At 65.0% G+C, this 102,099-nt stretch carries 93 protein-coding genes, 5 tRNA genes and 1 pseudogene; 32 read left to right on the top strand and 67 right to left on the bottom strand.

Annotated elements, in window-relative coordinates:
• Positions 1-45: 45 nt before the first annotated feature.
• From ACH6CV_RS07380 to ACH6CV_RS07320, 13 genes are all read right to left on the bottom strand, one after another.
• Positions 46-120, bottom strand: a tRNA-Cys gene (locus ACH6CV_RS07380).
• 81 nt (positions 121-201) lie between these two features.
• A tRNA-Gly gene (locus ACH6CV_RS07375) sits at positions 202-277 on the bottom strand.
• A gap of 26 nt (positions 278-303) precedes the next feature.
• Positions 304-379, bottom strand: a tRNA-Phe gene (locus tag ACH6CV_RS07370).
• A 4-nt stretch (positions 380-383) separates the two neighbouring features.
• Positions 384-460: transfer RNA gene (locus ACH6CV_RS07365), tRNA-Asp, on the bottom strand.
• A 10-nt stretch (positions 461-470) separates the two neighbouring features.
• Positions 471-546 (bottom strand) — tRNA-Val (locus ACH6CV_RS07360).
• A 77-nt stretch (positions 547-623) separates the two neighbouring features.
• Complete coding sequence (locus ACH6CV_RS07355) at positions 624-1,640, bottom strand: Gfo/Idh/MocA family protein (RefSeq protein ID WP_456357533.1); 1,017 nt, start codon at positions 1,638-1,640, stop codon at positions 624-626.
• Positions 1,625-3,298: an FAD-binding protein gene (locus ACH6CV_RS07350; protein WP_456357532.1), complete on the bottom strand. Its 1,674-nt coding sequence runs from the start codon at positions 3,296-3,298 to the stop codon at positions 1,625-1,627. The genes ACH6CV_RS07355 and ACH6CV_RS07350 overlap by 16 nt, the downstream gene beginning before the upstream one ends.
• Positions 3,295-4,221, bottom strand: a complete 927-nt coding sequence (locus ACH6CV_RS07345) for a dihydrodipicolinate synthase family protein (protein ID WP_456357531.1) — start codon at positions 4,219-4,221, stop codon at positions 3,295-3,297. The genes ACH6CV_RS07350 and ACH6CV_RS07345 overlap by 4 nt, the downstream gene beginning before the upstream one ends.
• Complete coding sequence (locus ACH6CV_RS07340; protein ID WP_456357530.1) at positions 4,208-5,239, bottom strand: ABC transporter ATP-binding protein; 1,032 nt, start codon at positions 5,237-5,239, stop codon at positions 4,208-4,210. The genes ACH6CV_RS07345 and ACH6CV_RS07340 overlap by 14 nt, the downstream gene beginning before the upstream one ends.
• On the bottom strand, positions 5,232-6,239 hold the full coding sequence (locus ACH6CV_RS07335) for an ABC transporter ATP-binding protein (RefSeq protein WP_456357529.1): 1,008 nt from the start codon (positions 6,237-6,239) through the stop codon (positions 5,232-5,234). The genes ACH6CV_RS07340 and ACH6CV_RS07335 overlap by 8 nt, the downstream gene beginning before the upstream one ends.
• Positions 6,240-6,257: 18 nt before the next feature.
• Positions 6,258-7,187, bottom strand: a complete 930-nt coding sequence (locus ACH6CV_RS07330; RefSeq protein ID WP_456357528.1) for an ABC transporter permease — start codon at positions 7,185-7,187, stop codon at positions 6,258-6,260.
• Positions 7,188-7,201: 14 nt separating this feature from the next.
• Entirely contained in the window at positions 7,202-8,161 is a 960-nt protein-coding gene (locus ACH6CV_RS07325; RefSeq protein WP_456357527.1) for an ABC transporter permease, read from the bottom strand.
• A 74-nt stretch (positions 8,162-8,235) separates the two neighbouring features.
• Positions 8,236-9,855 (bottom strand): ABC transporter substrate-binding protein, encoded by a 1,620-nt coding sequence (locus tag ACH6CV_RS07320; RefSeq protein WP_456357526.1) that lies wholly within the window; start codon positions 9,853-9,855, stop codon positions 8,236-8,238.
• A gap of 274 nt (positions 9,856-10,129) precedes the next feature.
• Between ACH6CV_RS07320 and ACH6CV_RS07315 the strand changes: the two genes are divergently transcribed.
• The 4 genes from ACH6CV_RS07315 to ACH6CV_RS07300 all read left to right on the top strand — a co-directional run bounded on the left by ACH6CV_RS07315 (position 10,130) and on the right by ACH6CV_RS07300 (position 13,168).
• Positions 10,130-11,029 (top strand): ROK family protein, encoded by a 900-nt coding sequence (locus tag ACH6CV_RS07315; protein WP_456357525.1) that lies wholly within the window; start codon positions 10,130-10,132, stop codon positions 11,027-11,029.
• Positions 11,030-11,138: 109 nt separating this feature from the next.
• A complete protein-coding gene (locus tag ACH6CV_RS07310; protein ID WP_456357524.1) occupies positions 11,139-11,993 on the top strand; it encodes a MurR/RpiR family transcriptional regulator in 855 nt (284 codons plus the stop codon).
• A gap of 15 nt (positions 11,994-12,008) precedes the next feature.
• Positions 12,009-12,713, top strand: a complete 705-nt coding sequence (locus tag ACH6CV_RS07305) for an N-acetylmannosamine-6-phosphate 2-epimerase (protein WP_456357523.1) — start codon at positions 12,009-12,011, stop codon at positions 12,711-12,713.
• The gene (locus ACH6CV_RS07300; RefSeq protein ID WP_456357522.1) at positions 12,710-13,168 is read left to right on the top strand and encodes a YhcH/YjgK/YiaL family protein; all 459 of its coding nucleotides are present in this window, start codon (positions 12,710-12,712) and stop codon (positions 13,166-13,168) included. The genes ACH6CV_RS07305 and ACH6CV_RS07300 overlap by 4 nt, the downstream gene beginning before the upstream one ends.
• An 82-nt stretch (positions 13,169-13,250) precedes the next feature.
• Here the strand turns inward: ACH6CV_RS07300 and ACH6CV_RS07295 are convergent, their stop codons facing one another.
• The 22 genes from ACH6CV_RS07295 to modA all read right to left on the bottom strand — a co-directional run bounded on the left by ACH6CV_RS07295 (position 13,251) and on the right by modA (position 36,284).
• Positions 13,251-13,970 carry a tRNA 2-thiocytidine biosynthesis TtcA family protein gene (locus tag ACH6CV_RS07295; protein ID WP_456357521.1) on the bottom strand — a complete coding sequence of 240 codons (720 nt, stop codon included), beginning with the start codon at positions 13,968-13,970 and terminating at the stop codon, positions 13,251-13,253.
• Between the two features lie 129 nt (positions 13,971-14,099).
• Complete coding sequence (gene mgtE, locus ACH6CV_RS07290; protein WP_456357520.1) at positions 14,100-15,488, bottom strand: magnesium transporter; 1,389 nt, start codon at positions 15,486-15,488, stop codon at positions 14,100-14,102.
• A gap of 453 nt (positions 15,489-15,941) precedes the next feature.
• Positions 15,942-17,420, bottom strand: a complete 1,479-nt coding sequence (locus tag ACH6CV_RS07285; RefSeq protein ID WP_456357519.1) for an L-fucose/L-arabinose isomerase family protein — start codon at positions 17,418-17,420, stop codon at positions 15,942-15,944.
• A gap of 122 nt (positions 17,421-17,542) precedes the next feature.
• Complete coding sequence (locus tag ACH6CV_RS07280; protein WP_456357518.1) at positions 17,543-17,944, bottom strand: zinc ribbon domain-containing protein; 402 nt, start codon at positions 17,942-17,944, stop codon at positions 17,543-17,545.
• Positions 17,941-19,188, bottom strand: a complete 1,248-nt coding sequence (locus ACH6CV_RS07275; protein ID WP_456357517.1) for an ABC transporter permease — start codon at positions 19,186-19,188, stop codon at positions 17,941-17,943. Before ACH6CV_RS07275 ends, ACH6CV_RS07280 begins: the two co-directional genes overlap by 4 nt.
• Before the next feature lie 12 nt (positions 19,189-19,200).
• On the bottom strand, positions 19,201-20,559 hold the full coding sequence (locus ACH6CV_RS07270; protein ID WP_456357516.1) for a hypothetical protein: 1,359 nt from the start codon (positions 20,557-20,559) through the stop codon (positions 19,201-19,203).
• A gap of 15 nt (positions 20,560-20,574) precedes the next feature.
• Positions 20,575-21,585 (bottom strand): carbohydrate ABC transporter permease, encoded by a 1,011-nt coding sequence (locus ACH6CV_RS07265; protein ID WP_456357515.1) that lies wholly within the window; start codon positions 21,583-21,585, stop codon positions 20,575-20,577.
• The gene (locus tag ACH6CV_RS07260) at positions 21,582-22,439 is read right to left on the bottom strand and encodes a carbohydrate ABC transporter permease (RefSeq protein ID WP_456357514.1); all 858 of its coding nucleotides are present in this window, start codon (positions 22,437-22,439) and stop codon (positions 21,582-21,584) included. The genes ACH6CV_RS07265 and ACH6CV_RS07260 overlap by 4 nt, the downstream gene beginning before the upstream one ends.
• A gap of 6 nt (positions 22,440-22,445) precedes the next feature.
• A complete protein-coding gene (locus ACH6CV_RS07255; protein ID WP_456357513.1) occupies positions 22,446-24,668 on the bottom strand; it encodes a hypothetical protein in 2,223 nt (740 codons plus the stop codon).
• A 158-nt stretch (positions 24,669-24,826) separates the two neighbouring features.
• Complete coding sequence (locus tag ACH6CV_RS07250) at positions 24,827-27,067, bottom strand: extracellular solute-binding protein (protein WP_456357512.1); 2,241 nt, start codon at positions 27,065-27,067, stop codon at positions 24,827-24,829.
• A 14-nt stretch (positions 27,068-27,081) separates the two neighbouring features.
• The gene (locus ACH6CV_RS07245) at positions 27,082-28,449 is read right to left on the bottom strand and encodes a hypothetical protein (protein ID WP_456357511.1); all 1,368 of its coding nucleotides are present in this window, start codon (positions 28,447-28,449) and stop codon (positions 27,082-27,084) included.
• 11 nt (positions 28,450-28,460) lie between these two features.
• Positions 28,461-29,240 (bottom strand): DUF4367 domain-containing protein, encoded by a 780-nt coding sequence (locus ACH6CV_RS07240; RefSeq protein WP_456357510.1) that lies wholly within the window; start codon positions 29,238-29,240, stop codon positions 28,461-28,463.
• A 2-nt stretch (positions 29,241-29,242) separates the two neighbouring features.
• Positions 29,243-29,803 (bottom strand): RNA polymerase sigma factor, encoded by a 561-nt coding sequence (locus ACH6CV_RS07235; RefSeq protein WP_456357509.1) that lies wholly within the window; start codon positions 29,801-29,803, stop codon positions 29,243-29,245.
• Positions 29,791-30,012, bottom strand: coding sequence for a hypothetical protein (locus ACH6CV_RS07230; RefSeq protein WP_456357508.1), 222 nt, complete (start codon positions 30,010-30,012; stop codon positions 29,791-29,793). Before ACH6CV_RS07230 ends, ACH6CV_RS07235 begins: the two co-directional genes overlap by 13 nt.
• A 52-nt stretch (positions 30,013-30,064) precedes the next feature.
• Positions 30,065-31,003 (bottom strand): molybdenum cofactor synthesis domain-containing protein, encoded by a 939-nt coding sequence (locus ACH6CV_RS07225; protein WP_456357507.1) that lies wholly within the window; start codon positions 31,001-31,003, stop codon positions 30,065-30,067.
• A gap of 3 nt (positions 31,004-31,006) precedes the next feature.
• Positions 31,007-31,966: a GTP 3',8-cyclase MoaA gene (moaA, locus tag ACH6CV_RS07220; protein WP_456357506.1), complete on the bottom strand. Its 960-nt coding sequence runs from the start codon at positions 31,964-31,966 to the stop codon at positions 31,007-31,009.
• A 3-nt stretch (positions 31,967-31,969) separates the two neighbouring features.
• Positions 31,970-32,446, bottom strand: coding sequence for a cyclic pyranopterin monophosphate synthase MoaC (gene moaC, locus ACH6CV_RS07215; protein WP_456357537.1), 477 nt, complete (start codon positions 32,444-32,446; stop codon positions 31,970-31,972).
• A 2-nt stretch (positions 32,447-32,448) separates the two neighbouring features.
• Complete coding sequence (locus ACH6CV_RS07210; protein ID WP_456357505.1) at positions 32,449-33,471, bottom strand: molybdopterin-binding protein; 1,023 nt, start codon at positions 33,469-33,471, stop codon at positions 32,449-32,451.
• Complete coding sequence (locus ACH6CV_RS07205; protein ID WP_456357504.1) at positions 33,468-33,815, bottom strand: winged helix-turn-helix domain-containing protein; 348 nt, start codon at positions 33,813-33,815, stop codon at positions 33,468-33,470. The genes ACH6CV_RS07210 and ACH6CV_RS07205 overlap by 4 nt, the downstream gene beginning before the upstream one ends.
• Positions 33,797-34,852 (bottom strand): sulfate/molybdate ABC transporter ATP-binding protein, encoded by a 1,056-nt coding sequence (locus tag ACH6CV_RS07200; protein ID WP_456357503.1) that lies wholly within the window; start codon positions 34,850-34,852, stop codon positions 33,797-33,799. Before ACH6CV_RS07200 ends, ACH6CV_RS07205 begins: the two co-directional genes overlap by 19 nt.
• Positions 34,849-35,514: a molybdate ABC transporter permease subunit gene (modB, locus tag ACH6CV_RS07195; protein WP_456357502.1), complete on the bottom strand. Its 666-nt coding sequence runs from the start codon at positions 35,512-35,514 to the stop codon at positions 34,849-34,851. The genes ACH6CV_RS07200 and modB overlap by 4 nt, the downstream gene beginning before the upstream one ends.
• The gene (gene modA / locus ACH6CV_RS07190) at positions 35,511-36,284 is read right to left on the bottom strand and encodes a molybdate ABC transporter substrate-binding protein (protein WP_456357501.1); all 774 of its coding nucleotides are present in this window, start codon (positions 36,282-36,284) and stop codon (positions 35,511-35,513) included. Before modA ends, modB begins: the two co-directional genes overlap by 4 nt.
• 166 nt (positions 36,285-36,450) lie before the next feature.
• On the opposite strand from modA, the gene ACH6CV_RS07185 reads away from it, so the two are divergent.
• The 7 genes from ACH6CV_RS07185 to ACH6CV_RS07155 are packed head-to-tail and all read left to right on the top strand — an operon-like array spanning position 36,451 to position 41,885.
• Positions 36,451-37,578: an aminotransferase class V-fold PLP-dependent enzyme gene (locus tag ACH6CV_RS07185; protein WP_456357500.1), complete on the top strand. Its 1,128-nt coding sequence runs from the start codon at positions 36,451-36,453 to the stop codon at positions 37,576-37,578.
• Positions 37,579-37,586: 8 nt separating this feature from the next.
• Positions 37,587-37,856 carry a DUF3343 domain-containing protein gene (locus ACH6CV_RS07180; protein ID WP_456357499.1) on the top strand — a complete coding sequence of 90 codons (270 nt, stop codon included), beginning with the start codon at positions 37,587-37,589 and terminating at the stop codon, positions 37,854-37,856.
• Between the two features lie 20 nt (positions 37,857-37,876).
• Positions 37,877-38,881, top strand: coding sequence for a selenide, water dikinase SelD (gene selD, locus ACH6CV_RS07175; RefSeq protein ID WP_456357536.1), 1,005 nt, complete (start codon positions 37,877-37,879; stop codon positions 38,879-38,881).
• Between the two features lie 43 nt (positions 38,882-38,924).
• Positions 38,925-39,518, top strand: a complete 594-nt coding sequence (gene yedF / locus ACH6CV_RS07170; RefSeq protein ID WP_456357498.1) for a sulfurtransferase-like selenium metabolism protein YedF — start codon at positions 38,925-38,927, stop codon at positions 39,516-39,518.
• A gap of 11 nt (positions 39,519-39,529) precedes the next feature.
• Positions 39,530-40,159, top strand: coding sequence for a selenium cofactor biosynthesis protein YqeC (yqeC, locus tag ACH6CV_RS07165; protein ID WP_456357497.1), 630 nt, complete (start codon positions 39,530-39,532; stop codon positions 40,157-40,159).
• A complete protein-coding gene (gene yqeB, locus ACH6CV_RS07160) occupies positions 40,156-40,953 on the top strand; it encodes a selenium-dependent molybdenum cofactor biosynthesis protein YqeB (protein WP_456357496.1) in 798 nt (265 codons plus the stop codon). The genes yqeC and yqeB overlap by 4 nt, the downstream gene beginning before the upstream one ends.
• The gene (locus tag ACH6CV_RS07155) at positions 40,950-41,885 is read left to right on the top strand and encodes an XdhC family protein (RefSeq protein WP_456357495.1); all 936 of its coding nucleotides are present in this window, start codon (positions 40,950-40,952) and stop codon (positions 41,883-41,885) included. Before yqeB ends, ACH6CV_RS07155 begins: the two co-directional genes overlap by 4 nt.
• A gap of 30 nt (positions 41,886-41,915) precedes the next feature.
• On the opposite strand, the gene ACH6CV_RS07150 is transcribed toward ACH6CV_RS07155, so the two are convergent.
• The 4 genes from ACH6CV_RS07150 to ACH6CV_RS07135 are packed head-to-tail and all read right to left on the bottom strand — an operon-like array spanning position 41,916 to position 46,758.
• Positions 41,916-43,385 carry a VanW family protein gene (locus ACH6CV_RS07150; protein WP_456357494.1) on the bottom strand — a complete coding sequence of 490 codons (1,470 nt, stop codon included), beginning with the start codon at positions 43,383-43,385 and terminating at the stop codon, positions 41,916-41,918.
• Positions 43,386-43,398: 13 nt separating this feature from the next.
• The gene (locus tag ACH6CV_RS07145; RefSeq protein ID WP_456357493.1) at positions 43,399-44,025 is read right to left on the bottom strand and encodes a redox-sensing transcriptional repressor Rex; all 627 of its coding nucleotides are present in this window, start codon (positions 44,023-44,025) and stop codon (positions 43,399-43,401) included.
• 13 nt (positions 44,026-44,038) lie between these two features.
• Positions 44,039-45,466: an adenylosuccinate lyase gene (gene purB / locus ACH6CV_RS07140; protein WP_456357492.1), complete on the bottom strand. Its 1,428-nt coding sequence runs from the start codon at positions 45,464-45,466 to the stop codon at positions 44,039-44,041.
• An 8-nt stretch (positions 45,467-45,474) separates the two neighbouring features.
• A complete protein-coding gene (locus ACH6CV_RS07135; protein ID WP_456357491.1) occupies positions 45,475-46,758 on the bottom strand; it encodes an adenylosuccinate synthase in 1,284 nt (427 codons plus the stop codon).
• A 250-nt stretch (positions 46,759-47,008) separates the two neighbouring features.
• Here ACH6CV_RS07135 and ACH6CV_RS07130 point away from each other — a divergent pair, with 250 nt between their 5' ends.
• Together ACH6CV_RS07130 and ACH6CV_RS07125 are read left to right on the top strand one after the other, a co-directional pair.
• Complete coding sequence (locus ACH6CV_RS07130) at positions 47,009-48,286, top strand: putative DNA modification/repair radical SAM protein (protein WP_456357490.1); 1,278 nt, start codon at positions 47,009-47,011, stop codon at positions 48,284-48,286.
• A complete protein-coding gene (locus ACH6CV_RS07125) occupies positions 48,265-49,086 on the top strand; it encodes a TIGR03915 family putative DNA repair protein (RefSeq protein WP_456357489.1) in 822 nt (273 codons plus the stop codon). Before ACH6CV_RS07130 ends, ACH6CV_RS07125 begins: the two co-directional genes overlap by 22 nt.
• Before the next feature lie 15 nt (positions 49,087-49,101).
• Here the strand turns inward: ACH6CV_RS07125 and ACH6CV_RS07120 are convergent, their stop codons facing one another.
• The 4 genes from ACH6CV_RS07120 to ACH6CV_RS07105 are packed head-to-tail and all read right to left on the bottom strand — an operon-like array spanning position 49,102 to position 55,263.
• Positions 49,102-50,283 carry a DNA recombination protein RmuC gene (locus ACH6CV_RS07120; protein WP_456357488.1) on the bottom strand — a complete coding sequence of 394 codons (1,182 nt, stop codon included), beginning with the start codon at positions 50,281-50,283 and terminating at the stop codon, positions 49,102-49,104.
• Entirely contained in the window at positions 50,276-51,859 is a 1,584-nt protein-coding gene (locus ACH6CV_RS07115; protein ID WP_456357487.1) for an NAD(P)/FAD-dependent oxidoreductase, read from the bottom strand. The genes ACH6CV_RS07120 and ACH6CV_RS07115 overlap by 8 nt, the downstream gene beginning before the upstream one ends.
• A gap of 48 nt (positions 51,860-51,907) precedes the next feature.
• Positions 51,908-53,134 carry an aminoacetone oxidase family FAD-binding enzyme gene (locus ACH6CV_RS07110; protein WP_456357486.1) on the bottom strand — a complete coding sequence of 409 codons (1,227 nt, stop codon included), beginning with the start codon at positions 53,132-53,134 and terminating at the stop codon, positions 51,908-51,910.
• Positions 53,131-55,263, bottom strand: coding sequence for a HelD family protein (locus tag ACH6CV_RS07105; RefSeq protein WP_456357535.1), 2,133 nt, complete (start codon positions 55,261-55,263; stop codon positions 53,131-53,133). Before ACH6CV_RS07105 ends, ACH6CV_RS07110 begins: the two co-directional genes overlap by 4 nt.
• A 163-nt stretch (positions 55,264-55,426) precedes the next feature.
• Between ACH6CV_RS07105 and ACH6CV_RS07100 the strand changes: the two genes are divergently transcribed.
• The 6 genes from ACH6CV_RS07100 to ACH6CV_RS07075 all read left to right on the top strand — a co-directional run bounded on the left by ACH6CV_RS07100 (position 55,427) and on the right by ACH6CV_RS07075 (position 61,136).
• On the top strand, positions 55,427-57,337 hold the full coding sequence (locus ACH6CV_RS07100; RefSeq protein WP_456357485.1) for an NAD(+) synthase: 1,911 nt from the start codon (positions 55,427-55,429) through the stop codon (positions 57,335-57,337).
• Positions 57,338-57,386: 49 nt separating this feature from the next.
• A complete protein-coding gene (locus ACH6CV_RS07095) occupies positions 57,387-57,614 on the top strand; it encodes a hypothetical protein (protein WP_456357484.1) in 228 nt (75 codons plus the stop codon).
• Between the two features lie 120 nt (positions 57,615-57,734).
• Positions 57,735-58,742, top strand: coding sequence for a UDP-glucose 4-epimerase GalE (galE, locus tag ACH6CV_RS07090; RefSeq protein WP_456357483.1), 1,008 nt, complete (start codon positions 57,735-57,737; stop codon positions 58,740-58,742).
• Between the two features lie 57 nt (positions 58,743-58,799).
• Positions 58,800-59,159: a hypothetical protein gene (locus ACH6CV_RS07085; RefSeq protein WP_456357482.1), complete on the top strand. Its 360-nt coding sequence runs from the start codon at positions 58,800-58,802 to the stop codon at positions 59,157-59,159.
• 15 nt (positions 59,160-59,174) lie between these two features.
• On the top strand, positions 59,175-60,227 hold the full coding sequence (locus tag ACH6CV_RS07080) for an aldose 1-epimerase family protein (RefSeq protein ID WP_456357481.1): 1,053 nt from the start codon (positions 59,175-59,177) through the stop codon (positions 60,225-60,227).
• Positions 60,228-60,428: 201 nt separating this feature from the next.
• On the top strand, positions 60,429-61,136 hold the full coding sequence (locus ACH6CV_RS07075) for a DUF3298 and DUF4163 domain-containing protein (RefSeq protein WP_456357480.1): 708 nt from the start codon (positions 60,429-60,431) through the stop codon (positions 61,134-61,136).
• On the opposite strand, the gene ACH6CV_RS07070 is transcribed toward ACH6CV_RS07075, so the two are convergent.
• Both ACH6CV_RS07070 and aroF read right to left on the bottom strand, forming a co-directional pair.
• A complete protein-coding gene (locus ACH6CV_RS07070) occupies positions 61,128-61,958 on the bottom strand; it encodes a prephenate dehydrogenase (RefSeq protein ID WP_456357479.1) in 831 nt (276 codons plus the stop codon). The two genes, ACH6CV_RS07075 and ACH6CV_RS07070, sit on opposite strands and share 9 nt — an antisense overlap.
• Positions 61,955-62,977, bottom strand: coding sequence for a 3-deoxy-7-phosphoheptulonate synthase (gene aroF / locus ACH6CV_RS07065; RefSeq protein ID WP_456357478.1), 1,023 nt, complete (start codon positions 62,975-62,977; stop codon positions 61,955-61,957). The genes ACH6CV_RS07070 and aroF overlap by 4 nt, the downstream gene beginning before the upstream one ends.
• Before the next feature lie 360 nt (positions 62,978-63,337).
• Here aroF and ACH6CV_RS07060 point away from each other — a divergent pair, with 360 nt between their 5' ends.
• Both ACH6CV_RS07060 and ACH6CV_RS07055 read left to right on the top strand, forming a co-directional pair.
• A complete protein-coding gene (locus tag ACH6CV_RS07060) occupies positions 63,338-65,311 on the top strand; it encodes a methyl-accepting chemotaxis protein (RefSeq protein WP_456357477.1) in 1,974 nt (657 codons plus the stop codon).
• 47 nt (positions 65,312-65,358) lie between these two features.
• Positions 65,359-67,182 carry a methyl-accepting chemotaxis protein gene (locus tag ACH6CV_RS07055; RefSeq protein ID WP_456357476.1) on the top strand — a complete coding sequence of 608 codons (1,824 nt, stop codon included), beginning with the start codon at positions 65,359-65,361 and terminating at the stop codon, positions 67,180-67,182.
• 225 nt (positions 67,183-67,407) lie between these two features.
• Here the strand turns inward: ACH6CV_RS07055 and ACH6CV_RS07050 are convergent, their stop codons facing one another.
• Entirely contained in the window at positions 67,408-69,003 is a 1,596-nt protein-coding gene (locus ACH6CV_RS07050) for a xylulokinase (RefSeq protein ID WP_456357475.1), read from the bottom strand.
• Between the two features lie 143 nt (positions 69,004-69,146).
• Between ACH6CV_RS07050 and ACH6CV_RS07045 the strand changes: the two genes are divergently transcribed.
• The 3 genes from ACH6CV_RS07045 to ACH6CV_RS07035 all read left to right on the top strand — a co-directional run bounded on the left by ACH6CV_RS07045 (position 69,147) and on the right by ACH6CV_RS07035 (position 72,634).
• Positions 69,147-69,821, top strand: coding sequence for an inositol monophosphatase family protein (locus ACH6CV_RS07045; RefSeq protein WP_456357474.1), 675 nt, complete (start codon positions 69,147-69,149; stop codon positions 69,819-69,821).
• A 168-nt stretch (positions 69,822-69,989) separates the two neighbouring features.
• A complete protein-coding gene (locus ACH6CV_RS07040; RefSeq protein ID WP_456357473.1) occupies positions 69,990-71,126 on the top strand; it encodes an AAA family ATPase in 1,137 nt (378 codons plus the stop codon).
• Between the two features lie 20 nt (positions 71,127-71,146).
• Positions 71,147-72,634 carry a DUF1846 domain-containing protein gene (locus ACH6CV_RS07035; RefSeq protein WP_456357472.1) on the top strand — a complete coding sequence of 496 codons (1,488 nt, stop codon included), beginning with the start codon at positions 71,147-71,149 and terminating at the stop codon, positions 72,632-72,634.
• 186 nt (positions 72,635-72,820) lie between these two features.
• Here the strand turns inward: ACH6CV_RS07035 and ACH6CV_RS07030 are convergent, their stop codons facing one another.
• The 4 genes from ACH6CV_RS07030 to ACH6CV_RS07015 all read right to left on the bottom strand — a co-directional run bounded on the left by ACH6CV_RS07030 (position 72,821) and on the right by ACH6CV_RS07015 (position 75,796).
• Positions 72,821-73,117: a YhbY family RNA-binding protein gene (locus tag ACH6CV_RS07030; RefSeq protein ID WP_456357471.1), complete on the bottom strand. Its 297-nt coding sequence runs from the start codon at positions 73,115-73,117 to the stop codon at positions 72,821-72,823.
• A gap of 351 nt (positions 73,118-73,468) precedes the next feature.
• Positions 73,469-74,734: a GTPase ObgE gene (gene obgE / locus ACH6CV_RS07025; protein WP_456357470.1), complete on the bottom strand. Its 1,266-nt coding sequence runs from the start codon at positions 74,732-74,734 to the stop codon at positions 73,469-73,471.
• 24 nt (positions 74,735-74,758) lie between these two features.
• Positions 74,759-75,394: an endonuclease III gene (gene nth / locus ACH6CV_RS07020; RefSeq protein WP_456357469.1), complete on the bottom strand. Its 636-nt coding sequence runs from the start codon at positions 75,392-75,394 to the stop codon at positions 74,759-74,761.
• Between the two features lie 126 nt (positions 75,395-75,520).
• The gene (locus ACH6CV_RS07015) at positions 75,521-75,796 is read right to left on the bottom strand and encodes a DUF3343 domain-containing protein (RefSeq protein WP_456357468.1); all 276 of its coding nucleotides are present in this window, start codon (positions 75,794-75,796) and stop codon (positions 75,521-75,523) included.
• Between the two features lie 115 nt (positions 75,797-75,911).
• Here ACH6CV_RS07015 and ACH6CV_RS07010 point away from each other — a divergent pair, with 115 nt between their 5' ends.
• Positions 75,912-77,057, top strand: a complete 1,146-nt coding sequence (locus ACH6CV_RS07010; RefSeq protein WP_456357467.1) for an aminotransferase class V-fold PLP-dependent enzyme — start codon at positions 75,912-75,914, stop codon at positions 77,055-77,057.
• A gap of 278 nt (positions 77,058-77,335) precedes the next feature.
• Here the strand turns inward: ACH6CV_RS07010 and ACH6CV_RS07005 are convergent, their stop codons facing one another.
• On the bottom strand, positions 77,336-78,223 hold the full coding sequence (locus ACH6CV_RS07005) for a rhodanese-like domain-containing protein (RefSeq protein ID WP_456357466.1): 888 nt from the start codon (positions 78,221-78,223) through the stop codon (positions 77,336-77,338).
• Positions 78,224-78,267: 44 nt separating this feature from the next.
• Positions 78,268-79,188 (bottom strand): sulfurtransferase, encoded by a 921-nt coding sequence (locus ACH6CV_RS07000; protein WP_456357465.1) that lies wholly within the window; start codon positions 79,186-79,188, stop codon positions 78,268-78,270.
• A gap of 144 nt (positions 79,189-79,332) precedes the next feature.
• On the opposite strand from ACH6CV_RS07000, the gene ACH6CV_RS06995 reads away from it, so the two are divergent.
• Positions 79,333-80,862: an ArnT family glycosyltransferase gene (locus ACH6CV_RS06995; protein ID WP_456357464.1), complete on the top strand. Its 1,530-nt coding sequence runs from the start codon at positions 79,333-79,335 to the stop codon at positions 80,860-80,862.
• Here ACH6CV_RS06995 and ACH6CV_RS06990 read toward each other — a convergent pair.
• The 6 genes from ACH6CV_RS06990 to ACH6CV_RS06965 are packed head-to-tail and all read right to left on the bottom strand — an operon-like array spanning position 80,837 to position 86,368.
• Positions 80,837-81,556, bottom strand: a complete 720-nt coding sequence (locus tag ACH6CV_RS06990; protein ID WP_456357463.1) for an ATP-binding cassette domain-containing protein — start codon at positions 81,554-81,556, stop codon at positions 80,837-80,839. The two genes, ACH6CV_RS06995 and ACH6CV_RS06990, sit on opposite strands and share 26 nt — an antisense overlap.
• Positions 81,547-82,347: an ABC transporter permease gene (locus ACH6CV_RS06985; RefSeq protein WP_456357462.1), complete on the bottom strand. Its 801-nt coding sequence runs from the start codon at positions 82,345-82,347 to the stop codon at positions 81,547-81,549. Before ACH6CV_RS06985 ends, ACH6CV_RS06990 begins: the two co-directional genes overlap by 10 nt.
• Positions 82,344-83,297: an ABC transporter substrate-binding protein gene (locus ACH6CV_RS06980; RefSeq protein WP_456357461.1), complete on the bottom strand. Its 954-nt coding sequence runs from the start codon at positions 83,295-83,297 to the stop codon at positions 82,344-82,346. Before ACH6CV_RS06980 ends, ACH6CV_RS06985 begins: the two co-directional genes overlap by 4 nt.
• On the bottom strand, positions 83,290-84,546 hold the full coding sequence (locus tag ACH6CV_RS06975; RefSeq protein ID WP_456357460.1) for an ATP-grasp domain-containing protein: 1,257 nt from the start codon (positions 84,544-84,546) through the stop codon (positions 83,290-83,292). The genes ACH6CV_RS06980 and ACH6CV_RS06975 overlap by 8 nt, the downstream gene beginning before the upstream one ends.
• Positions 84,534-85,250 carry a glycosyltransferase gene (locus tag ACH6CV_RS06970; RefSeq protein ID WP_456357459.1) on the bottom strand — a complete coding sequence of 239 codons (717 nt, stop codon included), beginning with the start codon at positions 85,248-85,250 and terminating at the stop codon, positions 84,534-84,536. Before ACH6CV_RS06970 ends, ACH6CV_RS06975 begins: the two co-directional genes overlap by 13 nt.
• Positions 85,247-86,368: an aminotransferase class I/II-fold pyridoxal phosphate-dependent enzyme gene (locus ACH6CV_RS06965; RefSeq protein ID WP_456357458.1), complete on the bottom strand. Its 1,122-nt coding sequence runs from the start codon at positions 86,366-86,368 to the stop codon at positions 85,247-85,249. The genes ACH6CV_RS06970 and ACH6CV_RS06965 overlap by 4 nt, the downstream gene beginning before the upstream one ends.
• A 54-nt stretch (positions 86,369-86,422) precedes the next feature.
• On the opposite strand from ACH6CV_RS06965, the gene ACH6CV_RS06960 reads away from it, so the two are divergent.
• The gene (locus ACH6CV_RS06960; protein WP_456357457.1) at positions 86,423-86,644 is read left to right on the top strand and encodes a sulfurtransferase TusA family protein; all 222 of its coding nucleotides are present in this window, start codon (positions 86,423-86,425) and stop codon (positions 86,642-86,644) included.
• Here ACH6CV_RS06960 and ACH6CV_RS06955 read toward each other — a convergent pair.
• On the bottom strand, positions 86,641-87,540 hold the full coding sequence (locus ACH6CV_RS06955) for a LysR family transcriptional regulator (protein ID WP_456357456.1): 900 nt from the start codon (positions 87,538-87,540) through the stop codon (positions 86,641-86,643). The two genes, ACH6CV_RS06960 and ACH6CV_RS06955, sit on opposite strands and share 4 nt — an antisense overlap.
• A 227-nt stretch (positions 87,541-87,767) precedes the next feature.
• Between ACH6CV_RS06955 and ACH6CV_RS06950 the strand changes: the two genes are divergently transcribed.
• The 4 genes from ACH6CV_RS06950 to ACH6CV_RS06935 all read left to right on the top strand — a co-directional run bounded on the left by ACH6CV_RS06950 (position 87,768) and on the right by ACH6CV_RS06935 (position 90,610).
• A complete protein-coding gene (locus tag ACH6CV_RS06950; RefSeq protein WP_456357455.1) occupies positions 87,768-88,457 on the top strand; it encodes a YeeE/YedE thiosulfate transporter family protein in 690 nt (229 codons plus the stop codon).
• A gap of 43 nt (positions 88,458-88,500) precedes the next feature.
• Positions 88,501-88,725 carry a sulfurtransferase TusA family protein gene (locus ACH6CV_RS06945; RefSeq protein ID WP_456357454.1) on the top strand — a complete coding sequence of 75 codons (225 nt, stop codon included), beginning with the start codon at positions 88,501-88,503 and terminating at the stop codon, positions 88,723-88,725.
• A gap of 55 nt (positions 88,726-88,780) precedes the next feature.
• Positions 88,781-89,284, top strand: a complete 504-nt coding sequence (locus ACH6CV_RS06940; RefSeq protein WP_456357534.1) for a YeeE/YedE thiosulfate transporter family protein — start codon at positions 88,781-88,783, stop codon at positions 89,282-89,284.
• Between the two features lie 99 nt (positions 89,285-89,383).
• Entirely contained in the window at positions 89,384-90,610 is a 1,227-nt protein-coding gene (locus ACH6CV_RS06935; protein WP_456357453.1) for an FAD-dependent oxidoreductase, read from the top strand.
• A gap of 121 nt (positions 90,611-90,731) precedes the next feature.
• Here ACH6CV_RS06935 and ACH6CV_RS06930 read toward each other — a convergent pair whose 3' ends face one another.
• The 7 genes from ACH6CV_RS06930 to ACH6CV_RS06900 all read right to left on the bottom strand — a co-directional run bounded on the left by ACH6CV_RS06930 (position 90,732) and on the right by ACH6CV_RS06900 (position 98,989).
• Entirely contained in the window at positions 90,732-91,760 is a 1,029-nt protein-coding gene (locus tag ACH6CV_RS06930) for a protein-glutamate methylesterase/protein-glutamine glutaminase (RefSeq protein ID WP_456357452.1), read from the bottom strand.
• A 30-nt stretch (positions 91,761-91,790) separates the two neighbouring features.
• The gene (locus ACH6CV_RS06925; protein ID WP_456357451.1) at positions 91,791-92,651 is read right to left on the bottom strand and encodes a CheR family methyltransferase; all 861 of its coding nucleotides are present in this window, start codon (positions 92,649-92,651) and stop codon (positions 91,791-91,793) included.
• Between the two features lie 97 nt (positions 92,652-92,748).
• Positions 92,749-94,968, bottom strand: a complete 2,220-nt coding sequence (locus ACH6CV_RS06920; RefSeq protein WP_456357450.1) for a methyl-accepting chemotaxis protein — start codon at positions 94,966-94,968, stop codon at positions 92,749-92,751.
• 5 nt (positions 94,969-94,973) lie between these two features.
• Positions 94,974-95,504, bottom strand: coding sequence for a chemotaxis protein CheW (locus ACH6CV_RS06915; protein ID WP_456357449.1), 531 nt, complete (start codon positions 95,502-95,504; stop codon positions 94,974-94,976).
• A complete protein-coding gene (locus ACH6CV_RS06910; RefSeq protein WP_456357448.1) occupies positions 95,501-97,510 on the bottom strand; it encodes an ATP-binding protein in 2,010 nt (669 codons plus the stop codon). Before ACH6CV_RS06910 ends, ACH6CV_RS06915 begins: the two co-directional genes overlap by 4 nt.
• A 12-nt stretch (positions 97,511-97,522) precedes the next feature.
• A complete protein-coding gene (locus tag ACH6CV_RS06905; protein WP_456357447.1) occupies positions 97,523-97,888 on the bottom strand; it encodes a response regulator in 366 nt (121 codons plus the stop codon).
• 18 nt (positions 97,889-97,906) lie between these two features.
• On the bottom strand, positions 97,907-98,989 hold the full coding sequence (locus tag ACH6CV_RS06900; protein ID WP_456357446.1) for an HD-GYP domain-containing protein: 1,083 nt from the start codon (positions 98,987-98,989) through the stop codon (positions 97,907-97,909).
• 197 nt (positions 98,990-99,186) lie between these two features.
• On the opposite strand from ACH6CV_RS06900, the gene ACH6CV_RS06895 reads away from it, so the two are divergent.
• Positions 99,187-101,343 (top strand): glycosyltransferase, encoded by a 2,157-nt coding sequence (locus ACH6CV_RS06895; protein WP_456357445.1) that lies wholly within the window; start codon positions 99,187-99,189, stop codon positions 101,341-101,343.
• 281 nt (positions 101,344-101,624) lie between these two features.
• Here ACH6CV_RS06895 and ACH6CV_RS06890 read toward each other — a convergent pair.
• Positions 101,625-102,099, bottom strand: a pseudogene (locus tag ACH6CV_RS06890) (hypothetical protein); the annotation flags it as partial.

Here is a 102,099-nt window from a genome sequence, read left to right as displayed (position 1 = left end):
AGTAAACGAGAAAGCCCTGATTCATCGAGAATCAGGGCTTTCCGTTGGAGGCGTGAACCAGATTTGAACTGGTGAATAAAGGTTTTGCAGACCTTTGCCTTACCACTTGGCTATCACGCCATGGAAAGGTATTGGAGCGGTAGACGAGACTCGGACGCGCGGACTTGCATGTAAGGCCCACACATCATGCCCGAAAACCAGTGGAGCGGTAGACGAGACTCGGACTCGCGACCTCCACCTTGGCAAGGTGGCGCTCTACCAACTGAGCTACTACCGCAGATTGCGCACCGCGCGAAACGGTGCTGGTGCCTTGGGGCGGAATCGAACCACCGACACGTAGATTTTCAGTCTACTGCTCTACCATCTGAGCTACCAAGGCAGATTGGCGATCCGGAAGGGGCTCGAACCCTCGACCTCCAGCGTGACAGGCTGGCATTCTAACCAACTGAACTACCGGACCGCGATGAACTTGGTGGGAACAACAGGGCTCGAACCTGTGACCCCTTGCGTGTAAAGCAAGTGCTCTACCAGCTGAGCTATGCTCCCATTGTTCCGGGGCGTCGCGTGCGACAGGTTATATGTTACTGGATTCATACCCGATTGTCAAGTGCTTTTGAAACTTTTCATCGTTCCGGATCGTTAAATAATGGGTATAGGGCATGCTCTGCGGCGACGGCCGCATCCAGAACGCGCATCACCTGGTAAGCCTCGATAAGCGTGGGCGCGTCGCTGTCCCTGCCCTCGAGATGATCGAGCAGCGCCTCGAACTGACGCACGTAGGTATCCTCCGCGCGGTATTGGATCGCAAGCGGCTCGTAACGTCCGTCGCCGCGGCCCACGTATACGCCGGGCTTTTCAAGCCCGCAGTCGAACAGATGTACCCGAACCGCCCCCCGCTCAAAGCCCAGCAGCAGCGAGCTTGCGTGCGGCGAAGGCAGCCCCGTGCACACCGCCACATACCCGACGCCGCCGGCGTCGCCCAGCAGCTGATAGCCGCTGTCGAGCGCCGTACCCGACGCGCGCCGCTCCACCCGCGCGCTGAGCGCGCTCGTCGCGGCGCCGGCCAGATGGTGGATGCGGTCGATCTGATGCGCGCCGTGCGTCAGCAGCATGCCGCCGCCGGCCTGGGCAGGATCGAAATACCAGGCCGGCCGTTGCTCGTGAAAATAATGGAAGTTCAGCACGTCGGTCACGCTGACCAGCGCGCCCAGCTCGTCCGCTCCGCCCTGGCGCAGAAAGTCCCGCAACGCCCGCATCGGGGCCAGGTAGCGCTGCGTATGGCATACCGCCGCGCGCACGCCGTGCCGCTTCGCCGCCTCGATCATCACCCGCGCGTCGGCCGCGTCTGCGGCCAGCGGCTTTTCCACCATCACGTGCAGGCCGCGCTCGGCGCACGCGCAGAACTGCCCGGCGTGCTGGCCGTGCGGCGTCTCGATCAGCACCGCATCCAGCCTTTCCCGATCGAGCATCGCCCGATAATCGGCGTAGACCGGCGCCTCCAGCCCCCATTGGCTTTTCAGCCGCTCGGCCTTTTCGACCGTGCGGTTGCACAGCGCCGCGATCCGCACCCGTCCGGTGCGCAGCAACGCCGGCACGTTCTCCTCGGCGATCCGCCCCGTCCCGATTATGCCAATTCGCATGGTACCTCCCGCTCGGCGATCCGCCCGCCCTCGATCGACAGCGCCAGCCGCTTGTCAAACTGCCCGGAAATAACCGGGAAATCGCTGCGGTAGTGGCTGCCCCGGCTTTCCTTGCGCCAGCGCGCCGCGCGCAGCAGCACCTCCGCCACCGTCAGCAGGTGCGCCGTCTTGGCCGCCGCCTTGACCCGGCGCGCGTCGGCCATTTCGCCGAGCGGATCAAACGCGGCCCTCCACTCGGTCACCCGACCAAGCGCGCGCAAAAGAGGCGCCTCCTCGCGCACCACGTTCGCGTGAAACCACATCAGCCGCCTGAGCGGCGGGAGGATGTCGTCCGGCTTAAGCCGTGCATTCGGCCGCCGGCCATAATGCGCCTCGAGCGAGGAGCGCGCTTCGTCGGCGGGCAGCTTTGCGAGGCCGTGCCCCTGCGCGTACCGCACGGCCGCCGTCGCCGCGATCTCGCCAAACACCAGGCAGCTGCCGGTCGAATTCCCACCCTGGCGGTCGGCGCCGTGGATGCCGCCGGTCACCTCGCCACAGGCGAGCAGCCCCTTCACGGCCGTCTGACAGTCCCCGTCGATCCACACGCCACCGTTGGCCGCATGATAAAACGGCGCGATGCGGATGTCGTCCTCCACGATGTCCACGCCCCGCCTCTCGCTGAGCCAGCGCACGTAGTCGGTCAGGAAGGTGAAGCGCACCTCGCGAATCTCGGGCACATAGCGCAGCCGGAAGCCTCGATCGGCCCCCGCCTGCAGGATCTCCTCCATCATCGCGATGTCAAACCACTTGGAAATGCCCCGGCTGGTGAACGGCCCGTGCGTCGCGCGCTCGCGGATGCAGGCGACCCGGTCGGCCTCCTCGCTCAGGTAGGGCGACAGCAGGTCGCGCCCGTCGTCGGTGCGCATGCGCGCGGCATAGGGCAGCGCCGTCTCTCGAAACACCGTCTTGTACGCCAGACTCAGGAAGCCGGGGATGAACTGAAGGAATTCCATGTTAATCAGCTGCGCCCCGGCCGCCAGCGCCAGCGCCTGGCCGTCGCCGCTGACGTCGGGCGTATTCAGGCTATGCTCGAACAGATCGCCAAATCCGCCCGTCGCCAGCACCGCGCTCTTGCAGGCGATCGAAAACAACCCGTCCGGACCGGACGCGGTGACCCCCGCCAGCGCGCCGTCACGCACAATCAGGTCGACGGCGAATGTACATTCGCGCACCGTGACGTTTGGCATGCTTGCGAGCAATGCCCGCGCCCGCGTCCGAATGGCGTTCCAGTCCGACCAGCACCAGGTGGGGCGCGCCGTCCGGGCAAAGCAGGCGGGCTTGGGGTCGGTCAGCCGCGGCTCGATCCCGAGCTCGGGCATGCGGCGAACCGCCTCGCCGATGCGCGCGACATACAGCCGGTTCATGGCGGGGCTGCCCATCTTGAGCGATGTGTCGTCGATTTCACGCAAAAAGCGCGCGTCGCCCTCGGGCGTGCCGTCGCTCGACTGGCAGGCCACCATCTCCATCATGGGGTAAAAGCTCGATCCGGTACACAGATGATCCTTGACCAGCACGTCGACGCGCAGGCCGCTGTGCGCCGCTGTCACGGCGGCGCGCAGCGCGGCCAGCCCGCCTCCGACGATCACGATGTCGACGTCGCGCGTCCACCCGATCGTCATAAGGCGTTCAGGAAGTCGACTTCCGCCCCCGCCATCTGCGCCTTGAGCAACTCAAACCGCGCGCGCATGGCCGCCGCCTGGGCGGCGTCGTAGCGGGTGAACGGGCGGCGCGACACGCCGGCGTCCACGCCCATGAACGTAAGGCAGAGCTTAAGGGCCGGCATCAGGTCGTATTCGAGCAGCGCGAAGATCACCCGATTGGCCACCAACTGCAACCGCTCCATGTCGCGCGCGCGCCCCTCGGCGTGGGCGGCGCACAGCTTCACCAGCACGTCGGCGATCAGGTTGTAGGTCGAGCCGATCAGCCCGTCCGCGCCAAAGGTCAGGCCGCTCGCGGCCATCTCGTCCGCGCCCGAGTAGATCATGAAGTCCTCGCCCAGCGCCTGCTTGATCCGGGGCAGGTCGTAGTGGGTGGCGGCCGTATACTTGATGCCATCGACGCCGTCGATAGCACCCAGCCGCCGAATCATGTCAAAGCTCACCAGCCCCGCCAGCGCGATGTTGTACACGATCATCGGAAGGCCCGACGCCTGCACCAGATCGGCATAATAGCCGGCGATCCCGTCGTCGCTGAACTTCCAGTAGATCGGCGGAACCGACGAAATCGCGTCGGCGCCCGCCGCGGCGGCGTGGCGCGCCAGGTCTGCGCTCGCGCGCGTGCTGATCGCGCCCACATGCACGATCACCGGCACCCGCCCCCGCACCTCGTCGATCACCGCCTCGACAGCCGCCATGCGCTCCTCGGACGTCATCATGAAGCCCTCGCCGGTGCTGCCGGTCAGGTAGAGGCCGCCGATGTCGTAGCGAAGCAGATGCCGCGTCAGCGCGCGCATCTTGGCTTCGCTCAGCCGCTCGTCCTCGTCAAACACGGTGAGCATCGCCGGGATCACGCCCCGGATCTGGTCAAGGCTAAACTTGCTCATTGAAAGATTCCTCCGCGTCGTTTTTCAGATGGCAGGCCACAAAGTGTTCCCGTCCGCCCGCCAGGTACCGCGTAAGCGCGGGCCGCCGGGCACGACACACCTCCATGCAGTCGGGACAGCGCGGATGGAACGCGCAGCCGTCGGGCGGGTCGACGGGGCTGGGCACGTCGCCCTGGAGCACGATTCGCTTCGACCGGCGCTCAAGGTCGGCGACCGGGATGGCCGACAGCAGCGCCTGCGTGTAGGGGTGCAGCGCGTTTTTGTACAGATCCCCGGCGTCCGCCAGTTCCACCACCCGTCCGAGGTACATCACCGCGATGCGGTCCGCCATGTACTCCACTACGCTCAGGTCGTGGGTGATGAACAGGTAGGTCAGGCCGCGCTCCGCCTTGAGCCGCTCGAGCAGCGCCAGCACCTGCGCCTGGATCGACACGTCGAGCGCGCTCACACACTCGTCGCATACGATCAGTTCCGGATCGACCAGCAGCGCCCGCGCGATGCCGATCCTCTGGCGCTGCCCGCCGGAAAACTCGTGCGGATAGCGGTCCATGTAAGCGCCGCGCAGGTTGACCGCCTCCAGCAGCTCGCCGACGCGCCGCCTGCGCTCGGCCTTCGAGCGGACGCCGAAGCGGCGGAGCGAATCCTCGAGCGAGCCGAATATGGTGAAGGCCGGGTTCAGCGACGAATAGGGATCCTGAAACACGATCTGCATCTTTTCGCGCGCCTTGAGCATCTCCCGCTCGGTAAGCTTCATCAAATCCCGCGGCTCGCCGTCAAAATCGTAGAGGATTTCGCCTTCCGCGCCCGGCGTCAGCCGGAGGATCGACTTGCCGAGCGTGGTCTTGCCGCAGCCGCTCTCCCCCACCAGGCCGAGCGTTTCGCCGCGGTAGATGGTCAGCGATACGTCGTTGACCGCCTTGACATGGCCCGCGACCCGGCGGAATACGCCCTTGCGTACCGGGAAGAAGGTCTTGAGGCGCTTGATTTGCACGAGCGCACGGCCGCTTCCCCTATCCATCGCCCATCACCTCCTCGAGCCGAAAACAGCGCGCCCGATGCCCGCCGGGCAAATCCCGCGCGTCCGGCATGGCGCATCCGCAGGCCTCCGCCGCATAGTCGCAACGGGGCGCGAACTGACAGCCCGGCGGCCGGTCATGCGGGTCGGGCGTCGAGCCGCGGATGGGCTCGAGGCGCTGCGCCCGACCCCGCCCGATCACCGGGATCGACTTGAGCAGCGCGCGGGTATAGGGATGGGCGGGCCGCCCGAGCACCCGGTCGACCGGCCCCTCCTCGACGACCGAGCCCATGTACATCACCGCCACGTCGTCGGCCAGCTCGGTCACCACGCCCATGTCGTGGGTGATGAGCATCACGCCTGCGCCGCTCTCGCGCTTGAGCCGCTCTATGAGCTCGAAGATTTGCGCCTGCACGGTGACGTCGAGCGCCGTGGTGGGCTCGTCGGCGATCAGCACGCGGGGATTACAGGCCATCGCCATCGCGATCATCGCGCGCTGGCGCATGCCGCCGGAAAACTGGTGCGGGTATTCGCGCGCGCGCTGCTCGGGCAGCGGGATGTCCATGCTGCGCAGCAGCGCAACCGCGCGCTCGTGCGCCTGCGACCGTGTGAGTCTCTCGTGCGTCAGCAGGTTTTCGGCGATCTGATAGCCCACGCTGTACACCGGGTTGAGCGCGGTCATCGGATCCTGAAAGATCATGGCGATGTCCTTGCCGCGCAGTTGGCGCATGGCCTCGCCGTCCCGCTCGAGCCGGTCGATGCGCACGTCGCCGCCCGGCCCGTGGTAGGTGATCGAGCCGCGCTCAATGCGGGAAAGGTCGGGCAAGAGGCGCATGATGGCGCCGGCGGTCACGCTCTTGCCGCAGCCGCTCTCGCCCACGACGCACAGCGTCTGCCCGCCGTACACCCGTAGCGACACGTCGCGCACCGCGTTGTTTGGCCGGTTGCCGGTATAAAAGCTCACGCTCAGGCTGTCCACACTGAGCACGGGCACACCCTTCATCCGCCTTTCCCCCCTTTATCAGCCGCTTTGCGTCGGATCGGTCGAGTCGCGCAGTCCGTCGCCGATGAAATTCACGCTGAGCACGAACGCCGAGATGAACAGCCCCACCGGCAGCCAGATCCACCAGCTGTTTTGCAGGATCTTAAAGTCGTTGGCGACGTTCAGGATGTTGCCCCAGGTCGCGATTTGGGGCGGCACGCCCAGTCCCAGGAACGACAGAGCCGTCTCCTGCAGGATGAACATGGCCGTCGACAGCGTAATGTTGACCATGATGGGGCCGATGGCGTTGGGCAGCATGTGCTTGTAGCAGATGACGAGGTCGTTTACGCCAAACGCGCGCAGCGCCTGCACGTACTCCTCCTCGCGCAGCGACAGCATCTTGGCGCGCGTCATCCGGTAGATGCTGCCCCAGCCGGTCGCGACGAAGATGAGCAGCAGGTTGTTGAGGCTCTGCCCCGCCATCGACACCAGCAGAAGCACCAAGATGATCTGCGGAAAGCTCATGAAGATCTCACTCACCCGCATCGCCAGCGCGTCCGCCAGGCCGCCGCGGTAGCCGCAGTAGGCGCCCAGCCCCACGCCCACCGCCGCCGCGCCCAGCGCCGATCCCAGCCCGACCAGGATCGATATGCGGCCCCCGTACAACACCCGCGTGAACACGTCGCGCCCCAGCTTGTCGGTGCCGAACAGATGGATCGGGCCTGGCGGCTGGAGCACGCTCTTGAGATCGATCTTGCCCGGATCGTAGGGCGTAATCAGCGGCGCAAAGGCGCACGAGAGCACGATGGCCAAGAACACCATAAGGCCGACCGTCGACAGAGGACTTGAGAGCATCTTGCGCAGCGCGCGGCTCTTGATGAGCGTCCGCCGGGGCGGCCGCTCGCCGGCGCGCGCGATTTTGTCCATCTTCCGCTCAAGCGCCCGCGCCCGTCCGCGAAGCTTCGCCATCTCCCCGCCCCCCTTCATTCGAGCCGCACCCGCGGGTCGATCAGCGCCGTGAGCAGGTCGACCATGAAGCTGGCCACCAGCACCACGATCACGCTGAGCAGCGCGATCGCCATCACCAACGGGTGGTTCTGCCCGCGCACCGCCGCCACAAAGGCCTCGCCGATGCCCGGCCATTGAAAGATCTGCTCGATCACCACCGAGCCGCCGATCAGCATCGGCAGCCGGAACCCGATCAGCACCACGACCGGCGTCAGCGCCACCCGAAACCCGTGCATGAGGTACACGCGCCAGTTGGGCAGGCCCTTGCTGCGCGCCGTCTTCATGAACTCCTTGTTCATCGCGTCCAGCATGCTCGCGCGCGCGTAGCGCATCACGCCCGCCGTCATCGATATGCCGAGCACCGTCGCCGGCAGGATCAGGTGGCGCAGCTGCTGGGCATAGCCAGTATAGTCGGGCGAGGTACGCCCGCCGATCGGCAGCCATTTGAGGTGGATCGAAAAGACCAGCAGCATCGTAAGTCCGAAGAAAAACTCGGGGATGGATACGCCCACCATGCCCAACACCGTCAGCAGGTTGTCGGCCTTGCCCCCGCGCCGTACGGCGCTCAGGATCCCCAGCAGGTTTCCGAGGATCGTCGAGATGAGCAGCGCCGCCGCCGACAGCTCGAGCGTGGCCGGCAGCTTCTGGGCCAGGATCTGCGCGATCGGCACGCCGCTGGTCAGGCTGTAGCCGAAGTTGCCGCGCAGCAGAGCGGCGAGCCAATGGACATATCGCTCGACGAACGGCCGGTTGAGGCCGAGCGCCTCGCGCATCTCCTCCAGCCGCTCGGGCGAGATATTGGCCAGTTGGTCGGGGCTGACCATGTAGGACACCGCGTCTCCCGGCATCATCTCCATGCCCAGATACACCAGAAAGCTGATGACCAACAGCATCGGCAGCAAGATGAGCAGCCTGCGGATCAGATAGGCGAGCACCGGCATCCCTCCCCCACGTCGTTAAAGGGCCGGGCGCTGCCGCACGGCAGCGCCCGGCGTAATGAAGCGGTTGCCTACTGGCGGGGGAACTTGTTGACGTACATCAGGCGGGTGTAGCGCACGTTGACCGGGGTCACCTGCATGTGATCCATCGCCTCGATGGCCAGCACGTCCTCCACCGACTTGGTGTAGGCGTAGTCCACCTGCCCGGCGGCGCAGTTCTTGACGAGATTCAGGTCGGATTCGCCGCTGGGATACATGCGCAGTTCGTCGATCTTGGCGCGGCCGCCGTAGTAGTCCTCAAACGGCACATACACCGCGTACTCGTTCATCTTGACCTCGGAGAGCTTGAACGGGCCCGAGCCGATCGGGAACTGCCAGAACTCGGCCTGCTGGAACAGCGCCGGATCGACGTTCTCGAAGTACTTTTGGGGCATGGGTGCGAACTGGGTAAAGGTCAGCAGGATGTTGGGGTTGACGCGGGCAAAGCGGAAGGTCAGCTTGTTGCCGTCGATCGAAATGCCCTCGATGTGTTCGGCCGCGCCCGAGGCGTAGGCCTCGTAGCCTTCGAGCGCCTTGAAGGTGGTCAGGATGACCGGGTTGGTCTGCACCTTGGTGGCCAGCTCCACCGTAAAGCGCACGTCCTCGGCGGTAATCGGCTCGCCGTCGTGCCACTTGACGCCGTCGCGCAGCGTGGTCTCGAAGGTCAGTCCGTCTTCGCTCAGCCGGTAGTCGCTGGCCAGGCCGCCCGTAAGCGGCGACAGGTTCTCGTCGGCCACGATCAGCCGGTCAAACAGCACCTTCTGGCTCATCAGGAAGCCGGGGTTGAAGAACGGGGTTTCGAAGAACTCCGCCGGGCCACCGTTGGTATGGAGCACCTTCCTGCCGTCCGCGCCCGGCTCGATGTCCCAGTTGACGATGTTCCAGTTGTAGGTGTACTGCTCGTTGCCGTAGGGCGCGCCCGCGCGGTCGAGCTTCTTGCTCTGAACCACGAACACCGGCTGGTGGTAGAGCGGCAGGTTGATTTCGTTCTCGTTTTCGTAGCGCTCAAGCGCGTGGTACGCCGCGATCTGCGCCTGCACGTCGCCGGTCGAGTTGGTGGCGTCGATCAGCGCGTCCAGCGCCGGATCGGACGGGTTGTAGCTGTTGGAGGATGCGCCGGTGCGATAGCGGTCGTAGTAATCGCCCATCGACAGCGCGGCCACCGCCGCATAGGCCAGATCCCATTTGACCGCCGAGGGGCCGTTGACCGGATCTGCGGGCGGCACCCACAGCTGCGACGCCAGGTCGCCTTCGAGCTTCCTGAAGTTCATCTTGATGCCGACGTCGGCAAAGTAGGCCTGGATCGCGGTCAGCAGATCGACCGTCATCTGGTCGCCGTAGTAGTACACGCAGTCCAGCTCGCGATTCGCGTCCCAAGCGGCTTCGGCGAGCAGGGCGCGCGCCTTGTCGGGGTCGTAGGCGTAGTCGTTCAGCCCATCGGCGCGCCACGCGCCCTCGGGCGCCATCACGCTGGCGACCGTGGCCTTGCCGGCCATCAGCGAGTCGATGATCGCCTGCATGTCGATCGCGTAGGCCATGGCCTGGCGCACGCGCACATCCGACAGCGGGTTGGCGTTGGCCGGCTGCGCAAAAGCCGCCGTCGCGCCAAGCAGCATCATCAGCGCCAGCAACAGGGAAACCATTCGTTTCATGGGGTCACACTCCTCTCGTCCGTTCAAGCATATGCCATGCGCGCATTTCGGCGCGCAACGCGCCATGGTGTGCGAAGATTGTTGGAAATACATATATCGCGCAAATGAACCCGCCCGCTTCTATCATGATTATACAGGGCAAAACACAATTGTCAACACAAAATCGAAAATATTTTCTCCGCTTCGGATTACTGAAAATTATTTTCATTATGAGGCTTGCGCATGGCGGTGCGCCTACGGTATAATGGGCCAAGAAGCGCAAGGGGGTGGCGTCGTGAACGTTTTGACGCTTGATTTGGGTGGCACGGCGATCAAGCACGCGTTGTTTCACGAGGACGGGCGGTTGATTGCGCGGGGCGAAACGGCGTCGGACGGCCGTCTGAGCGCGGACGCGCTGCTCATGCGCGCGCACGAGGTGATCGGCGGGTACGAGGGCTTTCACGCGATCGGCGTGAGCACCACCGGCCAGGTGGACGCGCGCACGGGCGAGATCGTGTTCGCCAACGAGAACGTGCCCGGCTATACCGGCGTAAAGCTGCGCGCGCTGCTCGAGGCGCGCTACGGCGTGCCGGTGGCGGTCGAAAACGACGTCAACGCCGCGGCGCTCGGCGAGGGCGAACTGGGCGCGGCGAAGGGCGTGCCCGACTACCTGTGCCTGACCTATGGCACGGGCGTGGGCGGCGCGATCGTCATTGACGGCCGGCTGTACGGCGGCAGCCGCGGCGTGGCGGGCGAGGTGGGGCACATGATCGCCCATCCGGGCGGACGGCCCTGCGCGTGCGGCCAATCCGGATGCTACGAGCAATACGCCTCGGTCACCGCGCTGGTTCGCGCCGCGCGCGCGGTCGACCGTCGCGCGACGGATGGGCGCACGCTGTTTGAACTGGCCGAAGACAGCGCGCTTCTCCGGGCAGTCGTCGACGACTGGCTGGGCGAGGTGGCGCTGGGGCTTGCAACGCTGACCCATATCCTGAACCCCGGCCTGATCGTGCTGGGCGGCGGCGTATTCTCTCGCGCGCACCTGACGGCCCGGCTTGCGTCGCTGCTGTCGCCCCGGTTGATGGCGAGTTATCGTGGCGTTCACCTCGAGCGCGCGCAGTTGGGCAACGCTGCGGCGCTGTACGGCGCGCTGTCGCTGGCGCGCAAGCGGCTTCACGCCAACCCCAAGTCATGAACACGCCCATCCGGCGGCGTCTCTGCCGCCCTGGCGTGGCCGGAACGGAAAATTCACTCGCCCGATGGACGCGCTCATGATTGGGATTGGGATAAGGAGGGGCGCCGGTATGGACATCTTCACGGCGATTCGCACCGGGTACGAGGCGTTCACCAAGGCCGGGCGCCGGGTGGCCGACTACGTGCTCGAGCATCCCCAAAAGGCGATCTACCTGTCGATCACCGAGCTCTCGGATGCCTGCCGCGTGGGCGACGCCAGCGTTTTTCGCTTCTGCAAGGACCTGGGATATCGCGGCTATCAGGACTTCAAGCTGCACCTGGCGCAGGCGCTGGCGGCCTCCTCCCAGGAAGACGCGGCGGTTCAGCTGACCGGCGCGGTCGGGTTTCAGGACAGCCTCGAGGATATGCTGCAAAAGGTGCTGTCCTCATCGGTGGCGGCGCTCAACGAGACGTTCCGCTACACCCGGCCGGACGACATACGCGAGGCCACCCGCCTGCTGATCGAGGCGCGCCACATCGTGTTTTTCGGCGTGGGCGGCTCGATGGTGACCGCGCAGGAGGCCATGAGCCGGTTTTTGCGCATCACGCCCAAGGTGCGCATGGTGGGCGACCTGCACTTGCAGCTGATGAGCGCGGCGCTGATGACGCCCGAGGATGCGGCGGTGGTGTTTTCCTACTCCGGGGCCACCAAGGACACGCTGGCGGTCGCGCGCCGGGCGAAGGAGGCGGGCGCCCGGGTGATCGCGGTCACCCGCTTCGAGCGTTCGCCGCTGTCGGATTTAAGCGACCTGCTGCTGCGCTGCGGCGCGAACGAAGGGCCGCTGCAGGGCGGCTCGATCGCGGTCAAGATGTCCCAGCTGTACCTGCTGGACGTGCTGTACCTGGAGTACTTCCGCCAAACGCTGGGCTGCTCGATCAAAAATAAAGAACGCACCGCCGCGGCGGTGACTGAACATATGTTGTAAAAAGGGGGAGCTCGCATGAATCCTACAATTGCGCGCCTCAAGGGGCGGCTGGTGGTCTCCTGTCAGGCGCTGCCCGACGAACCGCTTCACAGTCCCTTCATCATGGGCCGCATGGCCTACGCCGCGATGCTGGGCGGCGCGGGCGCGATCCGCGCGAACACGCCGGCGGACATCGTCGAGATCAGGCGGCAGGTGGATCTGCCCCTCATCGGGCTGTACAAGCGCATCGTGCCCGGCAGCCCGGTATACATTACCCCGACGATGGCCGAAATCGACGCGTTGGTGGACGCGGGCGCGGATGTGATCGCGCTCGACGCCACCGATCGGCCCCGCCCGGACGGATTGGAGATCGGGGCGTTTTTTCGCGCCGTGCGGAAAAAATACCCCGGTCAGCTGTTCATGGCCGACTGCGCCACGTTTGAGGACGGCATGCGGGCGCAGGCGCTGGGTTTCGACCTGGCGGGCACCACGCTGGCCGGCTACACCGACGAGACCCGGGCGCGCCCGCTGCCCGATTTCGAGCTGATAGAGCGATTGTCCGGGGCGCTTCAAGTCCCGCTGATCGCTGAGGGCGGCATCTGGACGCCCGAGCAACTGGCGCGTGCGTTTACGTGCGGCGCATACGCGGCGGTGGTGGGTACCGCGATCACGCGGCCGCGCGAGATCACCCGCCGGTTTGCTGATGCGTTGCCTCAACCGGAGGGGGTTGGGCGCCCATGATCCTGGACATCTTTGAAAACGCGCGCCTGTACGAAGGCGCGCTGCCGGGCATTTCGCGGCTGACGGCGTTTGCGCTGTCGCTCAGGGACGCGCCGGCAGGCCGGTACGATTTCGAGGGCGGGGGTCACTACGTGCTGATCCAGACGCCCGTGACGCGCGCGCGCCTGGGCGCGCCGTTTGAAGCGCATCGGCGCTATGCTGACGTGCAACTGCTGCTCGAAGGCGACGAAGTGCTGCGCTGGGCGCCGCTGGCCTCGCTTGCAATCACCGTGCCCTACGATGAACACAACGACGCGCTGATCGCCGAAGGCGAGGGCGTAGACATCCCAATCAGGCCCGGCACGTTCTACGCCCTGTTCCCCGGCGACGCCCACGCCCCGCTCTGCGCCCCCGCCGACCCCGGCGTTGCGCTCAAAAAGGCCGTCGTCAAGCTGCTTTTGCCGGCGGCTACATGACCGGCGAGCGCGAAGCAAAGGATTTCCGCCCGGCCGCAATGCGACCCGTGGGACGGGCGGAAATCCTTTAAGGCCGATTTCGTCAGCGCGCCTTTCCCCACAGAGCGTACTGCGCCTCATTTTGAAGCGCCGACAACATCAGTTCCCGCGCGTTCGGGTAGCGTTTGCACAGTTGATCCAGCAGTTCCTTGACCTCTTGGCGCTTGGTGCGGCCGTTGACCGGGCAGGGCGATTTGACCACCGGCAGGTTCAGCGTGCGGGCCATGTGGATCACGTGCTTCTCGGGCAGGTAGACGAGCGGCCGGATCTGCGTGACGCCGCTGCGGGTCAGGTGCGTGACCGGATGGAAGGTGTGGATGCGCCCCTCGAACAGCAGCGACAGCACGAGCGTCTCGATCGCGTCGTCGCGGTGATGCCCGAGCGCCACCTTGTTGAAGCCCCGCTGCGCGCACAGCTCGCTTAGCGCGCCCCGGCGCATCTTGGCACACAGCGCGCAGGGGTTTTTCTCCTTGCGCTCCTCAAAGAGCACGCGTCCAATTTGCGTCTCCTTGACGACGAACTCGACCCCGAGCCGCTCGCACAACGCCCGGACGCCCGTGAGGTCAAAGGGCTCGATCCCCATGGTCAGCGTGACCGCGGTCAATGTGTAGGGCACCTTGCAGAACTTGCGGTACAGCGCCAGCGCGTACAATAAGAGCAGGCTGTCCTTGCCGCCCGACACGCCCACCGCGACGCGGTCGCCCGCCTCGATCATGCGGAAATCCTGGTCGGCGCGGCGCAGGCAGCCCAGCGTTTCTTTCATAACGATCCTCTCAAGACAATAGTCCCCTCGGGGATGTTTGGAGGGCCGAAGCCCTCCATGTTCAATTCATAGGCGCCGGTTCGGTCCCCGACTCACGCGCATATGCCCGCAGGCGGATGCGCGCGACCATCAGACGGCCAGGAATTTGGTCGCGATCACGAACAGCACCGTCAGCGCGCCGGCGTCGACGATCGTGGTAATCAGGGGGCTGGCCATCAGCGCCGGGTCGAGGCCCACGCGCTTGGCCGCAAGCGGCAGGACGCAGCCGATCGACTTGGCGATCACGGTGGTCAGGAACACGCTGGTCGAGACGACGATCCATACGCCCACATTTGCGCTCCAGTTGATCGCGCCTCCCGTGACGATCAGCTCGATCGCCGTCATCCGAAGGAAGTTGACCGCTGCCAGCACCGCGCCGACGATCGCCGCGACCCGGATTTCCTTCCACAGGATGGTGAACAGGTCCTTGAACCCCAATTCGCCCAGCGCCAGGCCGCGGATGACCAGCACGCTGGTCTGCGATCCGCAGTTGCCGCCGGTGTCCATCAGCATCGGAATCGAGCTCATCAGCACCACGCCGATCGCACTGGTCTTGAGCACGTCTTCATAGTGGGTGATTATCATGCCGGTGAAGGTGGCCGAGATCATCAGGATCAGCAGCCACGGGATGCGGTTGCGCGCCAGCCCCCAGATGTCGGTCTTCATGTATTCGTCTTCGGACGGGATCAGGGCGCCCATCTTCTCGAAGTCCTCGGTGTTCTCTTCTTCGATGACGTCCATGATGTCGTCCACCGTGATGATGCCCACCAGCCGCTGCTCCTGATCGACCACCGGGATCGACATGAAGTCGTACTTGCGCACGGTGTCGGCGACCGTCTCCTGGTCGTCGAGCGTATGCACCGAAATGACGCCGGTGTCCATCACCGAGTCGATCAGCGCGTCGTCGGCGGCCATGATGAGCCTTCGAAGCGGCACCGTGCCCACCAACTGGCGCTTGTCGTCGATCACATAAAGCGTGTAGATGGTCTCCTTGTCGATGCCGGTGCGCTTGAGTTCCTCCATCGCGCGCGATACCTTCGTGCCCTTGCGAAACTCGCAGTATTCGATCGTCATGATCGAACCGGCCGAATTTTCCGGGTAGCGCAGGAACTGGTTGAGCAACACCCGCCGCTCAAGGTCGGTGTTTTGGAGCAGCCGCTTGACCAGGTTGGCCGGCATCTCTTCCAAAAAATCGACCGCGTCGTCGATGAACATGTCGTTGACCAGCTTGGCCACCTCGGCGTCGCCGATCGATTCGATCAGATCCTGGCGCTGGTCGCTGTCCATGTAGGAAAACACGTCCGACGAGATGTCCTTGGGCAGGACGCGAAACACCATCAGCATCCTGTCCTTGCCCAGCGTCTGCAAGTATTCGGCGATGTCCACTTCGTTCAGCATCATCAGCGCGCCGCGCAGCTCGCCGTGGCGCTGCGCGGCGAGCAACTGGTCGAGCCGCTCCTTGATGCGATCAAAATCCATAGGATTCACACTCCCTTCTCAATTTACGGGGTATGCGCAATACCCGCGCACGCGCACGAAAACCAGACACTCATCGATCTGATGCAAGTGTCCGGACGTTTGGCGGCGTCTGTGAGATGAGGGATGCCCGGCGATTCGTGGGTCAGTTCACAAGGAAACGACCCGCGTATGATCGAGGCACGCCCTCAGTCGACCGACTGTTTCCGCCGTCGTCCATCACGGGCCACCTCCTCATATGCCAAGCTGATATGCGAAAAATCCGCATCTTTATCATACCGCATATCCCCGAATTCGTCAAGAGCCTAATGGCTACGGCAGGAGCGTTCCCTCCCATTCCCCTTCCCGGAGGCAAACCCGTTGGCAGAACCACATCGGATTGTGCACACAGATCGGCATAAAGCACAAGGCCCCGGACGACGGAACGTCGGGGGCCTTGCATATTTTCTGAACCGCTTAAAACGGATTCTCCGTCGGGTACATCATAGCCTTGGGCCGATTGAACGCCACTTTGGTCGTGCCCAGCAGGTTCATGACGGCGAACAGCGCCTTGCCCGCGCGGCCGAAGGCCACCGCGCCGTGGTGCGGGTAGCCGTCCTCGATCAGCACATGGCGGTAGAAGCGCTCCATCTGCGCAATGGCGAACACGCCGATGCCGCCGAACGACTGCGTATCGACCGGCAACACCTCGCCCTCGGCGATGTAACTCTTGAGCACCGAGTCTTTGTCGGCTTGCAGCCGGAAGAAGGTGATATCGCCCGGCGTGATGTCGCCCTCGAGCGTGCCGCGCGTGATGTCGGGCTCCTTGCCGGGCTCGAGCCCGCGGTGCATAATCAGCTGGTACTTCATCGTGCCCTTCTTGAGCCGGCACATCGGGGTGTTGCCGCAGTGGAAGCCCATGAACACCTCGCGGTCGGTGTAGCCGAACTTGCCCTCGATGCTCTCTTTGTACATGTCGGCGGGCACGGTGTTGTTGATGTCGAGCAGCGTCACCGGCTCGCCGGTCACGCAGGTGCCGATGTACTCCGACAGCGCGCCGTAGATGTCCACCTCGCAGGCGACCGGGATGCCCATCGCGGTCAGGCGCGAGTTGACGTAGCAGGGCACGAAGCCGAACTGCGTCTGGAACGCCGGCCAGCACTTGTTGGCCATCGCCACGTACTTGGCCGAGCCGCGGTTTTCCTCGACCCAGTCGAGCAGCGTCAGCTCATACTGCGCGAGTTTGGGCAGGATGCCCGGCATCTGATTGCCCTCGCCGAGTTCCTCCTCCATCTCGCGGATCTTTAACGGGATGCGCGGGTCGTCCTTGTGGCGGTTGAACGCCGCGAACAGGTCGAGCTCGCTGTTCTCCTGCACGTTGACGCCGAGCTTGAACAGCGGCGCGATCGGCGCGTTGCAGGCCAAAAAGTCGTAGGGGCGCGGGCCGAAGGTGATGATCTTGAGGTCGCGTACGCCCAGCAGCGCGCGGGCGATCGGGTGGAAGAGCGAGATCAGCTTCGCCACATGGGCGGCGTCGCCGACCGGGCGCTCGGGGATGTAGGCGTTCACCCCGCGCAGCTTCAGGTTGTAGCTGGCGTTGAGCATGCCGCAGTAGGCGTCGCCGCGACGGCTGGACAGCACGGGGATGTTCTCCTCGGCCGCCGCCGCGAACATGACCGGACCTGCGAAGCGCTCGGCCAGGTAGGTCTCCGGGCCTTCCGGGCCGAAGTTGCCGAGGAACACGACCAACGCGTTGACGCCCGCCGCCTTGAGCTCCTCGAGCGCCTTAAGCGCGTCCGGCTCGTTCTCAATCGTGGTCTGCATCTCAATGACCGGAATCTCACGACGCGCGCACTCGGCCACGACGGCCTTCCTGCGCTCAATGGACAGGTCGATCGGAAAGCAGTCGCGGCTGACCGCCACGATGCCCATCTTGATCTCGGGAATGTTGAGCATAAAGAAGTAATCCCCCTTTATCCGCATGTTCGCAATCATTATACCATACAAAAAGTCGTTGTTCAACGCCGCAAACGGGCAATTCATTCGGGATTCAGGGCGGATTCTTCCGATTGCTCACGTCATCGCATCTCCTTGCCGCACTTCCGGCAGAACCTGTGTCCCGCCGCCGCGCGCGCGCCGCAATAGGGGCAAAAGTCGGCGTCAATGTCGCCGGTCGCGCCCTTGGGTTGCGGCTCCTTTCGCTCAGTTCCCTCGCGGCCGAAATACGCGTTCAACGGGTCCGGCTCCTCATCGCCATCTACAATGTCGAACTCGCTGAACCGGTTTTTGGACGCGGCCCCCACAAAGCTGTAGATCGCCGCCGCCACCGCCATGAGGATGAACAGCACGCCGAACGGCACCATCTCTCTCGCGCCAATTTCATAGGCTGAACGCGTCCAGAATACGCCGAACGCCGCCGCCGCCAGGCTCCAGATGCCGCCCATGAACGAAGGTCCGCGCCCCGGCTTTACGCTCTTCATTCCGCTCCCTCCCCTTCCACCCGTTCGTCCGCCTTCCACAGCCGCGAAAGCGTGCCCATCAGGCCGCCGGCGAGCGCCGCGACCATGCCCCAGCGCATCAGGATTGCGTAGAATTGGATGCGCTTGAGCTCGATTGTTACGCGCTGCACGGGCTTCGACGCGCGCGCAACCAGGCTCCAAAAGGTCGTGCGGATGTCCGCCCATTCCACGAGCACCGCCGGCACCCATTCGGGGAAGGTGTAGAGCAGCTCCGCCGCGTATGCCGCCAGCGCCCAGCAGGCCCCGAGCAGCAGCGCGTAACCGGCGAGCGCCGTGAGTACGGTGAGCAGCGCGCCGCCCAGCATATCGCGCAGGTACTCGCGCCGAAGCCGCGCGCCGAAGCCGCGCAGCCTATTCAATGCGAACCGGCTCACCGCCCGAAAGCCCAGCATCACCAGCCAGAGCGCGAGCGCGATCAGCACAAGCCTCGGCAGCGCGCGGGCGCGCAGCGCCTCCTTCGACAGATCGTAGCAGTCGCCGCCCGGGGCCGCCTCGTTCATCGCGGCGGAAAACGCAGAGCCCGCGCCCGACCGGGGGATCGGCAACGCGCCGACGACGCAGCTGTCGAGCGCGATGCCACGCTTTGCGGCCGAGGCCAGCGGGATGTAGGCGCTATACGGGTCGTGCTCGCCCGGCGACCTTTGGTGGCGCACCACGCCCGCAACCCGGTATGCGTGAGCGTCGATCGTCACGACGCGGTCGATGGGCTCGGATATCGAGAACAGCTTGATCGCGAGATCCACGTCGAGCACGACCACCGGGTCGCCGTACTTGAGCTCGTCCGGGTCCGGCAGCCGCCCGCTGAGCAGGTACTTCGGATATACGTCGAAATAACGCTCGCCCGCCGCCACCAGCCGCGCGCTGGCGCTGCCCTCGTCGTCTGACGACAGCGCCACGCCCGCGCGCTCGGCGCAGATGGTAAAGGCCGTAAGATTGGCGGACAGCTCCGTCAACCGCTCGTTCGCATCCTCGGCCAATCGCTTGAGCGCGTCCGAGCGCATCGGCGCAGGGTCGTCGCCTGTCGGCCGGCCCTCAGCGTCCTGCTCGGGATCGGCGCCCTTGGCGTCTTGAGCCGCCTCGGGCGCGGGCGCGGCCACCGCGTATTGCAACAGTTTCGGCGCGGTCATCAATTGGAAGGAGGCAAACGCCATCAGGCACAGGCCGGGCGCGAGCAAAAAGAGGCCGCGCCATTTTTTCTTACGCATGCGTTTCCCCCATCAATTGACGTATTCCATCACGGTATCGCCGTCCTTGATCGCGCGGTCCTCCATGTCGGCCACCTTGAGGTCGTACAGATCCTCGGCGATCGATACGACCTTGCCGCCGCGCTGCAGCACGGTCACCGGCATCTTCGCGATCGTCATCCGCTCGCCGGTGAAGCCGCCGTATTCCTGGCGGATCTGCCACACGTAATGCTCCTTTTCGCCCTCGGAGCGCACCGCGCTCGCGGGCAGCAGCGTGCGCGACTCCTTGGCGCGATAGCTGATCGTCATCTCGGTCTCGCCCAGCATCAGCGTGGACATGCCGCCCCTGGTCTCGACGATTTCGCTCGTCAGCTTGACGTCGACGTACTTCTTGCCCTTGAGGTCGATGCCGGTGTTCACCACCTGGGTTTCGAGTTCCTGCCAGTCGCCCTTGACCGTGACGGTCGCGCCGACCTCGATCGCCTGGCGAATCTCACTGACATCGGCGCGCAGCACCGGCTCCGCGCCCGCCTTATTGATTGTGAGCGGCGCGGCCTTGCCGTCGTAGCTGTCGCCCACCTTGATCCCCACCTGCGCCACGTAGGCGTCGCGCGGGGCCACCACCTTGGCGATGTGCGCCTTGGCCGCGGCCAGGTCGAGCAGCGCCTGCTCGGCCTGCGCCTGCTCGGCGGCGGCCAGACTGCGCTCCTTGAGGTAGGCCCACACGCCCTCCTTGCCCCGGGTCTTCCTGTCCTTAAGCATGGCAAACAGGTTGGCTTCGGCCTTGGTCGCCTCCGCATAGGCCTCGGCGCATTCGCCGGCAATTCGCTTGAGCTGCGCGCTCGCGCCGCGCCCCTCGACGTAGGCCGGCATCTCGTCGAGCCCCGTCTCCTCGGGCAGCTTGATCCCCTCCTGCTCGCACAGCGTCGTCAGCTCCAGCCGCTTGTCGAGCAGCACCCTGTGCGCCGCGTTCATCGCGTCGTAGGCGGTGTTGCGGGGGTTGCTGCGTTTGAGCTTCCGGTTCGTGATATCGAGGTCGGTCAGCTTCTTGGCCTTTTCCTCGTATTCTTTCTTGAGCTTGTCCATCTGCTCGTCGAAGTCGGGCATTTCCATTTCGAACAGCACGTCGCCCTTCTTGACCTGATACCCGGCGCGCACGTTGACCCGGGTGACCACGAGCGACTTGCCGCGCGCGGCCTCGATGCGCATCTCCTCGGTTTCGGGGTAGGCAACCTCCCCCTTGAGCGCGATCGACTGCTCGAGCCGCCCGCTCTTGGCTTGCACGATCTTAACCTTGGGCGTCACGATCGTGCGCACCGTGCCCGCAAAGAACATGCACAGCGCGACCGCGATGGCCAGTACGGCGAGCCCCTTCAATGCGAATTTCTTCATGCCTTTGTGTCCCCCCTATTTGAGCTCGCTGAGCTGGATGCCCATCTGGATGTCCTCTTGGAAGAACAGGTAGACGAACAGTGCCGGCAGGATGTATACGGCCGCGCCCGCGAATGCGATCTCCTTGGCGTCGGTACCGATCTGACCGAACATCACCGACAGCGGCTGCAGGTCATATCGTTCGCCTAGGTACACCAGCGGTTGCTCGACCAGGTTCCAGCAATCGGCGAACGACAGCGCCGCCGCCGCGCCCAGGATCGGCCGCGACACCGGCAGCACCACGTGAATGAACGTGCGCCAGGTGCCCGCACCGTCGATCTCGCCCGCCTCGACCAACTCGTCGGGCAGCGACACCATGTACTGGCGCAGCAAGAAGACGATGAAGGGCGCGAAGCACATCGGCAGAATCACCGCCCACACCGTGTTCATGATCCCCAGTTGCCGAAGCGTAATGACATTGGGCACCATCGTCACCTGGAACGGCATCAGCATCAGCATCAGCACCACGAAGAACAGCGCGTCGCGCCCGGGAAAGCGGAACCGGCTGAGCGCGTAGGCCAGCATCGGGATCACCAGCGCCTGCCCGAGCAGGATCGCGCCCGCGTACACCGCGGAATTCACGTAGAGTTTTAAGACCGTCGTGTCCTCGATCAGGATCCGATAGTACTGCCGGAGCGACGCCACCTGCGGCGACAGCTTGATCGGCATCCACGCCGTCGCGTCGTAGTTGCCGCGCATCCCGAGGTAGGCTCGGATCTCGCTGGTCGGGAAGAACGAGTAGAAGAAGGTCAGCGCGATCGGCAGCAGCAGGATCGCCGCCAGCACCGACAGAAGGATCTTGCCGCCGTAGCCCTTGCGCGCCCGGGGGGCGCGCTTGGGCGCGATCTGGCTGCGCCAACCGAGGCGCGCGTCGTCGCCGTGCGGGAGCTTGCGCCAGTCTCCCCGGTCCGGCCGAGGCAGCGCTCGCCAGCCCGCGCCTTCGCTCGCACCCGCCTGAGCGCGCAGCCCACGCCATCCGCCGCTCATTCGCTCACCCCCTTGCGCATCCGCCGCTCGATCAGGAACAGCGCGCCGAACAGCGCGAGCACGATCGCGGCAAAGCTGTAGGCCGCCGTGGTCACCATCTGGTAGTTGAGCTTGGCGAACATGTTGTTCATGTAGTTTTGCAGCGTATACACCGCGTAGTCGGGGTAGGCCCCGCCGATAAAGTAGACCTCTTTGAAAATCTTGAAGGCGTTGACCCAGGCCATCACCAGCACCAAAAACGCGGTGGGCGTAATCAGCGGCAGCGTGATGCTGAACGCGCGGCGCAAAAACCCCGCGCCCTCGAGCCGGGCGTATTCGTAAAACGCCTCGGGCACCGACTGCAGCGCCGCCGTGAAGATCACCACCGAGAACCCCAGGTTCTTCCAGATGTACATGACCACCACCGGTACGCGCAGCGCCGCGCCCTCGAGCCATAGGACACGCTCGAAGCCGAGGGCCGTCACCAGCCGGTTGACCGCGCCGCCGAAGTCGAACAGCAGCAGCCATATGAGCAGCATGGCGCTCGTCGGCATCAAATAGGGCATGAGCACGGCGTTGCGGAAGAAGGCGTTTTGACCCTTGAGCCCGTTGAGCAGCAGCGCCACGAAAAACGCCAGCACGAAGATCAGCGGCGCGCTCATCAGCGACAGCTCGAGCGTGTTCTTGAGCCCCAGCATAAACATCTCGTTGCGCCAGATGTCGATATAATTGCGCGCGCCCACGAACTTGTTTTCAAATCCCCCGTCGGTCAGGCTGTGGTACACGCCCCCGCCGAACGGGATCAGGTAGAAAACCAAGAGCCCGATCAGCCCCGGCGCGAGGTACAGCAGCACCGATTTCTTGCGTTTGAACATGTACGCCTAATACCCTTCCATCTTCATCATCCTAAGCTTCTGTTCCATCGCCGATATGAATTGGTCCATCGGCAGCTGCCGGCCCAGGTAGCGGTCGAACAGGCTTTTCACCTCATCCACGTTCTGCTCGCTGACACCGAAGAACTTAGGCACGACCAGGTGCTCGGCCAGCTTGCGGTAGCGTGCGATCTGCGTGGGCGTCGCGGCCCAGGTGTTCGCTTCGAATTCCTCGAACCGCTTCTTTTGCGCGGCGAGCTGCTCCTCGTAGACCTGCTTGTCCGCGGGCGCGGCCGCATCGATTTCCTTTTGCAGCTTTTCGATCTCCCGCTGCATGTCCCGCTTGTACATCGGATAGTATTCAGGACGCACCGGCTCGTTTTCGTCCGGGCAGAAGGTCACGCGCGCGGGCGCGGGCAGGTTTTCGGCACAGGCACGCAGGTAGGCTTCGGCGATGTCTTTATTCTTCGAATACGGATTGATTACGTAGGCCGCAAGGCTTAGCCCGACGACCGGCGGCTCGCCCTCGGCGAACGACAGCGGCCACGCGACATCCGCCTGCGAACCCCAATTGGAAATGCCGTTCTGCCCCGTGGAGAACAGGGCCTTGCTCTCCCCGCCGAAGATCATCGTAGCGACTGCGGGGGCATCGCCCTCGACGCCTTCAAAGCCCGCTGCGTCCAGCGCCTTGAGCGTATTGCGAAGCGCCTCGGAATCAAAGCGCTCGCTGCCGCTTGCCTGCATGTGGATGAGATAATCGAAGAACAGCATGTTCAGCAGCATCTCGCGCAGGTTCGGCATCGACCACTCGTCGAAGGGCGTAAGCTCGGGGAAATCGGTCCCAAAGCGTTCCTCCCATCGGCTGACAAACTCGATCAGCCCCGCCCAGGTTCCGGGCAGATCATCCTCGGTCAGCTTGAGCTTTTTCAATACCTCGCTGTTGTACCGAAGGGCATTGCCGCCGTACCCATTGCCCGAAGGCACGCCGACCAGCTTGCCGTTAGCCGATAACGCATCCTTAATCGCCGGATACATGCGGCCCGCCGCCGCCAGCAGGGCGGGATCGGTCAACTCGACCGCGTAACCCTTGCCGGTCAACGCGCTGTAACCCGCGTCCATCACCTGGAGCAGGTAGATATCGGCGGACTCGTCCTGGCTCATGATGGCCTGGACAAGGTCCTGCGTGGACTCGAAATTGCTGCCCAATACGACCGACACGTCGGGATGGGCGGCGGTAAACGCGTAATAGGCGTCGTCCGGCTGGACGTAGCCCTTGAGCGTCAAGGTGCGGGATGCCGCGGCCAGGGGATCGATGTTGCGCACGGCCATCGCATTATAGTTATAACAGGCGTACAGCTTTCCGCCCAGCAGCAGCCCCCGGCGCGCCAGATTGACGTTCATGCCCAGCGGCATGTCGTTCACCGGCCGGGCGGTCGCAAGGTCAAGCCCCTTCATGGCGTGGACTTGCCCGCCGCTCGCGTAATAGATCGTATCCGTTTGCGCGTCCCAAGCAAGCCCTGAGAATTGCTCGATCGTGGCGTCCTTGACGTCGATGATCTGATCGACCTTACCGGTCGCGGGATCGAGCACGCCCACGCGCACGGGCGACGACCAGGGACTGCCCTTTTTGAGTTGCGCCAGAAATTTTCCGTCCCTGTAGGGCGCGATGCTCCATAGCTCGTCTCCTACATTGACGCTCTGGCAGCTGCCGTCTTCCAGCGAAAAGGACATAAGCTCCGTGTCCTGCCAATTCTCGCTCATCGCCAGCAGGTACAAACGCCCGCTTAAAACGATCATATCCCCGAAGCTGCGCGGAAAGCTCTGGCCGCCGCTTCCGATCATCATGCGCGACCAGTCCAGCGTCAATGGCTCGCCCGGCGTCACCTGGTCGCCGTCCACGGTCAGGGGCGACAGCTGGGCTGTCAGCTCTTGCGCACCCCAGATATATGCCAGCGCATACAGCTGTCCGCCGCTTTCAACCAATCCATTGATGTTCTGCCCCTGCGCAGGGCCGTCAAAGGCCAGCTCGGCCGGCTGCTTCTCTCCCGGTCTCCAGCGGTAGATCCTGGAGCCGTCGGTCGCGTAAACCGCGCCATCCTTAACCTCCGCCGCCTGCACGCTGATCCCGCTCCCGCCTTGGCGAAACGGCACAGCATCACCGGGCGCGGCCAGCGCGGTCAGCGAAAACAGGCACAGCATCACCGCAAGCGCAGCGGCCAGCATTCGTTTCATATCGCAGCACCTCCAACACCATCGATCAAAATCTCGCGGACCGACCACCCCCATTCCCCTCCACCGGAGGGGAATGGGGGTGGTGACCCCCGTCGCGCCCATTATAGCAACCCCGGTGGGATTTGGGTTGGATGCAGTCTGAATTTTGACTGAATTTTCTAATACCCCTCCATCATCGCCATGCGCAGCTTTTGATCCACCCCGGATAGGAACTGGTCGAGCGGTATCTGCTTGCCATTGTAGCGGCTAATCAGGCTCATGATCTCGGACTCGCTGCCGTCCCGGCCGCCGCTGTACAGGCTGAACATGGGCACGATCAGGCAATCGACCAGCTTGTGGTAGCGCTCGATGTCCTCGGGGCTGGCCGCCCACTCGTTCTTCTCGTTCTCCTCGATGTTGCGCTTATAGTTGTCGATCATCTCCTGGTACTGCGGCTTGTCCTCGGGCTTGGCGTCGGCGAGCTGCTTCTCGGCCTCGGCCAGCTGCTTCTGCCCTTCGCGCATCATCGGCTCATAGTGCAACGGCCGGATGGGTTTATTGTCTTCGGGGCTCAGCGTCATGCGCATGGCTTCGCTCATGTTTGCGACGCATGCGCCCAGGTACTGCTGCGCGATGTCCTGGTTCTTCGAGAACGGATTGATAACGAACATCTCCATCTGGATGGCCACCGGCACGCCTTCGCCTTCCACGAACGAGATCGGCAGGTAGATCTCGTTCGAGCCGCCGTAATCGTTGAAGCCGACCGGCGCATAGTTGCTGAACAGCACGGTATCGCCGTCCCAGGAGTAGCCGCCGTCCTCCGATTCCTTGGTCTGGATGTCGGAGAAGTCGGCCGCGTCGAGCTTTTGAAGCGTCTTACGCAGTACGGGGCTGTCGAACTTCTGCAAGTTGTTGAACTGCATGTAGCGCATGTAGTCGGCGATGATCGATTGCAAAAGCGCCTGGCGGATGTTGGGCATCTGGCTGGGATCGAGCGGCATGAGCTCCGGGTAGTCGGCGGAATACCGCCCGCCCCAGTCGGCGATAAAGTCGATCACCTGGCTCCAGGTCTTGGGCAGATCGTCCACGGTCAGTTTGAGCTTCTTGAGCACATCCTTATTGTAGCAGAACTCGCCCACGCCGTTGGCGCGCTGGGGCACGGCGATCAGCTTGCCGCCCACGCTCAGCGCCTGCTGGATCGCGGGGTACATGCGCGCGACGCCGGCGCGCGCGGCCTCGTCGGTCACTTCGGCCACGTAGCCGCGCCCGGTCAGCGCCTTGAAGGCCGAACTATCGGCGCTCAGCTGGTAGATGTCAATCTTGTCCTCTCGGTTCATCATGGCCTGGGTGATGTCGGTATCCGGGCTCCAACTGTTGTCAAACACGACCGACGTTTCCGGGTGGGCGGCGGTGAACGCGTAGTAGGCGTCGTTCATGTCGCCCCAGCTGCGGATGGTCAGCGTGCGCGTCGGCTTTTGCGCGGGATCGACGCTCCGGATCATCAGCGCGTCGTAGCTGTAGAACATGTAGAGGTTGCCCGGCAGCGCCTGCCCCGCTCGCACCAACAAACCATTATTGGGCATCGGCATGTCGTTGACCGCCTCCGCGGTCGCCGGATTAAGCCCCTGGAGCCGCTGGATCTGGCCGTTCTGCACGTAGAACACGCCATCGCTCGCCCGGTCGTAGGCCAGGCCGTACAGCTCGCGCGTCGCCTTGGTGTCGACCTCGAACGCCGGGGTGAACGCGCCGGCCTTAAGGTCGATCGTGCCCAGCTTCATCGGCGCGTCGTAGCTGCTCGTGTGGCGCGCCACCGCGAGCAGCTGCCCGGGCTTGTAGGAAGCAATGCCGACCACGGCGTAGTCCTTCTCCTGCGCGCCCGCAACCTGCTCGCAGCTGCCGTCCTTGAGGTCGAACGCCATCAGCTGGGTCTTCAGATAGTCGTCGCCCATCGTCAGCAGATACAGCTTGCCGCCGTCGATCACCGGGCAGTCGAACTCCGTCATCATGCCCTGTTGATTGTTCGCCATCAGCCTCCAGTCGAGCGTAAGCGGGGATACGAGGCTCACCTTCGCCCCGTCGTCCACCGCGACCTCGGCCAACTGGCAGCCGGCCTGCTCGCCCTCGGCTTTCCAGGTGGTAATCAAGGCGTACAACTTGCCGTCCGCCTCGAACAGCTTGTTGATGTCGCCGTTTTCGGGGCGCTCGAAGCTGAGCTGGGTAGGCTCGGCGTCGCCCAGGCGGATGCGCCGCATCTCGTCCCAGTTTGCTGCGTAGATCACATCGCCCACCGCCGCAGCGGTCTGAATCTGCGAATAGCCGCCGTCGCTGCGAAACAGCACGGCGTCGCCGGGCGCGGCCAGCGCACCGGTCGCGGCCAAGAGCATCGATGCCACCAGCAACAGCGCAAGCATTTTTTTCATGAAAACACCCTCCCCTATCCTTCAATCGTCACCGTGAGCTGCAATTTGCGCATGAGCTTGAAGTAGCCCGCCTGTTCGAATGAGCGCATGATCTCGTCTTCGGTCAGCCCCGCGCCCAAATTGCGCTCGTCCATCAGCTCGTCGTGGAAGCCGGTGGAGCCGTCCTCGCCGCGCTCAAACACCGACGCGTAGAAGATATCGCCGTCGCCCTGGTCGAACAGGCCGGGCACGCCGCTGCGAGGGCTTGTTACCTCCTCCGACAGCTCGACGGGCACGAGCGGCTTCACCGCGTACAGCGTGAGCGTGACGTCGAAGGGGCGCGCGGGCATGCCGTTTTCAAAATCGATCGAGCGCGTGCCCTTGAGCGAGCCGCGCGCCCCGCCCAGCCGCTTGAGGTTGGACATCGGATCGAGGCTGCCGGTATTGTCGAGCCATTCGTCGATCGACGCGCCCGGCGGCACCTGCGCATGGCCCATCATCGCCAGCAGACCGTCGACCTTCGAGGACGCCGTCCAGTCGATCGACAGCCGGTCGCCGTCCAGCCGATAGCCCTCGATCCGAAACGCCAGGCCGCCGGTGCGGATAAACGCGCGCGCATCCTTGCGCGGAGGCCGCAGTTCCTCCCGCCCGGCAAGTTCGATCCGGTCGTTCATCGATACCACGCGGGCGTATTCGTCCAGCGTGCTGGCGAAGAAAATGCGCGAATCGTCGTCGTCCCGCTGCATCTTCTCCACGTGGCCGTCGCCGTAGTAGTCGACGACCGCGCGCGTGCCGTGCAGCCGGTAGTCGATCGAAGCGTAGCGCTCGCCCACCGAGCAATCGAGTAATTGCGCCCCCTCGGGCAGGAACGCGCGCGCCGCCTGCATCGGATCGTCGGCCGCGCGCAGCGCCTCGAAGACCCCCTGCTGCATGACCTCGTGCTCCAGAAAAAAGGCCGGCTCGCAGCGCCCGAACGGGCGCGTGCGCACAGAGATCGTCAGCGCCCGCGCCGCGTCGCCGTTCAGCGTCAGTTCGACCGACGCGGGCGGTTCGGGCATGCCCGGCCCGGTCAGGCGATACGCGTACCCGCCGCCTTCCAGCTTTTCGACCGCCTGCGTCCAGCCCTCGGCCGCCCGGCCGTCGATCTTTAGCGAGAACCGCGCCGCCTCATCCCAAGAGTCGTCGGGGTACACGTCGAAGCACAGCGCGCCCGCTTCTTTACCGAACCGCGCGGCGTACACGTCGAGCTCGCAGCCCGGCAGCAGGAACAGCCGCTGCCCGGCGACCTCGGTCGGTATGTTTTGATAGGTCTCGCGGGTGACGACCGGCGCGGCCCCGGCCCCCGCTCCCGCCGCCCATAGCAGCGCGAGCAGCGCCGCCAACGAGGTGAGTTTTTTGCGCATGAGTACCTCCCTTATCGGTCAACCGCGCGCACACTTTCGGCAATGCGCAGCAGCAGCTGCTCGTCGTCGTGCGTAGCCTGCACCAGAAAGAACCGGTCGCCCTCGGCCCAGGTGACGAAGCTGTTCCCCGGCTCGACCGACAGCAGCGCCATTTGCCCGTGCAGCGGGATGTAGCGCACCTTCGCGTCCTCGGAAGAAACGCTGACGCCGGTATCCTCATTGAACTCGGAAAAGGAGATCAGCCCCTCCTCCTCGCCGCGCCGGTGCCGGTAGCGCGCCTCGAGCCCGTCAAAGCAGACCTCGTCCAGCTGATAGTTGCGCGGCATGTAGCCGGGGTAGTACCGGCCCCGCCAGCCCTCGGGCGGCTGCGGGCGATCGGCCGCTTGCGGGCGTCCGGACCCGTCGGATGGCGCGAGGCTCAATTCGGCATATCCGTCCCCAAATTTGACCAGCAGGTTCATCACCGTAAGGCGCGCCTGGGCGCTGGTCGCCAGTACGCCGGTCAGCCCCGCAAAGCCCACGAGCACCACGCACGCGGCGACCACCGCGGCGCGCGGCAGCATCTGGCGCAGCGACCGCCCGGCACGCCGCCAACGCGCTTTTCGCACCCCGCGGTCGATCAGCCGCAACGCGCGCGCGCGGGCCGCTTCGTCGGGCCGGTAGTCGTCGCTCTGCTCCTCGAGCGCGCGCAGCCGCCTGTGCTCAAGCTCCAGCAGCGCGGCGCGAAACAAAGCGTCCTCGTACTGTTCAAACAAGGCCGCCTTGTCGCGGGTTCTGCTCTCAGACGCCATGCTCATCGCTCCTTCATATGGTTATACGCGCTGAGCGCGTGCCGGCGCGCCCGCATCAGGCAGGGGCGCACGCTGTTGACCTTGATGCCAAGTTCCGCCGCGATCTCGGCGTCGCCCAGATCGTCCAGGTACTTCATCCGCAGCGCCTCTTGCTCATGCTCGGGCAAGGTGTCGATCGCGCGCATCAGGCGCTCGACCTGCTCGCGCCACATCAGCTCGCTCAGCGGATCGGGCTCGTCAGACGGCACCTCGGAGAGGTGCTCGTCGCCCGCCAGGTAGGCGCGCTTGCGCTGCCGGTCGCGGCGCGCGATGAAGTTGATCGCGGTGTTCCTAACTATAGAGACAATGTAGGCGCGCAAAATGTATCCGTCCAAGGTACGAATTAACAAAATGTTATCAATAATTGCCAGACAGGCGTCGCCGACCACGTCCTCCACATGGTCGCGGCTGCGCAGAATATTCAGCGCCTGCTTGTACATGATCGACTTGTGCCGTTCATAAAGCTCGGTCACGAACGCGCGGTCGTCGTCGCTTTCGAGCGCCAGCAGAATTATGGGTAGCATCGCGTGGCCTCGCTTTCATGGCTTCGGTGGGCGTCGCATAAAAAACCAGCGCCGTCATCGGGTCGGCGCTGGTTTTTGCGATTGTAGGCCTTGGGGTTCTCGGGCCTGCGGGTGATGGGCTTGATCGCGCCCCAGTCCCCCCGACGCGACGCGTCCAGCACACGCCGCTGTTTCTTCGACAGCTTTTCGTAAGGCACGAATGGCTTCATCGGCCGCACCTCCCATCTATTTCCATATAGACGCGCAAACGCTCCGTTCGGTTCATTTTCGCGCGCATTCGCTCGTATCGCCGCGCAGCGTCTCGATCGCGTGGGGCAACAGGGGCAGCAGGTACGCCATCTGCTCGCCCACCGCCCTGGGACTGCCGGGCAGGTTGACGATGAGCGTCTTCCCCCTGATCGCCGCGGCGGCGCGGCTGAACATGGCGCGCGGGGTGATCGCCATCGAGTGCGCGCGCAGCGCCTCGGCGATGCCGGGCGCGGGCCGGTCGGCCACCTTCAGCGTGGCCTCGGGCGTCACGTCGCGCGGCGCGAAGCCGGTGCCGCCGGTGGTGAACACCGCGTCCACCCGCCGCCGGTCGCTGAGGTCGATCAGCGCCTGTTCGATCCCGTCCCGCTCATCGCTCAGCAGCAGCGCGGCCTCGACCGCCCAACCGGCCTCTTCAAGCATATGCACGAGCAGCGGTCCGCTCTCGTCGGCGCGCTCCCCGCGCGCCGCCTTATCGCTGAGCGTCACGACGGCCGCGCGCGGCAAGCGAGGCTCGTCCGGCAGCACGCGCGCCTCGTCGCCCACCGCCGCGTCCCCATCCTCGATCACCCGCGCGAACACCCCATCGCGCGGCATGATGCAGTCGCCCATCCGATGGTAGATCGCGCAATGGGCGTGGCAGGCCTTGCCGATTTGCGTGATTTTGATCCGCGCCCCGCCCAATTGCAGCCGCGCGCCCACCGGCAGCGCCTGCACGTCGATCCCCTCGATCAGGATGTTTTCGCCGAACGCGCCCGGTTCCGCGCCCGCGCCCAGCGCGTTGAAAGCGTCCACCGAGCGCTGCGACAACAGGCTCACCTGCCGGTGCCAGTTGCCGCCGTGCGCGTCGCCCTCCACGCCCCACGCGCGCGTCAGCCGCACGCGCGGCACGCTGTGCTTGGGCGTGCCGCGCGCCTCGCTCACGCACAGCGCATATATCCTGCCCGTCTCCATACGCTATCCCCCTATGCGCGACATGCCCTCGGGGCAGGCCGCCCTTTCAAACGCGTGGCATGCGGGTTTGGCCCACACCGCCCGCTCGATCCCCGCGCGCAGTTCGCCGTCGTCCGCCCCGCCGCGCAGCAGGGCGCGCAGGTCGAGCCCGTCGTCACAGCCCAGGCACAGCTTCAAATACCCCTGGCTGGTCAGCCGCACCCGGCTGCAATCAGCGCAAAACCGGTGACTGAGCGCGTCGATGAACCCGATCCGCCCGGTTAAATCCGGCGCTTCATAATACCGCGCCGGGCCGGAGCCGCGCCGGGCCGGGTCGGGCGCAAGGCCCGGATAGCGCGCGGCCATCAGTTTAAGCAGCTCGTCCCCCGGCATGCCCGTGAGTGCCGCGCCCGCGCCCATCGGCATCAGCTCGATGAAGCGCACGTCCACCGGCCGCGCCTCGGCCAGCGCGGCGACATCCGCGAGTCCATGCTCGTTGACGCCGCGAACCGGCACGCAGTTGAGCTTGACCGGTATGCCCTCATCGAGCGCGGCATCCAGCGCGGCCAGCACCTCGCTCAGCGCGTCGCGCCCGGTCATGCGCGCGTACACCGCGCGGTCTACACTGTCGAGGCTGACATTGAGCCCGTCGAGCTTAAGCGCGGCCAGATGATCGACCCATGGCGGCAACGCCACCGCGTTGGTGGTCATCGTCAATCGCTCGATCCCCGGCACGCGCCTCAGCCGCTCGAGCAAGCCAAACCAGCCCCGCCGCGCCAGCGGCTCGCCGCCGGTGACGCGCACCTTTTTCACCCCGAGCGACGCGAATACGCCCACCAGCCGCCCGATCTCCTCATATGTCAGGATGTCCCCATGCCCGACCGGCTCTACGCCGTCCGGCTGGCAGTACCGGCAGCGCAGATTGCAGCGGTCGGTGATCGACACGCGCAGGTAATCAATCTCGCGTCCCAGCGCGTCCTTCATCGATTACGCCTCCGTCCGCCGAAACGGGCCGCTCTTGCCGCCCGTCTTTTCGAGCAGGCAGATTTCGCCGATCACCATGTCCTTTTCAAGCGCCTTGAGCATGTCGTACACGGTCAGCAGCGCGACCGACACGCCGGTCAGCGCCTCCATCTCCACGCCGGTCGGCCCCTGACAGCTGACCTCGCAGCGCGCCTCGAGCGCACCTTTCAGGAATTCAAACTCGATCGACGCCTTCGAGATCGGCAGCGCGTGGCACAGCGGGATCAGCTCGCTCGTGCGCTTGACCGCCATGATGCCGGCCACGCGCGCCGCGCCCAGCACGTCGCCCTTGGGCGCGCCGCCCTGCGAGAGCGCCTCATAGGTCGCCTTGCTCATGTGGATGCGCCCGCGCGCCAGCGCGCGCCGGGCGGTTATCGCCTTGCCCGCCACGTCCACCATAAAGGCCTCGCCGCGCTCGTTCAGATGGGTCAGGCCCTCCACCGTCACACGCCCCTTCCGAACCCGCAATTGGGAAACGTACACATTTCGCACGACAGGCACAGCCCGCCGTGTCCCAGCGCGGCCAATTCCGCGGCATCCACGCGCCGACCGGCCGCGAGCCTCGGCAGCACCAGGTCGAAGATCGTGCGCCTGGCGTACATCACGCAGCCGGGCAGCCCCACGACCGGTACGGCATCCAGGTACGCCAGCATGAACATCGCGCCCGGCAGCACCGGCGCGCCGTAGCTTATGATCTCGGCGCCGCTCAGTTTGATCGCCAGCGGCGTCCTGTCGTCGGGATCGACGCTCATGCCGCCGGTCACCAGCACGATTTGACAGCCGAAGCCCGCAAGCTCCCGGATCGCGCGCGCGATCGGCTCGGGCTCGTCGGACAGCTTGCGCTTTTCCACGACTTCGGAGCCATACTCGGCCATCTTGCGCTCGAGCACCGGCGTGAACTTGTCCTCGATGCGCCCGGTGAACACCTCGCTGCCGGTGGTAATCACGCCCGCGCGCAAGGCTTGGAACGGCGTCAATGTAAGCAGCGGCGCGGCGCCCGCGGCGGCTTGCGCCTTTTTCAGTTTATCCTCGGCGACGACCAGCGGGATCACGCGCGTGCCCGCCAGTTTGTCGCCCGCCTTCACGGGCGTGTTGGTGGGCCGGGTGGCGACCATCAGCTCGCCCAGCGCGTTGACCGCGCGCAGCCGCGGAACGTCCACCGTCAGCAGGCCGTCCGCCTCGGCGATCACGTCGATCTTGCCCTCGCTCGGCCCTTGCGGACGCATGTGCTCCCCGGCGCACAGCCGGTAGAGCCGCCAGGCCGCGTCGTCCTCGTGGACCATGCCCGGCGTAAGCGACCACACGTACAGGTTGGCCTTGCCAAGATCCAAAAGCGCCTCGACGTCTTCGGGCCGCACCACATGCCCCTTCGTAAACGCCACGCCCTTGAATTCGCCCGGCACGATGCGCGTGATGTCGTGGCACAGCACATGCCCCACGGCCTCGCGGGTTGGGATCAGCTTCATCGACTCGCCTCCTCGGGAAAGTGTTCGAGAAAAATCGCCTCGATCGCGCGAGCGCAGGCCTCGGCGTACGCGCCGTAGCGGCGAAGCAGCCGCTCGCCCGCCTCGGTCAGCCGCGCCGCGCCGCCCGCGCGCCCGCCCTGGCGGCGCACGATCACCGGGAAGCCCGCCTGCGCCTCGATGTCACGGATCATCCGCCAGGCCTTCGAGTAAGAAAGGCCCATCTGCTCGGACGCGTGGCGTACGCTGCCGGTGTCCCGGATCAGCGAAAGCAGCTGCTGACAGCCGGGGCCGTAGAATGGGCTCTCGTTTGCAATGCGCAGCTTGGTCACCGGCCTCCATCCCATGATGATCCCTCGCCTTCGCCGCCCTTAAGCGGCATCACCCGGTCGGGCGCGACCCACAGATGCTCGGCCGCGGCCATGCCCGAGGACTTATCGATCTTCCACCAGATGGGCTCCGGCCCGCCCGCGTCGACCATCACATCCCAGGTAAATTGCCCCTCGACCCGCCGGATCACGCGCGCCGGCAGCGGGTTAACGCAGCCGGTCGGCGCGGGTACGAAATCGCGCGCGCGCACGCCCACGTGGGTATGCCCGGCCGTAAACGGGCGCTCGATCAGAAGCTCCACGCCCCAATCCTCGCAGAACACCCGGCCGCGCGATGCCGCCCGCGCGCGCGAAATGTTCTTGCAGCCGGTCAGCCGCGCCACCGACACCTTGCCCGGATCGCCAAACAGCGCGCGGGTCTCGCCCTCGGCCGCCACCCGGCCCCGCTCGATCACCACCAGCCGTCTGCACAGCTTGAACGCTTCGTCGCGGCTGTGGGTGACCATGACCGTCGGGCCCGGAAAGTCCTTCAGGATTTCCGCCAGCTCGAGCTGCATCTTCTCGCGCAGGTGCTCGTCAAGCGCCGCGAACGGCTCGTCCAGGAGCAGGGCCTCGGGCCGCGCGGCGAGACATCGCGCCAACGCCGCGCGCTGCTGCTGCCCGCCCGACAGCTGCGCGGGATAGCGCCCGGAAAGCTGCGCGATCTCCAGACGCTCGAGCAGCTCGCGCACGAATTCCCGCGTCGAGCCCCGCGCGCTGAGCGCGTTTTGCATGACCGTCATATGCGGGAACAGCGCGTAATTCTGGAACAGATACCCGACGCCGCGCGCCTGTGGGCGCAGGTCGACGCGCGCCTCGCCGTCGTACAGCGCGCGCCCATTCAGTATAATCCGTCCCTCGTCGGGCGTCAACAGCCCGGCCACCGCCTTGAGCGTCATGCTCTTGCCCGCGCCCGACGCGCCCAGAATGCCGAGCATCTCGCCGCCCTGCGCTTTGAGGCGCACATCCAGCGAGAACCCCTTGAAGCGGCGGCGCGCCTCGACCGACAGGCTCATGCGTTTGTCCTCCCGCCCTTGGCCCCGATCATCTCCACCGCGAACGCGCAGACGACGGAAATGCCGAGCAGCACCCAGACGTAGCGCGCCGCCTCGGCCATGTCGCCCGCCGCCACCGCCGAGTAGACCGCCAGCGGCAGTGTGCGCGTGCGCCCCAAGATGTTGCCCGCCAGCATCGCGGTCGCGCCGAACTCGCCGAGCCCGCGCGCGAACGAGAGCGCGCCGCCGGCCAACACGCCCGGCAGCGCGAGCTTGAGCTCCACCCGCAAAAACAGTTTGAGCTCGCTCATCCCGATCGTGCGCGCCGCCTGCGAAAGCGCCGGGTCCAACTGCTCAAGCGCGCCGCGCGCCGCCCGGTACATCAGCGGAAACGAGATAAACACGGCCGAGATCACCGTGGCCCCCCACGAAAACGCCACCTTGACGCCGAACGCCTCCTGAAAAAAACGCCCCACCGGCCGGTTGACGCCGAACACCATCAGCAGCAGAAATCCCGCCACCGTGGGCGGCAGCACCATCGGCAGCGTGGCGAACACGTCGAGCGCGCGCTTGACGCGCGCGCTGCGAATGCCGTGCACCGCCTTCGCGGCGATCAGCCCGAGCGCGAAGGTGATCGCGCCCGAGGTCAGCGCCGTGCGAAGAGAAACGAAGAGGGGATTCACGGGGCCTTTATCGGCGTGAAGCCGTAGCCGGCGAAGACCTCGCCGGCCTCGTCGCTCGTCAGGAACGCCATCAGCGCGCGGGCCGCGTCGGGATTGGCGGTCGCCGCGACCACGCCCGCCGGGTAGACGACCTTCTTGGCGAGGCTCCCCTCGGGCGCTTCGCACAGAACCACGACGCGCGCGTCATTTTGCGCGTCGGTCATGTAGACGAGGCCCACGTCGGCGCTGCCCTCGCCCACCCAGCCCAGCACCTCGGTCACATTGGTGCCGAGGCTCGCCTTCGCAAGTACCGCGTCGTACACGCCGAGATTCGTCAGCGCCTCGCGGCTGTACTGGCCGACCGGCACGCTCTCCGGATCGCCGATCGCAATCGTGGCGGCGTTTGCGATGTCCTCAAAGCGCGTAATGTCGATATCCGAATTCGCGGGCGCGATCGCCACCAGCTTGTTCTCGAGCAGCTCCACCACCGACTGCGCGTCGATCAGGCCCTGCCCGGACAGCGCGTCCATCTGCTTGGTCGCCGCCGACACGAACACGTCGGCCGCCAGTCCCTGCTCGATCTGCGTCTGCAGCTTGCCCGAAGCGTCATAAACGCCCTCGATTTTGACGCCGGGATGGGCCGCCTCAAATCGCGGGATCAGCTCGTTCACGAACACCTTTTCCAGACTGGCCGCCGCCGCCACCGTCAAATTGGTCTCGGCCGCCGCGCCCAAGGAAGCCATCAGCCCCACCGCCGCCACGAACAAGATCCCCCACCGCCTGAACCGCACAAAGACCGCCCCCTTCCCAAACCCGAATTGTTTTCGAATACAACTCGATTGTGTGCGTATTGTAAAACATCCGACGAATGTCTGTCAAGCGGAAAATCCCCGAACCGTTGACATCGCCCATCCGAGCCGCTACAATATCACCAACATCGCGTAAAGGGGACGCAGAGTGATCTATTTCGACAACGCGGCGGGCACGCTGCCCAAGCCCCCGGCCGTGCGCCGGGCGATGGACGAGGCGCTTGCCGGCTTCGGCAATCCGGGCCGCTCGTTTCACGAACCCGCGATGCGGGCCGCGCGCGCGGTGCTGGCGGCGCGAACGGCGGTCGCCGCCTTGGTTGGCTTGGATGATCCGATGCGCGTGGCGTTCACGGGCTCGTTCACCGAGGCGATGTCGCTGGTGATCGCGGCCTACATACGCCCCGGCGACCGGGTGGCGGTCGACGAGGCGGCGCACAACTCGGTGCTCCGGCCGCTCTACCGCGCCGGCGCCGAGCTTGAGATCGCGCCCTGCGACGCGCTCGGGCGGGTACGGCTCGACGGGCTGCTCGACCTGATCCGGCCCGGAACCCGCGCGGTGTTCCTGTGCCACGGCTCGAACGTGACCGGCAACATCGCGGACGCGCGCGCGGTTTATCGGCGCGCTCAGGGCGTGGGCGCGCTCATGGTGCTCGACGCCGCGCAGACGCTGGGCGCGCTGCCGGTCTCGATGGACATGGCCGACATCCTGTGCTTCACCGGCCACAAGGCGCTCCTCGGGCCGCAGGGCACCGGCGGGCTGATCGTGCGCGAGGGCATCCCCACGCAGGTCTCCAAGACCGGCGGCACCGGTTCGCATACGTTCGAGCCGCTGCAGGCGGCGCGGATGCCCGACGCCTTCGAGGCCGGCACGCCGGGCGCGCACGGCCTGCACGCGCTGGCGGCGGGAATCGGCTGCGTCGCTGGGATCGGCCTGCCCGAGCTGGCGCGGCGCGAGCGCGCGCTGCTGAACCGACTGCATTCGGGCATCGCTGCATTGCCCAATGTGCGGCTGGCGGGCGACTTCGCGCCGGACGAGCGGCTGCCGATCCTGTCGTTTGCCGTAGACGGCCTGGACAGCGCCGAGATGTCGTTTAGACTTTGGTCGGAATTCGACATCGCCAGCCGCCCCGGCGGGCACTGCGCGCCGCTCTTGCATCGGCGGCTGGGCACCGTCGAGACCGGGCTCACGCGGCTGTCGCTGTCGTTCATGAACACGGCGGACGAAGTGGACGCCTGCATCGCGGCGGTCGAAGCCGTCGCGCGCGGCGCGGGTTAAGCGGGCGTATGGAAGAAGCGCTGATTACCTTCGACGGCACGTCGCACGCGGTGCGCGCCGAGCAACTGCTGCTGGCGGCGGGGCTGCGCGCGACCGTCATGCCGCTGCCCGGCGCCATACGCGCCGGCTGCGGCATCGCGCTCAGGCTGTCGCCCGCGGAACTGCCGGCGGCGCTTGCCGCGCTCGAGCGCGCGCGTGCCGCGCGCGGCGCGCTTTATCGGCGGCTGGTCGAAAATGGGCACAGCTGCTATAAACCGATCGAGGAGGATGCGCATTGACCCACAAGATCCCGCTTTCGATGTGTACGAGCGGCGGCTGCGGCGCGAAGATCGGGCCGGGTGAGCTTAGCGACCTGCTGGCCCCGCTCAAGGGGGCGGCCGACCCGCGCCTGCTGGTCGGGCTGGACGCGAACGACGACGCCGCGGTCTGGGCGCTCGATGACGAGCGTGCGCTGGTGTCCACGCTCGACTTCTTTCCGCCGATGGTGGACGATCCATACCTGTTCGGGCAGATTGCCGCCGCCAACGCGCTCAGCGACGTGTACGCCATGGGCGGCGAGCCGCTACTGGCGCTCAACCTGATCTGCTTCCCCGAGGATGGCGATGCGGCGCTGCTGGCCGAAGTGCTGCGCGGCGGGGCTGAAAAGGTGCGCGAGGCGGGGGCGGTGATCGCGGGCGGGCACTCGATCTACGACCGCGAGCTCAAGTACGGGCTGTCGGTCACCGGCATGGCGGATCGCGGCGCGCTCACCCGCAACGACACGCCGCGCGTCGGCGACCGGATCATCCTGACCAAGGCACTGGGCGTCGGGGTGGTGCTGGCCGCCCACCGCGCGGGGCTTTGCTCGACAGAGGCCTATGGCGCCGCGGTCGCCTCGATGACCCGCCTGAACCGCGACGCCGCGCGCGCGATGCGCAAATACCGCGTGAGCGCCGCGACCGACATCACCGGATTCGGCCTGCTTGCGCACGCGCTCGAAATGGCGGGACGGCATGCCACGCTGACGCTGACGCCCGAGGCGCTGCCGCTGCTGCCCGGCGCGCGCGGCTACGCCGACGAATTCCTGCTGACCGCGGCCGGTCAGCGCAACCGCAACCACCTGTCGGGCCGATGTACCCTGGACGCGGTGCCGTTCGCGCTGCAAGAATTGATGTTCGACCCGCAGACCTCGGGCGGATTGCTCATCGCCGTACACCCGGAGGACGCGCCGCAACTGCTTGCGCAAATTCAGCAAACCGACCCCGCCGCCCGGTTGATCGGCTCGGTCGATGCGCGCCGCGCGCAGGCCATCCGATTTGACTGACCGCTCAACGACGGAAGGAGGATTTCCCATAAAGATCATTGATATGCTGGGCCAACCCTGCCCGATGCCTGTGGTGAACGCGCGGCGCGCGCTGGCCGACCCCGATGTGGACGCGGTGTGCGTGCTGGTCGACAACAAGATCGCAGGGCAAAACCTCGAGAAGATGGCGTCGCAGCTGGGCTATGCCTGTTCGTTCGAACGCCGGGACGGACACTACCGGGTGATCGTCGCACGCGACCGGGACGCCGCGTTCGCGCCGATCGCCGAAACCTTAAACCAACCCAAGCCTGCTCGCGCGTCCGCCGGGGCCACGGTGCTGATCGCGCGCGATGCGCTGGGCGGCGGTTCAGAAGAACTGGGCAGGCTGCTCATGAAGGGCTTTATCTTCTCGCTGACCGAGCTCGACCCGCCGCCGCGCGAGGTGATCTTCATCAACGGCGGCGCGCACCTGACGAGCGAGGGCGCGAACACCCTGCCGGACCTGATGACGCTTGTGGAAAAGGGCGCGCGCATCTACACCTGCGGCACCTGCCTCAACTATTACGGCCTGATGGATCATCTGGCGGTCGGCGAAGTGGCCGATATGATGCGGATCGCCGGCATGCTGAACGGGGCCGCGCGTCTGATCTCGCTGTGAAGTTATTTGATTTGCTCGAGCTCGCGCCGGGCGAGCGGGTGGCGGTGGTCGGCTGCGGCGGCAAGACCGGCGTGGTGGAGTTGCTGTTCGGCGAAGCCGCTCCGCTCAGGGCGCTGATCGCGCCCACCACCCGCATCCTGCCGCCCCCGCCGGGCGTTTTTTGCCTGGGCGTGCCCGACCCGCCGACCGGCAAACTGCTGGCCGCGCCGCTCGAGGAGATCAAGCGCGCGTCCGCCGACTGCGACATAACGCTGATGGAAGCCGATGGCTCGCGCGCTCTGCCGCTCAAGGGCTGGGCCGACTGGGAGCCGGTGGTGCCCGCGTTTACCACGCTGACGCTGGGCGTCGTCGGCGCGCGCGCGCTGGGGCTGTCCGCGACAGGCGAGCACGTGCACCGGCTGGACCGGTTCCTTGCGCTGACCGACCTTGACGAGGGCGATGTCGTGGACGCGCGCGCGATCGCGCGCATGATCCTCGCCCCGGGAGGCATGCTGGCCAAGGCCGTCGGCCGGACGGCGCTGCTAATCAACCAGGCCGACGCCCAAGACGCGCTGCCGATTGCGCGCGCGGTGCGTGCGCAATCGAATCTGCCGATCTTCGTCGGCTCGGTTTGGCAGAAAAAATGGGAGGTCTATCGATGACAGAGCGCGAACGGATCGTCGTCCGCGGCGGCGGCGACCTGGCCACCGGTGTGATTCAGAAGTTTCATCGCGCGGGCTTCCATGTGCTGGTGCTCGAGGCGGCGCGGCCCACCGCGATCCGGCGCACCGTCTCGCTGAGCGAGGCGGTGTATCGGGGCGTCGCCGCCGTGGAGGACATGACGGCGCGGCTGGCCGGGGACGAGCGCGCAATCGCCGCCGCGCTCGACGCGGGCGAGATCCCGCTCGCGGTCGATCCCGAAGGGCGCTGGATCGAACGGTTCAAGCCCCGCTGCGTGGTCGATGCCATCCTCGCCAAGCGCAATCTGGGTACATTTCGGGGCATGGCCCCGGCCACGATCGCCGTGGGCCCCGGCTTCGTCGCGGGTGTGGACGTCGATTGCGTGATCGAGAGCATGCGCGGGCACGACCTGGGGCGGCTGATCTTCGAGGGCGCGGCGCTGCCGAATACCGGCACTCCCGGCGAAATCGGCGGCAAGTCGTCGGAACGGGTGGTCCACGCGCCCTGTACGGGCGTCGTACGACCGGTGCGCGCGATCGGCGATGTGGTGGCCGCGGGCGAAACGCTGTGCTTTGTGGGCGATCAGCCGGTCGCCGCTCCGATCGCCGGGCTGCTGCGCGGCCTGATCGCCGAGGGCCTATCAGTCCCCAGGGGGATGAAGATGGCCGACGTCGACCCGCGCACGGACGTCGACTGGCACACCATTTCCGATAAGGCGCGCGCCATCGGCGGCGGCGCGCTGGAGGCGTATCTATATTTGAGGAGAAGCGTATGAACGAGTGGATCGAAGCGGCGCTGGAGCGCATCCGGGGCGGGCGTGACTGCGTGCTGGTGAGCGTGGTGGCGACATCGGGCTCCACCCCGCGCGGCCCGGGCGCGCGCATGCTGGCGGATGCGCGGGGGCTGGTGTGCGGCACGGTGGGCGGCGGGCCGGTGGAGCACGACGCGGTGCGGCGCGCAACCGAGCGGCTCGAGAGAAGCGTGTCGGCCGGAGCGCTGAAAGACTACCGCCTGGCGGGCGACCGGGCCGCCGACCTGGGCGTGTGCGGCGGCGGCATGCGGCTGTACTTTCAAACGCTGCCCGCCGGGGACGGGGCGCTGATCGACTTGCTGGAGCGGGCGCGCGCGGCGGCGGACGGCGCGCGGGACGCCTGGCTGATTACGGATCTCGAGGATGGCGGCATGACGCTGTCGTTTGAAGCGGTCGCGCCTGAGGACGGGCAATACGCGCAGCAGATCGCGAGCGGCGCGACCTGCTACCTGTTCGGCTGCGGGCACGTGGCGCAGGCGCTGGTACCGGTGCTTGCGCGCGCGCTTTTCCGGGTGTGCGCGCTCGACGACCGGGCGGATTTTGCCGATCGGCGGCTGTTCCCGGACGCCGCGGAGGTGCGGCTGGTTGATTTCGGTGATCTGGCGTTCATGGACGGGGTAACCGGGGCGGACTACGTGGCGATCATGACGCGCGGGCACCAGCACGATTTTGCGGCGCTTAAGGCGGCGCTGCGCACGCCGGCGCGCTACATCGGCATGATGGGCAGCAAGGCAAAGCGCGCCTCGGTGTACGAGCGCGCGCGGGCCGAGGGTTTTACCGAGGAGGACCTAAAGCGGGTGCGCTGCCCGATCGGCCTGCCGATCGGCGCGCAGACGCCCTATGAGATTGCCATCAGCATAGCGGCCGAGATGATTCAGGCGCGTACTCGCGCGTGAGCGCCCATCATCACTCGCGCGGGGACTTCCCTATCGCCCCACCTCGACGATCCCGCCAAATGAGGGATAGTTGCTCTTGAACAGCCGCTCGCGCTCGACCTCTTTGCCGTCCTTCATCAAGATCCGGTACGTGGTCACCTGATAGCCGTTGCGCCTGGCTTCCTTCACCCGCGTCATGCCGGTGGGCAGATCCCCAACCGGCACGTACCTCGGTTCGCCCGCGCTGCGGGTAGCGTTGGTCTCGCCCTTGAGCTTGAACGACACGCCCTCGTCCAGTTTCTTGCCGTGCAACTCCACGATCACCTGCTTGTCACGGGTTACCCCCGCCGACAGGTAGATCGGGTAGTCCGACGTGTTCCGGAACCGGAAGTCCTGGTTGGGCCAGTCGATCGTGGCGTCCAGTCCCCGGGGGACGTAGGTCGATGGAATCGTGTGGGGGTAGCGCTTGATGATCTGATGCCCCGCCTTGGCGACCGTGTTGAACAGCGTGGTCGCCACCTGGCAGATGCCCCCGCCGACCTCGAGCGTATGCGCACCGCCCGAGACCGCCGGGGCGCGCTTGTAGCCCTTCTCCGTCGTGCGCTTGCCCAGCGTCTCGTTGAACGAAAACACCGCGCCCGGCTCGATGCGCAACCCGTTCAGCGCCTCGCACGCCAGCCGCAAATTGGTTATCCGGTTGCCCGAGGAACTCTTGGCGCTGGTCTTGGTCGAGGCCACCATGCCAAAGCTGCGCTTAAGCTCCTCGACCGTCTGCGCGGGTCTTACCACGCGCCGTTCGAGCGTCAGCGCGCCGCCGCCGGCTTTCACCTTCTCAGCGACCGCGTCGCGCAGTTCCTTGGCGTCCACCGCCAGCCCCTCGACGCCCTCTTCAAAGGAAAAGCCCTTGCTCGCAACGTCGAACCCGGTGATCTTCGCCGAGGTGCCCGGCTCCGACGCCGCCTGCGCGATCGCGTCCAGCCGCTGCGCCCACGCGTCCCGGTCGGGGCCGCCGTGTACCTCGTAGGCGCGCGCCCACGCGCCCGCGGCCTTGCTGATCGCGTCGTAGCGCGCTGCGAGCGTACCGTAGCGCCCGACCGACCAGGCGCTCTTGAGCACGTCCGCATAGTCGCTCTGGTAGAACGCGTCCGCGCTCGTCAGCAGCCAATGGTTCTGCCCGATGTTGAGCTCGATCTGATAGGCGCGCCTTTTGAGCTCGTCGCGCGCCGCCCACTCGCCGAGCGCCTCCGGCAGCGTCTTGCCCGATAGCTCCTGCCCGTCCACCGTGATGCCCGGATAGAACCGGTCGGTTTCAACCGCCGCGCGCATCGCCCGAAAGGCGCGGTACTGCGCGATCGACATGACAAGGGCCGCGACCAGCACAAACAGGATGCCGCCCATCACCGCCGTCACCGGCCCCGACCACCAGATCCGCCTGCGCGCGCGCCTGATCTTCCTCAACTCGCGCCTTGTCTGCCTCGTCTCGACTTGGGTCTGCGTTTCTATCTTGGAATGCTTGCCCACTTAAATAAAACTCCTACGGATTGGCCATGTAATACGACAGCTCGAGCAGCGCGTCGGCCAGGTGCACGCTCTTGAGCGTCACGCGGTCGGGCACATCGAGGTCTATCGGCGCAAAATTCCAGATCGCGTTGACCCCGCCCTTGACCAGCCGGTCGCAGATGGCCTGCGCCGCCTGCTCGGGCACCGCGATCACACCGATGTCCACCGGATGCTCGTCCAGGTAGCCGTCGAGCTGCTCGATTGGCAGCACGGGCAGCCCGCCTCGCGTCTCCTCATGCGCGCTCGCGCGCATGTCAAACAGCGCCTTGACCTCAAAGCCCATGGAGCGGAACGCGCTGTAGTTGGCTACGGCCTGGCCGATGTTGCCCGCGCCCACCACGACGCAGTGATAGCTGGGCCCGAGGCCCAGGATCTCGCCGATGCGCCGCCTGAGCTCGGCCACGTTGTAGCCGTAGCCCTGCTGCCCAAACCCGCCGAAGCAATTGATGTCCTGCCGGATTTGCGACGCGGTCAGGCCCATGCGCTCGCCCAGTTGCTGGGAGGAAATGCGGATCAGCCCCATCTTTTCCAGGTTGCACAGATATCGGTAATACCCCGGCAGCCGCCCAACGACGGCGCGCGGTACGCGTTCTCGCACCATGTGACGCTCTCCTTTACAGGTTAATCTCGCCCATGTCGATCGCGGGTCCGACGAGCCACGGATCGACCTCGGCGGCAATAAATTCGCTCACCTGTTCGCCCGCGCGCCCGACGTACAGCCGCGCGTCCATCAGCGCGCCGAGTTCGTCCTCGCTAAGGCCGAACGCCCCGTCGGCGGCGATGCGCCGAAGTAAATCGTTGTCTTCGCCTTCGGCACGCATCCTGACCGTGGCCTGGTGCGACAGCACACGCAGCTTTTCGTGCAGCTGCTGCCGGTCGCCGCCGCGCATAACGCCCGCCATCAGGATGTTCTCGGTCGCCATGAACGGCAGGTTCTCGCGGATGCTCCGCTCGATCATCTTTGGATACACCACGATCCCGCCGGCCACGTTGGCGTACAGCTCGAGCACCGCGTCGAGCGCCAGGAACGCCTCGGGCAGCGACAGCCGCCGGTTGGCCGAGTCGTCGAGCGTGCGCTCGAACCACTGGGTCGCGGCGGTCTGCGTGGCATTTGCCTCCAGCGCCATCACGTGCCGGGAAAGCGCGCACATACGCTCCGAGCGCATCGGGTTGCGCTTGTAGGCCATGGCCGACGAGCCGATCTGATCCTTTGAGAACGGCTCCTCGAGTTCGTGAAACGCCTGCAGCATCCGCATGTCCTGCGCGAACTTGTACGCGCTCTGCGCCACGCCCGAGAGCACCGCCAGCACCCGGCTGTCCAACTTTCGTGGATAGGTCTGACCGCTGACCGCGTACACCTTATCGAGTCCCATCTTGCCGGCTATGCGCCTCTCGCATTCGAGGCACTTGGCGCCGTCGCCGCCGAACAGCTCGAGGAAGCTGGCCTGCGTGCCGGTCGTGCCCTTGCTGCCCAGCAGCTTGACCGTGGACAGCACATGCTCGATGTCGGTAAGGTCCATGACGAGGTCCTGCATCCACAGGCAGGCGCGCTTACCCACCGTGACCAGTTGCGCCGGCTGCAGGTGCGTGAGCCCGAGCGTCGGCAAATCCCTGTGCTCCAGCGCGAACGCGCGCAGCCGTCGGACGACCTCGATGATTTTAGCGCGGATCAGCTCAAGCGCGTCCCGGAGGATCAGCGCGTCGGCGTTGTCGGTTACATAGCAGGAGGTCGCGCCCAGGTGGATGATGCCGGCGGCGTCCGGGCACTGCTCGCCGTAGGCCAGCACATGCGCCATCACGTCGTGGCGCACCTTTTCCTCGTGCGCGCGCACGCGCTCGTAGTCGATGTCGTCCAGGTGCCGCTTCATCTGATCGATCTGATCCTGCGCGATCGGCAGACCCAGCTCCATCTCGGCCTCGGCCAGCGCCACCCACAGCCTGCGCCACAGCCCGTAGCGATGGTCTGGCGAGAACAGGCTCTGCATGGCCTTCGAGGCGTAGCGGCTGTTCAACGCCGTCTCGTATATGTTCTTTCGCTCCATCTGACGGCCTATGCCTCCTGCCGGATAATCAGTTGCTCGCGGTCGGGCCCGACCGACACATACCGGATTGCGACGCCCAGCGCGCGCTCGACGTACTCGACGTATTGCCGCGCGGCCTCGGGCAATTCCTCGAACCGGCGCACGCCCGAGATGTCCTCATCCCAGCCGGGCAGCACCTCGTAGACCGGCTCGCAATCGTACAGATCCTGCGTGTAGGGGAAGCGCTCGATCTCGACCCCGTCCAGCCGGTAGCGCACGCACACCGGGATCTCGACCAGGCCGGACAGCACGTCGAGCTTGGTCAGCGCGATCTCGGTGGCGGCCTGCAGTTCGGCACCGTGGCGGGTGGCCACGATGTCAAACCAGCCGACGCGCCGCGGCCGGCCGGTGGCCGCGCCGTACTCGCCGCCCGCCTCGCGCAGCCAATCGCCCTCCTCGGCCAGGAGCTCGCCCACGAACGGGCCCTCGCCCACGCAGCTCGAGTAGGCCTTCACAACGCCCACCACGCGGTCCAATTTGATCGACGGCAGCCCGCCGCCCAGCGGCGCGTAGGCCGACAGCGGTGAGGAAGACGAGGTGAACGGGTAGATGCCGTACTCGATGTCGCGCAGCGCGCCCAGCTGCGCCTCGAAAAGGATGCGCTTGCCATCCGCGCGCGCCGACTTGAGCAGCTCGCCCGCGTCGCAGATATGGTCTTTCAGCGCTGTCGCGTAGCGGGCCAGCCAGGCCTCGACCTCCTCGATGTCGATCGGCGGCTGGTCGTAGGCCTTGCACAGCACGGCGTTCTTCCACTCGACCAGCGTCTTAAGGTGCTTGTGCAGCACCTCGGGGTGCTTAAGGTCGCCCATCTGGATGGCCTTTTTCATGTACTTGTCACCGTAGATCGGCGAGATGCCGCGCCGGGTCGAGCCATACTTTAAGTCGCCCAGCCGGTTCTCCTCCAACTGGTCCTGCAGCGGGTGAAACGGGAACACGATCATCGCACGGTCGGAAATCTTGAGGTTGTCGGGTGTGATGGTAACCCCCTGCGCGCGTACCCGCTCGATTTCGCCCACCAAGTGCTCGGGGTTCACCACCGTGCCCACGCCCAGCAGATTGACCTTCTCCCTGCGGAAGATACCCGAAGGAAGCAGGTTCAGCGCAAACTTGCCGTATTCGTTGATGACGGTGTGGCCGGCGTTGTTGCCGCCCTGGTAGCGCACGACCAGGTCGTATTGCTCGGCCAGGTAGTCCACCATGCGCCCCTTGCCCTCGTCGCCCCAATTGACGCCCACGATCGCGCAGGTATTCATGTGCCGAACACCTCCGTATTGCTGAATGTTTCCGCGCGTCCATGTGCCGAACGTACGGAAAACAAGCCAAAACCCCGCTTGCTTACAAAGTATAACACCCGTACCCCCGCAATTCAAGCAAATTGACGAAAAATAAACAGTGCGCTCGATTCACGCTTATTTAACCGCGCGTTCGCTTGTATTCCGAACGGGATGTGCTATAATACCTATATAGAACATATGTTCGCATACCTGGAAAGGAGCGCCGCCCATGGATGTGTTCGAGAAGTTGACCGTGCTCGCCGACGCGGCCAAGTACGACGTGGCCTGCACCTCGAGCGGCGTCAATCGCCGCGGCGGCGGCGTGGGCAACGCGGTGGCGGCGGGCATCTGCCATAGTTTTGCGGCCGACGGGCGCTGCATCTCGCTGCTCAAGGTGCTGCTGAGCAACGCCTGTGCCTACGACTGCGCCTACTGCGTCAACCGCCGCTCGAACGACGTCCGACGCACCTCGTTTACGCCGCGCGAGCTGTGCGATCTGACGATGGGCTTCTACCGGCGCAACTACATCGAAGGGCTGTTCTTAAGCTCGGCGGTCTTGGGCACGCCCGACCGCACCTGCGAGCTGATGATCGAGGCGCTGCGGCTGCTGCGCGAGGAGTATCGCTTCGCCGGCTACATCCACGCCAAGGCCATCCCGGGCGCGGACCCACTGCTGATCCATCGGCTGGGTCTGTTGGCCGACCGGCTGAGCGTCAACATCGAGCTGCCGTCGGAAGAAAGCCTCGTGGCGCTCGCCCCCGACAAGAGCAAGCGCGCGATCCTCGCGCCCATGCGCCAGATCGAGGGCGGCATCCTGGAGAGCCGCAACGAATTGCAGCTGTATGGCAAGGCGCCCCGGTTCGCGCCGGCCGGCCAGTCGACGCAGATGATCGTGGGCGCGACCGCCGAATCCGACCGGCACATCTTGTCGCTGTCGGAGTCGCTCTATCGGCGCTTCAACTTAAAGCGCGTGTTCTTTTCGGCCTACATGCCGGCGGTGGCCGACCGTCGTTTGCCCGCGCCGGGCGGCAAGCCGCCGCTGCTGCGCGAACACCGGCTGTACCAGGCCGACTGGCTGATGCGATTCTACGGGTTCGAGGCGGGCGAGCTGCTGACCGAGCAGAGCCCCTTTCTCGATCCGTTGCTCGACCCGAAGTGCCACTGGGCGCTCGAGCACCTCGAACAGTTCCCGGTCGAGGTCAACCGCGCCCCGCACGAGCTGCTGCTGCGCGTGCCCGGCATCGGGGTGAAGAGCGCCTGGCGCATTCTCGAGGCGCGCAGGCAGGGCACGCTTGACTTCGAGGCGCTCAAAAAACTCGGCGTCACGCTCAAGCGCGCGCGCCACTTCATCACCTGCAAGGGCAAGGTGTTGCCGGGGATCCGGATCGACCGCCGATTCATCTACCCGATGCTGACGGGAGGTCTTGCCGCCGAGCGCGGGCAGCAACTGTCGTTTTTCGACCTTACGAAGGAGGATATCCAGCAATGCTTGACCGGACAGCTTTGATCTACCGCTACGACGGCACGCAGGACGGCCTGCTGTGCTGCGTCTACGAGGCCATGGCGAAACGCGAACAGCCGATGATGATCCTGTCCGCGCGCGAGATGCAGTCGATGCTGTTTGAAGATCGGTTCATCGAGACCGACCCCGCCGTCGCGCGGCGGGTGGCCGACGCCATCCGGGGCCGCATATCGGAGGACGCGCTCACCATGGTGGGCCGCGCGCTGCTGACCCACTTGCCGGGCAAGGAAATCCACCTGTTGGATGTGCTCCGCCGCGCGTTCCGCGAGGGGCCGGGCCTGCTGAGCAATCTGTCCGACCCGGCGGTTTACAAGCTGAACCGGGCGATCACCTTCCTCGAGCGCGAGGCGCACCTGCTGACCGGGTTCATCCGCTTCCGGGAGTCGGACGGCGTGCTGACCGCGGTGATCGAACCGAAAACCCAGGTGCTTAAGCTGTTGGCCCCGCACTTCACCGACCGCTTCCGGCAGGAGACCTTCCTGATCCACGACAGGACGCACGGCGAAGCGCTGGTGCACCGCGCGGCCGGCGCGGCAGGCCGCGGCGAGACGCGCATCGTGCCGGTGGAGGCCTTCGAGCAGGCCCCGCCGGGCGCGCAGGAGCAGGCCTTCCAGCGCCTGTGGCGCGCCTTCTTCCGCACGATCGCCATCGAAGGCCGCGAAAACCCCGCCTGCCAGCGCACCCACATGCCCAAGCGCTACTGGGCGCAGATGACCGAGCATCAGCCGGAGAGCGCATGGCCGGAAGCGCTGCCTCTTTCGCCCGTTCAAGGGCTTTGCCCTTAAAAATCCCATCAACGCTCACGCGGGGGGATCGTCCGCTTCCCACCCCTCCGGCGCGGCCAGTTCGTCCACCTTACTGAGCTTCTTTGTGATCTGGCGCGTGCGCGTGGAGGCCTGGTCGAGCTCCGCGCCGGCTTGATCGAGGCGCTGGCGCGTGCGCTCCAGCGCCTCGCCGAATTGGTAAAACTCGCCGCGCACCGCGCCCAGCAGCCGCCAGATCTCCTCCGAGCGCTGCTCCACCGCCAGCGTCTGAAATCCGATTTGCAGACTCGTCAGCAGCGCCGACAGCGTGGTCGGCCCGCTCACCAGCACGCGGTGCCTGTCCTGCAGGCGCTCGCACAGCCCCGGACGGCGCAGCGCCTCGGCGTACAGCCCCTCGACCGGCAGGAACATCACCGCGAAGTCGGTCGTGTGCGGCACCTTGATGTACTTGCCCGCGATGCGCTTGGCCTCCTCGATCAGCACGCGTTCCAACTGCGCGCCCGACAGCGCAACCGCCTGACGGTCGCCCGCCTCCGCCGCGTCCACCAGCCGCTGGTAGTCCTCCTGCGGGAACTTGGCGTCGATCGGCAGCAGCACCGGATTGCCCGGGCGCTTGCCCGGCAGCACGACCGCGAACTCCACCCGCTCGCGCCCGCCCGGCTCCACCGGCGTGTTTTCGAGGTATTGCTCGGCCGTCAGCGACTGCTCGAGCAGCGCCTTGAGCCGCACCTCGCCCCACACGCCGCGCGTCTTGACCCCGGCCAGCACCTTCTTTAAATCGCCTACGCCCTGCGCCAGCCGCTGCATCTCCCCCAGGCCCTTGTACACCCGCTCGAGCTGCTCGCCCACCTGCCGGAACGATTCGCCCAGCCGCTTCTCGAGCGTCGTTTGCAGCTGGTGGTCGACGGTCTCGCGCATCTCCTTGATCTGCCGCTGCTGCCGATCGATCGATTGATCGATGCGCGCCATCATCCGCTCGATGCGCTCCTCATTGGCCTGCGCGCTGGCCGACAGCAGCTGGTTGGCCAGCTGCCAGTCGCGGCCCATGCGCTCGCCGAGCGCCTCCACGCGCGAGGCCATCTCGGCGTGCTGGTGGCGGCGGTAGCGCTCGTGCTCGTCCATCCGCGCGCGCAGCGCCCGCATCGACGCCGCCAGCCAGACCCCGGTCATGACGACCAGCAACAAAACGGCGAGTTGAATGTAGATCGGATCAGGCATGGCCGTTCACCCCCTCAATGAGCGCCTCGGCGCAGCGCACGCCGTCCACCGCCGCCGACATGATGCCGCCGGCGTAGCCCGCGCCCTCGCCGCAGGGGTACAGTCCGCGAATCGCCGAGGCGCAGTTTGCCCCGCGCGGCAGCCGGAGCGGCGAGGACGAGCGGGTCTCCACCCCGGTGAGCAGCGCACCCGCGCCCGCGAAGCCGCGCAGCCGCCGATCCATGTCGCACAGCCCCTTTTTCATCGCCGCCACCGCGAACGGCGGCAGGCAGCGCGCGAGGTCGGCGTAGGCGACGCCCGGCCGGTAGGTCGGCTCCACGTCGCCCGCGCCGCGCGAAGGCACACCCTGCAAGAAGTCGCCCACCAACTGCGCCGGCGCGCGGTAGCCCCCGCCGCCCAGCTCGAACGCCGCGCGCTCCCAGCGGCGCTGGAATGCGAGGCCGTCCAGCGGAGAAGCGCCATAATCGGCCGGGCCGACCGAGACCAGCAGCGCGCTGTTGGCGTTCGCGCCGTCGCGCGCCCAAGCGCTCATGCCGTTGGTCGCGACCATGTCGGACTCGGACGCCGCCGCCACCACCGTCCCGCCCGGACACATGCAGAAGGTGTACACCCCGCGCCCGTCAGCCGCCTTGGCGCTCAGCTTGTAATCCGCCGCGCCCAGCGCCGGGTGGCCGGCGGCGGAGCCGTACTGCGCGCGGTCGATCATCCGTTGGCTGTGCTCGATGCGCGCGCCGATCGAGAACGGCTTGGGCTCCATCGGCACGCCTTGGGCGAACAGCGCCTCGAAGGTGTCTCGCGCGCTGTGGCCGACCGCCAGGATGATCTGTTCGGCCTCGATGTCCGCTGCGTCGGCTACGATGCCCTGAAGCCGTCCCCCTTCGAGAATCAGCCGGTCGAGCCTGGTCTCGAAGCGCACCTCGCCGCCCAATCGCTCGACCTCGCGCCGGATCGACGCGACCACGCCCGGCAACCGGTCGGTGCCGATGTGGGGCTTGGCATCGTAGAGCACCTGCTCGGGCGCGCCGTGCTCATACAGCGTTTCGAGCACCAGGCGGCAGCGAGCGTCCGAGATGCCGGTCGTAAGTTTCCCGTCGGAAAACGCGCCCGCGCCGCCCTCGCCGAACTGCACATTGCTATTCGGGTCGAGCGCGCCCGTGTGCCAGAACGCGCGAACGTCCTCGGTGCGCCGGTCGACCGGGCGCCCGCGCTCGAGCACCAGCGGGGCAAGCCCCGCGCGCGCCAGCACCAACGCCGCGAACAGCCCCGCCGGGCCGAGTCCGACCACGACCGGGCGGCGCTTGCCCGGCGCGGCATGGGGCGTGCGCCAAGCCGGGGGTTCGGCCGCCTGCAACTGCGCGCCGCGCGGGGGCGCAAGCCGCGACGCGGGCAGCGCGCAGTCGAACTCGATCGACGCTACAAAATGGACGTCGCGCTTATCGCGCGCGTCCACCGATTTCTTGACCAGCCGGGCGCTCGGGACGTCATCCTCACGCAAGCCCAGCGCGCAGGCGACCAAGCGCGCAGGCGCGGAAAGCTCCGCGCCCAGCGGCAGTTTCAGATTTGAAATGCGCAGCATGTTTTTCTCCTTTAGAAGGATTGCGCGGCGGAACGGGCGGCCCGCCCATCAACGCGACGAAGCCTCCGCCGCCGCCAGCGCGCTGGCCCAAGCCCAGTGCAGGTTGTAGCCGCCGCACGTGCCGTCCACGTCCAGCACCTCGCCGGCGGCGTAAAGGCCGGGCACGATGCGCGACTCGAGCGTATCGGGGCAAAAGTGCTCGGTGGACAATCCCCCGGCGGTGACCTGCGCGTCTTCAAAGCCGCGCGTACCGATGACCGACAGCCGCCAGTCGGTGAGCAGCAGCACCAGCCGGTCAAGCTCTTCATCCGAAAGCGAACCGCTCGCGCGAAGCAGCGGGCCGATCCCGGCCTGCTTTATCAGCGTTTGCCCGATCCGCTTGGGGACGAGCCCGCTTAAAAAATCCTCGAGCGCGCGCGCGGGAACAAAACGGCGCAGCGCTTCGAGCCGCGCGCGCACCTCATGCATATCCTCGTCCGCCAGCGCGATTTGCAAGATTGTACGCTCGCCGCGCGCCATCGCCTGCGCCGCCGCGCGTCCGAGCGCCATCGCCGCGATGCCGCTGACGCCGTACTCCTGAAACAGCACTTCGCCCGCCGCTCGCTCGATCGCCCGCCCACCCGCGATCAGCTGAAGGCGGCAAGCCGCGCGAATGCCCTTGAGCGCGCGCACCGGCTCGGGATCGGTCTTGATCTGCACCAGCGCAGGCAGGCAGCGGGTCGTCGGATGCCCCAGCGCCTTCATCAGATGATGCCCGGCGCTCGTGCCGCCCAGCTTCGCGCCCGCCGGCCCGCCGGTGCTGAGCACGACGCGCGCGGCGCGCAGTCGCCGCCCGTCGACCGCGCCGATCATGAACCCTCGTTCCAGGCGGTTGACCTCGAAGCCGGTATACAGCTGCGCGCCCCGCTCGGTAAGCGTCAGCCGCAGTGCGTCCAGCACCGAGGCGGCCTGGTCGCTGCGCGGATAGACGCGCCCGGCCTCGTCAGATGCGCAGACGAGCCCCATCCGCTCAAACGCCTCCAGTACACGCGAAGGCGGACAGCGCATCAGCGCCGCCCGCGCAAAATCCGCGCCGCCGGGATAGAACTCGGGCGCGATGTTCATATTGGTCAGATTGCATCGGCCGTTGCCGGTGGCCAGCAGCTTCCTGCCCGCGCGTGCCTGGCGCTCGAGCAGGACGACCGATCGCGCGGGCGCCAGGCGGCGTATCTCCGCCGCGCACATCATGCCGGCCGCGCCGCCGCCGATCACGGCCACATCGAATGATTCGGTCACAAAATAATACCCATTTCCTTTATCATGGCCTCGTCGGTCAGCAGGCACAGCGCATGCAGCGCGCGGGAACTGGCCGTATACAGCCGCCGGCGCTCGTCGTCGGTCAGCTCGACGCGCGGCCACACCACCGCCACCGCGTCGAACTCCAGCCCCTTCATCAGCAAATAGCTGCCCACCACCACGCCGCCCGCGTCGGGCAGCATGTCGCCCTCGCCGCCGGTCAGCAGCGCCGAGCCTTTGATCTGGCGTGACAGGTTAATGGCCTCGGCCTGGGTGCGGGTGATGACCGCGGCCAGCCGGATGCCCGGCTGTTCGCGCCAGCGCTCGAGCGTCTTGAGCAGCAGTTCCTTGCGGTAGGGCGCGATCATCGGCCAGTCGCCCTCGCGCCCGAAGCCCTCGTGCCCGTTGCCGCCCTCGGGCAGCAGTGCCGAGCACAGCCTTGTGATCGGCAAGGTCGAGCGGTAGCAGCGGGTCAGCTCGACGACCGGCGCGTCGGGCTCGTCGAAGCACGCGCCCCAGCTGCGCGGGTCGCAGGGGGGCATGCCGGGGCTGGTGCGCTGGTTGGGATCGCCCAGCAGCGTCACGTGGGCGGCCGGGTACATAAGGCGCAGCGTCCGCAGCGATATGTCGCTGTAGTCCTGCGCCTCGTCGATCAGCAGGTGCATGATCTGCTTGTCGGGCGCGGCGAAGCCCAGCTTGAGCTGCAGGTAGGCGATGCCGGGCGCGTCCTCCCACCATACCAGGCGCGCCGCGGCGTTCTGGCGCGCGGCCTCGGCGAGCGCCTCGCCGGCCCCATCGAGCGCCAGCGCGTACAGCACCAGCGGGTCGCCCACCAGCATCGAGCGGATTTGGGCGCGCACCGGTTGCAGTTGCTGGGACACCGCCAGCTTGACCGCCAGCTCCAATTCGTTGCCGCGATAACGGCCGAACAGCTGCTCCTCGTACTGCGTACGCAGCGTGCGCTCCCATTGGTCGAGCCGGTTTTGCAAAACCGTCTGGATGCGCGTCAGCCGCAGCGCGGGGGACAATGTGCGGAACTCAACCCGGTATAGCCGCTCGATCTCGCCCTTTTCGGCCAGCACGTGCCGGCCCAGCGCGACCTTGTCGAACTCGGGGCCGAGGTTCCGATAGCGCTCGGTGAAGCGCTCGATCAAGGCGCTGAAGCGCAAATCGCTCTTGTAGCGCACGCTCTCGAGCCGGAGCGGGTCGGGCACGGCCAGGCACTCGGATTGCTTGAGCGGCGTTTCGCACTCGATCCCCAGAATGGGCGCGAGCAGTACGGGCAGCGTGTAGGCCGGCGCGTTCTCCTCGCCGAGGTCGGGCAGCACCGTCGATATATACTCCGAAAAGGCGCTGCCCGGCGACAGCACCGCGATACGCCGGGCGTCGAACATGCTCCTGTGGCGGTACATCAGGTAGGCGGCGCGGTGCATGGCGACCGAGGTCTTGCCCGATCCCGCGCTGCCGATCACGGAGAGTACCTTGGCCTTCTCGTGACGGATGACCGCGTTTTGTTCCTTCTGGATCGTGGACACGATCAGCCGCATGTGCGCTGTTGTGGCGCGCGACAGGATGTCCAGCAGCATCTGGTCGTCGATCGACACGTCGGTGTCCACGTAGTACTTGAGCTGGCCCTGCTCTATCCGGTACTGGCGCTTGAGCGTCATGCGCCCGCTGATGAGCCCCGAGGGGCTGTCGTAGGCGGCGGGGCCGGGCGTGGCGTCGTAGTATAGGCTGCACACCGGCGCGCGCCAGTCGTGCACCATCAAATCGCCCTCGGCATTTTTCAGGCTGTACAGCCCGATCACAATCTTCTCGACCTGATCCTGACCGTTCTCGACGAAGTCGATGCGGGCGAAGAAGGGGGTGAGCAGCATGCGCTCGTAGCGTTTGCTCAAATCGGCGGTGAAGGCCTTACGCGCGAGCATCCGGTCGATCTCGCCCGACAGCTGCATGAGATCCTGCGGCGACAGGGCGGTCGGCTTCATCCGCAGCTCCTCCCACGCGTCCGACAGCATCATGCGGATGTTCTCGTCGTGGAAGTCGCTGTGGCCCTTGTACTGCTCGATCACCGCCAGCAGCAGTTGCTGCACCGTCGCGGTATACGCGCGCTCCCGATGCAACTCCATGTTCTCCAAGCGTCTCCCTCCCTCGTCATGCGCGTTTCTCCTATTATAACACAACCAAGCAATGTTGACAAATGCTTGTTGAAGCAGGGCAATTGCGAAATGCCGGAAGATGCGGTATAATGGCCCAAACGGTTGGAGACCGTACAGAAGAGGGGCGGCTTTCATGAAGGACGGATTTGTGCGCGTCGCGGCGGGTACGCCGGCGATTGTGCTTACCGATACCGAGGCCAACGCCGATGAGGTCATTCGGCTGATGAAGGAGGCGGCGGCGGCGCGCGCGAAGGTGCTGGCGCTCAGCGAGCTGTGCCTGACCGGTTACACCGCGGGCGACCTGTTCTTTCAGCGCACCTTGCAGGAAGGGGCGCTCGCGGCGCTCGCCAAGGTGGTCAAGGCCAGCCGCGGCCTCGACATTTTGGCCTTCGTCGGCCTGCCGCTTACTGCATTCGGGCGGCTGTACAACTGTGCGGCCGCGGTTCACAATGGCGCGCTGCTCGGCGTGGTGCCCAAGCGCCACTTGCCCAACTACGGCGAGTTCCACGAACTGCGCCACTTCGCGAACGGCGAGGGTGAGGCGCGCGAGATCGAACTGCTCGGCCAGACGGTGCCCTTCGGCGGCGATGTGCTGTTTGCCTGCGAGGAGATGCCCGAGCTCGTGGTCGGCTGCGAGATCTGCGAGGATATGTGGGTGCCCGTGCCGCCCAGCGCCGGTCACGCGATGGCGGGTGCGAGCGTGATCGTCAACCTGTCGGCCAGCAGCGAGATCGTGGGCAAGGCGTCCTACCGCGAGCTGATGCTCAAAAGCCAGTCGGCGCGGCTGATGTGCGCCTATGTGTACGCCGACGCGGGCGACGGCGAGTCGGTCACCGACCTGGTATTCGCCGGGCACAACCTGATCGCCGAAAACGGGGCGATCCTGGCTTCGTCGAAGCGCCACGAATGCGGGCTCGTGACCGCCGATGTGGACGTGGGTTTTTTGATGAGCGAACGCGGGCGGCGGAACACCTTCGGCGCGAGCGCGGGCACGCACACGCGGGTCAAGTTCCACCTGAAACCGGAGTCGCCGGCGCTGCTGCGCTTCGTCGACCCGCAACCGTTCGTGCCGGCGGGGCTGAACGCGCGCGCGCGGCGCTGCGAGGACATCCTGGATATCCAGACCCATGCGCTCGCCTCCCGCATGAAGTCGATCGGCGCAAAGACCGCAGTACTCGGCGTGTCGGGCGGGCTGGACTCGACGCTGGCGCTGATCGTGGCCGCGCGCGCGCTGAGCGCGCTGGGGCTTAACGCGCGCAACCTGCTGGCGGTCACGATGCCTTGTTTTGGCACCACCGAGCGCACACTTGGAAACGCGCGCGCTCTGGCCAAGGGGCTGGACGCGACACTTTACGAAATCAACATCCGCCAAGCGGTGGCGCAGCATTTGGCAGACATCGGTCACGACCTCGATTTGCACGACGTGGCCTACGAAAACGCGCAGGCGCGCGAACGCACGCAGGTGCTGATGGATCTGGCCAACCAGCGCGGCGGGCTTGTCGTGGGCACGGGCGACCTGAGTGAGCTGGCGCTGGGCTGGGCAACCTACAATGGCGATCACATGTCGATGTACGCGGTCAACGCGGGCGTGCCCAAGACGCTGGTTCGGCACCTGGTGCGCTTTGCTGCCGATACGGCCGAGGATGAGGCGCTCAGGGCGGCGCTTACCGACGTGCTGGAAACGCCGATCAGCCCCGAGTTGTTGCCGCCGAAAGACGGCGCGATCTCGCAGGCGACGGAGGACATCCTGGGCCCCTACGCGCTGCACGACTTCTTCCTGTACCACCTGGTGCGCCGGATGGAGTCGCCGCGCAAGATCGCGCGGCTGGCGCGCGTCGCCTTCGAGGGCGAGTATGCGGCGGATGTCATTGACAAATGGCTGGGCGTGTTCCTGAAGCGGTTTTTCGCGCAGCAGTTCAAGCGCTCCTGCCTGCCGGACGGCCCCAAGATCGGCTCGGTATCGCTGTCGCCGCGCGGCGACTGGCGGATGCCCAGCGACGCAGTCGGGAAAATTTGGCTGAAATTCAAACAAAACGACGTATAGAATTGACATTGATCGTATAGAATAACGGAATGTAAGGAGGTGTATCCTGATGAAAAAAGCAATTGTGATCGCGATGGTTTTGGTGATGTCCCTGATGCTGGTTGCCTGCAACAACACGACGCCCGCGCCTGCGGCGACCCCGGCGGCTCCGGTAGAGACCCCCGCGGCCGAGGCTCCGGTGGAGACCCCCGCGGCGGAGACCCCCGCGGCCGAGACCCCGGCGGAGACCCCCGCGGCCGCGGCTCCGGCGGCTCCTGAGACGACCACCGCCCCGTAACCCCTTGCCACACCCACCCGCTCCGGTTCTCGCCGGGGCGGGTTTTATTTTGCGTTAGTCGTTGAAAAGCAGCGGCAATCGGAGTATAATGTTGCCAGTTGTATATACGGAGGGATCGGCATGAAGGTACTGCTGACGGGCGGCGCGGGGTACATCGGCTCTCATACCGGCCTCGCGCTGCTGAACGCAGGGCACGACATCGTTGTGGCCGACAACTACGCAAACAGCTCGCCCGAGGCGCTGGGCCGGGTGCGCGCGCTGTCCGGGCGCGATTTCCCCGCCTACGAAGTCGACGTGTGCGACCGCGCGGCGGTGGATGCGGTGTTTCAGGCACATACATTCGATGCGGTGATCCACTTCGCCGGGCTCAAGGCCGTCGGCGAGTCGGTTTCCCAACCGATCGAGTACTATCGCAACAACATAGACTCCACGCTGTCCTTGGTCGAGGCGATGCGCGAGCACGGCGTGTACCGGATGGTGTTTTCTTCGTCCGCCACCGTGTACGGCGCCACGAAGGCATCCGAGATGACCGAGGACCTGCCGACCGGCTGCACCAACCCCTACGGCTGGACCAAGTACATGAACGAGCAGATCCTGCGCGATGTGTGCGTCAGCGACGACCGCTGGTCGGTGGCGCTGCTGCGCTACTTCAACCCCGTGGGCGCGCACGAGAGCGGCCAGATCGGCGAGGACCCGAACGGCATTCCCAACAACCTGATGCCCCGCGTGATGCAGCACGCGCAGGGCAAAATTCCGGTGCTGGGCGTGTTCGGCGACGACTACCCGACGGCGGACGGCACCTGCATCCGCGACTACATCCACGTGCTTGATCTGGCGAAGGGGCATGTGGCGGCGCTCGAGTACGTCCGCGCACATAAGGGCGCGGAGGCGATCAACCTGGGCACGGGCATTGGCTACAGTGTGTACGACATCCTGCGCACATTCGAAGCGGTGAACGGCGTAAAGCTCCGTTACGAGGTGCAGCCCCGGCGTCCAGGCGACGCGCCGATCAGCTACGCCAATCCCCAAAAGGCCGAACGGCTGCTCCACTGGAAGGCCGAAAAGACGCTCTCTGACATGTGCCGCGACGCGTGGCGCTGGCAGATAGACAACCCGAACGGGTATTAGGGGTCGCCGTCACGACGGCAGTCCCCTTACCGACCGACGATGAAGGAGGATAAGCACATGGCGAAACCCAATTTCGACGCGAGCGACGTTCAGGAGAACCGGGTCAAGGGCGGGGTCGGGTATGTACCTTTTCTTTTCTTTCTGCCGCTGATCCTCTGCCCCAATTCAAAGTACGGGCGCTTCTGCGCCAACCAGGGCTTTATCGCGGTGGCCGCGTCGGCGGTGGTGGCGGTGGCGTTCTGGATTCTGAACCTGCTGCTCGGTTGGATTCCGCTGATCGGCTGGTTGGTGGATGCGGTTCGGTGGCTGCTCGAGGCGGCGATCCTGCTGCTCGCGCTCTACCACGCCTTCTTGGCCTGCTCGAAGGGCGACGCGCGCGAGCTGCCGATGCTGGGCGGGCTCAGGCTGATTAAGTAAGGGGGGCTGTAACAAATGAAGCAGAGCCAGGCGTTTGAACTGAGGAAGCGCGTGGGCAACTTGGACGCGCTGTTCGGGGTCAAGGATTACACCTATAACGACGGGCCGGCGAAGGGCATGCGCGCGTTCGACCTGAACAACGGGCGCGGCGTGAACATGACGGTGCTGGCCGATCGCGGGCTTGATATCGCGTTCCTGACGTACAAAGGCGTCAACATGGGCTTTGCTTCGAAGTCGGGGCTGAGCGCGCCCGCGTTCTACGTGGAGGACGGCGTGCGCGGCTTCTTGAAGCAGTTTGGCGCCGGGCTCATGACCACCTGCGGCATCACCTATTCGGGCGCGCCCTGCGAGGACGGCGGGCGCAAGCTCGGGCTGCACGGGCCGTATTCGAACACGCCCGCGCGATATGCCGCCGCGCGCACTGTCTACGAAGGCGACGAGGCGGTGCTCGAGGTCACGGGCGAGGTGCGCGAGGCCTGCATGTTCGGCGAGAACATGCGCCTTGATCGCGTGATGAAGCTTCGGACCGAGAGCGACGCGATCGAGCTTACGGACCGCGTCGCGAACCTGGGCTTTGAGGCGCAGCCGGTGATGCTGACCTACCACATCAACTTCGGCTACCCGATGCTGGACGCGGGCGCGAAGGTGTATAGCAACGCGGACGCCGTGACGCCGCGCGACGAATGGGCGCGCAGCGGCCCGGGCATGTGGAGCGAGATGGAATCGCCCGAAATCGGCCGCGCCGAGCAGTGCTACTTCCACGAGGGCCATCAATCGGGCGAGGGCTTTGCGATGCTGCACAACGAGGCGCTGGGGCTGGCGGCGATCGTGAGCTTCGACGCCGAGGCGCTGCCGCTTTTGTGCGAGTGGAAGTGCATGATGGCCGGCGACTACGCGCTGGGGCTCGAGCCCACGACCGCCGGGGTGCTGGGCCGCGCGCACGCGCGCTCGATCGGCAAGCTGCCGACGCTCGCGCCGGGCGAGGAAAAAGAGTACCGCGTGTCGATTCGCTTCACCGACGATGCCTCCGTCATCGCCGACTTTGCGCGCCGCGCGGCGCGTTCTTAGCCGATGGATCGAAAGACCGCCCTGCCCGGCGACGCATCCTGCGCGGGCGCGGTGCGCAGCGCCGTCGATTACGACCGGCAATACCGACAATGACCACGGGGCTGTAGCGCTGAAAAAGACGCTACAGCCCTTTCGTTATGCGGATCGCGCCCGTCTTCACGCTCCTCGCCCGCCGGACATAGGATGCGGTGAGGTGATGGTATGGAAAGCTGGTTCAGCGTGCGGACGAAGTCGCTCTCCAGACATATGGAATCCGAAGGCGTCACAGTGCTTACCTACACGATCGACTATCCGCAGTTCGCGTCTTTGCTGTACCCCGAGTCAGCGCGCAAGCTCAACGCGTATTACCGCAATCAGGCCCACCACCTGGCGCGCACCCTGGCGAACGAGCTCTATCCGCAGGCCGCCGCCGACCGGCGCGATCGGGAGAAGGAGGGTTTCCCCTTCAACGCCTATGAGGTGCTGCATACCTTTACGCTGACCTATGCCGGCGACTGCATCGCCAGCCTGTACGCGGACACGTATCAATTCACCGGCGGCGCGCACGGCAACACCGTGCGCACGAGCGACACCTGGGACGTAGCCCGCGCCCGGCGAATTACACTCGGCGAAATCTTTCCGGACAACCCCGACTACCGGCGCGACCTGATCGACGCGATTGGGCGCGACATCGCGCAAGACAGCGAGTCGTATTTTGAGGCCGCCGCCGCGCTCGCCGAACAGAGCTTCGACGAGAACAGCTTCTACCTGACGCCCGACGCGCTGGTCATCTACTACCAGCAGTACGACATCGCGCCCTACTCGACGGGCATACCCGAGTTCCGCATCCCCTACGGCCGGTACGGCGCGCGGCTCCCGCACTGCGCGCCCGTCAGAAGAGGGACGCGCGTACGTAAAGTCCTACGATAACCTCGCCTTGTACTCGCTGCCCTCGCGCAATAACGCGCGCAGCCTTTCCGCGTCGCCCGCGCGCAGCCCGTCCGCGTAGGCTTGCAGCCTGCCCACGAGCGCGTCCACCTCTTCGATCAGGCAGTCGCGGTTGAGCATGAACAGCTCGGTCCACATGTCCTCGTTGAGCCGCGCCACGCGGGTCAGGTCCTGAAAGCTGCCGCCCGTGAACAGCGCGTGGCCCGGCTCCATCGCTCGCTTTACGTAGGCGTTGGACAGCACATGGGCCAGTTGCGAGGTGTAGGCGATCAGCCGGTCGTGCTCGAGCGGATCGGTCCGATGCACGGCGCGAAATCCCAACGCGCCGAAGAATGCCGTAAGCTGCGCAAGTACCTCGGGCGGCGTGTCCGCGCCGGGCGTCAACAACATGGAGGCGCCCTGAAACAGCCCGGCCTCGGACGCGCCGTAGCCCGACAGCGCCCGTCCGGCCATCGGATGGCCGCCCACAAAGCGGAACCCATGCCTGCGCGCAAGCGCTTCTCCGGCCTCGCAGACCGGGCGCTTGACCCCGCACAGGTCGACCGCGAGCGCGCCCCGCCCGACGCGCGCCGCGTGTTCTTCGAGGAATTCGATCGCCGCGCCCGGGTACAACGCCAGCAGCAGCAGCCGGCAATCGGCCACAGACGCCTCGTCCAGCACGCCGTCGAGCGTTCCATCTTCAAGCGCCCGCGCCTGGGTGTCCGCGTCCCGGTCGAACCCAAACACCCGATGCGCCGTATACGCCCTGACCGCCTTGGCCATCGAGCCGCCGATCAGCCCCAGGCCCGCGATGCCGATGTTCATGCCCGGTCCCCCTTCCCCGCCCGCACGGCTTCGGCCACCAAGCGCGCCGAGCGCGCCAGCTCGTCAAAAGCTTCGGGCGTCAGCGATTGCGCGCCGTCGCTCAGCGCCTGCGCGGGCGCGTTATGCACCTCCACGATCAACCCGTCCGCGCCCGCCGCCGCCGCGGCCAGCGACATGGGTTTTACCAGCCGGCTGAGCCCGGTGGCGTGGCTCGGGTCGACGATCACCGGCAGATGGCTCAGCTGCTTGAGCATGGGCACGGCCGACAGGTCCAGCGTGTTGCGGGTGTAGGTCTCGAACGTGCGGATGCCCCGCTCGCACAGGATCACCTGCTCGTTGCCGCCTGCCAGGATGTATTCGGCGCTCATCAGCAGTTCCTCCATCGTGCTCGACAGGCCGCGCTTGAGCAGCACCGGCTTCTTTTGATGTCCGAGCTCGCGCAGCAACTCGAAGTTCTGCATGTTGCGCGCACCCACCTGGATCACGTCCACCTCGTCAAAGTGGGGCAGCTGGCCGATGTCCATGATCTCGGTCACGACGGGCAGCCCGGTTTCGCGCCCCGCCGCGAGCAGCATGCGTATGCCCTCCGCGCCCAACCCCTGGAACGCGTAGGGGGAGGTGCGCGGCTTGAACGCCCCGCCGCGCAGCATCGTGGCCCCCGAGCGCTTGACCGAGCGCGCGATCCCCATGATTTGCTCCTCCGACTCCACCGAGCAGGGGCCGGCGATCAGCGTAAGCCGCCCGTCCCCGATCACGGCTTCGCCCGCGCGCACGGCCGTGTCCTCGGGATGGAACTTGCGGTTGGCGTTTTTGAACGGCTCGAGGATGCGCTTCACGTCCTCGACGATCTCCACCCCGCGTAGCAGCGCGATGTCCACCTTGCTGGTGTCGCCTACCAGTCCCAGGATGGTCTGGATCATCCCCTCCGACACATGCACATTGAGTCCGAATCCCTTGAGAGAGTCGATCAGCTGCCCGACCTGCGCCGGGCAGGCGTCCTTCTTGACGATGACGATCATTTCGCTTCCTCCTTCTCGATCTGCAAAAAGGGCCCCGCGGCGTTTGCCACGGGACCCTTCGCGCATCTCTTCAGCGCATGCGGTCGATCCGGCCGGCTAAACGCAAACAAGCCCCGCCTTGATAGACGAAGCCATAGCAATAAGCGTAGGCCGCAAACCGGTTGTCGCCCATGCGATCTGTCCTCCATCCCTCGAATTGCATCATATGATAGCACAAGGCCCCGAGTCTGTAAAGCTCCCGCCGAATTTTAACCTTTTATATACCGATGTATAACTTTAGCTTTCCTCAATTACATAGATGGTCCGCCGATATATGCAGTATAGACCGGGTGTCATTATAGCACGTAAGGGTTGAGTGTAGTGTCAGGTACGAAGGCAAAGCGGAGACTGAACCTGGGGGCAAAGCTGACGGCATCGGTGGCCGCCGCGCTGGTCGTCGTGTTGGCGGCGTCGTTTCTTACAATCATCTTAACCGTCCGGCAAAACTCCGAGAGCGACGCCAACCGGCGGCTTGAGTCTTTGCTCGGTACGGAGGCGCGCCGCATGGAAGCGGAGCTGAACGGCCCGCTGACGGCGGTTCGGGCGCTTGCCGGCGCGCTTGGGCGCCGGGAAGATGTCGACCCGGCCGTCCGCCGGGACGCCTTCATCGCCAGCATGAGGGGCGTACTCGAGGTCAATCCGAGCCTAAAATCCATTTGGATCTGCTTCGAACCGAATGCCTTCGACGGGCGGGACGCCGAGTACCAGGGACATAAGCAAAGCGACGCAACCGGTCGCTTTATCCCCCATTGGTACCGCGACGGCGACGCGGTCACCTTTGAGGCGCTCGACGATTATAGCCTCGGGAACGGCGAATCGGACTACTATGAAACCCCCAAGCGCACCGGCACGGAGATGCTCCAGGAGCCCTATTGGGATCAGTACGGCGATGAAACGCTGCTGATTACCTCGCTGGCCGTGCCGATCAAGGGCGCGGGCGGCAAGGTGGTCGGCGTGGTGGGCGGCGACCTCGCCCTGACCAGCCTGCAGCAACTGGCGTTCAACCAGGGCGGATACGCAAGCGCCTACTACTACGGCATTTCAAACAGAGGCCTCTTCTTCACACACGCCGATGCCGCCGCGATAGGTACGCACATCAAGGATCGCTGGGCCGAGCGCATCCCCGAAATCCTGGATGCCGTCGGCCGAGGCTTACCCTACAGCCATGACAGCCTCTCGGTCAAGACCGGCGGGATGGTGCGGCGCATGTACACCCCCATCTCCGTGGGCAATACCGCAACCCCCTGGTCGTTGGCGCTGGCGGTGGAACTGGACGAGGTGATGGCGGCGGCCACGCAAATCACCTGGATGCTGGCGGGTACGCTGGCCCTGGTGCTCGCGGTATCAATTGCGGTGACCGCCGTGCTCGTGGCCCGGATGGTCAGCGGCCCCCTACGGTTGGTCACCGAGAAGGCGCAGCAGTTTGCCGCCGGCGACTTCTCCGCCCCCGTGTCCGATGTGTTCATGGGGCGCGGCGACGAGGTAGGCGACCTGGCCCAGGCGTTCGACGGCCTGTTTCGCAACATGAACAGCCTGCTGCAAAGCCTCAAGGGCGCGGCCAATCAGGTAGGCGCGGGCGCGCGGCAGATTTCGGATTCGAGCACCGCGCTCGCGCAGGGCGCAACCGAGCAGGCGAGTTCCGTCGAGGAACTGAGCGCCTCGATGGAGCAGATCGCCGCCCAGACCCAGGTCAACACAGAAAACGCCAAAAAGGCCAACGAGCTGTCCGAGCAGGCCAAGCGCGACGCCGAGCAGGGCAACGAGCAGATGAAGCGGCTGCTGGACGCGATGGACGACATCAACCATTCGTCGGGCAACATCTCGGGCATCATCAAGGTGATCGACGACATCGCGTTCCAGACGAACATCCTGGCGCTGAACGCCGCGGTCGAAGCCGCGCGCGCGGGCGAGCACGGCAAGGGCTTTGCCGTGGTGGCCGGCGAGGTGCGCAGCTTGGCCGCCAAGTCGGCGGAGGCTGCCAAGGAGACGGCCAGCCTGATCGAGGAATCGATCGCGAAGGTCACCGGCGGCAGCAAGATCGCGGGCGAGACGGCGGAGGCGCTGCGCGCGATCGTTACGGAAGTGGACAACGCCACGCGGCTGATGAACGGCATCTACACGGCGTCGGTCGAGCAGGCGAGCGGCATCGCGCAGGTCAACCAAGGCATCATGCAGGTGTCGCAGGTGGTGCAGGCCAACTCCGCCACCGCCGAGGAATCCGCCGCCGCCAGCGAGCAGCTCAGCGGCCAGGCCGACATGCTCATCCGTCAGACCGGGCAGTTTAAACTCGAGTAAGTATAATTTAAGGAGATTGCATTTCTATGTTCAACACGAGGCATCGCTTGGGCAGCCGAATTCTGATTTTTACGTTAATCTGTGTGGCCGCGACGATTGCCGGTCTGCTGACCACTTCCTTTGTGGAAATCAACCGGTTCAACCGGAGCTACAGCGTGGATCACGCGCGCAGCGGCGTCCTGGCGCTGCAAAAGGAAATCCAGCATCGCGAGGCCAACTCACTTCAGCTGGCGCGTCAGGTATCGACGGACGACGCGCTCAAGCGCGCGCTGTCCGAGCGCGATCAAGCGGCGCTCAAGCAAATCCTGGCGGATACGGCACAGCGCACGGGCGCGGACTTCATCGTGGCGGCTGACCAGCGCGGCGCGGCGCTGGCCGGTACGTTCGAATCGCCCGAGTTGTCGGGCGACGCGGCGCGCTCGGCGCTTTCCGCGGCGCTCGGCGGATCGGAATCGACGCTGCTTGACGCCGGGATCGCCGCTCGCTTCGCGGCTTGGTCCGCCGTGCCGGTTCGAACTTCGGACGCGGTCGACGGCGCGCTGCTGATCGGGTTTGCGCTCGACGACGAGCCGCTCGTCGACGGCATCAAGCAGATGCTTGGCGACGACGTGACGCTGTTCCTTGGCGATACCCGCGTCAACACCACCATCATGAGCGATGGCAAGCGGGTGGTGGGCACCGCCGCGGCAGAACAGGTGGTCGAGCGGGTCCTGAAGCAAGGCGAGAGCTTTTCGGGCGACCTGGTCATCGCCGGAAAGCCCTACATCACCTATTACATGCCGCTCAAGAGCCAGGCGCGCGATATCGTGGGCATTCTGTTTGCCGGGAAGCCCCAGACCGACATGCAGGCCGCGATCAGCCGGCTGATCCTCATATCCTCCCTCGTTTCCGCGTGTGCATTGCTGTTGGTCGTCGCAGTCATCGCCCTCTATGTGCGTCAGACAATCAACAAGCCGCTCTCAGCGTTGCTGAACGGCGCGCGGAGGATCGCCGACGGCGACCTGAACGTTGCGCTTTCAATCCATGCCAAAAACGAAATCGGCGACTTGGCCGGGGCCTTTTCGCAGATGGCCGACAGCCTGAACGGCATCGTCGGCAACATCGACACGGCCTCCGATCAAATTGCCGACGGCGCGCGGCAAGTCTCCCAGTCGAGCGCGGCCCTGGCCTCGGGAACGGCTGAACAGGCCAGCGCGGTCGAGGAATTCTCGGCCTCGCTCACGGAGGTATCGGCCCAAACCACGCAGAACGCCGACAACGCCGGTGCGGCCAGGGCACTTTCCACGCAGGTGCTGGGCAAGGCCGAGGCGGGCAACCAGCAGATGCAGGCAATGCTTGCGGCCATGTCGGAAATCGATCGGGCCTCGGGCGATATCGAGAAGATCATCAAGGTGATCGACGACATCTCGTTCCAGACGAACATCCTGGCGCTGAACGCCGCGGTCGAAGCCGCGCGCGCGGGCGAGCACGGCAAGGGCTTTGCCGTGGTGGCCGAGGAAGTGCGTTCACTCGCCACCCGCGCTGCGACCGCGGCCAAGGAGAGCACGGTCTCGATCACCAAGTCGATCAGCGAGGTTCAAAAGGGCAAGCGGCTGGCGGACGCCACCGCGGAGATGCTCGGCTCGATCGTAGACGGCGTATCGCAGTCGGCGGAGTTGGTGGTCGAGATTGCCGAAGCCTGCGCCCAGCAGGTAGGCGCCATCACGCAGATGAACATGGGCATCCATCAAATCACCGCCGTCTGTCAATCCAACTCGGCCACCTCCGAGGAAAACTCCGCGTCGAGCGCGCAGTTGTTGTCCCAGGCCGAGTTTATGAAGAGGCAGGTGTCGCGTTTCACGCTGCGGGGCGCGGATGAATCTGTGAGGTAAGTTCGGTTTCGCGTAACAGGGACGGGCTCGTTCCCAAACGCAGAAGCGCTGCCGGCCGGCAGCGCTTCTGCGTTTGGGAACATCGGGAACGCCGCGCCGCCGCCGCTTCGAACCGGCGCTCCGGTTCGCACCTCGGCGCCGGATACGGCGGCGCGGGAGACGTTGGGGTTCCGCCCCCAACCCCGCCAAAGTGCCCGCCAGGTAAGCGTCCACGCGGGTTTTTCCCTACTTCATCGTGTCTACGGCGGCGCGCTCGATCAAAAGGCCCGCCGCATAGCGCGCGATGTAGGCGTCGAATCCGGCCGCGCCGGCCTCGTCCGGCGGCAGCGTTTCGCCGACCTTATCCGCGAAGATGCGCTCATTGAGGTATGCCTCGAGCGGCTGTCCCTGCGCCTTATCCTTCATATACGCCGCCAGCAGCGCGATGCCCCACGCGCCGCCCTCGCCCGCGGTCTCCATCACCGACACCGGCGTACGGATTGAGTCGGCCATGATTTGCTGGCCCACGCCCGGCGTCTTGAACAGCCCGCCGTGGCCGTAGATCCTATCGATCGACACCTTTTCACGGATCAGCAGGATGTCCATGCCCAACCGCAGCGTGGCCAGCGCGGCATACAAATGCGTGCGCATGAAGTTGGACAGGTTAAACCGCGCGTCCGGCATCCGCGCAAACAGCGGACGCCCCTCCTCCATGCCCGTCTGATGCTCGCCCGACAGGTAGTTATACGCCAGCAGACCGCCGCCGTCCGGCTCTCCCTCGAGCGCCTTGCGGTAGAGCGTGCCGAACAGGCTGTTCATGTCGAGCTTCATCCCAAACGTCTGCGCGAATTCGCCGAACAGGTTGACCCAGGCGTTCAGATCGCTCGTGCAATTGTTGCAGTGCACCATCGCGACCGGCGCGCCGCTCGGGGTGGTCACCATGTCGATCTCGGGGTACACGCGCGAGAGCGCCTTCTCCAGCACGATCATCGCGAAGACCGAGGTGCCCGCCGAGATGTTGCCGGTGCGCGGGGCCACGCTGTTCGTGGCCACCATGCCGGTGCCCGCGTCGCCCTCGGGCGGGCACATCGGGATGCCCGCCTGAAGCGTCCCCGTCGGGTCGAGCAGCAGCGCGCCTTCCTTCGTCAGCGTGCCGGCGGCGTCCCCGGCGCTGAGCACCTGCGGCAGGATGCCACCCAGCTTCCAATGAAGGCCGCGTGCCGCGATCTTCTCGTCGAACTTTTGAATCATGCCCGCGTCGTAATCCCCGGTTACGCTGTCGATCGGGAACATGCCCGAGGCGTCGCCCACGCCCAGCACCCTGCGGCCGGTCAGCCGCCAGTGCACATAGCCGGCCAGCGTGGTGAAGAACGCCACCTTGTCTACGTGGTCCTCGCCGTTGAGCACGGCCTGGTACAAATGCGCCGCGCTCCAGCGCTGCGGGATGTTGAAACCCAGCAGCGCGGTCAGCTCCTCCGCGGCCTCAAGCGTCATCGTGTTGCGCCATGTGCGGAACGGCGTGAGCAGCCGCCCCTCTTGGTCAAACGCCAGGTAGCCGTGCATCATCGCGCTCACGCCGATCGCGCCGACCGCGGTCAACTGCGCGCCGCAGCGCGCCGCGACATCCCTTTGCAGGTCGGCGAAGCAGTCCGCAAGCCCCGCCCATACGTCCTCCAGGCTGTAGGTCCAGATGCCGCCTTCCAGCTTGTTCTCCCACGCATGCCCGCCCGAGGCGAGCGTCGCGCCCGCGCCGTCCACCAACACCGCCTTGATGCGCGTCGAGCCCAGTTCGATGCCGAGCGCCGTCTGACCCGATTCGATGATCCGCTTGATATCGTCCATATGCTCTCCCCCTATGCTTTGAAGCGCCGCGCGCGGCGCCCGCTCTCCGTCCAATTATACCATTTGCGCGCTAGTGAACGCAACAATGATGTGATAATGTGATCCCGAAAGCGGCAATTTATGTCTGAGCGGAGGATTGACCGATGTTTACGGCGGACATGCGGACGCTCACCGAGCTGGTGCGCTCGGTCAAGGCGATCGTGATGGATGAGCGAAACGTGACTCAGCGCGAGGAGAAGGGCGCGTTTGACTATGTGACGATGGTCGACCTCGAGGTGCAAAAGCACATCTCGGGCGCGCTGACAAAGCTGTACCCCGATTGTCAGTTCATGGGCGAGGAAGGGCAGCACCTGTCGCTCGACCTCGATCGCCCCACCTGGATCCTCGACCCCATCGACGGCACCACCAACCTGATCCATCATCACCCGCAATGCGCCGTGGCGCTGGCGCTGATGGTCCGCCGCGAGATCGCGCTGGGCATCATATACAGCCCCTTTACCGACCAGCTGTTCACCGCCGAGCGCGGCAAGGGTGCGTTTCTGAACAACCGGCCGATCCGCGTTTCGCAGATCCGGTCGCTCTCCGGCAGCCTGGTCTCGGTGGGCACCACGCCCTACCACAAGCAGTACGCGCGCTCCGACTTCGCCGTCATGGCCGACATATTTCAGCGCTGTCAGGACATCCGCCGCGGCGGCTCGGCCGCGCTCGACATCGCCTCGGTCGCGATGGGCATCGCCGATTGCTTCTACGAGCGCATCCTTATGCCCTGGGACTACGCCGCCGCCAAGGTGCTGCTCGAAGAAGCCGCGGCAAGATGACCGATTGCCAGGGCGATCCGCTCCCCCTCGGCCTGCCCAGTTCATGCCTGGCCTCGAATGGGCTGGTGCATGAGGAGATGCTGGGTTTTACGGAGCGGATATGCGCGCTTCCCGCTTGACAGCCTCGCCCGCGGGTGGGATAATATCTCATTGTGGGGAGGGATGTCGATGGACGCCAAGGATGCGATCATCTTTCAGCAGCTCGACGTGATCCGGCAGATGACCGAGCGCAATTTGCGGCGCGTGGGGGACGATTTTTGGGGCGCGCCCCGGTCGCCGGTTGATGATGCCGCGCCGCCTTCGGGCGGCGCGCGCGATGTGTCCGATGGGCCGGGCCCGGGATCGGCGCCGCAACAGGCAGCCGCCGGCACGGCGGACGCGGGCGAAAAGACTGCGCCCCCGCCCGAGGACATTGAGGATCTCAAGCAAGAGCTCGACGGCTACATCGGCCTGGCCCGCGTCAAGCGCGAGGTCAGCGACCTGATTAATTTGATGTCGGTGTACAAGCTGCGCAAGGCCCACGAGCTGCCCACGGTGGATATGTCGCTGCACATGGTGTTCTCGGGCAATCCGGGTACCGGCAAGACGATGATTGCGCGGCTGATGGCGCGCGTGTACCGCAGCCTCGGCTTCCTTGAAAAGGGGCAGCTCGTTGAGGTTGACCGGTCGGGGCTGGTGGCGGGTTACGTCGGCCAGACCGCGATCAAGACCGGCGAGGTGGTGGACAAGGCGATGAACGGCGTGCTGTTCATCGACGAGGCCTACGCGCTGACGCAGCGCCGCGGCGAGAACGACTTCGGCCAGGAGGCGGTGGACACGCTGCTCAAGGCGATGGAGGACCACCGCGATGAGTTGATCGTGATCGCAGCCGGCTACGACGAGCTGATGCAGGGCTTCATCCGCTCCAACCCCGGGCTCACCTCGCGCTTCAACCGCTTCATCCACTTTGAGGACTACACCGTGGATGAGATGGCGCAAATCTTTGAGATGCAATGCAAAAAGGGCTGCTACACGCTGGACGACGAGGCCAAGGCGGCGGTGCGCGCATACATCGAAGCCGAAAGCGCCGACTCGGGAAATTTCGGCAACGCGCGCGGCGTGCGGAATCTCTTTGAAAAGGTGCTGGTCAACCAGGCCAACCGGTTATCGGCGCTTTCTTCGGTCGACCGTGAACAGCTGATGGCGCTCACAGCAGATGACGTTCGGGCCGCGCGCGACGCGGACGCGCCGAACCCGGAGGACGACATGTCTGAGGGCATGCAGGCGCTCAAGGCGCAGTTGGACGCGCTCGATAAAAAGTCTTGAGATTACCAAGGAGTCAAATGATGAACAGAATAGGATTTGACAACGCGAAATACCTCGAAATGCAGTCCGCGCGCATTCGCGAGCGCATCGACCAATTCGGGGGCAAGCTGTACCTGGAATTCGGCGGCAAGCTGTTCGACGACCACCATGCCTCGCGCGTGCTGCCCGGCTTCGAGCCCGACAGCAAGGTGAACATGTTGAAGCAGCTCAGCGATCAGGCCGAGATCGTGATCGTAATCAACGCGGCCGATATCGAGAAGAACAAGGTGCGCGGCGACCTCGGCATCACCTACGACCTGGACGTGCTGCGCCTGATCGACGCGTTCCGCGACGAGGACCTGTATGTGGGCAGCGTGGTGATGACCCGCTACGCCGGCCAGCCGTCGGCCGAGCAATTCCAGCATCGGCTGGAAGCGCTGGGCGTCAAGGTGTACCGCCACTATTCGATCGCAGGCTATCCCTCCGACATCGAGCGCATCGTGTCGGACGAGGGCTATGGCCGCAACGAGTACATCGAAACCAGCCGCTCGCTGGTGGTGGTGACCGCGCCCGGCCCCGGCAGTGGCAAGATGGCCACCTGCTTAAGTCAGCTCTACCACGAGCACAAGCGCGGCGTGCAGGCGGGTTATGCCAAGTTTGAAACCTTCCCGATCTGGAATCTCAAACTGCGCCATCCGGTCAACATCGCCTACGAGGCGGCCACCGCCGACCTCAGCGACGTCAACATGCTCGACCCGTTCCACCTGGAGGCCTACGGCATCAAGACGGTCAACTATAACCGCGACGTCGAGATCTTCCCGGTGGTCAACGCGATGTTCACGCGCATCTGGGGCGAATCGCCCTACAAATCGCCCACCGACATGGGCGTCAACATGGTGGGCTACTGCATCGTGGACGACGAGGCGGTGTCAGACGCCGCCAACCAGGAGATCATCCGGCGCTACTACGCCGCGCAGTGCGCGCGCCGCCAGGGCAACGGCCCCGCCGAGGTGGTCGACAAATTAAGGCTGATTATGCACCAGGCGGGCCTGAGCGAAAACGACCGGCCGGTGGTCGCCGCGGCGCTCGAAAAGGAACGGGCGTTAGGCGGCGAGCCCGCGACCGCGATTGAACTGCCCGACGGCACCATTTTGACCGGCAAGACCTCGCTGCTCATGGGCTCGACCTCGGCCGCGCTGCTCGACGCGCTCAAGTACCTGGCCGGGATTGAGGATGGATTGCACCTGATCTCCCCCGAGGTGATCGAACCGATCCAGGACCTCAAGGTCAACCACCTGGGCAACCATAACCCCCGGCTGCACACCGACGAAATCCTGATCGCGCTGTCGATCTGCGCGGTCAACGACGAGACCGCCGAACGCGCGATGCGCGCGATGGACGGTCTCAAGGGCTGCGAGGCCCACGCCTCGGTGATCCTGTCGTCGGTCGACGAGCGCGTGCTGCGCAACCTCAAGATCAATTTGACCTGCGAGCCGAAGTATCAGACGCAGAAGCTATATCACAAGTAAGGACTGCGCGTAAAGGGTGCCCCCCATTCCCCTCCTTGGCGGGGTGCCCGCAGGCGGGGTGGTGAACCCGTTACTCGTACCGCAAAATCCGGAGCCATGTGACCGTTTTCTCAGGTCATACGCTCCGGCTTTTCTTCTGCCATGAGGGGAATGGGCCGGGCCTGCCGCTGCGGGCATTATCCGCCGCTACTCCAGTTTCTCCAAGTCGATCTTTGAATCCTTCCGCGCCTTTCTGTAGATCACGAAGCGCGCGCCGATGACCTGGACGGGCTCGGCGTGTACGCGCTCGCACAGGGCGGCGCAGGCTTCGCGGGCGTCCATGGGCGCGCCGCGCTGAACGGAGACCTTGATAAGCTCGCGCGCCTCGAGCGCGTCCCACGCCTGCTTTGCGAGGTTGTCGGTGATGCCGTCCTTGCCGATGTAGAGCACGGTGTCGATGGGGTTGGCCATGGCGCGCAGCGCCGCGCGTTGCTTGGTGGTCATATGTATGCCTCCATCAATTCGCCGGGGTACTCCCCCGGGAGGTTTGGAGGGCCGCGGCCCTCCATGTTCAATCATAGGTGCTGGCTCTGCCAGTGCCTGTGGATTCCGACAAAGGGCGCGCTTGCCCTCACTCAATTCGCAATGGTCGCCCCACGCCATTCGGCGTGGATGCTCGCTTGCTCATTGGGCTGGCGCCCTCCCTTCCTCGCCCACCGGGCGCGGTCGGGTGCGCCCCGACTCGGAATCAATTCTGCCAGCCGGATTGCACCCGGAAAATCCTGCAGGATTTTCAGCAATCCGGTTCCCGTTCCCCAACTCACGCGCATATGACCGCAGTCAGATGCGCGTGACTCAATCTACGAAATCAAATTCCATTTCGCCGATCGCCACGGTGCTGCCCTCGCCCGCGCCGGCCTCGCGCAGCGCGTCGATCACGCCCCAGCGCCTGAGGCAGCGGTGGAAGTAGTTGAGCGACTGCTCGTCTCCAAAGTTGACCGAGGCGACCAGGTAGTCGATCGACGCGCCGGACAGGCGGTAGATGTCGCCGTCCTTTTCTACGGTGAACGGCGTCTCGGGCAGTTCCTCGAGCAGTTCCTCCTCGTAGAACGGCTCGGCGGGCGGGAGCGCCTTGAGTCGCTCGACGATGGCGCGCAGCAGCGGCGCGAAGCCCTGACGCGTGGCCGCCGACACGGCAAACACCGGGATGCCCGTGCCGGCAAGCTTCTCGCGCAGGCGCGCAAGATGCCCTTCGGCGTCCGGCAGGTCGGTCTTGTTGGCGGCGACCAGCATGGGCCGCTCGGCCAGGTCGCCGTATTGTGTAAGCTCCTGCTGGATGGCGTCGAAGTCCTCGAGCGGGTCGCGGCCCTCGCTGCCCGCGATGTCGAGCACGTGCACGAGCAGGCGCGTGCGCTCGATGTGACGCAGGAACGCGTGCCCCAGCCCCACGCCCTGACTCGCACCCTCCACCAGACCGGGGATGTCGGCCATGACGAAGCTGTCCTCATCCTGACGGACGATGCCGAGGTTGGGCTTAAGCGTCGTAAAGTGGTAGTTGGCGATCTTGGGCCGCGCCGCGGTGACCGTCGACAGGATCGTCGATTTGCCCACGTTCGGGAAGCCCACCAGGCCCACGTCGGCGATCGACTTGAGCTCGAGTGTCAGACTGCGCGGCTCGGTCACCTCGCCGGGCTTGGCGAAGGCGGGCGCCTGGCGCGTCGGGGTGGCGAAGCGGGCGTTGCCCCAGCCGCCGTTGCCGCCGCGCAGCAGCACGCGGTCCTCGCCGTTCTCATGCATATCGAGCAGCACCTTGCCGCTTAATTCGTCCTTGACCACGGTGCCCACCGGCACCTCGATCACCACGTCCGCGCCCGACCTGCCCTTGCAGCGCCCGGCTGCGCCGTTCGCGCCGGGTTCGGCCGTGAACTTGGCTCTAAACCGGAAGTCCATCAGCGTATTCATGCGCTCGCTGGCGACGAAGCGCACGTCGCCGCCGCGCCCGCCGTCGCCGCCGTCCGGCCCGCCGGCCTGCACGTATTTCTCGCGGTGGAACGACACGCAGCCGTCGCCGCCGTCGCCCGCCTTGCAGCTGATCTTCACCACATCCACAAAAAGCGCCATAGGGGTCTCCTTACATTGATTCAATCACTCGTTAGTGTTCTCGAGCGCGGCATAGTGCATGCACACGCCGGTCAGCGGGCAGCGCTCGCAGGCTGGGGAACGCGCCGCGCAGCAGCGGCGGCCGTGCCAAATCAGCAGGTGATGCGCGTGCGACCAGCGCGCGCGCGGGAGCACTTCCTTGAGCGCCCGTTCGGTCTTTTCGGGGGTGGATTCGCTGACCAGCCCGATCCGGTTGGCCACGCGGAATACGTGGGTGTCAACCGGGATCTGGTCGTCGCCGAACGCGGCCAGCAGCACCACGCCCGCCGTCTTCTGACCCACACCTGGCAGCTTCATCAGCTGCTCGCGCGTCGCGGGTACCTGTCCGTCATATTCCTCGACCAGCACGCGGCAGGCGGCCGCGATGTTCTTGGCCTTCGTGCGGTACAGCCCGCAGGCCTTAATCAGCGGCTCAAGCTGCTCGGGCGAGAGCTTCGCCATGGCATGCGCATCCGGATAGTCCCTAAACAGCGGCCCGGTCACCATGTTGACGCGCTTGTCGGTGCACTGCGCCGACAAGATGGTGGCGATCAGCGTCTCGAAGGGATTGGAGAAATGAAGCTCGGCGCGCGCCTCGGGATACAGCGCTTCCAGCACGTCCAGCACAAACCCAACGTCCATCGCCCAACCCCCCATACTTTTGTATAGAATGCCCAAGTTTTATTATACCAGCGCCCCGCGCCTCTGCCAACGCCCGGCGTGTTATTTTTGCTGGGAGCCGTCGGCCGACCGTCGGCCGACGGTCGGCTAACAGCGCGCCAGCACGCTCAGGCGGGGTCTCCCGCCGCCTCTCCGATCCACTTGGTAGAGCCCGATCAAATTGCCGGGGCGGGTGCGGGCGAATATCTGCTGAACCTGCGCCGCGTCCTCAATGTTGAAGCGCACCGACAGGCCGCAGCCCACCGCCACGTCGCGGGGCGTGGATATGATGTCGGCGCGCAGCCCGGCCCGACGCAGCGCGCCCTCAAAGATCATGACCTGCTGGCGCGACCGGAACGCCGCGATGCCAAATACTTCGTCCATGGCTGGCCTTCCCTTCCTCTGGGTATTGCGCGGCGCATACCCGAAAGCGCGCGCCCGTATATTGTACGGCGCAGGCCCTATGCGGGTGAGAGTTCCGGCCGAGGAGGGAAGTACGATGGACATCTATCTCGACAACGCGGCGACCAGCCACCCCAAGCCCCAGGCGGTACTCATGGCGGTTACGCGGGCGATGACCGAGCTCAACGCCAACCCCGGGCGCTCGGGCCATGCCCGCGCGCTGCGCGGCGCCGGGGTCCTGGTCGACTGTCGGGAGGCATTGGCAAAGCTGATCGGGGCGGGCGATCCCACCGACGTGGCGTTCGCGTTCAACTGCACCGACGCGCTCAACCTTGCGATCAAGGGCAGCCTCTCGCACGGCGACCATGTGGTGACCACCGTGCTCGAGCACAACTCGGTGCTGCGGCCGCTGATGACCTTACAGGATCAGGGTATCGTCGAAGTAACATTGGTTGCGCCCGATCCCGACGGATTCGTATCGCCCGAGGCCATCGCTGCCGAGATCAGGGGTAACACGCGCCTCGCGGTAATCAGCCATGCCAGCAATGTCATCGGCGCCGTTCAACCGGTGGCGGCGATCGGGCAGCTGCTGCGCAGGCACGGCATCAACTACCTGATCGACGGCGCACAGGCGCTGGGCATCCAGCCGGTGGACGTCGAGGCGCTCGGCTGCGACCTGTACGCGTTTCCGGGGCACAAGGGGCTGCTCGGCCCGCAGGGCACGGGCGGACTGTTTATCCGCAAGGGACTGGCGCTTACCACGCTGCGCGAAGGCGGCACCGGATCGAGCTCGGATTCGATGCGCCAGCCGGGCGAACGGCCGGAGCGCTACGAGAGCGGCACGGTCAATCTGCACGGGATTGCGGGGCTTCATGCGGGTGCGCGATACGTGCTGGACAACTCTCTCACGCTGCGCGCGCACGAACGGGCGCTGACCGACCAGTTGATGCGCGGCCTTCGGGCCATCGAGGGGGTGACGGTGTACGGCAGTCCCGATCCACGCAACCGGGTGGGCGTGGTGAGCTTCAACATCTCGGACCTGTCCTCCGGCGCGGTGGCCGACGCGCTGGACGCCCTGGGTTTTGCGGTACGCGGCGGGCTGCACTGCGCACCCGGGACGCATGGGTGGCTAAACACGCTCACGCGCGGCGCGGTGCGCGCCAGCGTCGGCCATGCCAACACCGCGAAGGAAATCGATCAATTCCTCGAATCGGTCACAACCATCGCACGCAGGGGATTGTAGCATACATGTAGCATACACGCAGCACGACCGGGCGTGCCGCCGCGCATTCTCCATGCGCTTGGCGGCACGTCCGATTTTGCCGATGCGGTCAAGCGATGCGCAGCCCGGTTTCATCCGCCGACCGGGCGCGGTCGGACGACAAGCGCCGCCCTCCCCCGAGAAAGTGACCGCGCTCGCCGGATGATTGACGAGATGAAGTGGCGCGAAGCGCGATACGACAAGTGGTCTGACAACCGCGGGCGTTGCCAGACCACTGATTTTGCAAAATGCGAATCGACCTATTTTACCACCGGATACCCGGCGCCCAGCCAGCCGGAGCCGCTTTCCTTGCCCATGCCGCCGCTCAGGTTGTAGGAATCGTAGCCCAGCAGGCGCAGGATGGCCGAGGTCTGCGAGGCGGTCTGGCCCGAGTAGCAGTAGACGATGATCTTCTTGTCCTTGGGCAGCTGGTCGAAGTTCTTCTCCATGCCCGCGCCGAACGGGTTGTTCGCAGCGCCCTCGATGTGGCCTTCGGCGTAGTCGGCCGCCTGGCGCACCGAGTAGATGCAGTAGTCGTCGAGCTCGGCGTCCATGACCTCCTTAAGGCTTTCGGGGGAGAAGTTGTTGTTGGCGAACGCGGTGCCGGCCTTCGAGGTCACGTCCTCAAAATACTTGGTGACCGCGGCCTGAACGTCCGGATCGACGTCGTAGCGCTCGCCTGGCAACACCGCCTCCTCGGTGGTCACGTACTTCTCATAGCCTTCGACGGCCTTGATGCCGTTGTTGAAGCCGCTCTGGATATTGGTGGCGAACTTGCCGGCCACGTTTAAAAGCGCCGTGGTCTGCGACGAGGTCTGGCCGGTGTAGCAGTAGATGTACAGCGGGATGTCGTCCGGGATCTCACTCAGGCGCTCGGCGATCGTCATGCCGTAGGGCACGTTGACCGCGCCCTTGAGATGCCCCTCGGCGTAGGCGTCGCTTTGGCGAACGTCGAGGATCAGCATCTCCTCGCCCGCGTCGATCTTGGCGAACAGGTCGGGCACCTTAATCATGTAGCGCGCGCCGTCGAAGTCGGCGAAGTAGGCCATGGCCCGCTCCGCAACCACCGGGGCCGCCTCGGCCAGCACGGGGGCGGCGAGGGCGAACAGCATCGTCAGGCACAGGGCGAGGGACAGGGTTTTTTTCATGTCGGGTTCCTCCTCTATTGTCGTTTGTTGCTAAAAGTTACACGTCAAGACGCGTCCTTCTTGCCGGGGGCGACCGCGCCCTCGGGCCGGTCGATCGGGTTGTTCGGGTTTTGCGACCACTCGAGGTAGGCGCCGTCGTAGATGCGCAAATTGCGGTAGCCGGCGTCGTACAGCCTGAGGAACACCGGCGCGGCGCGCATCGAGGTCTGGCAGTAGACGATCACGTCGTTCTCAGGGCGAATGCCGGCGTTCAGGTAGTTGATGCGCGTGGTCTCGGTGGTCTTGAAGGCGCCGTCCTTTGCGAAGTTGTCGGCGAAGTCCCAGACGACCGACGAGGGCACCTTGCCGCTTTCCAGGTATTCGGCCTGGGTGCGCACATCGAGCAGCACGGTGCTCTTTTGCGGCTCGTTCACCTGGCCCTGCACGTCCTGCATCGTGGCCAGCCAGCGCTCGTCCTTGTCTTGGGCGACGTATTCCACCGTCTTGGGCTCGGGTACGCGATCGGTCAGCGCGATGCCGGCTGATTTGATGGCCTCTATGCCGCCGTCGACTACCCGCACGTTTTGGTTGCCGTACATCAGCATCGTCCAGAACAGCCGCGCGGCGTTCATCTTGTTGGCGTCGTAGGCCACCACCACGGTGTCGCCCGCGATGCCGTTCGCGCCGAGCAGCTTTTGCAGCTTGTTCTTGGAGGTCAGCATGTTCTTGACGGGCACATTGATGACGATGTCCTCCTGGGCGATGTGCACCGCGCCCTCGACGTGGCCCGCCGCGTAGCCTTCGGCGTCCTGCATGTCCACGATCACCACGCCGTCCGCACCGATGTACTTGGTCAGGGCCGACGCCGGGATAATCACCTGATCGCTCTCTTCGTACTTGGAGGCGTTGCAGCCGGCCAGCGCACAGGCGACGGCCGCCAGCAGCACAAGCGCCGCGGCCCGCTTCCACCCTCTGTTTGACGTCATTGCTTTCATCACTCCTTTACCTATTATACTGGATGCGCGTTTGTTAATGTAATAACGTTGTCTTATGCACCATACCGCTTTTTAATGCCGCGCGCGGCGATGCGGGCGGGCGTGGTATAATGAAAATGGAAGGGGGGCGTTTCCATGCGTGAGCAAAAGCGGGCGCGGGCGTGGCTGACCTTAATGCTGGCCGCGTTCTTCGCGCTCAATCTGCCGTCCCTGACGCGCTTCCCGCTCGTCCACTCCGACGAGGCCTGGCTTGCCGGTCTGACGCGGCACATGATGGCGAAGGGATCGTTTGGCGTAACCGAGCCGTTCTTCGACCTCAAGCCGCGCTACCCCCACGCGATCAAGCTGCTGTTCCACCTGATGCAAATGCCGTTTTTGTCGGCGTTTGGCCATGGCGCATGGTCGGTGCGGCTGCTGTCGCTGCTGGGCGGCGTGCTGGCGCTGGTTGTGTTTTTTCGCTGCTGCCTGCGCATGGCTCCGTTCCCGCTGGCGCTCGGCTCGACGGCGTTGTGCGCGCTCAGCGGACAATTCCTGTTCGCGGCGCGCACCGCCCGGCAGGAGATCCTGCTGCTGTGCGCGCTGCTGACGCTGACGCTCGTGCTGCTCGAGGGAAAAGGCGCGGTCGGCGCGCGACGCGCGGCTGTGCTCGGCGCGCTGACCGGCCTCGCGGCGGGCCTGCACCCCAACAGCCTGTTGTTGGCGCTGGGCGTGGGGCTGGCGTTTATCGGACTGATGCTCGCCGGACGGCGGGGCCTTTTAAAGCCGCTGGTAATCTACATCACGGTGACCGGCGCGATTGCGCTGTGCTTTGTGGCGCTGAGCTTCGCGTTCGACCGCCAGTTCCCCGCGCACTATCGGATGTACGGCGAGGCCGAGTTCGGGTTGAGCGCGCCTTTTTGGGAGAAAGCGCGCGAGTTCCCCCTGTACCTTGAAAAGCTATGGCACGGCGTCAGCGGCACCTACCTGCTGCCGAGCCTCAAGGCGCAGCTGATCCTGATCCCGCCGCTGCTGATCTGGGCGGCGGTTCGGGCGATCAGGACCCGCGCGGCCGAGCTTATCATCCTGCTCGGCATGATCGGCGGGGCAGTATCGGGCACCATCATAATCGGCCGGTACAACCAGTTGAGCGCCTCGCTGTGGATGCTGCCGTGCCTGCTGCTGATTCCATGGTTGATGAAAGACTTACCGCTGCGCAGATGGGCTTTGATCCTGTTGGCGGGCGCGTTCGCCCTCTCCTCCGCCTGCTCGATCGCGCCGATGCTTACCTGGCGGTACGAGGACTATCTGCGTCAGGCGGCGGCGTTCGTGCAGCCGGGCGAAAAGGCGCTTGCCAACCTGAGCCTGGGGTTCCATTTCGACGACGGCGCGCTGCTCGACCTGCGCAACCTCAGCTTCCTCAAGGAGCATGACCTGTCGTTCGCCGATTACGTGCGCACGCGCGGCGTCCGGGTGATCCTCTGGCCCGAGGAGATGGACTTCATCTACAGCCGTCGGCCCGCCTGGAACATGATCTACGGCAATCCGCGCTACACCCCGGAAGCGGAGGCCTTCTTCGCCGAGCATTGCACGCTGCTTGGGACGTTCGAAAACGGCGGCTACGCCGTGCGCATCGCGCAGGAAGTCGGCAAGCCCTACCGCGTCAGGGTATATCGCGTGAAAGACTGATCCGTTCGGCCAGCACGCGCTTAAGTCCCGGCTCGCCGCACTCGTACAGCCGCTCGATGCCGCGGCGTTCGGGCGTCATCAGCGCGACGCGCGGTGCGAGCCCGAGCGCCTCCTCGATGTCGTGGGTGACGAACACCGCCGCCGCGCCGGAAGCGCGCAGCAAGGCGCGCAGCGCGTCCCTCGCCTGCGCGCGGGAATGCACGTCGAGGCTGGAAAACGGCTCGTCGAGCAGCAGCGCCTTGGGCGCGATCGCCATGGCGCGGGCCAGCGCGCCGCGCTGCTTCATGCCGCCGGACAGCCGGCTCGGGTACTTGTCGCCGGCGTCGCCCAGACCCATCTCATGGAGGCAACGCGCGGCGCGCGCTCGGGCCGCCCCGCGCGCAAGCTCCGGCCGGGTCCTTTTCAGCGCGTACAGGATGTTCTGCGTAAGCGTCAGCCAGGGAAACAGCTGGTCGAGGCCCTGAAACACCATCAGCCGATCCGCGTCGGGGCCGCTCACCGGCTGACCTTCGACCAGCACCGCCCCGCTGTCGGGCGCGAGCAGCCCGGAAAGCAGCTTGAGCAGCGTGGTCTTGCCGCAGCCCGACCGGCCCAGCACCGCCAGCACCTCGCCGCCCTTAACCGACAGGCTGACCTCGCGAAGCACCGCCTGGTCGCCGTAGGCCTTGCATAGCCGCTGCGCCCTCAACTCCACGATTGCTCTTCCTCCCACTTGCGCAGCGTGCGCGCTTCCAGCCGTTCAAACAGCAGCCCCTCCACCGCCATGCCCACCGCGGCCACCGCGATGATGCCGGCGAACAGAGCGGCCGTGTTCATCATGGCGCGGTGCTTGAAGATGAACCACCCCAGCCCTCCGTGCGGGCCGATCGCACCGAACACCATCTCGGCGCTGATCAGCGCGCGCCAGGCGCGCGCCCAGCTGATGCGCAGCCCCGACAGCACCTGCGAAAGGGCGGCGGGCAGCAGGATCTCGAGCGCGATGCGCGCCGGGCTCATGGCATAGTTGCGGCCAATGTCCGCGTAGTTGGTCGGCGCGCCGCGCATGCCCGTGAGGATGCTCGCGTAGAGCGGCCACAGGCAGGCGTGCACGATTACGAAGGTCACCGCGCCCGCGCCGGTGCCGAACCAGATCACGATCAGCGGCATGATCGCCATGCCCGGCAGCGGGTGCATAAGGGCGGACAGCGCGTCGAACACCCGATCCAGGAACGGCGATTGCCGCGCGGCCACGGCCATGAAAAGCGACAGCGCAACACTGATGAACAGCCCCAGCCCGATCACGCCGAGCGACGTAAGCGTCTGCGCGGCCAGCGCGCCCTGCAAAAGGTCGCGCCAAAACGCCTGCGCCACCTGAGCGGGCGAGGGCAGCAGCATCGGCGGCAGCCCCGAAAACCGCGCCGCCGCCGCCCACAGCACGATGAGCGCCGCCGCGACCGTCAGCCGGCTGACCCAGCGCCTGCGATAGAACATCTGCTTGAAACTCACGGCGCCGCCTCCGCCTCGGGAAAGGCGTATTCGTCCCGGCCCGGCGCGCGGCCGATCAGCCCGAGCGCCGCCATCTCACGCGCCAGCGCGTCCACGCCATGAAGCGCCATGCCGTAGATCGTGCCCCCCTCGCTCATGTCGCGCAGCAGCATGTCGGGATCGACGCCGTAGACCGGGGCCAGCGCTTGCGCCGCGGCGGGCAAGTCGTCATTCAATATGCCGATGGCCTCGCCGAGACAGGCTCGAAAGGCGTCGTACACCGGACGCTTTTGCTCGTACAGATCATTCATCGCCACGCCGCAGATGAAGCTGAACGGCCCGCCCATCAGTTGTTCGCCGGTCAGAATCTTTCGCATGCCGGCGGCGACTTCCAAGCTCGAATAGGGCGGCGTCGCGATGTGCAGCGCCACCTCCCCTCCGGCCAACATGGCGCTCATGGCGTCGGGGTGGCTGAGTGTCGCCAACCTCGCGTCGAACGCCGCCGGGTCGCCCATTTCCGCGCGGGCGGCCATGCACAGCAGGATGTATTGGGTGCTGCCCGGCCCCAGCACGGCGATGCGGTCGGATGGCTTCAAGTCGCGCAGCGAACGCACGTAGTCGCGGCTCGTCACGAAGGCCACCTCGTTGGCCGATAGCGCGCCGAACGAGCGCCAGTCCATGCCGGCGTCCACCCCGATCAACATGGGCCCGATGCCCATGAAGCCGATGTCGATGTCCCCCGACAGCATCCCCTCGCGCATGGCGGCGGGGCCGCCCAGCTGCACCCACTCGACGCGCATGCCGGGCAGCGCCGCCTCCAGCAGGCCGCGCTGCTTCATGATCGTAAGCGGAGCGTAGGCGATGCCGAACTGCTCGGCCACCCGCAGCGTGCGCCCGTCATTGCGCCCGCAGCCTCCGAGTGTCAGCATCAACGCCATCAGGCAGAGTGCGCTCAATATCCTCTTAGTCATCTGGCATTGCTTCTCCGTCGTAGGTCCTGCGCAGGACCAGGTTTTTCCCGCGCGCATCGGTCACGCGCAACGTTCGGTACAGCCGCTCCACCCGCGTTGCCATGTCGCCCCGATCGGTCGCCAGCACGCAATGGCCAAAGCGGGCCAGCGCGTTTTCCATCGGCGGCGGCGCGCTGCCGCGCGCGTAGTTGTAGCCGGCCAGCAGCACGCCGGGCAGCGCGGTCAGCTCGGCCAGCGGCGTCATATCCGCGATCGCCGCGCCCGGCTGCAAGAACAGCATCTGCACCGACACCTGCCGGCCTGCGCGCGCGGTCGGGCTTTCGAGCGCCGAAAGGTCGGGCTCGCGCCCGAGCGCCAGGCCGAGCGCCGCGCCCAGAATATCGAAGCCGGTCGCATAGGGGATGAACGCGTCCTCAAAGGCTCCGCCGATCCGGCAGGCCGCTTCGTTGACGACAATGCCCGCTTCGCCGATCAGCATCTGAATGTACAGCGGCCCGGCCATGACCCCAAGCGCGCGCGCCGTGCGCTCGGCGATTGCGTGGATCTCCGCCGCGCGGCGGGCGTGCACGCTCGGATAGCGATGCGCGGCGCACACGCCGATGTGCACCGGGTCATCCATCAGCTGCCGGTCGGTCAGCGTCAGCGGGTACACCTTGCCCCGCCACACAAAGCAGGACAGCGTCACCTCGTCCGACGGGTAAAAGCGCTCGACCAGCGCCTCGTCCCGCCGGGAAAAGGACAGGGTTTCGCTCAGGCGCGCGACCGCCTCCTGCGCGCCGCCTACCTTGAACACCCCGCGCTGGCCCTGGGCATCGAGCGGCTTGATGACCAAGGGCGGCGCGAGGTGATGAAGGCCCTCGGCCCTTTGTCCCGCGCGCAGGAAGGCGAAGGGCGCATGGGGCACGCCTGCGCGCACGAAGGCCCGCTTCATCGCGCGCTTATCGGTGGCGCGCAGCGCCGTCTCGACCGATATGGGACAGGGCAGCGTCAAGGCCTCGGCCACCTTGGCGGCGGTGTAGACCGGCTGGTCGGTACCCAGCGTGAACACGGCGTCCACCCGGTGTTTCCGCGCGGCCCGTATGCAGGCCGGGATGTCAAACGTACTCTCGCGCACGTGTACGTCGCACAGTTCGGCCGCGGGCGGGCGCTCGTAGTAGTCGACCAGCACCACCCGATGCCCCTCGTCCTTCGCACGGCGCGCGGCGCTTTGTTGGGCGTTCGCCCCGCCCAGCAGCATTATGGTTGCCATAGCCCGCCCCTTTCCCGGCGCGCCCTGCCGCCGAACATCCGCCCAATTTCCGTGTAATGCGTAAACAGATCGAGGTACAGCCGGGCCAGCTTGCCCGGCGTATAGGATGTCGCACACGCCGGCCCCTGCTCATACAAAAAGCTGTCGGTTCGGGGCCGCAGCCGGAACGCGGCCGCCGACAGGTAGATGAAGCCGTCGGGTTCGGGCGTCAGGCGGGCGGCCAGCGACCCGGTCATCGCCCGGTAGGCCCCGACCCGTACGCCGCGAGGCTTATTCGTGCAAAGCGCGAACAGCGCGTCGCGCAGCAGCGCGCCCCCTTTCCGCCACCAGGGACCCGCGCGCCGGACGGACACGGCGTAGCACAGCTCGGCCCCCGCATTCAGCCGCGCGAGCAGCTCGTCGATCAGGGCCACCGGGTGCGCTCCGTCGTCGTCCATCGTAATGATCGCGTCGCAGCCGGCGAGCGCGCGCAGGCCCTCATACAGCGCCCGTTGCTGACCCACATTGCGCTCCATGAGCAGCGCGGTCACGCTGTCATGCCGCTCGGCCAGCCGAAGCACCGCCGAGCGGCCGCCGCCGGCGTCGTCCACGAGCGCGATGCGCATGTCGAGACCCCGCGCCCCGGCGAACCCAAGCAGCCCGTCCACGATGCCCCCGATCGCATCCCGCCCCCCGAACACCGGGATCGCGACGCCCACAGTCATGCGCGCACCGCCTCGAGCAGCCGCTCGGCAACGCCATACGCCTGATCCTCGCTCATGCGCTCGTGGATGGGCAGGCGCAAAAGCGTCTCATAGGCGCGTCGGCTCTCGGGCAGGTCGTCCGGCCGGTAGCCCAGCGCCGCGCCCATCGGCGAGAGGTGCAGCGGCACGTAGTGGGTCAGCGCCTCGATGCCCTGCGCGCCGAGCAGCGCCCGGACACGGTCGCGTTCTTCGCCGCTCCGGAAGCGCACGTAGTACATATGGCCGTTGACCGCGCGCCCCTCGGGCACCGCCATCGGCTGAATCAGCCCCCGCTCGGCGGCGGCGCGAAACGCCGCGTCATAGGCGCGGTGCACACGCAGCCGCTTTGCGATGGTCTCGTCCCTGCGAACCAGTTGGGGATAGAGTGCCGCCGCGCTCAGCTCGCTCATGCGCATGCTCTCCCCCAGCCCCTGCCAGGCGTAGCACAGGCAGTCGCCCCGCAGGAACGCCTCGCGGTTGGTGCCGTTGTCGCGGTACAGCGCCGCCGCCTCGGCGTCCTCAGGTCCGTAGACCAGCGCCCCGCCCTCGCCGCAGGCGAACACCTTGGTGGCGTGGAAGCTGTAACAGCCGAAGCGCCCGATCCCGCCCAGGTGCCGCCCGTTCAGCGTCGCGCCCACGGCCTGCGCCGCGTCCTCGATTAAAGTCAACCCATGCGCGCGGCACAATGCGCCCAGCCGCTCCATGTCGGCGGCCACCGCGGCGTAGTGCACCGCGATGACCGCGCGGGTCCGGGGCGTGATCCGCCGCTCGACATCGGGGACAGACAGGTTTTGTGTGGCCGGGTCGATATCGCACAGCACCGGCGTCGCGCCCGCGAGCAGCGCTGCGTTGCCCGCTGCGGGAAAGTTGTAGGAGGGCAATATAACCTCATCGCCCGGCCCCACGGGCGCGAGGCGGCAGGCCATGCCGAGCGCCGCCGTGCAGCTCGGGGTCGGCATCAGGTGCGCGACGCCCAGCGAGCCGGTGAACAGCCGCTCGAGCGCGGTCGTATAGTGCCCGCCGGAGAACAGCCCCCGAACGGCGGCGTCCTGCACGGCCTGAGCGACGTCCGCATCCGGTGCTCCGGGGTAGAAGATCATGCTTGTTCCGCCTTCCGGTGTGTGATACAATGCATTCAGTAAGGGGGAATGGCCGTGCGGCGCTTGGATTGCCTCGGAGACATGTGCCCGATCCCGCTGATGAAGCTGATGAAGCTCAAGCCCCGGCTCGACCGCGGCGAGAGCGTGCTGGTCGTGACCGACCACAGCTGCACACGCGAGTCGCTCTTGTCCTATTGCGGTGCGCACCGCTACCCCGTCCAAGTGGACGAGCCGGTCAACGGCGTGTGGGAGCTGCGCATCGGCGCGCAGGACTAGCAGATCGCATCCGGCACCGCGCGCTCGAAGAATTCCTTGATTTGAGACAGCTGGCCGTTGAAGTTGCCCGGACGGCGCTTGTAGATGATCGACACATCGTAGTGCAGCCGGAAATCCTCGGTATTCACGATGCGCAGCTGTTCGAGGTAGATTTCCTTCTTCACGGCCATGTAGGGCAAGAACGTCAGGCCGTTGCCGCTCATCACCATCGACTTGACCGATTCGGTCGAATCCATGTGGTAGGACACGTTGAAATCGGCGATGTCGTGCCCCATGCTCTTGAATTGGCCCGCGATCAGCCGGTAGGAGCTGAACTCCTCGTCGAGCAGCACCAGCGGATGGCGCTTGAGCGCCTTGATCGACAGCGTCTCGCGCGCGCAGTACGAATGCGCCGCCACCAGCACGATCTGGTCGGATAGCACGTTCTTGCAGATCAGCTCGCGCTCGTGCACCTCTCCCACGATGAGGCCGATGTCGGCCTGCTCCTCGATCACCTGCTGCACCACATTCTTCGACGGCATCGAGGACAGCGTGAACGCGTACTGGGGGAACTTCTCCTTGGCCTTGACCAGCACGCAGGGAATCGCGTAGTTGGCGGCCACGCGCGTGGCCGCGACGCGGCAGGTAGCGTTGTTGCTCTTCAGGTTGTTAAGCTCCTGCCGGAACTGCTCATAAATGTGCATCATCTGGGCGGCGTAGCGCTTGGTGATGTGTCCGGCGTCGGTCAGCTGGATCCCCCGGTTGCTGCGCTCAAACAGCTTGCAGCCCAGCACATCCTCGATCTTCTGCATTTGAAGGCTCAATGCGGGCTGGGAGATGTGGGACGCGCCGGCGACCTTTGAAATGCTCTTTTCCTGCGCAATCTTGAGAAACAAATCCAGGTGTTCAAGCTGCATGCGACGCGCGGCCTCCTCGGATGGCAGGTCGGGTTTTGTCAAATAATTAACGAACGCCATCAGAAAACATTATACCACGCGCGCGGCGCGCATTCAATCCCCGTTTGTAGGATTGTGATAAATATGTCTAATGCTGCACAAGCAACTCCAATGCTGGCGCGCGGTATGGATATGTTATAATCGAAAAGGTGAAGCTGTGCGGGCGATGCCCGCCGGGAGGTGTTGAAATGTCCGAACCTGCAACGGCTCCGCTCAGGGCGAGACCGACCAAGAAGAAGAAAAAGAACCAACTGCCGATTGGCCTGGGCGTATGGGCGCTGATGATCGCGGTGGGCGCGCTGCTCGCGGTGTTCAAGTCGGGGGAGCTTGCCATGTTCTGGGTGTTCGGCGGCTGTTTCGGCTTTGTGCTGCAAAAGTCGCGCTTCTGCTTTACGGCGTCGCTGCGCGACCCCTGCATCACCGGCAGCACCTCGGTCACCAGGGCGGTGCTGCTCGCGCTGGCAATCACCACGATCGGCTTCACGGCGATCAAGTACAGCGCGTTTGCTTCCGGCCGGTCGATTCCCGGCCAGAGCTATGTCATGCCGATCAGCCTGGCCACCGCGGTGGGCGGTATCCTGTTCGGCGTCGGCATGGTCATCGCGGGCGGCTGCGCTTCGGGCACGCTGATGCGCGTGGGCGAGGGCTTTGGCATGCAGATGCTCTCGCTCGTGTTCTTTGTGATCGGCTCGCTGTGGGGCGCCAGGGACATGGGTTGGTGGAACCTGAACGTGATCGCAGGCGCGCCCAAGGTGTTCCTGCCCGACGTGTTCGGCTGGTTCGGCGCGGTCGTGGTCCAACTCATGATCATCGCCTGCCTCTACATCGCGGCGGATCTGTGGGAGCGCAAGAAGATGGGCGCCTCGGGGGACGAATAACCCCCGCCAATCTATTGGAAGTCATTATAAGGAGGATACACACATGGCTGAATTTGAACTGGATTGCATGGGCGAGGCTTGCCCGGTGCCGCTCATGAAGACCGAAAAGAAGATGGCCTCGCTGGCCGTCGGCGACACCCTGGTGGTGCACATCGACCACAGCTGCGCGATGAAGAACGTGCCCGAGTGGGCGCGAAAGCAGGGCCACAACGTCGAAATCGAGGAAGTGGACGACGGCGAGTGGGACGTGGTCATCGAAAAGTGTTGATGGGGGTGCGACCGTGAACCTGTGGGAGAAGATCAGCAAGAACCGTTACTACGTCATGGTCTTCAAGAACCCCTTTACCTACGTCACCGGCGCGGTGCTGCTGTCGATCCTGCAGATCGCCCTGTTCGCCTATTCGGGCAATCCATGGGGCGTGTCGGGCACGTTCGCCAACTGGGGCGCATGGCTGTACCGGCTCTTCGGCGGCAATGTGGACAAGTGGTTCTACTTCTCATCCTCGGGCGCGCAGCAGACGCTGGACGCCGGGATACTGAACCATTCGGGCAGCCTGATGAATTTCGGCGTCATCGCGGGCGCGGGGCTGGCCACGCTCTTGGCCTCGCAGTTCAAGTTCAAGAAGATCAAGTCGATCCGGCAGGTGGTAGCCGCGGTGCTCGGTGGGCTGCTCATGGGCTACGGCGCGCGGTTGGCCGGCGGCTGCAACGTGGGCGCGCTGTTTTCCAGCATCTCCTCGCTGTCGCTGTCGGGCTGGGTGTTCGCCGCGTTTCTGCTGGTCGGGGCGTACATCGGCAGCAAGTTGCTGGCCAAGTTTTTTATGTAGAAGCAACTTGGTGGTCTGGCATACCAGACCACCAAGTTTTTGCGGTCGCAGGCGTCCCGGCTCGCGGCCTTGTATCAATCTGCGAAGAGAGGGCTCACCATGGCGAAAAAAGCGGAGTACTACGACGTGGTCATCATCGGCGGCGGCGCGGCCGGGCTGACTGCCGGCATCTACTGCGGGCGCGCCCGGCTTAAGACGCTAATCATCGAAAAGGCGCTGGTGGGGGGGCTCGCCACCTACACCAACGAGGTGGAGAACTACCCCGGCTTCCCCGAGGGCAGCACGGGACTGGGGTTGATGGAGCTGTTCCAGAAGCAGGCCAAAAAGTTCGGCGTCACGTTCAAGGGAACCGACGTGCGCGCCGTGCGGCTCGAGGGGGAGGACAAGGTGGTAGAGACCTTCCGCAACGAGTTTCACTGCAAAGCGGTAATCATCGCCTCGGGCGGCAAGCCCCGGCTGACCGGCGCGCCGGGCGAGGACAAGTACCTGTACGACAAGGGAATCTCGTTCTGCGCCACCTGCGACGCGGCGGCCAACACCGGCAAGACGGTGCTGGTGATCGGCAGCGGCGACGCGGCGATCGAGGAGGGCATGTTCCTGACCAGGTTCGCCGACAAGGTGATCGTGTCGGTGCTGCACGACGAGGGGATCATGGACTGCAACGAGATCGCCAAGGGCGAGGCGCTGAAGAACAAGAAGATGGAATTTCTGTGGAACACCACGGTGGCCCAGTTCCGGGGAGATGACGAGCACCTGCGCTCGGTGGCGCTCAAGAACTCAAAGACCGGGGAGATCATCGACGTGCCGGTCGACGCCTGCTTCATCTTCATCGGCTACCTGCCGAACACGGAGCTGTTCCGCGGGATGATCGACATGACGCGCGGCGGCTACGTGGTGACCAACGAGCGCATGGAGACGAGGATCCCCGGCGTGTTCTGCGCGGGCGACGTGCGCGACAAGTTCCTCAAGCAGGTGGCGACGGCGGTCGGCGACGGCGCGATCGCGGGCTACGCGGCGGAGAAGTACATCGCCGAGAGCGAGATGTTTGCCGGGCAGGTCATGGGGGAATCGCCGCGGGTGGCGTACGTATATAATGCGGCGAACGCCGGCGACCGCGAACTGCTGTGCGAGGTGGAGCGGTACGCGCAGGAGCATGAGGATATCGGGTTAATCAAGGTGGACGTGTATAAATCGAGCGGGATTGCGCAGCGGCTGGGCGTGACGGATACGCCATGCCTGGTGTACATCAAGGGGAATTCGGTGCGCGGCAATTTGGCGGGAGAGGCGATCCGCGCGGCGGGGATTGATGCATTGGTCGCGGGGTGAGTGACCGCGGCGTGGGACCTTCCCGCGTGAGCGCCGAAGGGAGTCCGGAGGGCGTTACCCTCCGGACTCCCTTCGGCGCTCACGCGGGAAGGTCGTTGCCGCCCGACCCCCGCGATTTTTCCTACCGCAGCGACAGCCGCTGCACCAGCTCGCCGGCGATCGCATCCAACCCCAGCTGCTTCTCCACCGCGCCCAGCTCGAAGGCGATCTTGGGCATGCCGTAGACCACGGAGCTCTTCTCGTCCTGCCCGATTGTGTAGGCTCCGCTCTTGCGCATGTTGAGCAGGCCCCTCGCGCCGTCGTGCCCCATGCCGGTGAGCAGCACGCCCACGGCGCGGTTGCCGCATTGCGCCGCCAACGAGTCAAACAGCACGTCCACCGACGGGCAGTGCCCGCTGACCTTCTCCCCTTCGCTCAATTCCAACTTCAGCCGGTCGCCCACCTTCCGCACGCGCATCTGCTTGTCGCCCGGTGCGATGAACGCATGCCCCGGCTCCACAAAGTCTCCGTGCTCGGCTTCCTTGACGGTGAGCTGCGTCTGCGTATCCACGCGCTGGGCAAACATCTTCGAAAATACCGGCGGGATGTGCTGCACCACGACGATGCCGGGGACGTTCGCGGGCAGCCCCTTCAATACGCGCAAGATGGCCTCGGTACCGCCGGTCGAGGCGCCGATGCCGATCACCTTTGACAGGTCGAACTGCGCCTGCGCCGCCTTGACCGGCGGTTGCACGCCGGGCTGCAGCCGCACCCGCACCTTGGACGCAACGACGATCTTGGCGGCCAGGTCATTGACCAGCGCCTCGATGCCCTTGGGCGACCGGTCGTCCGGCTTGGCCACGAACTCGACCGCACCCGCTCCGATCGCGTCGAATACCGCGTCCGACACGCTGCTGACCACGATCACCGGGATCGGATGCTGTTTGAGCAGCCGCCGCACGAACTCGATGCCGTTCATCCGCGGCATCTCAATGTCGCACGTGATGACGTCGGGGTTTGTCTCCATGATCTTGTCCCGGGCTTCGAACGGATTTGAGGCCTTGGCGACCACCTCGATGCGCGGGTCGGCCGACAGCCCCCGCGCCAGCGCCTCGCGGAACACGAGGGAGTCGTCCACGATTAGTATTCGGATTTTTCTCGCTGGTTGCATATTATCCCCCACTTTATCCAACGGTGAGAATCACAGCTTTCGATACACCGCCGGCATCACATATTTGTAGGACGATCTTGAGCGATCGACCGATTCCGAGTGCCCGATGAACAGGTAGCCGCCCGGCTCGGTGATCTCGTAAAATTTATCGATGATTTGGTTGCGCGTCGCGACGTCGAAGTAGATCATCACGTTCCGGCAGAAGATCACATGGAACTTGCGCTTGAACGGATACACCTTGTCGATCAGGTTGAACCGCCGGTAAATGATCTCCTTCTTCAGCCGGTCCTGCACCTCGAACTGGCCGTCGCTGCGGTGCTTGAAGTAGCGCTGCTTCCACTGCGCCGGCAGAGGCTGCACGCGGTCGGCGCTGTAGACGCCGCTGATGGCCTCCTTGAGCACCTTGTCGGACAGGTCGGTCGCCAGGATCTTGCAATCCCAACGCGCCTTCTCGAGCTCAAAGAACTCGTCCATCAGCATCGCCAGCGTATACGCCTCCTCGCCCGAAGAACAAGCCGCGCACCAGGTGCGCAGATCATGGTCGGTCACCGTCTGCTTCAAATAAGGCAGCACGGTGTCCTTGAAGTAGTTGAAGTGCGCGCTTTCGCGCATGAAGTAGGTGTGGTTGGTGGTGACGCGGTCGACCAGCGCGGCAACCAGCGCGCCGCTCTTATCGTTGACCAGGGTTTCGTAGTACTCGGTGAAGCTCTTTCGCCCCGACTGCGCGAGCATTCCCGCGAGCCGGCTGTTGAGCAGCGCCTGCTTGGACTCCTTGAGCGCGATGCCCGACACCGAATAGATCAGCTTCGCGAGTTTCCGGTACTCGGCTTGGGTCATCGCGGGCACGCCTTGGTTCAGGTGCGCGCTGTTTGACAGAGCCATCGTGTCCATGCTGCCATCTTCCTCTCTGGAAAGCGCGGGTTCGATTGATAAGCCCTGCAAGCCGGCTGCGCAGCGGCGCAACTTGCAGGGCTCACAAATGTCTGGGTTAGTATTTCCCGAACTCGCGGTCGCTCAGCGCCACCTTGCCCGACGCCTTGCCCGCTGCCGGGGCGGGCGGCTCATCAAACTCGTCTTCACCAAGTGAGATGCGATCCGGAAGCGGCGGGGGTGCGATGGGACCATCGCCGGAGGCGTCCAGGGCAATCGGGAGCGGGCGAGTGGGCGCCCTGCGCACAGGTGTTTCAAGGCCTTTGTCGCGGGGCTTCGCAGCGGCCGGTACGGCTGGCTTGGCCGATGCCATTGGCACGATCTTCGCGGCCGCCCTGGGCGGCGCGATCGGCTCTGCTTCCCTGGCCGGTGCGGCTGGCGTCTGCGCCGGGGTCGGCTTCATTGCCTCGGGCGACGCGTCCGCCCGCGCGCCTTGCATCAACTTGAACCTGCCTACCTGGCGGTTGAGCACGTCGGCCTGCGCGGTCAACTGCTGCGACGCGGCGGCGCTCTGCTGGGCGGTGGCCGAGTTCGACTGTACCACCTGCGAGACCTGCGTGAGCCCCATATTGATCTGGTCGATGCCGGTGGACTGCTCACTCGCGGCATTCGATATGCCGCTGACGAGTGTCGCCACCCGCGCGATCTCGGCGACGATCTGCGACAGCATGTCGGCGGTTTCGCGGGCCATCCGGGAGCCGCTGTCCACGCTGTCGGCGGAACTCTTGATGAGGTCGGCCGTCTCCTTGGCAGCGCTGGCCGACTTGGCGGCCAGGTTGCGCACCTCCTCCGCCACCACGGCAAAGCCCTTGCCGTGCTCGCCCGCGCGCGCCGCTTCGACCGCGGCGTTCAGCGCCAGGATATTGGTCTGGAACGCGATGTCGTCGATCACCTTGATGATCTTCTCGATGTCGCTCGAGGAGCGGTCGATGGTCTCCATCGCCGAGAGCAGGTCGTTCATCTTCTCGTTGCCGCGCTCGGCCATGCCGCGCGCCTTGGCGGCCAGGCTGTTGGCCTCGCCCGCGTTGGTGGTGCTCATCCGGGTCTGCGCGGCGATCTCCTCCACCGAGGCCGACAGTTGCTCAAGCGTGCTGGCCTGCTCGGTCGTGCCCTGCGCCAGGAGCTGTCCGGAATCGGAGATCTGGTTCGATCCGGAGAGCACCTCGCCCGAGGCCGTCTTAATGTTGGATAGCAGCTCGTTCATACCGTGGAAGAGCGCGTCAAATGCTACGGCCAACTGGCCGATTTCATTGCGCTGGCTGAGGAACGCCTCGGGCACGGGGTTCGAGAAGTCGCCGGATGCGTATTCCTGCGCAATCACAGCGCCCTTCTTCAGCGGTATGCTGACCGACCGCGCAATCAGGAATCCGGCTCCGGCGTTTGCGAGCGCCAGGACGGCCGTCGCGATCAGCAGCACCCACTGCATCCGATCCACCTGGGCGTACACCTCGTCGCGCGGCGCGGTCAGCGCCATGCTCCAGCCGGTGTCGGCGATCGGGGCAAACCCGGCGAATTTCTCCACACCGTTGTAGCTGTAGCGGTCCACGCCCTGCTCGCCCGCGGCCATGCGGCGCTCGATGGAGGCCAACTGCAAAAGCGCCGGGTTATTCTGGGCATCGGCGACGGTGTTGTCCTTTATGGTCACCAGCTCGCGGTTGGGATGGCCGATCACGGTGCCCTCCGCATCGATGACGTAGGCGTAGCCCGACTGTCCAAACGTGATGTCCGCGATGATGTCGCTGATCTCGTAGGCGTCTCTGACCCCAATCAGCACGCCGCGCGGTTCGTCCGCGACCATGACCGGCACCACGTAGTTCATGATCATCTCGTCGCCCTCGCCGGTGGCGATGGGCGATGAGACGTACCGTTCGCCCTTCATGCCGCGCACATACTCGGGGGACTTGAGGTCGTATTCGATTTTGCCCTTGCTGCTGTAGGCCTCGCCGCTCGGCTTCACAAACAGCAGATCCTGGTAGCCCTCGCTCTGCTTGACCTTGGTCAGCTGGGCAAAGAGGCGGCTCTCGCTCATATAGTTGCTGATGAACAGGTCGTTCATGGCAACCGCGCTCAGCTTATCGTAGTGGGATGACACCCGCTGGAGTATCAGATCGGCGCCCTGGCGGCTGATGGACGAGAGCGAATCGGCCGCCAGCGTGGAAACCGCCGACTGGGAGAACTGCATAGCCACGAAGAAGAACACAATGCAGATGACGATGCCGAGCGCGGATATCCACAAAAGCATCTGCGTGCGAATGCTCCTAAAGCCTGTTTTCTTCATATTCATTACCCCGCCTTGACTTCGCCAGCCACATCCGCCGCGTAGGTGACGGCCCTGTCGATCGACTCGGTCTCGTCACCGACCAACTTCTCAAAGTCGAGCAGCAGCTTGACCTCCTGCCCCACCTTGCCGATGTTCTTGACGTAGCGGTTGCTGGTGCCGTTGATCCGGGGCGGCGCGGCGATGTTCTCATCGGCGATGTAGATCACCTCGCTCACGCTGTCCACGATCAGCCCCACGCACAGCGGGTTCACCCGCGATACCACGATGCAGGTGCGTTCGTTGTACTCGAGCTCCTCCTTGCCGAAGCGCAGCCGCACGTCCATCACAGGGATGATCTCGCCGCGCAGGTTGATGATGCCCTTCACGTAGCTGTTGACCTCGGGCAGCGTCGCGATGGGCTGCATCTGGATGATGTCGGTGACATAGCTGATCTCCACGCCGTAGCACTCGCTGTCCAGGTTAAAGGTGAGATATTTCCCGTGCATGGTGTCTTCTACCGTCGGGGTGAACGCCGCAGTCGTCATCTCGCTCATGCGAATTGCCCTCCTTTTTTATAGCCCTTGATGTTCGTTTCAACCAGCCAGCCCGCGTCCAGGATCAGGCTGATGCTGCCGTCGCTGAGCAGCGTCAAGCCCGACAGGCAATGGGCAATCGGCGTCTTCTTGAGGTAGGTGGGCAGCGCCTTGACCACGATCTGCTGTCGGCCGAGCAACTTGTCGACGAACACGCAGCGCTTCTTGCCGTCCTGCTCCACCATCATGAGGATGCCCTGCGTCAGGTCGGTGACCTGCGTATGCAGCTTCCACTGCCGATGCAGGCGCATGACCGCGTAGCACTCACCGCGCACCATAATCATCTCGTTGCCCTCGATGTCGCGCAGGATGGATTCGGCGCGGGGCTTGAACGACTCGCTGATCGCCGAGATCGGCACCGTCATCCGCGTACCGCCGACCGACACGTTCATGCCGTCGAGGATGGCGATCGTGAGCGGGATTTTCAAAAGCACCTGCATCCCGACACCCGGATCGCTCTCGACCGAGACGGAACCTCCGATCGCCGCGATGTTGCTAAGCGCCACGTCCAAACCCACGCCGCGCCCGCTGAACTCGGTCACCGCCTCCTTGGTGGAGAAGCCCGGCGCAAAGACCATGTTGTAGATCTCGCGGTCGCTGTACTCCGATTCGGGCTTGGTCAGCAGGTCGTTCTCCCTGGCGCGCTTCATGATCTTGTCGCGGTCCAGTCCCTTGCCGTCGTCGCTGATCGTAATCAGCACGTTGCCGCCGGCGCTCTCGGCCTCGAGCGTCACCGTGCCCTGCCGGGGTTTCCCGGCCGCCTCGCGCTCGTCCGGGGTCTCGATGCCGTGGTCGATGCTGTTGCGTACCAGGTGGATCAGCGGATCGCCGATATGCTCGATGACGTTCTTGTCGACGCTGGTATCCTCGCCGATCAGCTGCAGCCGCACATCCTTGCCCAGCGCTCCGCTCATGTCGCGCACGATACGGTACATGCGGTGGAAGGTGGCCGACAGCGGTACCAGCCGCATCGACATCACCAACTCCTGCATCTCGCTGACGATCTTGCTCAGCTGCGCCGCCGCTTTGTGGAAGTTGGCCCCGCCCACCCCGGCGAGCTCCGGGTTCTCGGCCACCATCGTCTTGGCGATGACAAGCTCGCCCATCAGATCCATCATCAGGTCAAGCTTGTTGACGCTCACGCTGATGATGCTCTGCTGCTGGCGGTATTGGCTGTCGCGCACGCCCGCGCGCTTGGCTCCCTCGCCCCCGTCCGCCTCGGATGCGTCCTCAGCCTCGCCGGGTACGTCGTCCTCCCGCGCAAGGTCAAGCTCGCGCAGGAACACGGTCTGCATCAGCTTCTCGCGCACCTCGTGCTCAGGAAGCTCGGTCTCAAAGCGGATGGTGAAGCCGTGCTCGCGGATGGCCTGCGTGGTCTCGCCCAGCTCGAGAATGTTCTCCGGCTCATGGGCGATGACGGTCGCGTACTTGCCGATGTCGAGGACGCAGGAATAGGCCCGCATATCCTCCATCTCGCAGCCTTCCTCGAAGAAGATCAACGCCTTGTAACGACCGATGGCCCGTGCGGCCGGCTCGGGGACCGGCGCGCCTTCGCCCTTCATTTCGGCCATCAGCGCCTCAATGCGCTTGACCAGGTGCGCGCTGTCGTTTTGCCCGACCGGCGCGCCGGCGCGGATGTTGTCGAGCTGCACGCCCACGTAGTCGACGCAGGCGAGGATCAGGTCCGACACGACGTGGGTGTCGTAGCGGGCCGTGTGATTCTCGCGGATGTAGGAGAACAGATCCTCCATGTGATGCGCCAGCTTAGCCACTTCGGAAAAGGACATCATCGCGGACGAGCCCTTGATGGTGTGCATGATCCGAAAGACCTCGTTGACCTCGCTCTCGGAGAAGCGACCCTCTCGCTCCGCCGTGAGCACCGATTCCTCCAATTGCTGCACGTTCTGGGCGGTCTCAAAGAGGAATATCTCAAGCAGCGACTCGCCCTGATTGTTATCTGGAGCCATGCGGATTCCTCCTCAGTTTTTGGATGCCACCTTCAGCAGCGTCTGCGTGATGTGCTCCTCTTTATAGGGTTTTACGATGAACGACTTCGCGCCGCCCAGGATGGCCTCCTTGACCATGCTCTCCTGACCCATCGCCGAGATCATGACCACCTTGGCCTCCGGGTCGAACTCCCTGATCGCCTTGAGCGCCTCGATACCCGTCATGTCGGGCATGGTGATGTCCATCGTCACCACATCGGGCTTGAACTCCATGTAGCGTTCCACGCCCTCCTGACCGTTTTTCCCCTCGGCAACCACGACAAAACCGTGCTTCGAGAGCACATTCTTGATTGCAAGCCTCATGAACGCCGCGTCGTCAACCACCAAGACACTAATCAAACAAATCGCCTCCGCTGGTCATTTATCCATACCGATGATCGTTACACTCCACAGCGCGGGGTCGTTCAGCAGGTCGAGCGTTGCATCGCTCACCTCCACTTTGCCCGAGCGCTGGTGCAGCAGCTTCACCTTGGGGCGCATCGGACCTTCCAGGTTGCTCTCCACCACGATGGCGCGCCGGCCGTTGCTCAGTTGCACCTTGCTCCCGATCGGGTAGGGCACCACATTCCGGATGAAGGTGGACACCACCTGTGGGTCGAACAGGATGCCCGAGTTGCCCATGATGTGCTCCACCACGTCCGACGGTGTGAACGCCTTGTGGTACACGCGGTCGGACGTCATGGCGTCGTACACGTCGGCGAGCGCAATGATCTTGCCCACGAGTGGTTGCCTGTCGCCCGACAGCCCCAGCGGATAGCCCGACCCGTTGAAACGCTCGTGGTGGGTGAGCACCGCGACGACCGACTCGGTAGGCCCGCCCCACTGCTCACGCAGGAACGCGTAACCCATGGCGCTGTGCGCCTTCATCCGCTGGAATTCATCGACCGTCAGTGCGCCGGGCTTGAGCAGCAACTCCTTGGGGATGAATACCTTGCCGATGTCGTGCAGCAGTGCGCCCATGCCCAACCGGTACAGCGCGGCGCGGTTCATGCCCCAGCCCATCCCCAACAGCACCGACAGCGCCGCCACGCTGACCGAGTGGTAGTAGGTGTATTCGTCATGCGCCTTGATGTCGGACAGGTTTGTCAGCATCGAGCCGTTGGCCGAGATCTCGTCGATGATCTCGTCCAGATAGTGGCGCATTTCGGACAGGGAGTTCAACTGCCCCTCCAGATTGCCCGCCTCGATCTGCATGAACAAGGAGCGCACCGCGCCCGCCGTGCTGCGCTTCAAGTGCAAACTTATCAAGCCGACTTCATCGGGCATGTCGTCCATCTCATCGACGATGTAGGCGTCCTTGTGATCGAGGGTTTTAAGCTTTTCGACGAGGGAAGTATTCAGGGTTTCTCCGCTCGCGAGCAGCAGTTCATTGTGCTGACCGAGCAAATCCCTCGCCAACACCATACCCGGCTTGAGGTTCTGGGGCTGTACGCAAATCATACCGGCATCCGCTCAAATCCTTTGTAGTCGGTTGGTCTTCATTATTCTATATCGGCGGACGGGGCATCAGACTTTACCGAAAAAAGTCGATTGACGGAAATTTTAATGGAAAGTTGCTTTGTGCATTTTGCTGTGGTATCATATTGAAAAGATATGCCGTCCCATGTAGCCACATCCGTTGAAGGGAAGTCTGAACGATGAAGTCCAGTAAGCACCGTTTCCCGCCGCAGAAAACCCCGCCAAAGAACCCCTGGAAGGCCCTGCCTCAGACTCCCGCGAAGCCGCAGAGCGTTACCTTCATCAAGAGCCCGATCAAGCTGACGATCTCGCTTTTGGTGTCCAACCGCATCGACACCATACGCAAGTGCCTGGATTCGATCAAACCCCTGCTGACCCAACTGCCCAGCGAGTTGATCGTCGTGGACACCGTGGGCGAAGAAAACTCCGACGGTTCGCTGGCCGTCGCCAGGGAATACACCGACAAAATCGTGCGCTTCCACTGGTGCGACGACTTCGCCGCCGCGCGCAACGCGGGGTTGAAGCTGGCGCAGGGCGAGTGGTTTATGTTTTTGGATGATGACGAGTGGTTCGAGGATGTTACGCCGATTGTAGAGTTTTTGCAGGGGGACGATGGGAAATACAATTATTGCCTGTATGATGTAAGAAACTACTTGGACCATGAGGGCAATACCTATCAAGATGATAAGGTCGGCCGCATGGCGCGCAGAACCAACGAAACCGTATTCAAAAGCAAAATCCACGAGTATTTGGTTGGAATTTATGAACCCAAGAAGATTCTGGATTGTTTTGCGCATCATTATGGGTATGTCTACACAAGTAACGAGGAGAGAATGACCCACAGCAGGCGTAACATAGTCCCTCTTTTAGAGGAGTATAAAGTGGATCCCAGGAACTTAAAGACCATCGCGCAGCTATGCCAGGAATACATCGCCATTCGCGATTTCAAAAAAGCCAGAGAATTTTGCGAGCAGGCCATGCAGTTCGGCCTTGTGAGCACCAATGCCTATATGGGGTTCATTGCCCATTGCTATATCAAGGTTCTCAACCATTTAAACGAAACCGACGCGCTGTTGAATGCAGCCGAAGTCCTCGTAAACCACAACAATATGCCGGAACTGGCTAAAGCGGCCATCTGCAAATACCTGCAATCGGCCGACTGTCCACAGCTTACCGAGGGAAAGTCCCTTGCGTATGTAGACATCTACTTTTCCTGTGTCGATACCCTGGACAAAAACCCCGGCAAGTTTGTTGAGCAGGTCGTTTTGTCTTTTACAAAATGCCAAGATAAACACGCCCGTGACTATATGTTATTGCGCGCTGTGTTTTTGTGCAAGGTGCTTGCCGACTGGGACAAAGCGCTTACATACATTCAGAGGTACTGCGATGGCAACGAGCCATCCGATGATCTCCTGACAAACTTATTCAAGGTTATGGAATCGGGACTCGAAAGGGAAGCAAATCCTGACAAAAAGTGGGCCGCCCTACGCGCGCTTTCCGAGCTGCCAGTCGAGCACCCTCGCATCACGGTGGGAAAAATGCTAGTTGCTGAGCGCGAAGGCCGTATGCAGGACCTACCCGCTTTGCTGCGCAAATACGTCGAGCGCGATATTGAATCGGTGCCCGCCCACGACTTGCTGTTGCTTTGCCACCGCAACGACGTGGTTCTTACACCGCTGGTGGGGAAAATCTACATCGAAACCTGGGAGACAACTGTGAATCGGCTGCTTGAGAAGTTACCCAAGGCCGATCGCGAACCAATCGCGACGTATCTCAAAAGCTTCTATGACCCCGATTCGCCGGAAATGCGCTATTGGGAGGTAGTCAGCATCTTTACCGAGTTGAAGGCCCTCATTAAGGAATCTCCGACCGACGCTGCCTTCGACTCGACCTTTGCCCAGTATGTCGAGGCCAACGCGGTCTACTACCGCCTGCGTAGCCATCCAGACAACTTCACGGAGGCGCGCTGCGTCTACCTCGAAGCCAACGCGCGCGCGGCCTTCTTCCTTATGCAAGCGCTCACCAACAAGCGCAGCGGAAAACTGGATCAATACCTGCGCTCCGTCCGTCAGGCACTGGGTTGCCGCGACTATCTGAAAGAAGTTGCGGACTACATCTTGAAGAGCATGAAGGCGCAACAGGCCAAGATCGAAGCAAAACCCTCGCCCTCGCAGGAGATGCTTCAGCTGTCCACCGCCATCAAGGCCAGCGTAGAACAGCTTTTGCAGTCGCAACAATGGCCCGAAGCTCGAGCCTTCCTCGATGAACTGCGCGCCATCACCCCCGACGATTCGGACCTATCCTCGCTGTACGCTCAACTGCCCGGCGGGGCATAATAACGCGCAACGCCGCCAGCAGACTTCCTGTTTGGCGGCGTAATTGTGTATTCTTTCTACTCTAATGTAAATGGCACCTATCCCGGCTTTATCTGTTCCTTACGTATACGTTTGTTTTCGCTTGCTTTAATCAGCCAGAAGTCTTTATCCCACGCCACTGTTTCGGCATGGTAAAATCTAAGTATGTTGTGTTGCCGTCGAAAAACAGCCTTGTATCCATACTCTCTTGCGGAACGACTGCATCCACATATCGAATCGCACGAACGATTTCGGTTCTGTCCTCAAACGGAATCAACGGCCTTTTGCCCTTGTATAATTTCGGCATATTCCAAAATGAGTTTTAAGTCATCTATAATTTCCTCAATCGGATACGATGACACTTCGTGAGGGGCGTACGGAGACATGTTGCCGCAATCACGGCAACGCAGTGTACATGCCTGTCCAATCGCCACGACAAGAAACGGAATTTTCATGCTTCGATTGGTCTGTATTTTCTCAAATGGGGACAATGGCATTCTACCTTGATATGACCCCAAATCATCTGTCTCACTACCAACACCGGATTTGCCGCACATTCCCTTCACATGCTTTAGAACATGCTTCGCTATACTCCCGTTCAGGTTCGGGAATTCGTGCATACGAAACTCGGCACGCGCTTCGCGTTTTGGGTCTTCGTCATTTTCAATTTCATGCAGGAACGCGTCCAATGGAGCGAAAATACTTTGCTCGGTATACATGCGCATCCTTTCGGCATTC

Source organism: Anaerozeibacter quisquiliarum, assembly GCF_051162045.1.
Classification (GTDB): Bacteria; Bacillota; Clostridia; order Christensenellales; family Aristaeellaceae; genus Anaerozeibacter; species Anaerozeibacter quisquiliarum.
The sequence above is the reverse complement of the archived record's forward strand: the minus strand, read 5'-3'. Positions and strand labels throughout refer to the sequence as shown.

Coding starts and splice junctions, on each gene's coding strand:
- ACH6CV_RS07355 (WP_456357533.1), bottom strand. CDS start 1,640: ATGCGAATTGGCATAATCGGGACGGGGCGGATCGCCGAGGAGAACGTG.
- ACH6CV_RS07350 (WP_456357532.1), bottom strand. CDS start 3,298: ATGACGATCGGGTGGACGCGCGACGTCGACATCGTGATCGTCGGAGGC.
- ACH6CV_RS07345 (WP_456357531.1), bottom strand. CDS start 4,221: ATGAGCAAGTTTAGCCTTGACCAGATCCGGGGCGTGATCCCGGCGATG.
- ACH6CV_RS07340 (WP_456357530.1), bottom strand. CDS start 5,239: ATGGATAGGGGAAGCGGCCGTGCGCTCGTGCAAATCAAGCGCCTCAAG.
- ACH6CV_RS07335 (WP_456357529.1), bottom strand. CDS start 6,239: ATGAAGGGTGTGCCCGTGCTCAGTGTGGACAGCCTGAGCGTGAGCTTT.
- ACH6CV_RS07330 (WP_456357528.1), bottom strand. CDS start 7,187: ATGGCGAAGCTTCGCGGACGGGCGCGGGCGCTTGAGCGGAAGATGGAC.
- ACH6CV_RS07320 (WP_456357526.1), bottom strand. CDS start 9,855: ATGAAACGAATGGTTTCCCTGTTGCTGGCGCTGATGATGCTGCTTGGC.
- ACH6CV_RS07310 (WP_456357524.1), top strand. CDS start 11,139: ATGGACATCTTCACGGCGATTCGCACCGGGTACGAGGCGTTCACCAAG.
- ACH6CV_RS07305 (WP_456357523.1), top strand. CDS start 12,009: ATGAATCCTACAATTGCGCGCCTCAAGGGGCGGCTGGTGGTCTCCTGT.
- ACH6CV_RS07300 (WP_456357522.1), top strand. CDS start 12,710: ATGATCCTGGACATCTTTGAAAACGCGCGCCTGTACGAAGGCGCGCTG.
- ACH6CV_RS07295 (WP_456357521.1), bottom strand. CDS start 13,970: ATGAAAGAAACGCTGGGCTGCCTGCGCCGCGCCGACCAGGATTTCCGC.
- mgtE (WP_456357520.1), bottom strand. CDS start 15,488: ATGGATTTTGATCGCATCAAGGAGCGGCTCGACCAGTTGCTCGCCGCG.
- ACH6CV_RS07285 (WP_456357519.1), bottom strand. CDS start 17,420: ATGCTCAACATTCCCGAGATCAAGATGGGCATCGTGGCGGTCAGCCGC.
- ACH6CV_RS07280 (WP_456357518.1), bottom strand. CDS start 17,944: ATGAAGAGCGTAAAGCCGGGGCGCGGACCTTCGTTCATGGGCGGCATC.
- ACH6CV_RS07275 (WP_456357517.1), bottom strand. CDS start 19,188: ATGCGTAAGAAAAAATGGCGCGGCCTCTTTTTGCTCGCGCCCGGCCTG.
- ACH6CV_RS07270 (WP_456357516.1), bottom strand. CDS start 20,559: ATGAAGAAATTCGCATTGAAGGGGCTCGCCGTACTGGCCATCGCGGTC.
- ACH6CV_RS07265 (WP_456357515.1), bottom strand. CDS start 21,585: ATGAGCGGCGGATGGCGTGGGCTGCGCGCTCAGGCGGGTGCGAGCGAA.
- ACH6CV_RS07260 (WP_456357514.1), bottom strand. CDS start 22,439: ATGTTCAAACGCAAGAAATCGGTGCTGCTGTACCTCGCGCCGGGGCTG.
- ACH6CV_RS07255 (WP_456357513.1), bottom strand. CDS start 24,668: ATGAAACGAATGCTGGCCGCTGCGCTTGCGGTGATGCTGTGCCTGTTT.
- ACH6CV_RS07250 (WP_456357512.1), bottom strand. CDS start 27,067: ATGAAAAAAATGCTTGCGCTGTTGCTGGTGGCATCGATGCTCTTGGCC.
- ACH6CV_RS07245 (WP_456357511.1), bottom strand. CDS start 28,449: ATGCGCAAAAAACTCACCTCGTTGGCGGCGCTGCTCGCGCTGCTATGG.
- ACH6CV_RS07240 (WP_456357510.1), bottom strand. CDS start 29,240: ATGGCGTCTGAGAGCAGAACCCGCGACAAGGCGGCCTTGTTTGAACAG.
- ACH6CV_RS07235 (WP_456357509.1), bottom strand. CDS start 29,803: ATGCTACCCATAATTCTGCTGGCGCTCGAAAGCGACGACGACCGCGCG.
- ACH6CV_RS07230 (WP_456357508.1), bottom strand. CDS start 30,012: ATGAAGCCATTCGTGCCTTACGAAAAGCTGTCGAAGAAACAGCGGCGT.
- ACH6CV_RS07225 (WP_456357507.1), bottom strand. CDS start 31,003: ATGGAGACGGGCAGGATATATGCGCTGTGCGTGAGCGAGGCGCGCGGC.
- moaA (WP_456357506.1), bottom strand. CDS start 31,966: ATGAAGGACGCGCTGGGACGCGAGATTGATTACCTGCGCGTGTCGATC.
- ACH6CV_RS07210 (WP_456357505.1), bottom strand. CDS start 33,471: ATGAAGCTGATCCCAACCCGCGAGGCCGTGGGGCATGTGCTGTGCCAC.
- ACH6CV_RS07205 (WP_456357504.1), bottom strand. CDS start 33,815: ATGGGATGGAGGCCGGTGACCAAGCTGCGCATTGCAAACGAGAGCCCA.
- ACH6CV_RS07200 (WP_456357503.1), bottom strand. CDS start 34,852: ATGAGCCTGTCGGTCGAGGCGCGCCGCCGCTTCAAGGGGTTCTCGCTG.
- ACH6CV_RS07180 (WP_456357499.1), top strand. CDS start 37,587: ATGGAAGAAGCGCTGATTACCTTCGACGGCACGTCGCACGCGGTGCGC.
- selD (WP_456357536.1), top strand. CDS start 37,877: ATGTGTACGAGCGGCGGCTGCGGCGCGAAGATCGGGCCGGGTGAGCTT.
- yedF (WP_456357498.1), top strand. CDS start 38,925: ATGCTGGGCCAACCCTGCCCGATGCCTGTGGTGAACGCGCGGCGCGCG.
- yqeB (WP_456357496.1), top strand. CDS start 40,156: ATGACAGAGCGCGAACGGATCGTCGTCCGCGGCGGCGGCGACCTGGCC.
- ACH6CV_RS07155 (WP_456357495.1), top strand. CDS start 40,950: ATGAACGAGTGGATCGAAGCGGCGCTGGAGCGCATCCGGGGCGGGCGT.
- ACH6CV_RS07145 (WP_456357493.1), bottom strand. CDS start 44,025: ATGGTGCGAGAACGCGTACCGCGCGCCGTCGTTGGGCGGCTGCCGGGG.
- purB (WP_456357492.1), bottom strand. CDS start 45,466: ATGGAGCGAAAGAACATATACGAGACGGCGTTGAACAGCCGCTACGCC.
- ACH6CV_RS07135 (WP_456357491.1), bottom strand. CDS start 46,758: ATGAATACCTGCGCGATCGTGGGCGTCAATTGGGGCGACGAGGGCAAG.
- ACH6CV_RS07130 (WP_456357490.1), top strand. CDS start 47,009: ATGGATGTGTTCGAGAAGTTGACCGTGCTCGCCGACGCGGCCAAGTAC.
- ACH6CV_RS07125 (WP_456357489.1), top strand. CDS start 48,265: ATGCTTGACCGGACAGCTTTGATCTACCGCTACGACGGCACGCAGGAC.
- ACH6CV_RS07120 (WP_456357488.1), bottom strand. CDS start 50,283: ATGCCTGATCCGATCTACATTCAACTCGCCGTTTTGTTGCTGGTCGTC.
- ACH6CV_RS07115 (WP_456357487.1), bottom strand. CDS start 51,859: ATGCTGCGCATTTCAAATCTGAAACTGCCGCTGGGCGCGGAGCTTTCC.
- ACH6CV_RS07105 (WP_456357535.1), bottom strand. CDS start 55,263: ATGGAGTTGCATCGGGAGCGCGCGTATACCGCGACGGTGCAGCAACTG.
- ACH6CV_RS07100 (WP_456357485.1), top strand. CDS start 55,427: ATGAAGGACGGATTTGTGCGCGTCGCGGCGGGTACGCCGGCGATTGTG.
- ACH6CV_RS07095 (WP_456357484.1), top strand. CDS start 57,387: ATGAAAAAAGCAATTGTGATCGCGATGGTTTTGGTGATGTCCCTGATG.
- galE (WP_456357483.1), top strand. CDS start 57,735: ATGAAGGTACTGCTGACGGGCGGCGCGGGGTACATCGGCTCTCATACC.
- ACH6CV_RS07085 (WP_456357482.1), top strand. CDS start 58,800: ATGGCGAAACCCAATTTCGACGCGAGCGACGTTCAGGAGAACCGGGTC.
- ACH6CV_RS07080 (WP_456357481.1), top strand. CDS start 59,175: ATGAAGCAGAGCCAGGCGTTTGAACTGAGGAAGCGCGTGGGCAACTTG.
- ACH6CV_RS07075 (WP_456357480.1), top strand. CDS start 60,429: ATGGAAAGCTGGTTCAGCGTGCGGACGAAGTCGCTCTCCAGACATATG.
- ACH6CV_RS07070 (WP_456357479.1), bottom strand. CDS start 61,958: ATGAACATCGGCATCGCGGGCCTGGGGCTGATCGGCGGCTCGATGGCC.
- aroF (WP_456357478.1), bottom strand. CDS start 62,977: ATGATCGTCATCGTCAAGAAGGACGCCTGCCCGGCGCAGGTCGGGCAG.
- ACH6CV_RS07050 (WP_456357475.1), bottom strand. CDS start 69,003: ATGGACGATATCAAGCGGATCATCGAATCGGGTCAGACGGCGCTCGGC.
- ACH6CV_RS07045 (WP_456357474.1), top strand. CDS start 69,147: ATGTTTACGGCGGACATGCGGACGCTCACCGAGCTGGTGCGCTCGGTC.
- ACH6CV_RS07040 (WP_456357473.1), top strand. CDS start 69,990: ATGGACGCCAAGGATGCGATCATCTTTCAGCAGCTCGACGTGATCCGG.
- ACH6CV_RS07035 (WP_456357472.1), top strand. CDS start 71,147: ATGAACAGAATAGGATTTGACAACGCGAAATACCTCGAAATGCAGTCC.
- ACH6CV_RS07030 (WP_456357471.1), bottom strand. CDS start 73,117: ATGACCACCAAGCAACGCGCGGCGCTGCGCGCCATGGCCAACCCCATC.
- obgE (WP_456357470.1), bottom strand. CDS start 74,734: ATGGCGCTTTTTGTGGATGTGGTGAAGATCAGCTGCAAGGCGGGCGAC.
- nth (WP_456357469.1), bottom strand. CDS start 75,394: ATGGACGTTGGGTTTGTGCTGGACGTGCTGGAAGCGCTGTATCCCGAG.
- ACH6CV_RS07015 (WP_456357468.1), bottom strand. CDS start 75,796: ATGGACGAAGTATTTGGCATCGCGGCGTTCCGGTCGCGCCAGCAGGTC.
- ACH6CV_RS07010 (WP_456357467.1), top strand. CDS start 75,912: ATGGACATCTATCTCGACAACGCGGCGACCAGCCACCCCAAGCCCCAG.
- ACH6CV_RS07005 (WP_456357466.1), bottom strand. CDS start 78,223: ATGAAAAAAACCCTGTCCCTCGCCCTGTGCCTGACGATGCTGTTCGCC.
- ACH6CV_RS07000 (WP_456357465.1), bottom strand. CDS start 79,188: ATGACGTCAAACAGAGGGTGGAAGCGGGCCGCGGCGCTTGTGCTGCTG.
- ACH6CV_RS06995 (WP_456357464.1), top strand. CDS start 79,333: ATGCGTGAGCAAAAGCGGGCGCGGGCGTGGCTGACCTTAATGCTGGCC.
- ACH6CV_RS06980 (WP_456357461.1), bottom strand. CDS start 83,297: ATGACTAAGAGGATATTGAGCGCACTCTGCCTGATGGCGTTGATGCTG.
- ACH6CV_RS06975 (WP_456357460.1), bottom strand. CDS start 84,546: ATGGCAACCATAATGCTGCTGGGCGGGGCGAACGCCCAACAAAGCGCC.
- ACH6CV_RS06970 (WP_456357459.1), bottom strand. CDS start 85,250: ATGACTGTGGGCGTCGCGATCCCGGTGTTCGGGGGGCGGGATGCGATC.
- ACH6CV_RS06965 (WP_456357458.1), bottom strand. CDS start 86,368: ATGATCTTCTACCCCGGAGCACCGGATGCGGACGTCGCTCAGGCCGTG.
- ACH6CV_RS06955 (WP_456357456.1), bottom strand. CDS start 87,540: ATGCAGCTTGAACACCTGGATTTGTTTCTCAAGATTGCGCAGGAAAAG.
- ACH6CV_RS06950 (WP_456357455.1), top strand. CDS start 87,768: ATGTCCGAACCTGCAACGGCTCCGCTCAGGGCGAGACCGACCAAGAAG.
- ACH6CV_RS06945 (WP_456357454.1), top strand. CDS start 88,501: ATGGCTGAATTTGAACTGGATTGCATGGGCGAGGCTTGCCCGGTGCCG.
- ACH6CV_RS06940 (WP_456357534.1), top strand. CDS start 88,781: ATGGTCTTCAAGAACCCCTTTACCTACGTCACCGGCGCGGTGCTGCTG.
- ACH6CV_RS06935 (WP_456357453.1), top strand. CDS start 89,384: ATGGCGAAAAAAGCGGAGTACTACGACGTGGTCATCATCGGCGGCGGC.
- ACH6CV_RS06930 (WP_456357452.1), bottom strand. CDS start 91,760: ATGCAACCAGCGAGAAAAATCCGAATACTAATCGTGGACGACTCCCTC.
- ACH6CV_RS06925 (WP_456357451.1), bottom strand. CDS start 92,651: ATGGACACGATGGCTCTGTCAAACAGCGCGCACCTGAACCAAGGCGTG.
- ACH6CV_RS06920 (WP_456357450.1), bottom strand. CDS start 94,968: ATGAAGAAAACAGGCTTTAGGAGCATTCGCACGCAGATGCTTTTGTGG.
- ACH6CV_RS06915 (WP_456357449.1), bottom strand. CDS start 95,504: ATGAGCGAGATGACGACTGCGGCGTTCACCCCGACGGTAGAAGACACC.
- ACH6CV_RS06910 (WP_456357448.1), bottom strand. CDS start 97,510: ATGGCTCCAGATAACAATCAGGGCGAGTCGCTGCTTGAGATATTCCTC.
- ACH6CV_RS06900 (WP_456357446.1), bottom strand. CDS start 98,989: ATGATTTGCGTACAGCCCCAGAACCTCAAGCCGGGTATGGTGTTGGCG.
- ACH6CV_RS06895 (WP_456357445.1), top strand. CDS start 99,187: ATGAAGTCCAGTAAGCACCGTTTCCCGCCGCAGAAAACCCCGCCAAAG.